The organism is Glycomyces sp. NPDC047010, from assembly GCF_040644205.1.
Lineage (GTDB): Bacteria > Actinomycetota > Actinomycetes > Mycobacteriales > Micromonosporaceae > Glycomyces.
This window is the reverse complement of the sequence record NZ_JBEYVY010000002.1, coordinates 391880-504048: the sequence shown is the minus strand read 5'-3', so window position 1 is coordinate 504048 and position 112169 is coordinate 391880. Positions and strand designations below refer to the sequence as shown.

Below are 112169 nucleotides of genomic sequence, written 5' to 3'. Positions count from 1 at the left end.
GGTGGCCGCGTGGACGATCGGGGCTCCGCCGAGCAGCCGCCGTTTGGCGGGCGTGGGGGCGGCGACGCCGCGCAGGTGGGCGGCGATGCGCTCGGCGCCCCGGTACTCGTACGGGACGGTTGGGACGGGGCCGCCGTCGCCGATCGCGGTCGCGTCGGCGCGGAGCAGTGCGATCAGCCGTCCGGTGTCGCCGGAGGCCGCGACGGCGAGGAACGCCTCGGCGACCCGGCGGGCGGCGGCCGCGTCCATCCCGTCCTCGCGCTCGGTCCTGCCGATCCGCTCGCGGGCCCGGTGCAGGTGCTGCTGGCTGGCGGCCTCGGTGATCCCGAGGATGCCGGCGATCTCGCGGTGGCTGTGGGAGAACGCCTCGCGCAGCACGTAGACGGCCCGCTCCTGCGGTTGCAGCCGCTCGAACAGGACGAGCATCGCCAGCGACACCGTCTCGCGCTGCACCGCGGTCTCGGCCGGACCGAGCATCGGGTCGCCGTCGAGCACCGGCTCGGGCAGCCACTGCCCGAACAGGCGCTCGCGGCGCGCCCGGCCCGACGACAGCCGGTCGAGGCAGAGGTTCGTCAGCGCCTTCGTCAACCAGGCGTCGGCCGAGCGCAGGCCCGTGCGGTCGACCGCCGCGAACCGCAGGAACGCGTCCTGCACCGCGTCCTCGGCTTCGGCGGCCGAGCCGAGCATGCGGTAGGCGAGGGCGCCCAGCCGCGGCCGGGCGGCCTCGAAGAGCTCGGTCTCACGCGGGGTCAACGGCATGCGGTCATGGTCCACCGACGCGTGGACCGCCGGCGACTCGGATCGCCGTCCGGTGGTCGCGGCCGCCCGATGCGGCGGGTCATGCCAGGTCGAGGGTGCGCAGGGCGATTTCGGCGGCTCGATGCATTGCCGCCGAAGTGGTTTCGGGGGTCTCGTCGTCCTGGAGGCAGGCCATGGCGGCGGCGCAGACGGCGCCGACGACGGCGCCGACGACACTCGCCGCGGTGGTGCGGTCCAGGGCCTCGGGGTAGGCGGCGCGGAGGGCTTCGGCGATGCGGGCCTGGCCGGTGAAGACGGTGCGGAGGATGCGGGCCTGGACCGCGGGCGAGTCGACCATGAGGCGGGCCCGCATGGCGGCCATGCCGTTCGGGAGGTCCGCGGACGCGGTGTCGGTGATCATCGCCTGGACCGCCGCGGCGAGGACCTCGCGGAGCGGGGCCTCGGGGGCGCGCTCGTCGATCAGCCGCAGGGCGAGGTCGATGCGGGCGGGTCCGTCGCTGAGGAGCACGTCTTCCTTGGTGGCGAAGTGCAGGAAGAAGGTTCGCTTGGTGACGTCGGCGGCCTCGGCGATGTCGGCGACGCCCGTCGCGTCGTACCCGCGCTCCTCGAACAGCCGCGCGGCCGTCTCGATCAACGCGCGCCTGGTCTGCTGCTTCTTGCGCTCACGGCGCCCGAGTTCCTCCACCACGCCCTCAATGTAGTACACCTTGGATATTAGTATACCTGGTGTATTGATATACCGAGTGCATTCAGATAGTCTCGGGTCACTTGCCGCCCCGGACCGGGGCGCGACACCGAGACGGGATTCGGACATGGGTGAACTGACAGGGCGGACGGTGCTGGTGACCGGCGCGGGCAGGGGCATCGGGCGGGCGGAGGCGCTGCATCTTGCCGCGCTCGGCGCGAACGTGGTCGTCAACGACCCCGGCGTGGCGATCGACGGGCGCGGCGGGGACGAGGGCGTCGCCGCGGCGGTCGTCGAGGAGATCCACGCGCTCGGCGGCCGGGCCGTCGCCGACACCGGCAGCGTCACCGACTGGGACGGCGCCGGGAGGATGGTCGAGCGGGCCGTCGAGGCGTTCGGCGACCTGCACGCGGTCGTCAACAACGCGGCCACCGAGGTCAACAAGGGCATCGAGCGGCTCACCGAGGCCGAGTTCGACGACGTGGTCGCCGTGAAGCTCAAGGGCACGTTCGCGGTGAGCCACTGGGCCGCCGCGCATTGGCGGCGGCAGTGGGACGCGGGCGTGAGAACCGATCGCGCGATCGTGAACACCGCCTCGGGGTCGGGGCTGTACAACCCGCTGCCGGGCCAGTCGAACTACGCGGCGGCCAATGCGGCGGTCGCGGCCATGACCACCGTGCACGCCCTTGAGTTGGGGCGCTTGGGAGTGCGCGTCAACTGCGTCGTCCCGTCCATGGTCCGCACCCGCCTGACCCTCCAGGTGCCGGGCATGGACCGGGCCCCGGCGGAGGACGGCCCCGACCCGAGGGACCCCGCGGTCGTCGCGCCCCTCGTGTCCTATCTGGTGGGTGAGGGCTGCCCGCTGACCGGGCAGTCCTTCGCCGTGCGGGGCGGCACCGTGAGCGCGAGCCGCGGCTGGTCGCTCGGAGAGCACGTCCACAAGGACGGCGAGGCGTGGACGGTGCCGGCGCTGGCGCAGGAGTTGGAGGCGCTGCCGCTGGACGACCCGTTCGAGCACCTGGCGGCCGCGCTCGGCCCGGCGCTCGGAGCCCACGGACGCGATGCGCTGCAAGCGATGATCGGCGCCGAGCTCGACAAGCACTGAGCCGGTACTCGTCGTTCAGGGATCGTCTCCTGTCACGGGCTCGCGTGGTGGCGCAGGTAGGTGAGCGTGGCGAGGACCCGGCGGTGGCCGGTGGTCTCGGTGGGGAGGCCGAGCTTGAGGAAGACGTTGCCGATGTGCTTGTGGACGGCATTGTCGGTGATGAAGAGGCGCTTGGCGATCGTGGCGTTGTCGTGGCCCTCGGCCATGAGGGCGAGGACCTCGCGCTCGCGAGGGGTGAGGGCGTCGACCGGGTCGCCGGTGAGGAGCTGGGCGATGACCTCGGGGTCCATGGCGGTGCCGCCGTCGGCGACGCGGCGGAGGGCCTCGGTGAACTCGGCGACGCGGCTGACGCGGTCCTTGAGGAGGTAGCCGATGCCGCCGCGGGTGTCGGCGAGGAGGCGGCGGGCGTACGACTGCTCGACATACTGCGACAGGACCAGGATCGGCAGGCCGGGGTGGTCGCGGCGGGCCTGGAGGGCGGCGCGGACGCCCTCGTCGCGGAAGCCGGGCGGCAGGCGGACGTCCACGATCGTGACGTCGGGCCGGTGGGCCGCGACGGCGGCGAGGAAACCGGGCGCGTCGGTCGCGATCGCGGCGATCTCGAAGCCCTTGGACTGCAGGAGAAGTTCGAGGCCGGACGACAGGAGGACGTTGTCCTCGGCGATCACTACGCGCACGGCAGCTCCAAGGTGATCGCGGTGGGTCCGCCCGGCGGGCTGTCGACCGCGACGGCCCCGTCCAGGGCGGCGGCGCGGCGGCGCATGCCGTCGAGGCCCGTGCCCCGGGCGGGGTCGGCGCCGCCGGTCCCGTTGTCGGCGATGCGGATGCGCAGGAGCGCGCCCTCGCGGGCGACGCGGATCGAGGCTTCGGTGGCGCCGCTGTGCCGGGCGGTGTTCGCGAGCGCCTCAGTGGCCGCGAAGTAGGCGACCGCCTCGACGGCCGCGGGCACCTCGCCGAGCGGGCCCGCGTCGAGGCGGACGGGGATGCCGGCCCGCGCGGTCAGGGCGGCGAGCGCCCCGGCGAGGGCCTGGTCGGCGAGCACCGGCGGGTAGATGGTGTGGATGACCGAGCGCAGTTCGGTCATCGCGTCCTCGGTCTCGGTATGGGCCCGGCGGACCAGGGCGGCGGCCGCGTCGGGGTCGTCGGCGTAGGTCTCACCGGCGACCGCGAGCCGCATCGCGATCGCGACGAGCCGGGCCTGCGTGCCGTCGTGGAGGTCGCGTTCGATGCGGCGGAGTTCCGCGCTGTGCGCCTGGAGGACGTCGACGCGGGTGCGGGTGAGTTCGGTGACGCGTGCGGTCAGGCGCTCTTCGGGCGAGGGCGCGAGGATCGCGAGGCAGCTCCGGGCGTGCGCGCGGGCGAGGGGCGGGAGGACGAGCGCGGCGATGGCCGAGAGGACGACCAGGTTCACGCTGCCGAGCGAGAGTGCGGTGGCCCAGTCGGTGACGGGGTCGCTGAGCACCGGCAGCCAGGGCGTCCAAGGGAACGCCCACCAGAAGGCGGTGGTGGCGGCGGCGAGCAGGAGGCAGCCCGCGAGGAGCACGGCGAGGCCGCCGGAGGGGAGGCCGAGGCCGAGGTGCGCGGCGAGCCAGGCCAGGTTGTGGCGGACGGCGCGCGGGCGGGGTTCGACCGGGCGGTCCAGGAGTGCTCCGGCTTTGCGGCGGTGCCGCTCGGTCCAGGACTGCGCGAGCGACGGCACGCAGAGCAGGGGCAGTGCGAGGAGCGTGGCCGCCGCGGTCACCAGTGCGCGCGTGAGGTAGACACCGCTGCGCCACGTCAGGTGCGAGCGCTCGCGGATCGCGTCGATGATGCCCTGCATTTGATCCGCCCTCCTCTGTCGGTCCGGGCCCCACCATATGGGGCCGGGCGGCTCCGCGGCACTACAGACAGCTGTAGGTTCTTTCCGGGAGTCCGAGGCACTGCGGCGAAGGCCCGTTCGTTCATAGCGTTGGCGCATGACCACTTCAGACCCGGCCCTCGCGCCGCACCCGAATCCCGCAGCACCGCAACGCAACCGTCGACGGCGGTGGTGGGCCGCCACAGCGGCGGTGCTCGTCGCCGCCGGCGCGGCCGTCACCGTCGGCCTGATGAACGACCGGGACGAGGCCCCCGCGTACGGGCAGGAGGACCTGCTCCGAGACACGGAAGCGCTTGAGGCCCTCGGCATCGTCGGCGTCCAGGCCCGGTTGTCGACCGAATCCGGCCCGGACGTGGTGGCCGTCAGCGGGTTCGCGGAGGACGGCACGGACCGCCCGGTGGACGGCGACGGCTACTTCCGGATCGCCAGCACCGGGAAGTCGCTCGTGGCCGCCGTGGTCCTGCAACTGGCCGACGAGGGCGCGCTGACGCTCGACGACACCGTGGACCGGTGGCTGCCGGGGCTGGTGGCGGGCAACGGGAACGACGGCGGCGCGATCACCGTGCGCCAGCTCCTCCAGCACACGGGCGGCCTCCACGACGACCTCCCCGGCTACGCCGACCACGACGACTACCTGGAGCACCGGTACGACGTCTACACGCCGGAGCAGATCGTGGAGCGGGCGACGGCGCACGAGCCGGATTTCGCGCCCGGGACCGGCTGGGGCTACTCCAACACCGGGTACGTGCTGCTCGACATGATCATCGAGGAGGCCACCGGCCGCCCCTGGGACCAGGAGGTCCAAGCGCGCATCCTGGAGCCGCTCGGCATGGACCGCACCTACCTTCCCGGCGACGACCCGACGCTGCGCAGCCCGCACGCCAACGGCTACGAGCTCTACCCGGACGGCCAGCGGCTCGATGTCACCGAGGTGATCGTCCCCGACCCCGGCGGCTACGTCTCCACCACCGCCGACGTCAACCGCTTCCTCCGGGCATTGCTCGGCGGGGAGCTCGTCTCCGAGGCGATGCTCGCCCAGATGCAGGACACCGTGCCGGTCGGCGAGGACATGCAGGCGTTCTGGCCGGGCGGCGGCTACGGCCTCGGCCTGGTCGAGCGGCCGCTGTCCTGCGGCGGAACGTACTGGGGCCACGAGGGCGGCGAGAGCGGCTACATCAACCTCAACGGCGCCATCGACGACGGCGCCCGGGCCGTCACCGTCTCCATGACCACCGCGCTGGCCGGCTCCCCCGACGGCCTGCTCCGGCAGGAGCAGACCGCCAGCGCCCTGGTCGACCGCGCGCTGTGCGGGACCGGCGGGTAGGACCGGCGTTCATCAACAGTGCCAACAGGAGTGATTCAGGGGCCTTCCTGCGGGAGGTCCCTGTCCTGCCGCGCTGGACCGGCCTCGATCGCGGCCTCCACCGCGGATTCGACGGTGGGGTGGACGTGTTCGAGGTCGGTGTCGGTGCGGCGGAGGAGGTCGCGGACCTGGCCGATGTCGTGGGCGAGGTAGAAGGTGACGTGCTGCGCGGCGAGGTGGCGGTCGAGTTCGGTGAGCATCTTCGTGCCGGAGAGGTCGACGGTGGGCATGGACTCGCCGTCGAGGACGAGGGCGCGGTGGCCTTCGGCGGCGGCGAGGAGGGCGGTGCGGACGTGGTCGGTGTTGGCGAAGTAGAGGCTGCCGTCGCAGCGGACGACGGCGATGCCGTCGACGGGTTCGGCGTCCTCGTGGCGGGCGCGGTCGACCCACTGGCCGGAGGGGGTGCGGCCGAGGTGGACGAGGTGGGGGCGGGAGGAGCGGTAGATGAGGAGGAGGAGCGAGAGGGTCATGCCGATGACGAGGCCGGGGAGGGTGTCGAAGACGAGGACGCCGAGCATGGCGGCGACGGCGGCGATGAAGTCGGGGCGGGCCGCGAGCGAGGCGGGGGTGCCGCGGGGCGCGAGGGAGGCTTTCCAGTAGCGCTTGAGGAGGCCGAAGTCGACGAGTTCGATGAGGGCGGCGATGACGACCGCGGCGAGGGCGGCCTCGGGGAGCTGCTCGAAGAGGCCGGTGAGGAACAGCAGGGTGACGATGGTGAGGACGGCGGCGGTGAGGCCGGAGAGCTGGGTGCGGGCGCCCGCGCCGCCGTTGACCGCGGTCTTGGAGAGGCTGCCGTTGACGACCATGCCGGAGGCGAGCCCGGCGCCGAGGTTCGCGGCGCCGAGGCCGGTGAGCTCGCGGTTCGGGTTGATCCGGTAGCCGTTCCGGTCGGCGTAGGTCTTGGCGGCGCCGAGGCCCTCGGCGAAGCCGATGAGCATGACGCCCGCGGCCGGGCCGATGAGGTCGATCCAGGTGGCGGCGGGGACGTCGGGGAGGCCGAGGGCGGGGAGGCCCGCGTCGATGTGGCCGACGATGTCCACGCCGTGGTCGGCCAGGTCGAGGGCGACGACGGCGGCGATGCCGATCGCGACTGCGACGAGGGAGCCGGGGACGAGCGGGAGCCAGTGCTTGAGGGCGAGGACGATCGCGAGGCAGGCGGCGCCGACTGCGAGGGTCCAGGCGTTGGTGCCGCCCAGGTGCGTCAGGACTCCCCAGGCTTGCACGAAGAAGTCGCCGTCGGTCTTCTCGATGCCGAGGAGTTTGGGGACCTGGCCGACGATGATCGTGAGGGCCATGCCGAGGATGAAGCCCTTGAGGACGGGTTCGGAGATGAATCCGGCGAGGAAGCCGAGGCGCAGGAGCCCGGCCGCCAGGGCGATGACGCCGGTGACGATCGCGAGGGCCGTGGTCACGGCCGTGTAGTCGTCGCCTCCGGCGTCGGCGTAGACGGCGACGATGCTGGCGGAGAGGGCCGCGGTGGCGGCCATCGGGCCGACGACGAGGTGGCGGGAGGAGCCGAGGATCGCGTAGAGGACGAGGGCGGGGGCGGCGGCGTAGAGGCCGACGACGGGCGGGACGCCCGCGATGGCGGCGTAGGCGAGGGACTCGGGGACGAGGACGGCCCAGACGGTGAGGCCGGCGACGAGGTCGGGGCGCAGCCATGCGGGGCGGTAGTGCCGCAGCGAGTCCAGCACTGGACGCTCCCCACTGTCCGCGCCGCTGCGTGCGGCGCCGGTCCCGGAGGGGCGAGCGTATCGGCCGGGGGGCGGGCCGGGGGTCGGATTCGCCGGACAGGCGCCCGGGACGCTAGGTAGCCTCACATTGCTCAGTGTGCGCGCCCGGTCACCCGAGGGCGCGCTCCGTCGGCCGAGGGGGAGACATGGCGAGAGCGTTCAAGGGCACCATCAACCTCGATGTGCGCGACTCGGTCCCGGACTGGGGCGCGTTCCTGGAGGGGACCGCGCCGGAGGGCGCGCCGAACGTGCTGGTCGTGCTGTACGACGACACCGGCTGCGCGGCCTGGTCCCCGTACGGCGGGCGCATCGAGATGCCGACGATGGACCGCCTCGCCCGCGACGGCCTCACCTACTCGCAGTGGCACACGACGGCGCTGTGCTCGCCGACCCGCTCGTGCTTCCTGACCGGCCGCAACCACCACCAGAACGGGTTCGCGTCGATCTCGGAGACCGCGTTCGGGTTCCCCGGGTACTCCTCGCACATTCCGCCGGAGAACGCGACAATGGCGACGGTCCTGCGGGACGCGGGCTGGTCGACGTTCTGGGTCGGCAAGAACCACAACGTGCCCGTGGACGAGTGGCACATGGGCGCCTCGAAGAAGCACTGGCCGCTGGGCATGGGGTACGACCGGTTCTACGGGTTCATCGGCGGGGAGACGAACCAGTGGTACCCGGACCTGGCCGAGGACAACCACTACATCGACCAGCCGTACGGCCCCGAGGACGGCTACCACCTGTCGAAGGATCTGGCGGACAAGGCGCTCGCGTTCATCCGCGACTCGAAGCAGTCGGCGCCCCAGAAACCGTGGTACCTGTGGTTCTGCCCGGGCGCGAACCATGCGCCGCACCATGCGCCCGAGGAGTACATCGAGAAGTACAAGGGGAGGTTCGACGACGGGTACGAGGCGTACCGCGAGTGGGTGCTGCCGCGCATGGTCGCGAAGGGGATCCTGCCGGAGGGGACGGCGCTGACCGGGCTCAACCCGATGCCGGACGGGACGTTCAGCCCGGCTGACGCGGTGCGGCCGTGGGACTCCCTGTCGGCGGACGAGAAGTCGCTGTTCTCGCGGATGGCCGAGGTGTACGCGGCCATGTCGGAGTACACAGACGCGCAGGTCGGGCGGATCATCGAGTACCTGGAGGAGTCCGGGCAGCTGGAGAACACGCTCGTCATTTACGCGGCGGACAACGGCGCGTCGGGGGAGGGCAGCCCGAACGGGTCGGTCAACGAGGGCAAGTTCTTCAACGGCTGGCCCGACACCGTCGAGGACAACCTGCCGTTCAAGGACCGGCTGGGCTCGCCCGACACGTACAACCACTACCCGACCGGGTGGGCGGCGGCGTTCTCCACGCCGTACAAGATGTTCAAGCGGTACGTCTACCAGGGCGGCGTGTGCGATCCGCTGGTGATCCACTGGCCGGCCGGGATGAAGGCCCGCGGGGAGGTCCGCCACCAGTACCACCACGCGACGGACATCGTGCCGACCATCCTGGAGGCGTGCGGGGTCGAGTTCCCCGAGGTCGTGAACGGCGTGGAGCAGACGCCGCTCGCGGGCGTGTCGATGCGCTACTCGTTCGACGACGCGGACGCGCCCACGCGCAAGGAGTCGCAGTACTACGAGCTGTTCGGCCACCGCGCCATGTGGCACGAGGGGTGGAAGGCCGTCACCGTCCACGGGCCCACGTCGAGCCTCTCGAAGTTCGAGCAGGACGCGTGGCAGCTGTTCCACACCGACGAGGACCGGTCCGAGGACGTGGACCTCGCCGCCGAGCACCCCGAGCGGCTGGAGGCCCTCAAGGCGCTGTGGATGGAGGAGGCGAAGCGGAACAACGTGCTGCCGCTCAACGACCTCGCCGTCGCCGGGGACGACATCAAGAAGTACCTGGAGCTGGAGTTCCACGTGCCGGTGCCGCCGTCGGGTCAGTACGTGTACTACCCGGGGACGAGCGAGGTCCCGGAGCGGTCCGCGGCGAACGTGCACTCCGTGTCGTACAAGGTGATCGCGGAACTGGACCTGACCGCGGACGCGCAGGGCGTGGTCTTCGCGCAGGGCTCGCGGTTCGGCGGGCACTCGCTGTTCCTCAAGGACGGCGGGCTGCACTACGTGTTCAACTTCCTCGGCGTGCCGCCGGAGCAGCACGTCAGCGCGCCCGCGCCCGGCGAGGGCGCGCACCTGGTGGGCGTGGAGTTCACGAAGGAGCGCACCGGGGACCGCGGGGAGTCGCACGGCCCGCTCAAGCTCTACATCGACGACCAAGTGGTGGCGGAGGCGGAGATCCGCACGAACCCGGGCCACTTCGCGCTGTGCGGGGAGGGCCTGTGCATCGGGTACGACGGCGGCGACGCGGTCTCGGCGCTGTACGGGCCGAAGTTCCCGTTCACGGGCGGCACGATCGCGAAGGTCGTCTTCGACGTCGCCGACGACGCCTATGTGGACCTGGAGGCGCACTTCGCAGCAGCGATGTCGCGGGACTGAGACGGAGCACGGCGGCCGCGGCGCGATTCGCGCCGCGGCCGCCGACGTGTCGGCCCGCTTCCGGCGGGCCCGCTCCGTACCCTGTGCAGGCCCGCGACCGAGGAGGCGCCCATGCAGCCCGTCCAGAACCCCGCCGTCCCGACCGCCGACGATTCGATGGTCCTGATCGGGGGCGGCGAGTTCGCCATGGGATCGGACCGCCACTACCCCGAGGAGGCCCCGGCGCACCGGGTCGCCTTGAGCGCCTTCAGGATCGACCCGCATCCGGTCACGAACGCCCAGTTCGCCGCGTTCACCTCCGCCACCGGGCACGTCACCGCCGCCGAGACCGCGCCCGACGCCGCCGACTACCCCGGGGCCGACCCGGCGCTGCTCGTCCCCGCCTCGGCCGTGTTCACCCCGCCCGCATCGCCCGTGCCGCTCGACGACGCCTACCGGTGGTGGTCCCACGTCCCCGGCGCCGACTGGCGCCACCCCCGCGGTCCCGAATCCGGCATCGAGGACCTGGCCGACCACCCCGTCGTCCACATCGCGTACGCCGACGCCGAGGCGTACGCGGCCTGGGCCGGGAAGCGGCTGCCGACCGAGGCCGAATGGGAGTACGCGGCCCGCGGGGGCCTCGACGGCGCCGAGTACGCGTGGGGCGACGGGCTGGAGCCCGGCGGGGAGCACCGTGCGAACGTCTGGCAGGGCGACTTCCCCACGGCCAACGACGAAGCCGACGGCTGGTACTGGACCTCGCCCGTCGGCTCTTACGCGCCCAACGGGTACGGCCTGTACGACATGATCGGGAACGTGTGGGAGTGGACCGCCGACTGGTGGTCCGCGCACCGCGCCGACCCCGTCCACTCGTGCTGCGGCGCAGCCGAACCGAGGCGGGACCCGGGCGGCGGGAAGCGCCTCCTGTCCGTGGACCCCGCCGCGCCGCTCGCCGAGCGGCGCCCGCGCAAGGTCATGAAGGGCGGCTCGTACCTGTGCGCGCCGAACTACTGCCGCCGCTACCGGCCCGCCGCGCGACTGCCGCAGACCGTCGACACCGCCACCTGCCACCTCGGGTTCCGCTGCGCCCGTTCGGCACCGTGAGAGTCTTCGCGACGCTGCGGCCCTACCGGCGGGCGTGGGTGCGGCGCGACGCCGTCGCCGGGCTCGCCGCCGGGGCGGTCGTCGTCCCGCAGGCCATGGCCTATGCGACCGTCGCCGGGATGCCGGTCCAGGTCGGCCTGTACACGTGCATGGTCCCGATGCTCGTGTACGCCGCGCTCGGCGGCGCGAAGGCCATGAGCACCAGCACCACGTCCACCGTCGCGACGCTCACCGCCTCCACACTCCTCGCCGCCGGGGTCGCGGCCGGGTCGCTCACCGCGCTCGCGACGCTCACGCTCGAAGTCGGACTGGTGCTCGCCGCGATGCGGCTGCTGCGCCTCGCCTCGCTGGTCGAGAACCTGAACACGGCGGTCCTCACCGGGGTCAAGACCGGCGTCGGCCTCGTCGTCGCCGTCGGGCAGGTGCCAGCACTGCTCGGCGTCCCGGCCGCGACCGGCGGGTTCTTCGCGCAGGCCGCCGACGTGGTCCGGCGGCTCGGCGACACCGTCCCGGCGACCGCGGTCCTCTCCGCGGTGCTCCTCGTCATCCTGCTCGTGCTGCCGCGCGTGGCTCCGAAAGTCCCCGCGCCGCTCGTCGCGGTCGTCCTCGCCATCGCGGCCAGCGCCGTGCTCGGCCTCGACGAACACGGGGTAGACCTCATCGACCCCGTCCCGACCGGGCTCCCGGTGCCGCACCTGCCCGACCCGGCGCTGGCCGCGGGCCTGCTGCCGGGGGCGCTCGCGATCGCGTTCATGGTGTTCATGGAGTCCCTCGCGGTGGCCCGCGCGATGCGCCGCCCCGCCGATCCGCCGCTCGACAACGACCGGGAGCTGACCGCCGCGGCCGCGTCGAATCTCGCGGGCGCCTGGTTCCAGGCGCTGCCCGCCGCGGGCGGGTTCTCGCAGACCGCGGTGAACGACCGCGCCGGGGCCAGGACCCAAGCGGCCCAACTGGTCACCGTGGCGCTCGCGGTCGCCGTCGCGCTGTGGCTCGCCCCGGTCCTCGACCTGCTCCCGCGCGCCGCCCTCGCGGCCGTGGTCGTCACCGCGGTCCTCGGCCTCGTCTCGCCGCGCGAGTTCGCGCGCCTCGCCCGCATCGACAAGGTCGAGTTCCGGCTCGCCGCGGCCACCGCGCTCGTGGGCCTCACCGCGGGGCTCCTCGCCGCCGTCGCCGTGGGCGTCGGGACCACGCTGGTCCTGATCCTGCGCGAACTCGACCACGTGCGCCTCCTCGAAGTGCGGCCCGGCCCCGACGGGCACCCGCGGCCCGCCGAACCCGGCGACGCCCCGGTCCCCGGCGTCCTCGCGCTCCTGCCGACCGGCGGGCTCTACACCGCGAACGTCAGGTCCGCCCAGAACCAGGCCCTCGCAATCGTCGCGGCACGGGACCCGCTGCCGCGCATCGTGATCCTCGACCTCGCGCTCCAGCGCGGCCTCTCGGTCACCGTCATCGACGCGATCCTCGAACTCGACCGCCAGCTCGCACGCGACGGGATACAGCTGCAACTCGCGCACCTGCCCGAACGGGCCCTCGCCGTCGCCCGCCGCACCCGCTGGTGGTCCGAGTGGGACCGCGCGGGACGCCTCCACCCCGACCTCGACGCTGCCCTGGCCGCGGCCCGGCCGTGACCGGGCCCGGGTCAGCGGGTCGTGCGCGGGCGGCCGTACGCGTCGTCGGTGACGGCCTCGTTCCAGGTCACGTCGTCGCCCTCCCACATCGCGAGGTGGGCCATGAACTGGTCGTCGGCGGCGCCATGCCAGTGTTCCTCGTTCGGCGGCGTCCACACCGTGTCGCCCGGGTGCGCCTCGATGACGGTGCCGTCGCGGGTGCCGACGAGGGCGATCCCGGCGACGATGTGGAGCGTCTGGCCGAGACTGTGCAGGTGCCAGTGGGTGCGGGCGCCGGGCGTGAACCGGACCAGTCCCGCCCGCAGGCGCGCGGGCGCCTCGGCGGCGACGAGCTGGTCGATGTAGACGGCGCCGGTGAACCAGTCGGCCGGGCCGGCGGCGGTGGGCCGCTTGGCGATGAGTTCCATGTGGTCCTCCCTAGAACCGGATCATGACCTTGAGGGCCTCGCGGTCGTCCATGGCCGCATAGCCTTCGGGGGTCTCCTCGATCCCGATGGCGCGGTCGAAGACCTTCCCGGGGTCCACCGAGCCGTCGAGGACGCCAGGCAGGAGCGGCTCGATGTAGGCGCGGGCGGGCGCGGGGCCGCCGGTGAGCGTCAGGTTGCGGCCGAAGAACGGCCACCCGATCTGGCCGTCCCCGTACTGCGGGACGCCGACCCGCGCGATCGTGCCGCCGTCGCGGACGACGCCGAGGGCCTGCTCGTAGGCGGGCATGTGCCCCACCGCTTCGAGGACCCGGCGGACGCCGAGGCCCCCGGCGAGGTCGCGGACCTTCGCGATCCCCTCCTCGCCGCGTTCGGCGACCACGTCCGTGGCGCCGTACTCGCGGCCCAGGTCGGTGCGCGACTTGTGGCGGCCCATGAGGACGATCCGCTCGGCGCCCATCTGCTTCGCGGCGAGCACGGCCATGAGGCCGACCGCGCCGTCGCCGATGACGGCGACCGAGTCGCCTTCGCGCACACCGGCGGAGCGGGCGGCGTGCCAGCCGGTCCCGTACACGTCGGAGAGCGTCAGCAGCGAGGGCAGCAGCGGGGAGTCCTCGGTGATCCCGGGGACGGCGACGAGCGTCCCGTCGGCCAGCGGCACACGGACCGCCTCGGCCTGGCCCCCGAGGACGCCCCGGCCGTTGTTCCAGAACCCGCCGTGCAGGCAGGAGGTCTGGAGCCCCTCGCGGCAGAACTCGCACGTGCCGTCCGACCACGCGAACGGCGCGATCACGAAGTCGCCCTTGCGGATCACGGACACTTCGGAACCGGTGTCCTCGACGACGCCGACGAACTCGTGGCCCATCGTCTGGCCTTCGGCGCTCGGCCGCATCGAGTGGTACGGGTGCAGGTCGGAGCCGCAGATGCAGGAGCGGACCACGCGCACGATCGCGTCGGTCGGGTCCTGGAGCACCGGGTCGGGGGCGTCCTCGACGCGGACGTCTCCGGGGGCGTACATGAACACGGCCTTCATCGGCGGGTTTCCTTTCGGTGCGCGAGGCGGTCGATCTCGGCGGTCACGGCGGCGGGTTCGGCGCCGAGCGGGAGCGTGTCGGGGTCGAGGACGGCGTCCCAGGCGCCCTCGGGGTCGGCTTCGAGCGCGGCGAACAGCGGTTCGAGGTCGTCCTGGCCCGGACCGGCCTCGGCGACCAGTTCGAGCGTCTTGCGCTCGGCGCCAGGGGAGGTGAGGGACGCGACGAGGACCTGCGCGATCTGGTCGCGGGCGATGGCCCCGTCCGCCGGGGACCCGGCGCGGCGGGTGTCGCCTTGCAGGAAGACGAGGCGGCGCTGGCCGGGCTCGTTGTAGTCGAACCAGGCGGGGCGCACGATCGTGTAGGGGTTCCCGGAGCGGCGCACGAGCCGTTCGGCGCGGCGCTTCCAGTCGTGGGTCCCGCTGGCGCGGTTGAAGGCGCCGTCGTGGACGGTCACGCCGATCGCGGTCATGAGGGCGATGCGCGCCGGGCGCCCGTCGAGCGCGGCGACCGCGTTGCGGACGATCCCGTAGTCGATCCGCTCGGCCTCGCCGGGGCCGCCGTGGGAGCCGTGCGTGAACACGATCCCGTCGACGCCTTCGACGGCGGCGGTGAGCGAGTCCGGGTCGGTCCCGTCGCCGACGGCGAGCGCCGTGGCGGCCGGGAGCAGGTCGCGGGCGCGGTCGGCGTCGCGCACGAGTGCGACGGTCCCGTGCCCGGCCGCGACGGCCTGGGCGGCGACGTGGCGGCCGATGCTGCCGGTCGCGCCGATGATGAGCACGCGCATGTCGGATGGTCCTTCGGTTCGCCGGTTCCGGTCCCGTCCGACGCTACGGGCGATCCGGCGGCCCCGGGAGGGTCTGCCGGTACTCCCCACGGGTTCGCCGCGCGGGCGCGCGGCGGGGGCTTACAGCGGTGTCGTCAGGTCCGGCGGCGATGCGGGGCAAGGAGGGGACACGGGTGAGGACGCCCGGAGCACCCCGGGCGTCCTCGTTCCAGATCCCGTCGCCGGGGTTATGCGTAGGTCTCGAACTCGGTGATCTTCGGCGTGCCGGAGGCCGAGACGATCACGAAGTTGACCTTCGTCAGGGAGGTGGCGGTGAAGGAGATGGTGCCCGCGCCGGTGCCCGAGGCGAGGACCGCCCCGGTGTCGTTGTTGACGAGCTGCCAGGAGCCGATGCGGCCGGCCGCGTCGGACGCCTCCTTGATGACGACCGTGTCGATCGTCTTCGCGGAGCTCCACTTGACCGAGACGCGCCCGGTGGTGCCGCTCGGGGACCAGTACGTCGACGCGGAGCCGTCAATGACGTTGCCGTAGCTGGTGCCGCTGGCCTTCGAGGTGCCGTCGGCGCCCGCGCCGAGGCTCAGGTTGGTGCCCGTGGGCGGGTTCCCGGTGGTCGGCGGGTCGGTCGGGTTGCCGGTGGTCGGCGGGTCCGTCGGGGTCTGGACGTTGCAGGAGCCGTCGGAGGTCTTCAGGCCCTTGTTGGCGCCCGCGGTGTTCGACACGATCGACGGGACGCACGCGGCGCTGTCGAGGCTGTACGAGTACGGGATCGACACCGTGGTCGTGGAGGTCGGGTTGGGGCCGGCCGGGTGGTTGTCGGTGCCGGGGGACGACCAGGTCACGTTGTCGAAGGTGTTGCCGCTGACCTGCCAGTAGCCCATGAGGTCGGTGTAGAAGGTCCCGAGCGGGTCCTTCGAGTCCTCGAAGTAGTTGTTGTCCACCTTGATCTTCGCGCCGACGCGGGGGTTGATGCCCGACTCGACGATCCCGGTGAAGTAGTTGTTGTAGGTGTGCGCGGTCCCGCCGCGCAGGAGCGGCATGCGGGAGTTCAGGTTCTGGTACAGGTTGTGGTGGTAGGTGACGAAGCTGCTCGCGGTGTCGCTGTCGCTGGAGCCGACGAGGCCGCCGCGCTCGGAGTTGCGCAGGATCGAGTACGAGAGCGTCACGTACTTGGTGTCGTCCTTGAGGTCGAACAGGCCGTCGTAGCCCTCGGACTCGCCGCCGGAGGCTTCGAGCGTGGTGTGGTCGACCCACACGTTGCGGACGCCGGACTCCATGCCGATGGCGTCGCCGCCGTTGGAGGTCGGGGAGCCGGACTTCTTCACGTTCTTGACCGTGACGTTCTGGATGATGATGTTGCTGGAGTCGCGGATGTGGATGCCGAGCTGGTCGAAGGTGGCGCCCGCGCCGACGCCGAGGATCGTGACGTTGCTGATCCCCTTGAGCTCGATGCGGTCCGCGGCGGTGTCGCAGCTGTCGCCGGAGACCTTCGTGGTGTTCCCGTGGTTGATGGTGCCCTCGACCTGGATGATGATCGGGGTGCTGGTCGAGGCCCGGTTGCACAGGGCCGCATGGATCTGCGTGCCGGTGGTGGCGCGGACGACGGAGCCGCCGGCGCCGCCGGTGGTGCCGCCGTTCTGCGTGGCGTAGCCGGTGGCCGCGTTTGACTGCGCCGAGGCGCCGGTGGTCGAGAACGCGATGCCCGCGACGGCCACGGCCATCGCCGCGGCCACCGTACCGACCTTGAGTGCTAGCGATCGTCTCATCGCCGAGCTCCTAGGGGTAGGGATTGACATGTTTCAATGAGTCTAGGGAAAGCCCTTTCCGGAAAGCAAGGGTTTTGGGCAACCGATTGCACAAACTTCTGTCGGCAGTGTTGCGAGGGGTCTGACCTGAGCGTCAGCCCAGGTTCTCCAGGGCTTCCTCCGCGGACGCGGCGTGCGCGTCCATCGCCGACCACGGGTCGGCCTTTCGGGTGAGGCGGCGCCGGATCCTCTCGGTCGTGTACTTCGCGGGGCGCGAGCGGCCGAGCTCGTCCCAGTCGAGCGGGGTGGCGACGGCCGCGCCGGGGCGGGCCCGGAGCGTGTACGGGGCGGCGAAGGTCTGGCCGAAGCCGTTCCGGTTGACGTCCAGGAAGATCCGGTCCCCGCGCTTGTTCTTGCGCTGCGCGGTTGTGAGCAGGTCCGGGTCCTCGGCGGCGAGGCGGTCGGCGACCGCGAGGGCGAGCTCGCGCACGGCGTCGAAGCCGGCGGAGCGGTCGAGCGGGGCCGCGACGTGGTAGCCGCGCCCGCCGGTGGCCTGCACGTACGGGGCCAGGCCGATCTCGGTGTAGACGTCGCGCAGGCGCCGGGCGACCTTGTGGAGCACCGCGTGGTCGGTGCCGTCGGGCGGGTCGATGTCGATGACGAGCCGGTCGGGCCGTTCGAGGTCCTCGACGGTGGCCGTCCAGACGTGGAACTCGATCGCGGCCTGGTTCGCAAGGTAGACGAGCGTCGCGGGGTCGTCGCAGACGACGTAGTGGACCGTGCCCCCGTCGCTGCGGGACCGGACCGCCTGCGTCCGAATCCAATCGGGGAAGTGGTCGGAGGCGTCCTTCTGGAAGAAGCCGGGCCCGCCGATGCCGTCGGGGTAGCGGCGCATGGTGAGCGGGCGGCCCGCGAGGTGTGGGACCATCGCCTCGGCGACCGCCTCGTAGTGCGCGATCAGGTCGCCCTTGGTGAGGCCGTCGTCGGGGAACAGGACCTTGCCGGGCCGCGAGACCTTGATGTCGCGGCCCGCGACCGAGACCGATGCCATGCGGGTACACCTCCTTGGCCGGAGGTGTACCCGCAGGTCGAGGCCGTAAACGAAGGCCCTTACGCCTCCCGCTCGGCGAGCGCGGCGAGCTGGGCGGCGACCGCGCCCCAGCCCTCGTGGAAGCCGAGCTCCTCGTGGCGCCTGCGCGAGGCGGCGCTGCCGTGGCGCACGAGCGCGCGGTACGCGGTGCCCTCGGGGGCGTCCGCGAACGTGATCTCGGCGGTCATGGCGACCGGCTCGGGTTCGGCGGGGCGCCAGGCGCTGTCGACGGCGTTGGTGAAGACGATGCGCTCGCCGTCCTCCACGACGAGGAACGCGGCGTCCATGTGCGGGACGAACTTCTCGCCGTCCTCGCTCATGCTGGTGACCATGGGCCCGCCGGGCACGGCGTCGAAGCGCTCGACGCGGCACGCGAACGGGGCCGGGAGCCACCACTGCTCGAAGCGGGCCGGGTCGGTCCAGGCCCGCCACACGGTGGAACGGGGCGCGCGGATGACGCGCTCGATGCTGAGGTCGAGATCGGTGTTCACTGCTGCTCCTCGGGATCGGTGACGAACTGCTCCAGCCGGTCGGTGCGCGACTCCCAGACCCGCCGCTGCTCGGCGAGCCAGTCGTCCACGAGCGCGAGGCGCTCGCGCCGGAGCGCGCAGGTGCGGACCCGGCCGGACTTGACGGTGCGGATGAGGCCGTTCGCCTCCAGGGTCCGCACGTGCTTCATGAAGGAGGGGAGGGTCATCGGGAACCCGCGGGCGAGGTCGCCGACGCTCATCGGGCCGCGCCCGAGGCGGCGGACCACCTCGCGGCGGGTGGGGTCGGCGAGCGCGGTGAAGACGCCGTCCAAGGTCTCCGAATACTGTGCCATACGGCTAAGTATTACTCCAGAAAACAGTTAGCGCAAGGGCTAAGTGTTTTTTCTAGCGAACGATCAGCCGGGGCTCCACGAGCAGGCCCTTCGGGTCCTGCTTCGCGACCTTGTTCCCCTCCGGTCCCATGAGCATCTCCAGGATTCCGGCGGCCACGCGCTCCGGCAGCTGCTCGACGCTGGAGATCCCGAGGGCCTCGGCCGCGGCGGTGTTGTCGAAGCCGACGATCGGCAGCTCGGGGCGACCGGCCTGGACGGCGGCGAGGTGCGCGCCGATCGCGAGGGCGTCACTGGCGCACACGAGGCCGTCGATCCCGTTGGGCAGCAGGGCTTTCACGGCCTCCTGGCCCTCGGCGACGCCGTCCTCGGCGGTGAGCCGCGGGGCGGTCCGCTCCCCCATCGCCTCGCGCCAGCCGCGCTCGCGGTCGTTGCCGCTCTCCGAACCGGCGGGCCAGCCGAGGAACGCGATGCGCTCCCCGGCGCGTTCGAGAAGGTCGGCGGTGGCGGCGCGGGTCCCGGCCGCGCCGTCGATGTCGACCCACGGGTGGGCGGCGGCCTCAGTCCCCCAAGGGCGGCCGAAGGCCGCGAACGGCACGCCGCGTTCGAGGAGGCGGGCGGCGCGGCGGTCGCCGCGGGAGGTGCCGGTGAGGACGATCGCGTCCACCTCCCCGGCGTCGGCGAGCTCGTCCAGGTGGCGCAGCTCCTCTTCGAGCGTCCTCGCGGCGTAGAGGAGGACGCGGAGGCCGCGGGCGGCGGCGCTCTCGGTGAGGGCGTGGACGAAGCGGTCGAGGACGACGCCGGAGACGCCCCCGGAGTAGGGGTCGAGCTTGACGGCGATCGTGGAGGTGCGCTGGGTGCGCAGGCGCCGGGCGAGCGCGTTCGGGGAGTAGCCGAGCGCCTCGATCGCGGCCTGGACCTTGAGCCGCGTGGACTCCTTGACGATCGAGGGGGAGTTGACGACGTTGCTCACGGTCTGGCGCGAGACGCCCGCTTCGCGCGCGACGTCCCCGATCGTCGCGGCCTTCCGTTCCGGCATTCCGGGCCCTTCCCGTCGCACTTGACGTTCACTCGCGGACGAGCCTATCGTATGATCGTTCCAATAAAAATTGATCGATCCAAAAACGGTCGGTCGATCATCACGGATCAAAGGAGATTCACCGTGAGCAGCAGGAGACGCACCGCCCTCGCGGCGGGGAGCGCGGCGGTCGCCGCAGCGCTGGCCCTCGCCGGGTGCGGCCAGGGCTTCGACGACACTGAAGGCGACGACGCGGAGGGCCTCACCTCCTCCGACGACGGCCTGACCATCCTCTACGGCGCCAGCGGCGAGGCCGAGACCCAGGCGATCGAGGCCGCGCTCGCGGCCTGGTCAGAGGAGTCCGGCATCGAGGCGACCGCGGTCGCCGCCACCAACATGGACCAGGAGCTGTCGCAGGGCTTCGCGGCGGGGTCCCCGCCCGACCTGTTCTACCTGGCCCCCGAGAAGCTCGCCGGGTACGCCGCGAACGGCTCCCTCGAACCGTACGGCGACCTGCTCGCGAACAAGGACGACTTCTACCCCTCCCTCGTCCAGAACTTCACGCTCGACGGCGAGTTCTACTGCGCGCCCAAGGACTCCTCGACGCTCGCGCTCGTCATCAACACCGACCTGTGGGCGGCGGCGGGCCTCACCGACGCCGACGTCCCCACCACCTGGGACCAGCTCGACGCGGCCGCCGCGGCGCTGACCACCGGCGGCACCACGGGCCTCGCGTTCGGCGCGGAGTACCAGCGCGTGGGCGCGTTCATGGCCGGCGCGGGCGGGCGCCTGGTCTCCGAGGACGGGACCACCGCGGTCGCCGACTCCGCGGAGAACCTCGCGGCGCTCGAATACGTCAAGGGCCACTTGGAGGACGGCACGTTCGCCTATGCTGCGGACCTCGGCGCCGGATGGGGCGGCGAGGCGTTCGGCAAGGGGCTCGCGGCGATGACCATCGAGGGCAACTGGATCACCGGCGGCCTGTCCGCCGACTTCCCCGACGTCAACTACAAGGTCGTGGAGATGCCCGCCGGTCCGGCCGGGCAGGGCACCCTCCAGTTCACGAACTGCTGGGGCATGGCCGCCGACTCGCCGAACCAGGAGGCCGCGCTCGACCTCGTGGAGTACCTGACCAGCGCCGACCAGCAGCTGGCGTTCTCCGAAGCCTTCGGGCCCATGCCGTCCGTGCAGTCCGCGGCCGGGACGTGGAGCACCGAGAACCCCGAGCTCGCCGCGTTCCTCGCGGGCGCCGACTACGCCACGGGCGTGCCGACCGCCGCCGGTTCCGCGGAGGTCGTCTCGGACCTCAACGCGCAGCTCGAATCGCTCGCCACCGGCGACCCGGCGCAGATCCTCGCGACGGTGCAGGGCAACCTCGAAGCCGTGGTCGGCTGACCATGGCCGTCGCAGCACCGCGCAGGCGGGCCCGCCGCGCCGACGGTCGCGCGGGGTGGCTGTTCACGCTCCCGGTGATCGTCGTGCTCGGGCTGTTCATGCTCGTGCCGGTGCTCATGGCCCTGTGGGTGAGCTTCTCCGACTGGACCGGGCGCGGGTCGCCGCTCGCGCCCGGCGTCGGGTTCGTCGGCTTCGACAACTACGAGGCCATCACCTCCGGCGGCGGGCTCGCGGAGCGGAACTTCGGGATCGCCATGCGCAACAACGCCTGGTACGTCCTGCTCGTGGTCCCGCTCCAGACGGGCCTGTCGCTGCTGCTGGCGGTCCTGGTCAACCGCGCGGTCCTGCGCGGGCGGGGCCTGTTCCGCACGGCGTTCTACTTCCCGTCGGTGACCAGCTCGGTGGCGATCACGGTGCTGTGGCTGTTCCTGTTCTCCACCTCGGGCGCCGTCAACCAGGTGCTCGGGTGGATCGGGGTCAACGGCCCCAACTGGTTCAACGATCCGCGGGGGATCGTCCACGTCGCGCTCGGCGGCGGGACGGGGCCCTCGTTCCTCACCGGCTCGGACTTCCTGGGCGTGACGTGGTGGGACTGGCTGTCGGGGCCGTCGGTCGCGATGAGCGCGCTCATCCTGATGGCGGTGTTCACCACCAGCGGGACGTTCATGCTCCTGTTCCTCGCGGCGCTCCAGAACATCGGGCCGGAGCTCGACGAGGCCGGCCGGATGGACGGCGCGACCGCGTGGCAGCGGTTCTGGAGGATCACCCTCCCGCAGCTGCGGCCCGCGCTGTTCACGGTGCTCACGCTGGGGCTCATCGGGTGCTGGCAGGTGTTCGACCAGATCTACACGGGCACGCAGGGCGGGCCCGGCAAGACCACGGTGACGCCCGCGTACCTGTCGTACGAGGCGGCGTTCACCGACCAGGCGTGGGGCCAGGGCGCGGCGATCTCGTTCGTGCTGTTCGCGATCATCGTGGCGTTCACGCTGCTCCAGCGGTGGATCCTGCGCGAGCGGGACACCTCCAAGCGCCTCGCGAGGCGCCTCGCGAAGGGGGCGAAGGCATGACCGCCGCATCGGTTCGCAAGCGGAAACCCCGGGTCGGGCAGGCCGTGCTGTACGCGGTGCTCGTCTCGCTCGCGGTCGTGTACGTCTTCCCGTTCCTGGTGCAGATCGCGACCTCGTTCAAACCGGACGCGGAGGCCGCCGCGAACGCGGTGTCCCTGTGGCCGCAGACGTGGACGTTCGCCGCGTACGACCGGCTGTTCACGCGCTCGGACTTCCCGCTGTGGTTCGCGAACTCCGCGGTGGTCACCGTGGCCGTCACGATCGGCCGGGTGTTCTTCGCGTCGCTCGCGGGCTACGCGCTCGCGCGGCTGAAGTTCCGGGGCCGGGGCCTGGTGTTCGCGCTCATCGTCGCCGTCATGGCCGTCCCGTCCGTGGTCCTGCTCATCCCGAAGTTCCTGGTGCTCAACCAGCTCGGGATCTACGACTCCTACGCGGGCATGATCCTGCCGCTCCTGGTGGACGCGGCGGGGGTCTTCATCATGAAGGGCTTCTTCGAGTCGATCCCGGTGTCGGTGGAGGAGCAGGCGCGCATCGACGGGGCCGGGACGTTCCGGGTGTTCTGGTCCGTGGTGCTGCCGATGGCGCGCCCGGCGCTGGTCACCATCGTGATCCTCTCGTTCCAGGGGTCGTGGAACGAGTTGAGCCACTTCATCGTCTCGACCCAGTCGCCCGAGCTGACGACGCTCACGAAGGGCGTGGCCTCGCTCGCGTCCGGCCAGCTCAGCCAGGGCACGCAGTACCCGGTCAAGCTCGCGGCCGCCGCGATCATGACGATCCCGGTCGCGGTGCTGTTCTTCGTCTTCCAGAAGCACATCATGAACACGAGCGAAGGAGCCGTCAAGGGATGACCCCCGGCCGCCAGCCTTTCCTGCACGACGCCGTCATCGCGCTGCACGCGCCCACGCAAGCGTGGTCGCGCCCGGACGGCGCGATGACCGCCCCGATCGACGGCCTCTTCCACGGCGACCGCCGGTTCGCGCGCGGCCTCCGGATCGAGGTGGAGGGCGAAGCGCCCGAAGCGATCGCGACCTCCGGTCGCGGCGCGCGCACGGTGGTATTCGACGCGGTCCTGCGCGGCGTGGACGACCCGACCCCGGACCCGCACCTGCGCCTCGGCCGGGAGCGCCACGTCGGTGACGGGGTCCTCGCCGAGTCGGTCACCGTCGCCTCGGTGGTGGACGCGGAGGTGTCGGCGGTGCTCAGGCTCATCGTGGAACCGGACTTCGCGCCGCTGCAAGAGGTCAAGTCCGGGCACGGGAAGGCCGCGGCGTGGACCGCAGACGTGGACGGGGCCTCCGCGGTGGTCGCCGCGGGCGACGCGTCGTTCGCGATGACCGCCGACGCCGGGACCTGGTCCATCGAGGACGGCGCCCTGGTCCTGGAGTGGCCGTTCGCGCTGAGCCGCGGCGAGTCCGCGGTGCTCCACTGGGACATGAAGGTGAGCGACCCGGGCCTGGTCGTGCAGGCCGCCGCCGCGCCCGCGGGCTGGTCCATAGACACCACGGGGATCGACGGGCGCCTGGCCCGCTGGACCGCGACGGCCCTGGACGACCTGGACGCGCTGCGCCTGGCGTTCCCCTCGTCCCCCGGGGACGACTTCCTCGCGGCCGGGGCGCCCTGGTTCTTCACCCTCTTCGGACGCGACTCGCTCTGGGCCGCAAGGATGATGCTCCCGGTCGACGTGAAGATCGCCGCCTCTACTCTTCGCGTCCTCGCACGCCTGCAAGGGAAGACGGACGACGCCGAAACTGAGGAGGAGCCCGGGAAGATCGCGCACGAGCTGCGCGCCACCGCGTTCCGGATGCCCGGCGAGGACATCACGCTCCCGCCGCTCTACTACGGCACGGTGGACGCGACGGCCCTGTGGGTGTGCCTGCTCGTGGACGCCTGGCGCGCGGGGATGCCGCGCGAGGAGGTCGCCGAGCTGGTCCCGAACCTGCGGGCGGCCCTTCAGTGGATCGCCGCGGCGGCCGAGAAGGACGGGTTCCTCTCGTACTTCGACCGCAACGGCAAGGGCCTGTCGAACCAGGGGTGGAAGGACTCCGGCGACTCGATCCAGTGGCGCGACGGGCGGCTCGCCAAGGGCCCCATCGCCCTCTGCGAGGCGCAGGGCTACGCGCACGAGGCCGCCGCGGGCGCCGCGGACCTCCTCGAAGCGTTCGGTGAGGACGACGGCGCGCAGTGGCGCGAGTGGGCGGCGCGGCTGCGCGAGCGCTTCAACGAGCGCTTCTGGGTCGAGACCCCCGAGGGCCGCTACCCGGCCATCGCGCTCGACCGCGACGGGCAGGCCGTCGACACGCTCACCTCGAACATCGGGCACCTGCTCGGCACCGGCATCGTCAGCGCCGCAGACGAAGCGTCCATCGCGAAGCTCCTCGTGGGCGAGTCGATGAGCTCGGGATACGGGGTCCGCACGATGTCGAGCGGCGCGGCGGGCTTCTGGCCGCTGAGCTACCACGGCGGGGCCGTGTGGGCCCACGACTCGGCGATCGTCGCGCACGGCATGGCGCGCGCCGGTCTCCGCGAGGAGGCCGCGGTCGTGGTCGAGGGCCTCCTCCACGCCGCGGAGGGCTTCGGCTTCCGGATGCCGGAGCTCCACGCCGGTTTCTCACGCGCCGAACGGGACCACCCGGTCCCCTACCCGGCCGCCTGCCGCCCCCAGGCCTGGTCCGCCACCGCCGCGATCACCTGCCTCCAGATCACCCGCGGCGCCTGACGCTTTCCCGGGGCCCGCAGAGGGGGCGGGCCCCGGGGAATCTCACGGCAGGGAGGCGCGCAGGAGGTCGATGTACAGGTCGGAGGAGAGCAGCAGCGCGCCGACGACCACGGCCACCGCGAGGAACGCGTACCCGGTGCGGGCGCTCCCGCTCCAGAACGCCAGCAGTGCGATCACGATCGGCCCCAGGAGCATCACCGCCAGGCCGAGCAGCAGAGCCAGGCCCCGGAGGTCCATCGCGAGGGGCGTCTCGTCGTGGCAGTCCGCCCCGCAGCCGTCGCCGATGACGATGCCGAGGACCGGGACCACGATCCACAGGAGGATCCCCAGCGGCACCGCGATGCGCCGCGACTCCGGGACTTCACTTCGCTCGATGTCCATGAGCCCCGAGGGTATTGCGGCCGTGCGCGGTCAGGCGGCGGTCGGGACCGGGCGTTCGCTCGGGCCGGTGTAGGCCGACAGGGGGCGGATGAGGGAGTTGGCGTCGAGCTGCTCGATGATGTGGGCGGTCCAGCCGGTGATGCGGGACATGACGAACAGCGGTGTGAACATGGGGATGTCGAAGCCCATGAGGTAGTAGGCGGGGCCGGCGGGGAAGTCGAGGTTGGGGTGGATGCCCTTGGCCGCGAGCATGGCCGACTCCAGCTCCTCGTACATCCGCACCCACCGCTCGCCGCCGGTGAGGGCGGCCATGTCGACCAGGGCGGCCTTCATGGTGGGGACGCGGGAGTCGGCGTCCTTGTAGACGCGGTGGCCGAAGCCCATCACCTTCTCCTTGGCGGCCAGGCGTTCGGCGAGCCAGTCGGCGGCGCGCTCGGGTTCGCCGACCTCCAGCATCATCTTCATGACGGCCTCGTTGGCGCCGCCGTGGAGCGGCCCCTTGAGGGCGCCGATCGCGGCGGTCACGGCCGAGTACATGTCGGAGAGCGTGGAGGCGACGACGCGGGCGGTGAACGTGGAGGCGTTGAAGGAGTGCTCGGCGTAGAGGATCATCGAGACCTCGAAGCAGCGCAGCACCTCCGGGGCCGGGACGGCGCCGAAGCACATGTGGAAGAAGTTCGCCGACCAGCCCAGGGACGGGTCGGGCGCGATCCGCTCCAGGCCGCGGCGGCGCCGGTGGGCGTGGCTGATGACCGTGGGGAGCTTCGCGAACAGCGCCTCGGCCTTGGCCTGGTTGGAGGCGCGCCGGTTGTCGTCCTCGGCGGGGTCCTCGGCGCCGAGGCAGGAGACGGCGGTGCGCAGCAGGTCCATCGGGTGGCAGCCGTCGGGGATGCGGTCGATGACGCCGATGGTCGAGCGGGTCACTTCGCGTTGGGCGCGTTCGCGGGCGGTGAAGGCCGCGAGCTGGGCCGCGTCGGGGAGCTCGCCGTACCAGATGAGGTGCGCGACCTCCTCGAACGAGCGGGACGCGGCGAGCTGCTGCACCGGGTAGCCCCGGTACGTCAGTGACAGGGTCTCGGGCACGACCTCGGAGATCGCGGTGGTGTCGGCGACGACTCCCGCGAGGCCCTTGTGGACGTCCAGCGGCACGGTGCTCATGCGTTCCTCCCGGGGATCTTGAAGTCGAAGAGGGCCTGGTCGAACTCGTTGTAGGACGCGTAGTCGACCAGGTCGTAGAGGCGGGCGCGGGTCTGCATGCGGTCGACCACGGACGCCTGCGTGCCCTCGGCGTTCAGGGCCGCGAACAGCTCGTCCACGGCGCCCATGGCGGCGCGGAGGCTGGAGACGGGCCAGATGACGAGGTTGTAGCCGAGGTCCTCCAGCTGCCGCGCCGTGAGGTTCGGGGAGGCCCCGAACTCGGTCATGTTGGCGAGCAACGGGACGTCGATCGCTTTGCGGAAGGCCGCGAACTCGGCCTCGTCGCGCATCGCCTCGGGGAACACCATGTCCGCCCCGGCGTCCACATAGGCTTTCGCCCGGTCGATGGCGGCGTCGAGGCCCTCAATGGCGCGGGCGTCGGTGCGGGCGCAGACCACGAAGTCCGGGTCGGTGCGGGCCTTCACGGCGGCGGCGACGCGGCGGACCATCTCCTCCGCCGGGATCACGGCCTTGCCGTCGAGGTGCCCGCAGCGCTTGGGGTTCACCTGGTCCTCGATGTGGCATCCCGCGAGCCCTGCGTCCTCAAGGGACCGGATGGTGCGGGCCGCGTTAGAGACCTCCCCGAAGCCGGTGTCGGCGTCGATCAAGGTGGGAAGGTCGGTGGCACGGGCGATCTGGCCGCCGCGGGTCGCGACCTCGGTGAGCGTGGTCAGCCCGATGTCGGGCAGGCCCAGGTCGGCGGCGAGGGCCGCGCCGGAGACGTACACGCCGTCGAAGCCGTGGTCGGCGACGGCCTTGGCCGCGAGCGGCGAGAACGCCCCGGGGAGGCGCTGGAGGCGCCCCGACGCGAGGCCCTCGCGGAGGCGGCGGCGCTTCTCGGACGGAGTCGGCATCAGAAGAGCCCCTTCGCGATCGGTTCAGTGAGTGCGCCGCGCGGCGCGGCGAGGTTCAGGGCCCGGACGCCGTTCGCGTCGAGCGCGTCGATGCGGCACGCGAGGTCGAGGAACCGGTCCTGCTCGGCCTCGTCGACGACGCCGTCGGTAAGGGTGCGGAACTTCGCGATGTACTGCTCGCGCCCGAACGGGCGGGCCCCGGCCGGGTGCGCGTCGGCGACGGCGAGCTCGTCCTCCACGACCGTGCCGTCGTCCAGGGTGATGACGACGCGGCCGCCGAACGCCCGCTTGTCCGGGTCCGGGTCGTGGTACCTCGCGGTCCACTCCGGGTCCTCCACCGTGCGCACCTTGTGCCACAGCGCCACTGTCGAAGGCCGGTGCGCGCGTTCGGGGGTGTAGGACCGCTCGTGGTGCCACGCGCGGTCTTCGAGGGCCACCGCGAAGATGTACATGATCGAGTGGTCGAGGGTCTCGCGGCTCGCGTCCGGGTCGGTCTTCTGCGGGTCCTCCGCACCCGTGCCGATCACGTAGTGCGTGTGGTGGCTCGTGTGGATCACGACCTCGCGGACCCGGTCGAGGTCCACGCGCGGGGCCATGCGGCGGGCCAGGTCGATGAGCGCCTGGGACTGGTACTCCGCCGAGTGCTCCTTCGTGTAGGTGTCGAGGATGGCCCGCTTCGCCTCGCCCGCAGTGGGAAGCGGCACCTCGTAGACGGCGTCCGGGCCGCTGAGGAGCCGCGCGATCACCGCGTCCTCCCCCTCGTAGATCGGCGACGGGGCGCCCTCGCCGCGCATCGCCCGGTCCACGGCCTCGATCGCGGCCTTGCCCGCGAACGCGGGCGCGTACGCCTTCCACGAGGAGATCGCGCCCTTGCGGGACTGCCGCGTGGCGGTCGTCGTGTGCAGCGCCTGCCCGATCGCCTGGTACACCGTCTCCACAGGGAGGTCCAGGAGCGCGCCGATCCCGGCGGCGGCAGAGGGGCCGAGGTGCGCGATGTGGTCGATCCGGTGCTCGTGCAGGCAGATCCCGCGCACCAGGTCCACCTGGACCTCGTACCCGGCGGCGATGCCGCGCACGAGCGCGCGCCCGTCGAGGCCCCGGTGCTGCGCGACCGCGAGCACCGGCGGGATGTTGTCGCCCGGGTGCGAGTAGTCCGCGGCCAGGAACGTGTCGTGGAAGTCCAGCTCGCGCACGGCGACCCCGTTCGCCCACGCCGCCCACTCCGGCGAGGACCGGAACGAGGCGGGGAGGCCGAACACGGCCGCGCCCGGCGTGTACGGGTGCGCGAGGGCCTGCGCCCGGGCGCTCGCCACGGGCCGGCGCGCGAGCGACGCGGCGGCGACCGCGGCGTTGTCGATGACGCGGTTGCCGATCATCTCGGCGACCTCCCGCTCCACCGGGACCGGGTCGACCGCGGCCGCGGCGAGCTTCCAGGCGAGCTGCCCCTCCCGGGGCAGGTCCTCGCGGGAGGCGTGGGTGCGGACGCGGTGGGTGATCACTCGACGGCTCCTTGCAGTGCGGCGGGAGGGTACATTTCACAGTATGCACACACCGGGATGCCCTTGAAACCGCTGTAAATGTGGTTTCTTGTGGAAATTTCCGGGCCCGTTTGTGGATATTGTGAAAGGACGTGGTCATGGCGCTGCGCAAGGCGAAGGTGGGGCTGCGGCTGCGCCGGTTCCGCGAGGAGCAGGGGCTCACGCAGGCCGCGCTCGCGACGGCCCTGGGGATCTCCACGAGCTACGTCAACCAGATGGAGTCGAACCAGCGGCCCATCACCGGGCCGGTGCTGCTGCGCCTCGCCGAGGTCTACGACGTGGACGTGCAGCGGTTCTCGGCCTCCGAGTCGGACCGGCTCACCGCGCAGCTGCGCGACGCGCTCGCCGACACCGCCCACGCCGACCGCGTCTCGAACGGCGAGGCTCGGGAGCTCGCGGAGTCGATGCCGGGCCTGGCGCAGTACGTGGTGGACCTGCACCGCCGCTACCAGCACATGGTCGAACGGAACGCCGCGATGAGCGCCGAACTCGACGCCGGATCGCCCACGGCTCATGAGGAGGTCCGGGACCTGTTCTACGCCAAGCGGAACCACGTCGCCGCACTCGACGAGGCCGCCGAGCGGATGTACGAGGAAGCCTCCCTGGACCCCGGCGACCTCGCCGACGGCCTCACGCGCCTGCTCCACGACCGCTACGGCACCATCGTCGCCGACCTCGAAGCGCGCGAAGGCAACAGCGTGAAGCGCCGCTTCGACGCCGACGCCCGCCTCCTGCGGGTCTCGCCGCTGCTCAGCCCCGGGCAGCGGGCGTTCCAGCTCGCCACGCACCTCGCACTCGTCGCGTGCGACGACCTCATCAAGTCCGAAGTGGACGACGCGGACCTGTCGGGGGACGAGGCCCGCGGCCTGGCCCGGATCGGGCTCGCGAACTACTTCGCGGGCGCGCTCATCCTCCCGTACGGCCCGTTCCTGCGCGCCGCTGAGGAACTGCGGTACGACCTCGACCTGCTCGGGCGGCGCTTCCGCGTCGGCTTCGAGACCGTCGCGCACCGGCTCTCGACGCTCCAGCGGCCCGGCGCGCGCGGCGTGCCGTTCTTCTTCGTGCGCGTCGACCGGGCCGGGAACATCTCGAAGCGCCAGTCCGCCACCGACTTCCACTTCTCGCGCGTCGGCGGCACCTGCCCGCTGTGGGACGTCTACGAGGCGTTCGCGAGCCCCGGCCAGATCCGCACGCAGCTCGCGCAGATGCCCGACGGCCGCTCGTACCTGTGGGTCGCGCGCACCGTGACCCGCCGCTACGGCGGGTTCGGGACGCCCGCGAAGACCTTCGCGATCGGCCTCGGCTGCGACCTCCACCATGCACACCGGCTCGTCTACGCCGACGGGCTCGACCTCGCCAACCCGGCGATGCTCACCCCGATCGGCCCGGGCTGCAAGGTGTGCGACCGCAAGGGCTGCCCGCAGCGGGCGTTCCCCGCGATCGGGGCGCCGCTGGAGGTGACCGACCGCCAGAGCCGGTTCACCCCCTACCCGTCAGCGGACTAGTGCGGCGTCCTAATGCGACGGCGCGTGCTCCGCGTCGTCCCGGAGCTTCCGGTTCGGCAGGAAGAACGCGAGCACGGTGCCGACCAGGATCACCGGGACCAGTCCGAGGAAGATCGGCAGCAGCGCGTCGGAGTACGCGTTGATCACCTGGTCGCGCAGGGCGTCCGGGAGCGAGCGCACGATCGCGGGCGTGATCGACTCGGCCCCCGCGCCGCCGAAGTCCGTGCCGATCCCGGCGAGGTGGTCGGTGAGCCGGTTCGTGAACACGGCCCCGACCACCGCGACGCCCACGGTGGCGCCGATCTCGCGGAAGAAGTTGTTGGACGACGTCGCGGTCCCGACCTCGCTCTGCGGGAACGCGTTCTGCACGGCGAGCACGAGGTTCTGCATGACCAGGCCCATCCCGGCGCCGAGCAGCGCGATGTAGGAGCACAGCACCCACACCGGCGACGACGGGTCGAGCGTCGACATGAGCCAGATGCCCACGGGCATGACGAGCATCCCCGCGACCACGAACCCCTTGTACCGCCCCAGCTTCGACACCAGCGAACCCGAGGTGACGGCCGTGAGCATCATGCCGACGACCATCGGGATGAGGAGCAGCCCCGACTCGGTCGCGGAGTAGCCGTAGACCATCTGGAGGTACGTCGGCATGTACGAGATGACCGCGAACATGCCCAGGCCGATCGCGATCATGCCGATGAGCGTGGCGATCGAGAACACCGGGTTCTTGACCATCCGCAGCGGGATCAGCGGCTCCTTCGCGCGCCGCTCCACGACCGCGAACAGCACCGCGGCGGCGACCGTGACCGCGCCGAGCCACAGGATCGTGGGCGACGTCCAGTCGTACTCGGTGCCGCCCCACGTGCACACCAGGATCAGGGAGGTCACGGCCACGGCCATGAGCGCTGTCCCGAGGTAGTCGAACTTCACCTTGACCTGCTTGCGCGGCAGCTTGATCGCGAACGCGGAGATGAGCAGCGCGGCGACGCCGAGCGGCAGGTTGATCCAGAACGCCCAGCGCCAGTCGGCGTTGTCGGTGATCCACCCGCCGAGGAGCGGGCCCGCGACGGCGGCGAGGCCGAACACGGCGCCCATGGGGCCCATGAACTTCGCCCGCTGGCGGACCGGGACGAGGTCGGCGATGATCGCCTGCGAGACGATCATGAGCCCGCCGCCGCCGAGGCCCTGCAAGGCGCGGAACGCGATGAGCTGCGGCATGTCCTGCGCGAACCCGGCGAGGCCGGAGCCGAGGACGAACACCGCGAGGCCCGCGAGGAACAGCTGGCGGCGGCCGATGAGGTCGCCGAGCTTGCCGTACACGGGCATGCCGATCGTCGCGGCGAGGATGTACGCGGTGGTCACCCAGGCCATGTGGGAGAGGCCGTCGAGTTCGCCGACGATCGTGGGGAGCGCGGTGGAGACGATGGTCTGGTCGAGCGCCGACAGGAGCATGGTGACCATGAGGGCGGCGTAGATCCACCCGAAGTGGGAGGGGAGCTTCGCGCCGGCGCTCGGCGCGGGCGGATCGAGGGTCTCAGTGGTCACTGCGGACTCCAAGTGCGGGAAGGACGACGAGGTCGAGGAAGCGGGTCAGGTAGGCCCGGTCGGGGAAGTCCCCGGTGTGGATCTTGTGCGCGATAAGCGAGGCGAAGAGCAGTTCGGGGACGAACTCGCGGGCGGGGGCGTCGGCGGCGATCTCGCCGCGGGCGGCGGCCCGGTCGAGCACGAGTTCGACGGCCCGCCGCATGGGTTCGACGAGGATGTCGCGCTGCGCCCTGTCGAGTTCGGGGTCGGTACGGGCGGCGTTGGCGAGGGCGCTCATGAGGTCGTGGTCGTCGGGGCCGGACTCGACGATCGCGGTGGTCCCGGCGAGGAAGTCGCCGCGGAGGCTCCCGGTGTCGACGTCCTGGAGGGGCGGGGGGCGGCGGTTGCGCACGGCCTCGACGACGAGGCGCGGCTTGCCGTTCCAGTGGCGGTAGAGGGTGGCGGTGCTGGTGCGCGCCTCGGCCGCGATCTGCTGCATGGTGACGTTCTCGTAGCCGTGCTCGCGGACGAGTCGCTCGACGCACGCGAAGATCTCGTTCTCGCGCTCGGCCGAGAGGCGTGAGCGTCGTTCCACTGGCCTGCTCCTATCGAAACGAAGTGTTTTCGTTTCGATCATAGGCACGCCGCGGGCAGAGCGTCCACGCCTGTGGCGGACGAGACTCAGGATCAGACCTCGACCTGGGACCCCATGATGATCGTGCGCTCGCGCGGGAGCCGGAAGTGGTCGGCCGCGTCGGCGGTGATCCGCGAGGTGGCGATGAACAGGTGCTTGCGCCACTGCGCCATCGTCGGCTGCTCGCTCGGGTGGAGGTGGATCGTGGACAGGAAGTACGACGCCTCGTCGATGTGCAGGCGCCCGCCGTGCGCCTCGCGGTCGAGCCGCGCGAGCGCGCGCGGCACGTCCTGGACCTCCATGTACCCGAAGCGGATCTGCACGTACACGATGCCGTCGTCGGCGAAGCCGAGGAAGTCCTCGGAGACGCGGTCCTCGTCGCCGACGCGCGGGACCGGCTTCGTCTCGATCGAGGCGATCACGATCTGCTTGTGCCGCACGTGGTTGTGCTCCATGTTCGCGCGCAGCGCGAGCGGGGTGGTGAGCTTGCCGCGGTTGAGGAACACGGCCGTGCCGGGCACGCAGTTCGTCTTCGGCAGCTCGGCGCGCAGCTGCTTGACGCACGCGCGCAGCGGGCCCTCGCGGCGCTCGCGCTCGGCGGTGACGATCGCGCGGCCCTTCTGCCACGTGACCATGACGGTGAACGCGGCGAGGCCGATGAGCAGCGGCAGCCACGCGCCGTGCACGAGCTTCGTGAAGTTCGCGGCCAGGAACAGCAGGTCGAACCCGAGCAGGACCGCCCCGCCGCCGAGGACCAGCCACAGCGGCAGCTCCCACCGCGACTTCGCGATGTACAGGAACAGGAGCGTCATGATCGTGATCGTCCCCATGACGGCCATGCCGTACGCGTACGCGAGCGCGTGCGAGGACCGGAACGCGAACACGAGCGTGAGCACCGAGACCATGAGCAGCCAGTTGATCCACGGCACGTAGATCTGCCCGTACTGCTCGGCCGAGGTGTGGTCGATGCGCAGCCGCGGCAGGTAGCCGAGGCGCGACGCCTGGGCGGCGACCGAGTACGCGCCGGTGATGACGGCCTGCGCGGCGATGACCGTGGCGGCCGTGGCGAGGATCAGCAGCGGCAGGCGGGCCCAGCCGGGGGCGAGGAGGAAGAACGGGCCGGAGACGGCGGTGCCGTCCTCCAGGACCATCGCGCCCTGGCCCATGTAGTTGAGCAGGCACGCGGGGAAGACGAGGATGAGCCACGCCTTGGTGATCGCGGGGCGGCCGAAGTGGCCCATGTCGGCGTAGAGCGCCTCGGCGCCGGTGACGCACAGGACGATCGCGGCGAGCGCGAAGAACGCGATGTGGAAGTGGTCGGTGAGGAAGTGCGCCGCGTAGTACGGGGACAGGGCCTTGAGGATCTCGGGGTGGCCGCCGATCCCGCGGAGGCCGAGGAGCGCGAGGACGCAGAACCACACGATCATGACCGGCCCGAACGCCCGGCCGACGGCGGCGGTGCCTTTGCGCTGCACGAGGAACAGCACCACGATGATGACCGCGGTCACGGGGATGACGAGGCTGTCGAGGCTCGGGGCGACGACCTCGATGCCTTCGACGGCGGAGAGCACGGAGATCGCGGGCGTGATCATGGAGTCGCCGAGGAACAGGGACGCCCCGAAGATGCCGAGCGCGGCGAGGGTGAGCGCGGCGCGGCGGCCGCGGCCCTGCTTCCACTTGTGGAGGAGCGTGATGAGGGCCATGATGCCGCCCTCGCCGTCGTTGTCGACGCGCATCGCCAGGAGCACGTACGTCACGGTCACGATGATGACCATGGACCAGAACATGAGGGACACGACGCCGTAGATGCTCTCGGGGGCCACGGGCACCGGGTGCGGGTCGGCGGGGTTGAACACGGTCTGGAGCGCGTAGATCGGGCTGGTGCCGATGTCGCCGAAGACGACGCCGAGGGCGCCGACGACGAGCGCGAGGCGGGTGGCGTCCCTGACGCCGTGCCCCGGCTGGGGCGCGGCGTCGGTTGCGGGTCCGGGCTGACCCGCGCTGCCGGCGGCGGTCACTTGCGTTCACTTCCTGTCGGACGGGCGGCCGGAGCGTCGCGGGCGGGCGTCCGCGGTCGGGTCCGACCGATGCACGATACCCCGCGGAACGCCCCCGCCGACCTGGAGCCGCGAAGGGGGCACGCCTGCCGGTGGACCGCGTTGCCGCAGATCACACCTGCATTGTCGTCCGGTTCGGGTAGAAAATCCAGGGCGGGCGCGTCCAGGGCGGGGCTACGATGGTCGGCGGTGATCCCCCGGGGCCTGGCGGCCGCGGGGGCGTCCGCGGCCCCCTTCCCCATCCGTTCCCCGAGCCCCGCTGCGGCGCAACCGAACCGGCGAAGACCCATTCCTCGAACCGAATCCGGGGCACACCTGATGGACTCCATCGACCTCGACGGCAAGCACCCGATCGCCTCGCTCGCGAGGTCGCTCAAACCCCGGCGGAGGCCCCTGGGCGTGGCCGTCGCCGTCTTCATCGTCAAGGACAGCCCGGTCTGGCTGCTGCCGGTCATCACCGGCGCCGCCGTGGACACGGTCGTGGACCGCAGCCCGCTGTCGACCCTCGGCTGGCTCGCCCTCGGCGCGGCCGTCCTCGTCTTCCAGAACGTGTTCACGCACGTGTGGTTCACGCGCCTGTACATGGGCGTCGTGCGCTCCCTCGGCGCGGACCTGCGCAACGCGCTCGCGGCGCGCCTCCAGCTGCTGTCGATCGGGTTCCATTCGCGGTCGAACGCGTCGATCATCCAGAGCAAGGTCGTGCGCGACGTCGAGAACGTCGAGCTGATGCTCTCCCAGTCGGGCGGGCCGTTCCTCCAGGCGGTGTTCGTGTTCGCGGGCGCGATCACGATGACCTCGCTGACGGTGCCGCAGTTCCTGCCGGTGTTCGCGCTGTCGCTGCCGTGCGGCTTCGGCGTCTGGTGGTTCACGCGCCGCCGCACGCAGGAGCGCAACCAGGAGTTCCGCAAGGAGATGGAGGTGTTCTCGGCGCGCGTCGGCGAGATGGCGGCGCTCATGCCCATCACCCGCGCGCACGGCCTGGAGCACGTCGCGACCGAGCGGGTCTCGCAGGTCGCCGACGAGGTGCGGCACCGGGGGCTGCGCCTCGACGTCGTCAACGGCCGCTTCGGCGCCGCGAGCTGGGTGACCATGCAGCTGTTGTCCGTCGGGTGCCTGCTGCTGGCCGCCGCGGTGGCGCTCCTGGAGTGGGCGCCGATCACCGCCGGGCAGGTCGTCGTCCTCGGCACGTACTTCTCGATGCTCACCGGCTCGGTGGGCTCGGTCCTCAACCTGGTGCCGGTGACGGCGCGCGGCACGGAGTCGGTGCGGTCGATCGCGGAGGTCCTCCAGGACCCCGACATCGAGCGGAACGAGGGCAAGGCGGTGGCGGCGGTCGCGGGCCGGGTGGAGCTGCGCGGCGTCTCGGTCAGCTACCGCGACGCGGCGCGCCCGGCGCTGGACGGCGTGGACCTGGTGGTGGAGCCAGGGCGGACCGTGGCGTTCGTGGGGCCGTCGGGGTCGGGGAAGTCGACGCTGATGAACACGGTGCTGGGGCTGATCCGGCCGGATTCGGGCGCGGTGCTCGTGGACGGCGAGGACATGGAGGGCCTGGACATGCGGTCGGTGCGGCGGCACGTGTCGGTGGTGCCGCAGGATTCGGTGCTGTTCGAGGGGTCGGTGCGTGACAACATCACGTACGGGCTCGGGCCGATCGACGACGAACGCGTGCGGGCGGCTTTGCGGGACGCGAACGCGCTGGCGTTCGTGGAGGCGCTGCCGCACGGGTGGGACACGGTGGTCGGGGAGCGGGGCGCGCGCCTGTCGGGCGGGCAGCGCCAGCGCCTGTCGATCGCGCGGGCGCTCATCCGCGACCCGCGGATCCTGTTCCTGGACGAGGCGACGAGCGCGCTCGACTCGGAGTCGGAGCGGCACATCCAGGGCGCGCTGGAGACGCTGATGCGCGGGCGGACGACGCTGGTGGTGGCGCACCGGCTGAGCACGATCCGCTCGGCGGACCTGATCGTGGTCCTGGAGGACGGCCGCATCACCGAGCAGGGCACCCACGCGGAACTCCTCGCCGCCTCGGGCCGCTACGCGGCCCAATGGGGCGTCCAGCACGCGGCGGCCTGAGCAGGGCATGCCGCAGCTTCACCTCTGGGTAAGGGCCCCCGGTTTCCAAGGTACCGGCGGGTTCCTGAAGGGGAGCTGAAGCGGGATGAGAAAGTTTAGGGACACAACTTAGTGAGGGGTTCTCCATGATCGTGTCCGCGGCCGTGCATCCGATCGTCTCCGGGTTCCATCCGGACCCGACGGTGTGCCGGGTGGGCGAGGACTACTTCCTGGCCCATTCGAGCTTCGAGTACTTCCCGGGGGCGCCGCTGTTCCACAGCCGGGACCTCGTGTCGTGGCGGCAGATCGGGAACATCCTCGACCGGCGGGGGCAGTTCCTGCGCGGGGACGGGCGGCCCTCGGGCGGGATCTACGGTTCGACGCTGCGCCACCACGACGGGCGCTTGCACTTCGTGACCACGAACGTCGGCGACGACATGGGGCAGACCATCGTCTCGGCCGAGCTGGTGTCCGATACCGACCATGAGCGGCTGGTGTGGAGCGACCCGGTGTTCGTGCCGCAGGCGGACGGCATCGACCCCGATCTCGCCTGGGACGAGGACGGCACCTGCTTCCTCACGTGGGCGGGCGTCGTCCGCGCCGAGGACGGCGGCCGGTCGGCGAACGGCATCTGGCAGGGCCGCCTCGACATGAAGACCGGGGAGTTCGAGGAGCCCCCGTACCTCGTGTGGCAGGGCGCGGGACTCGCGCATCCCGAAGCGCCGCACCTGTACCGGATCGGGGACCGCTGGTACCTGCTGCTCGCCGAGGGCGGCACCGAACGCGGCCACGGCGTCACGATCGCGCGCGCCGACCGGCCCGAGGGCCCGTACGAGGCGTGCCCGCGCAACCCCGTCCTCTCCCACCGCTCCACCCCGCACCCGGTGCAGAACACCGGCCACGCCGACCTGGTCGAGACCGCCGACGGCGGCTGGGCGGCCGTGTACCTCGCGGTGCGCCCGGGCGGGTTCACGCCGTCGTTCCACGTGCTCGGCCGCGAGACGTTCCTCGCGGGCGTCGACTGGGTCGACGGCTGGCCGGTGTTCGACGAGGGCCGGTACGAGTTCGCGCCCGACCCGACCGGGTTCGCCGACGAGTTCGCCGCCGGGCCGCTCGGACTGCGCTGGGTCGCGCCAGCGAGCGAGCCCGCGAAGATCGCGTCGGTCCGCGAAGGCGGCGGGCTCGACCTGCGCGACCCGGCCGACGGGTCGCCGGGGCTGCTGTGCACGCGCGTCAAGGACCTGCGCTGGGAGGCCGAGGCGGTGTTCGCCGGGTCGGGCCGGTTCGAGGTCCGCATCGACGACCGGCACCGGTACGGCCTGGTCTACGCCGACGGGCGCGTGCGCGCCGAGGCGAGGATCGGCGGCGTCACCGCCGATCTGGGCTCGGTCGCGGCCGGTCCCGAGGCGGTCCTGCGGATGGCGGCGGTCGAGTGCGCGGCCGAGACCATGACGGCCTACGGCCCCGACGACCTCGTGCTCACCGCCGACGGCGCCGACCTCGCGCGCCTCGACGGCCGCTACCTGTCGACCGAGGTCGCGACCGGCTTCACCGGCCGGATCCTCGGCGTCGGCGCCGCCGGGACCGGCTCGGTCCTGCGGCGGTTCGCCTACCGGGCCTGATTCCGGACGGCCGCCGCCCTGCCCCGATGCGGTCCCCGGCGGCACGGCCGTTCACGAGGCGCGGTCGTTTTCGGACTCGGCCCGGTCGTAACCGGTGCCCGACCCGCTTCGGACCTAGTCTTTTTCGGACAGGTCCCGCACCACCACGACCGGGCACGGCGAATGCGAGACGCAGTACTGGCTGACCGAGCCGACGAGCGTCCCCACGAACCCGCCGTGCCCGCGGGAGCCCACGACGAGGAGCGCCGCACCCTCGGCGGCGTCCATGAGGACCCGCGCCGGATGCCCGGCGACCGTCTTCTGCTCGATGACGACGCCCGGGTCGCTGCCCGCGGCCTGGTCGATCGCGCGGCTGAGGACCTGCTTCGCGGCGGACTCGAACTCCTCGTTGCTGGGGAGCGTCATGACCATGCCCGTGCCGTACGCGGCGGGCACCTCCCACGCGTGCAGCGCCTCCAGTTCCGCGCCGGTGAGCGCGGCCTCGCGCAGCGCCCATTCGAGCGCCCGCTGCGAGGGCGCCGAGCCGTCGACGCCGACGACGATGCGGTCCGGCTTGTGCTCCGAGACGTCCATGTCCGCTCCTTCCGTCAGGCCCCTTCAGGGGGAGATCCGGCGGGTACCCGAAGCGGGCCCCCGCGAACCCGGGGATCGGTGCGAATCGCGGCACCAGCGTCCATTCGGGAGTTATATTCAGGCGTCACCGACCCGACGGACCTGCGAGGACGCCATGGCGCACGAGACCGCCGCCACCTCGGCCACCTCTGAAGGCCGCCCCGCAGTGAAGTTCACGTTCTGGACGATGACCGCGATGGTCGTCGGCTCCATGGTCGGCGCCGGCGTCTTCTCCCTCCCCTCCCGCTTCGCGCAGCAGACCGGCGTCGCCGGGGCCCTCATCTCCTGGGCCATCGCCGGGACCGGCATGCTCATGCTCGCGTTCGTGTTCCAGCAGCTCGCCGTCCGCCGCCCCGACCTCGACGCCGGGGTCTACGCGTACGCGAAGGCCGGGTTCGGCGAGTACCCGGGCTTCTTCTCCGCGTTCGGGTACTGGGCCAGCGCCTGCGTCGGCAACGTGACCTACTGGGTCCTCATCATGTCCACGATCGGCGCGGTCGTCCCCGCGCTCGGCGAAGGGGACACGGTCCTCGCAATCGTGCTGTCCTCTGCGGGCCTGTGGGGGTTCTTCCTGCTCATCAAGCAGGGCGTGAAGGAGGCCGCGGCGATCAACCGGATCGTCACGGTCGCGAAGCTCATCCCCATCGCCGTGTTCGTGATCCTCGCGCTGTTCTTCCTCGACCCGCACGCGTTCGCGGAGAACTGGGGCGGCGCCGACTACGCCGGTTCCCTGTTCTCCCAGGTGAAGGGGACGATGCTGGCGACGGTGTTCGTGTTCCTCGGCGTCGAGGGCGCGTCGGTGTACTCGCGGCACGCGAAGCGCCGCGAGGACGTGGGCCGGGCGACGATCACCGGCTTCCTGTCGGTGTTCGCGGTGTTCGCGTCGGTGACGATCGTGTCCTACGGGATCATGCCGATGGACGAGATCGCGGAGCTGCGGCAGCCGTCGATGGCGGGGGTCCTGGAGCACGCGGTGGGCACGTGGGGCCTGGTGTTCGTGTCGGTCGGGCTCATCGTGTCGGTGCTCGGCGCGTACCTGGCGTGGACGCTCATGGCCGCGGAGGTGCTGTTCGTCGCCGCGAAGGACAAGGACATGCCGCGGTTCCTGGCGCGGTCGACGGGCGAGGACGTGCCGGTCCCGGCGTTGGCGCTGTCGACGGCGCTGAGCCAGGTGGTCCTGGTCGTCACGTACTTCTCCGAGGACGCGTTCAACTTCGCGCTCGACCTGACGAGCGCGCTGACGCTCATCCCGTTCCTGCTCGCGGCGCTGTTCGCGGTGAAGGTGGCGATGGGGTGGGACCGGGGCGCGGTGGGGCGGCGGGCGGGCGGTGCGCTGCCGATCGCGGCGCTCGCGGTCGTGTACACGGCGTTCCTGCTGTTCGCGGCGGGCCTGAAGTTCGTGCTGGTGTCGTTCATCGTGTACGCCCCGGCGACGATCCTGTTCGTCATGACCCGCCGCGAGCAGGGGCGGCGCCTGTTCAGTCCGGGCGAGGCGGTGCTGCTGGCCGTGTCGATCGCGGGCGCCGCAATCGGCGTCCTCGCGCTCGCCCTCGACTGGATCTCGATTTAAAAGGGAGAGAACATGACCGAGGGATACGGCGTCCACTCCGAGGTGGGCCGGCTGCGGAAGGTCCTCGTGTGCCGGCCGGGCCTGGCGCACCGGCGGCTCACGCCGACGAACGCGGACGGGCTGCTGTTCGACGACGTCATGTGGGTGGAGAACGCGCAGCGCGACCACCTCGACTTCGTGAACAAGATGCGGGCGCGGGGCGTCGAGGTCGTGGAGCTGCACGACCTCCTCGCGGCCACTGTCGCGGACCCGGCGGCCCGGTCGTGGCTGCTGGACCGGAAGATCACCGCGAACGAGGTGGGCCTGGGGCTCATCGAGCCGACCCGCGTGTACCTGGAGTCGCTGAGCCCGGAGTCGCTCGCGGAGTTCCTCATCGGCGGCCTGTCGACCGCGGACCTCCCGGAGGACCTGCGACCGCCGTACCTCGCGCTCGCGCGGGAGTCGACGGGCGTGCGCGAGTACCTGATGCCGCCGCTGCCGAACACCCTGTACACGCGCGACACGACGTGCTGGCTGTACGGCGGGGTCACGCTGAACCCGCTGTACTGGCCCGCGCGGCGCGACGAGACGCTGCTGATGAAGGCCGTGTACACGTTCCATCCGGAGTTCACGGGCTCGACGGTGTGGTGGGGCGACCCGGACGAGGCGTGGGGGCAGGCGACGTTCGAGGGCGGCGACATCATGCCGGTGGGGAACGGCGTGGTGCTCATGGGCATGAGCGAGCGCACCTCCCGGCAGGCGATCACGCAGGTGGCGCGGGCGCTGTTCGCGCGGGGCGCGGCCGAGCGGGTCGTGGTGGCGGGCATGCCGAAGCTGCGCTCGGCGATGCACCTGGACACGGTGTTCACGTTCGCGGACCGCGACGTGGTGACCCTGTACCCGCAGATCATGGACTCGGTGCACACGTTCTCGCTGTACCCGGCGGACCGGGAGCCGGGCCTGGAGCTGGTCGACCACGGCACGGCCGCGTTCACCGACATCGTCGCCTCGGCGCTGGGCCTGCCGGGCCTGCGGGTCATCGAGACCGGCGGCGACGTGTACGCCTCCGAACGGCAGCAGTGGGACTCGGGGAACAACGCGGTCGCACTGGAGCCGGGCGTGGTCATGACGTACGACCGGAACACGCAGACGAACACGCTGCTGCGCAAGGCCGGGATCGAGGTCATCACGATCGTCGGCGCGGAGCTGGGACGCGGGCGCGGCGGCGGGCACTGCATGACCTGCCCGATCGTCCGCGACCCCGTGGACTTCTGAACCGGCGGCGGTGACGGGGGGCACATCGTCCCCGCGGCGGTCACGTTCGGGTCCAGGATTGCGTCATACCGGTGACCGCACTTCGGGGAAGGGACCGGACATGACCGACGACCAGTGGCTCGCACGCCGCTTCGACGAGGACCGCCCGCGGCTGGAGGCCGTCGCGTTCCGGATGCTCGGCTCCTCCGGCGAGGCCGAGGACGCCGTCCAGGAGGCGTGGTTCCGGCTCGCCACCGCCGACGCCGACCGCATCGAGAACCTGAGCGGGTGGCTGACCACGGTCGTCGGGCGGGTGTGCCTGGACCAGCTGCGGCGCCGCAAGTCCCGGGCCGAGCAGCCGATCCCCGAGGCCGGGCCCGAGCAGAACGCGCTGCCGAGCCTCACGGGCGCGCCGGTGGACCCGGAGTCGTCGGCGGTCATGGCCGACTCGGTGGGCCTGGCGCTGCTGGTGGTCCTGGAGACCCTCGAACCGGCCGAGCGGCTCGCGTTCGTCCTGCACGACATGTTCGGCGTCCCGTTCACGGAGATCGCCCAGATCGTGGACCGGACCCCCACGGCCGCAAGGAAGCTCGCGAGCCGGGCCCGCGGCCGGGTGCGGGGCACCGGCGAGCCGGAGCACCGCGACGCGGCCCGGCAGCGGGCCGTCGTGGAGGCGTTCATGTCCGCGGCGAAGGAGGGCAACTTCGACGCGCTCGTGTCGGTGCTCGACCCCGACGTCACGCTGCGGACCGACGCGGCCGAGGTCGGCACCATCCTGCGCGGCGCGGCCACGATCGCGGGCGGCGCGATGACCTTCGCGGCCATGGCCTCCCAGGCGCAGCTGGTCCTCGTGGACGGCAAGATCGGCGCGGTCTCCTCGATCCCCGACATGCCCACGCGGGTCCTGGTGTTCACGATCGAGGACGGCCGGATCACGGCCATGGAGGGCATCACCGACGCGGCCACGATCCGCGGCATGGAGCTGACGCTCCTCGAAGACTGAGCCTCCCGGAATCGTGCCGTCCATCGATTCTCGATCAGTATCTATTGACTTTCGATAGATACCGATCGAGAATCGATGCATGAACGCATTCCTCATCCTCATGCTCCGGCTGGCTCTGGTCACGGCCTTCCTGTTCGGGCTGTTCGGGCAGATCTTCATCGCGCCGAACTCGCTGGTCGACGAAATCGACTTCATGTACAGCTCGGACTTCATCCCCGTGCTGCTCACCGCCGCGATCGTCGGCGTCGCGCTCGTCCAGGTCGTGCTCGTCGCGGGCTGGATGCTCCTCGACATGATCGCCGCGGACTCGATCTTCAGCGACCGCGCGTTCCGGTGGGTCGATGTCATCATCGCGGCCACCATCGCCGCGACGCTCCTCTCCGCCGGGGTCTTCTGCTACGTCTTCGTGTCCGACAGCAACGGGACGGCCGACGAGATGGCCCTGCTCGGCGGCCTCGGCTCGCTCCTGGTGTGCGGCGCCGCGGGCACCTCGTTCGCGATGCTCATGGTCATCATGCGCGGGCTCCTGCGCAAGGCCACCCAGCTCCAGTCCGAGATGGCAGAGGTCATCTGATGGCCATCGTCGTGGACATCGACCTGCTGCTGGCCAAGCGCGGGATGTCCGTGGGGGAGTTCGCCGAGGCGGTGGGGATCAGCCCCGCGAACGTCGCGGTCCTCAAGAACGGGCGCGCGAAGGCCGTGCGGTTCTCCACGCTCGAAGCGATCTGCCGGGTCCTCGACTGCCAGCCCGGCGACGTGCTCCGCTTCGTCCCCGAACCCGAATAGCGGACGGCGGCACCGGAAACCGGTGCCGCCGTTCGCCGTTCGCTCTCCGCCTAGTGCCCGAACTCGTCGGAGTCAGCCGCGGCGCCCTCGCCGCGGTCCAGGCCCGACAGGGCCGCCACGTCGGCCGCTTCCAGCTCGAACCCGAACACGTCGAGGTTCTGCTCCAGCCGCTCCGTGTTCGAGGACTTCACCGCCACCGAGAGGCCCAGCTCCAGGTGCCAGCGCAGCACGATCTGCCCCGGCGTCCTCCCGTACTTCTCCGCCAGCTCGACGACCAGGGGGTCCTTGCGGACCTCGCCGCCCTCGCCGCCGATCGGGGACCAGGACTGGGTGGCGATGCCCTTCGCGGCGTCGTAGGCGCGGGTCTCGTCGCGGGTGGTGAAGGGGCTCAACTGGATCTGGTTGACGTCGGGCACGACGCCGGTGGCGTCGATGATCCGGTCGAGGTGCGCGGGCTTGAAGTTCGAGGTGCCGATGGCCTTGACGCGGCCGGATTCGAGCAGCCGGGCGAGGCCCTGCCACGCCTCGGTGTACTTGCCGTGCTGCGGATTGGGCCAGTGGATGAGCAGCAGGTCGAGGTAGTCGAGGCCGAGGAGGTCGAGGCGGCGCTCGGCGGCCTCGGCGGCGAGGTCGACGCCGTGCCATTCGCGGTTGAACTTGGTGGTGACGAACAGGTCCTCGCGGGCGACGCCGGAGACTTTGAGGCCCAGGCCGACGCCGCGCTCGTTGCGGTAGTTCTCGGCGGTGTCGACGAGGCGGTAGCCGAGGCCGATCGCCTCGGCGACGACCCGCTCGGCCTCGGCGTCGTCCATGGGCCAGGTGCCCAGGCCCAGGCGCGGCATGGCGGCGCCGTGGACGAGGTCGACCGTGGGTGCGGTGGGAGCCACGATTGCGTCCCTCTCTCATCGGGTGCGGTTCGGCGTCTACGCTACCTCCCGTCCCGACAGGTGGCGGAGTTTGTACCGGTGCAAAAAACCGTTTGTACCGGCATTTAGATTCGGGGCATGGGAACGAATGAGAACGCCGTGCTGCGCGTGCCCCCGGCCTCCCCCGCCGACGCGCTCGCCCACTTCACCGGCCTGCTGGCCTTCAGCACCGACGTCTCCGACGTGTTCGCCGCCTCCGGCGCGGATGACCCCGGCTTCACGCTCGTGGACACCCGCGGCGCGGCCGCCTGGTTCCAGGGCCGCGTCCCCGGCGCCGTGCACCTCCCGACCGACGACATCGCCTCCCGTGCAGCGGAACTCGTCGACCCGTCGAAGCCGGTGGTCGTCTACTGCTGGGGCCCGGGCTGCAACGGCGCCTACCGCGCCGCGATCGAGTTCGCGAAGCTCGGCTACCGGGTGAAGTACATGATGGGCGGCTTCGAGTACTGGTCCCGCGAGGGCCTCCCCGTCGAGACCGACGCCGGCGTCGAACGCGGCCGCCCCGACCCCCTGACGGCCCCGTCGAGCGGCCTCGCCTGCGACTGCTGACCGCGGATTTCGGGGGCGGGACCGGTCGCCGGTCCCGCCCCCGCTCTGGGGTTGCCGGGCCGGCTAGAAGCCGCCTTCGAGGACGCCGGTCTCGCCGTCCTCGCCGGTGGCGGTGACCGTGAAGGAGTCGGCGTCGCCGCTGCGCGGACCCCCGTTGGGGTCGAACTGGCCCGCGAGCGTGTACTCGTTCCCGGCGGGGACGACCGCGCCGTCCTTCAGCGTCCAGCGCAGGACCGCGTATCCGTCCTCGCTGGTGTAGACGGCCTCGGTGAAGAGGTTGTCGTCGGTGGTCCACGAGTCGAGGTAGGCGAGGCCGTCGCCTTCGGCGAGGCGCAGCTCCACTTCGAGGCCGGTGAGGGCCGTGTCGGAGCGGAACTTCACGGTCGACTGGGTGAAGTAGTCGGTGTTGTTGGCGTCGATCGCGCCCTCGGACCACAGCCAGTCGGGCTGCTCGGGCGTCTCCTCGGTCTCGGTGCCGCCTTCGGCGCTGCTGCCGGAGCCGGAGGGCCCGTCGGGGGAGGACTCCTCGCTCGTGTCGTCCTGGGACGCTTCGGACTCGGAGGTCTGGGCGCCGGGGCCGGCGGCGGGCGGGGCCGGGTCGGGGTCGGCGGAAGGACCGGCGCCCTGGGTCAGTCCGAAGAGGACGACGCCGCCGATGAGGACGACGGCCGCGCCGGTGGCCATCGCCAGGTGCGGGACGCGCCAGCGCGCGCGTTCGGGTGCGGTGGCGGCGCCGCGGGGGGCGCGCATGCCTTCGGCGACGCGGGTCCACATGCGGTCGGAGTCGGGCTCGAACTCCTCGGCGTGGACGCGGAGCCGGTCGGCGGGGTCGCTCATCACGCCACCCCCTTGGTGACCTGCGCCCATGCGGGGCCGTCGGGTGCGGGTCCGAGGAGGCGGCGGAGGTCGGCGAGGCCCTTGGAGGTCTGGGACTTGACGGTGCCGACGGAGACGCCGAGGGCGTCGGCGGTCTCGCGTTCGGAGAGCCCGAGGGAGTGGCGCAGGACGACGCAGGCGCGGCGGCGCAGGGGGAGCCGGTCGAGGGCGGCGCGCACGTCGATGACGGCGGCGGTGTCGGGGCCGTCGGCGGTCTCGGTGGGCTTCTGCCAGAAGAGGGTGTTGCGGCGGCGTTCGCGCACGGCGGCGCGGATGCGGGCCTTGGCGAGGTTGGCGACGATGCCGCGGGCGTAGGCGATCTGCGAGCGGGCGCGGCGGGCCTGGTCCCATTGGCGCCAGACGGCGAGCATGGCGTCGGCGGCGATGTCCTCCGCTGCGGTGCGCTCGCCGATGAGCATCCACGCGAAGCGCGCGAGCTCGGCGTGGTGCCGCTCGAAGAAGGCGCGGAAGGCGTCCTCGTCGAGTGCAGCGGGGACGTCCAACGGGGGCCTTCCGGTCGCATTGCGGGGAGGCGATTCTAGCAGCAGGACCGTGACCTCCTCACGTTCCGTTGCACGACAGGCGCAGGCACCCCCGGTGCCCGCGCCTGTCGATCTCCCATGGCAGGAAGCCCATCCGTGGAACCAGCGGAGTCGTTACGGGCGCGCCATGGCGGGGGTGGTGGTGAAAGTCGGTGAGGACATCGCGGCCCGTCCCTCCGGTAGATGTTCGGTGCGGCGGAGCCGGGTTGCCGCACCGTCATCCAGTTGCCGCGGACGCCCCGAAGGTTGCCGCGGTTTCGAGTTTTTCTCGAACTTTCTGCGGCGGGCGGTCCGGGTGCAGGTCAGCCGATGGGCGCGGGGGCGGTGAGGCCGGTGAAGAGGTTGTCGAAGACGGCGGTGCGGTCGAAGCGCATCGCGTGGGCGCGGGCGCGCGCGGCCCATTCGGCGCGTTCGGGGCCGTCCATGGCGACGGCGAAGTCGATCGCGGCGGCGAGGGCCTCGGGGTCGGCGGCGGGCACTTCGATCGCGTTGTCCCCCACGGCTTCGGGGATGCCGCCGGTGCCGGTGGTGATGACGGGGCCGCCTCCGGCGAGCATCTTCTCGACGAGGGCGATGCCGAACGTCTCGACGAACTCGGGGCGCGGCTTCGACGGCAGCGCGTAGGCGGCGCAGCCGTTCATGAGCAGCGGCTTCTCCTCGTCGGAGACGTCGGTGAGGAACACGATCCGGTCGTCCCCGGCGGCGAGGGCCTTCGTGTCCGCGAGGGCCGGGCCGGTCCCCGCGATGACGAGCCGGTGGGTGCGGGAGGCGAGGGACGCGCGGTAGGCGGTGATGAGGTCGTCGGCGCCTTTCGCGGCGGCGACGCGGGAGAGGAACAGGACGTACCCGTCGCGGCGGAGCCCGCGGGCGGCGAGCGCCGCATCGACGGCGGACGGGTCGAGGCCGGTGTAGGCGGAGGCGTCGACGGCCGGGTAGGAGACCTGGACGCGGGCGGCGACCTCCTCGGCGAAGCGGGTGCCGAGGGCCCGGTCCACCTGCGCCGCCTCCTCTTGGATGAGGTCCTTCGTGTACTGGGACACGGCGACGCACCGGTCGTTGGCGAGGTAGGTGGTGAACAGGGCGGCGGCCGCGCCGAGCTCGCCGCGTTCGAGGCAGCCGCGCACGACGTTCGTGATGTCGGAGCCCACGGCCTCGGCGATGGTGGTGACGTCCGCGCCGAGGCCCGCGGCGCGGACCGAGCGGAGGGCGTCGACGACGGCGTTCGCGTGCGGCGACAGGTACATCGACATGCACACGGTGGGCACGCCGTCGGTGAACAGCTCCACGAGGCGGCCGGTCATGCCGAGGAGGTGGCGCCCGTCGGGGACGCGGTAGTCCCCGACGGGTCCGGGCCGCTCGACGGTGATGCCCTCCGAGTAGGGGAGGAGCTCGTCGAGCGGTTTGAGCGGCAGTCCCGCGGCCTTCAGCGTGTCGATCGGCCAGGTCACGATGCGCACGTCGTCGAAGCCGCGGGTGAGGGCGACTTCGGCGAGGCCGCGGGCCTCGGTGGCGTGGCCGCACACGACCGGGTCGGCGCGGACGACGATGACGAGGCGGCGCTGCGGGCCGCGGGACTGCTCGGTCACGGTAGGAACTCCTGGATGCGGGCTCCGGCGTCCCGAGCATGGTCGGCACGGTCGGAGGCGGACGGCGGGCGCGTCTTCGTCGCCCAGTCGGAGGGTTCGGGCCCGAGCTCGATCTCCAGGCGACCGCCGCCGTGCAGCTGGTTGCCGGTGATGAAGCTCTGGTCCAGGGGCTTGCCGTCGAAGCGCGCGGACTGGACGTACCGCGGGGCCGTCCCGTGCGCGTCCGCGCCGATGCCGGTCTCGGCGTGCCCGGTGGTGACCAGCTCGAAGTCGTTGCCGCCGAAGCGGAGCCGCGCCTCGGCGAACGCGGGCGCGTTGACGAGGAACAGGTTCTGGCCGGCGACGGGGAACAGGCCCAGCGACGCCCACACGTACCACGAGGACAGCGCCCCGGAGTCGTCGTTGCCGACGAGCCCGCCGCGGCCGGTCCCGAACTGGTACGACAGGGCCGCGTGCACGACCTCGGCGGTCCGGTCGGGCCGCCCGGCGTAGTGGTAGGCCCACGGGGCCTCCATGTCGGGCTCGTTGTTCAGGCCCTCGAACCGGTTCAGGTCCAGGCCCATCGCGAACTCGGTGCCGAACGGCGGCACCCCGAGCTGCACGGCCGGGTCGGCGCCGTACCCGAAGAACCGGTCGAGGACCGCGGTGAACTCGCGGTCGCCCCCGGCGAGGCCGATGCGGGCGGCCATGTCGTGGAGGAGCCGGAACGAGTAGTTCCAGCGCCCGCCCTCGTAGAAGCTGGAGTCGCGCAGGAGCCCGTCGGGGCCGAACGCGTTGACCCAGCCCTTGGCCTTGGCCTCCAGCTCGTCGGCGAGCTTGAGGTCCCCGAGGCCGCGGGCGAGGACCGCAGTGCACCAGTAGCCGGTGGCGAGGTCGAGGGTGTGGCTGATCGGGTGGACGACGCCGCGTTCGGTGTAGTCCTCGCCGTAGCCGCGCCGCAGGTCGTCCTGCATGTGGACGAGCGCCCAGTCCCATTCGGGCCCTTCGAGTCCCAGCTGGTACCCGTCGGCGAGCACGGTGTGCGCGAGCGCGGACGCCTGCCGGAAGAACCGGTCGGAGCCGCGCGCCATCCGGTACCCGATCGGGAGGTTCCCCTCCTCCTCGGCGATCCGCACGATCGCCTCCAGCATGTCCGCGCCCTTGGCCGGGTTCAGGGCCGTGAGCAGCGGGAACTGGGTCTTGTACATGTCCCACATCGTCGCGATGTCGAACACGAAGGGCCCCTTGGAGGGCCAGAACGGACTCTCGTCCTGCGCGAAGCACGGCTTGATGAGCGAGTGGTACAGGCTCGTCGCGAACACGGTCCGGCGCTCGGGGGTGCCTCCCTGGACCTCGACCTGCGAGAAGTAGTCGGACCAGGCATCCTGAGTGTCCGCGAGGGCCGCGTCGAACCCGGCCTGCCCGGGGAGGGCCTGCTCCAGGTTCCGCTTCGCCTGCTCTGTGCCGCGCATGGAGAAGCCCATGCGGATCTCCACGACCTGCCCGGCCCTGGTGGGGCCCATGAACATGAGGCCGAACGGGCGCAGCGTGGTGCGGCGGATGTAGTCGAAGTCGAGGCGGGTGCCGCCGTCGACGCGGCGCCGGTCGTACCAGACGAGCTGGCGCCAGCCGGGCGCGTCGGTGTCGATGTAGACCGAGAGCGGGATGCCCTCCATGACGACGGTGCCCTGCGCGCTGCCCTGCCCGAGGCTCTCGATGCCGGCGCGCAGCGGGACCGTGGTGCCGTGCTCGATCGCGAGGCCGCCGTACGAGAAGTCCACGACCACGCGGGACGAGGACGACTCGGGGAACGTGTACCGGTGGACGGCGGTCTTCGCGCCGACGGTGAGCTCGCAGCGGATCCCGTTCTCCAGGGTCGCGGCGTAGTAGCCGGGCGCGGCCTCCTCGTCGCGCAGGCGCCAGCGGTTCCCGAGCGAGTCGAGCGGCTCGACCATCGGGGTGACGCGGAAGTAGTTGTAGTACTTGCGGATCGCGCCCGTGCCGGACTGCTGGAAGTGGGTGAACCCGCTGGCGAGGTACTCGTCGTACATCGGCTCGGGAGCGCCCTCCTTGGAGATGCCGTAGAGGCCGTAGCCGGTCGGGTAGGCGCCGGAGCACGCGCACGCGGAGACCATCCCGAGCGGGTAGCAGGCGCCCGGGTGGGTGTTCCCCACCTGGGCCTTCGGCCACCACCAAGCGGCGGCCAGCCCCTGCGCCGCGGGCAGATCGGTAGCGGCAGTACCGATGAACGGGTCCACGCTGTCCAAGATGCGACTGAGATTAGAGCTCATTCGTCACATCCTCGTTACGGCGCGATGAACGCGCAAGCGTTCATGCGCACTTCGTCCAAGGTCAGCCTCTGCGACACCGCCGGTGCACTGTCGGACCCTCCGGGCACTATGGATTCGGGGGGCGCTCGCGATGCCCGATTTGCGAAGAACCGCCGAGGCGCTCCCGATCCCCGCCCGGCGCGGTAAGGCAGGCCCTACCGTCCATTCGGCGGCCCACGTCAGTGTGCGGCAACGCGATCCGAAATAGCGTTCTATGCATGAGCACAACCCTCGCCGCCCACCGCCGCCCCACCGTCGCCGACCGCGCCGCCGGTGCCGGGATCGCCCTCACCGGCGGGGACCGCCGCTGGCACCGACCCCTGCTGGTCCTCGGGATCGCGTGCGGGGTCGTCGCGCTCGCGTCGCTCGCCGCGATGCCCTTCGACGACCGCACCATCCTGGGCGAGAGCGTCTGGGTCAAGTCCTTCAAGTTCGGGTTCTCCTTCTTCACCTACTGCCTGTCGCTCGCCTGGCTCCTGTCGCACATGACGAAGCTGCGGCGCACCGGCTGGGCCTTCGGGACCCTGTTCGCGGTCATCAGCGCCGCCGAGGTCGGCGTGATCGTCGCCGCCGCCGCGATGGGCACGTTCAGCCACTTCAACGCCTCCGACGACGCGTTCAACCAGGTCGTCCAGATGGCCTTCCAATTCGTGCCGGTCATGTTCCTCGCCAACGTGGTCATCGCGGTCCTGGTCCTGTTCCAGCGCATCGGGGACCGCGCCGTCACGGCCGTGATCCGGTGGGGCCTGCTGCTGTCGAGCCTCGGCATGTTCGCGGCGTTCTTCATCGTCACCGTCGGCGGCCAGGGCCAGCGCACCCAGGTCGACGCCAACGGCGCCGAGGTCCCGCTCAACGCCGGGCACGGCGTCGGCGACCTGGACGGCAACGGCATGTTCCTCACCGGCTGGTCCACCACCGGCGGCGACATGCGCGTCGCCCACTTCATCGGCCTGCACGGCATCCAGGTCCTCATCGGCGTCGGGATGCTGCTCGCTTTCCTTCAAATGAGGCAGAGCCTGGCGGCCCGCAATGCGTGGCTGCGCGACGACCGGGTCCGCGCCACCGTCGTCCGCTGGACCGCCGCCGGGTACCTCGGGGTGTTCGGCACGGCCGCATGGCAGGCCGTGCGCGGCCAGTCGTTCGCCTCCCCCGACGCGGCCTCGCTCGCCGCCTACGGCGCGGCCGTCCTCGTCGCGGTCGCCGGCATCGGGTTCACCGTGGCCCGGGCCCGCCGGGCCGGGACCACCGAAGCCGAGGTCGCCGAAGACCGGGTGCTCGAACTGAGATAACGCTTGCTTCCAGGCATTGCCTCGGGCCGGGACCGCCGTTAGGCTGGTCCCGGCCCCGACCCGTCCCCCAGGAGAGGCACCAGCATGGAACCCTTGCGCCCCAAGCGGCTGCACCCCGGCGACACCGTCGCCATCGCGGCCTTGTCCGGCCCGCGCAGCGCCCACCGCACCGAGGAGCTCGACGGCGCGGTCGACGTCCTCGAACAGCTCGGGTTCCGGGTCCGCGTCACGCCCCTCCTCACCTCCGGCGGGCACCGGTTCTGGCGCGCGGCCGCCCCCGCCGAGCAGGCCGCCGAACTGAACGCGCTCCTGGCCGACCCCGAGGTCCGGGCGATCATCCCGTTCGCGGGCGGCAACGCGACCTCCGCGTACCTCGACCGCATCGACTACGACGCGGTCCGCCGCGACCCGAAGCCGCTCCTCGGCTTCAGCGACATCACCGCGCTCCACCTCGCCCTGCACTCGCAGACCGGCCTGGTCGGCATGCACGCCGACTTCGCGCCCGGCCTGAGCGGCCGCTTCTGGTCCGGGGCGACTCCGGAACGGCACGCCGAGATCCGCGACCTCCTCTTCGGGCTCCTCACCGGCGATCTCGCCGAGGTCCGGCTTCCGGCCGACAAGCCTTGGGAGACATGGAAACCCGGACAGGCCACGGGCCGCCTCGTCGGGGGGCTGCTCGACCGGCTCATCAACGTCCAGGCGTCCCCGTACGCGCTCGCGCCCGAGACCTGGGACGGCGCCGTGTTCTTCTGGGAGGACGTGGGCCGCAACCTCGGGCACGTGTGGAACCAGCTCCACGTGCTGCGGATGCAGGGCGTCTTCGACCGGACCTCGGCGATGGTCGTGGGCATCCCCGCCGGGATCTCCGACCGCGACCTCCCCGACGGGACGCTCGCCGGTGTCAAGGACGTCGTGCTCGACGTGCTCGGCGACTACGGATTCCCCGTCCTCGCGGGAGTCGACTTCGGACATACCGGCCCGAATCTGCCGATGCCCATCGGGGCACTGGCCTCCGTCGACGCCACCGCGCAAGAGCTGCGGCTGCTGGAGTCGCCGGTCGCCTAGACACTTCTTGCACGAACGGGTTGCGTTCGCAATTCCGGGCCCCTAAGCGGTTGCTTTCTTGTGGACCTTCGGGCACGGTTGGTAGACATGAGGATCCGAACGGCCACCCCCGCCGACGCAGACGAGATGGTTCAGGTCCGCACCGCTTCCTGGCGCGCGGCCTACGACGGCCTGGTCGGCGCCGACGTGCTGGCCGGGCTCCCCGAAGAGGCCTCCGAACGCTACGTGCGCTACCTCGCGCGCAAGCGCCCGCTCGAAACCGAGTTCGTGGCCGAGAAGGGCCCCTACGTGATCGGGTTCGCCTCGTTCACCTTCGACCACGACGAGGCCGACGACGACAACGCCGGACCCGGCGTCCCCGGGGAGGTCCAGTCGATCTACGTCCACCCCGACCACTGGAGCCGCGGCGCGGGCCGGGCCCTCATGAACGAGGGCGTGCGGTGGCTCGCCGAGCAGGGGTTCTCGCCGGTGCGGGTGTGGATGATGGAGGGCAGTGCGATCAGCCGCCGCTTCTACGAGCGGTACGGCTTCGAGCTCGACGGCGCCCGCAAGACCGTCGAGATGAGCGGCGCGACGCTCCCCTGTGAACGGTTGACGCTCAAGACCGGGGCCGCCTGAAGGCGGCCCGGCCCCGCGCCATTGGTCACTCGCTCAGCGAACGACGTCGAAGACCTGCTTCTGGATGCCGTTGGCGTACGCCTCGTACTCCACGAGGTCGAGCTTCACTGCGTCCTGGTCGGCCTCGCTGAACAGGCGCTTTCCGGCGCCGAGGAGCACGGGGAACACCAGCAGGTGGTAGCGGTCGACCAGCCCGGCGTCGGCGAGGCTCTTCCCGAGGGTGGCGCTGCCGTGCACCGAGATCGGGCCGCCCTCGGTCTCCTTGAGCGCGGCGACCTCGTCGATGGAGCGGAGGATCGTGGCGGGCCAGCGCTCGTCCTGCTCCTTGAGGGTGGTCGACACGACGTACCGGGGCATGGCGTTGTACCCGGCGAACTCCTCGGTCATCTGGGGCCAGGCGGGCGCGAACGCCTCGTAGGAGACGCGGCCGAGCAGGAGCGCCCCGGCCTCGTCCTGCTCGCGGGACTTGAGCTCGTAGGCGTCGGGGAGGAACTCGACGTCCTTGAAGGTCCAGCCGGAGTTGCGGTAGCCGGCCTCTCCGCCGGGGGCCTCCATGACGCCGTCGAGGGAGACGAACGCGGTGACGATGATCTGGCGCATGATGCGGTTCCTTTCGCTGAGTGGATGGTCGCTCCCCCACTATGACGAGGGCCCCCGACAGGATTCATCGCAAACCTGAAATCCACTTCAGGAAGCAAGGCAGGGAGCCTGGTCAGGGGAGGCGGAGGGTGGCGAGGACGGGTGCGTGGTCGCTGCCGTCCTTGGCGAGGACCGCGAAGTCGAGGACGGCCACGCCGTCTTCGGCGAGCACGTGGTCGAGGGTGACGGCGGGCGGGCGCACGCGCCCGTTCAGGTAGCCGCCCTCGATGGGCCGCCAGGTCGGGGCGAGACCCTGGCCGGTGGCGTCGGCGGCGTCGCTGTAGCCGTCGGCGAGGAGGCCGCGCATGTTGTCGTGGTCGAGGGTGGCGTTGAAGTCCCCGGCGAGCACCCACGGGGCGCCGCCGTCGGGGCGCGGGATCTGCTCGAAGTCCTCCTCCCACAACGGGATCCGCTCGGGGGTGGCCGGGGCGGCGGTGTGCACGGCCATGAACCTGACGGATTCGCCGCCGAGGTCGACCTCGGCGCCGATCTGGTAGAAGATCCCGTCCCGGCCCATGGTCTCGATGCGCTCCATGGGGTGCGCCGAGTAGAGGCCGGTGCCCACGGCGAGCTCGTCGGGTTCGAGGATCGAGTAGGGGAGCAGCTCCTCCAGGCCGAGAGCGGCGAGCCCCTCGGCGGCGCCGGGGGTGAGCTCCTGGACGCTGAGCAGGTCGGGCTCGTGCTCCTCAACGAGCTCGACGACCTTCCCGAGGTCGGTCTGGCCGACGTAGAGGTTCACGGACATGACGGTGAACTCCGCGCCGCCCGCCGACGGCTGCTCATCGGCGACCGTGCGCGGGACGAGGACGACGGCGAGCGCGACGACAGCGGCGCCGGTGACCGCGAGCGCGGCCCAGTGCCGCACGGCCGCTTGCACACCGGCGGCCGCGAGGGCCGCGACGGCGAAGTACGGCACGAACGCGACGGTGGTGACCAGCACCCACCCGGTCTCCAACCCCAGCAGCCGGATCAGCGTGTACGCGACCACTCCCGCGGTCCCGACCCACGACAGCCCCCGCAGCCACCGCGAACGCCACCAGCGGCGCCGGTCGGCCTCAGGCTCTTCGGCCACTTCGGTCACATCGGTGTCGGTCATGGCACCGGAGCCTAGCGTCCACCGTCCACACGCAGCAGCTCGAAGCGGGGCCGGACGGCGGCGGCGAGGGGCTCCAGGTCGGCGCCGGTGTACGGGTCGAGCAGGGCCGCAAGGGCTTCGATCGCGCCGTGGAGCGCGGGCCGGGTGAGGTCGGCGGGGTGGGTCGCGGCGACGCCGTGCGGGGCGGGGGCGTCGGCGTTCTCGACGGTGACGGCGCCGAACGCGGGGTAGGTGAGGCCGAGGTCGGCGGCGTGGAGGCGCCACAGCTGGTCGCGGGCCTCGGTGAGCGACCCGAGGGCGCGCCAGGGGCGGCCGCGGCTCGCGTGGCGGGCGGCGTCGCCGAGGGCGATCCACGCGAGGAACGCCCACTCGCGGCGCGCGCCGTCGTCGGGGGTCCAGCGGGCCGGGTCGATCGGCTCGGCGAGGCGCCCGGACTTGTCGGCGACCGCGGTCGACTGCGGGGCGAGGCCGTTGCGGGCGGCGGCGTCGAAGACGACGAGGGAGAGCTGGCGGCCGTCGCGGTAGACGCAGACGAGGTGGGTGAGGTCGCCGAGCCGCTGGGCGAGGGTCGCGGCGGGCGGCGCGAAGCCGGTGGCGGCGTCGAGTGCGGCGGCGATGCGCGGGTCGTCCTCGGTGAGGCCGGGGACGCCGATCCCGGCGTCGACGTCGGAGAGCGCGTCGCCCGCGCCGCGGCCGAGGGACCCGCCGAGTTCGACCCAGTCGACCCAGTCGGTGCCCTCGGCCCAGGCGCGCAGCGCCGCGACGATCTGGTGCGGGTCGGGTTCCACAGGCGGTCCTCCTTGACCCGCAACGGTACCCGCCGTCAGGACTCGGGGGTCCAGTCCTCGGGCGGGTCTTCTCCCACGCGGCCGTCGACGGCTTCGCGGAGGAGGTCGGCGTGGCCGGTGTGGCGGCCGTACTCCTCGATGAGGTCGCAGACGATGCGGCGGACGGAGAAGTGGCCGCGGCCGGGCCATTCCCAGTGGGCCTCCTGGTCGAGGCCGCCGTCAGAGGTGATGGCGGCCAAGCGCTCGCGGGAGCGGGCGACCGCGGCGTCGTACAGGCCGTACAGGTACTCGGGGCTGTCGGTGGCGGCGGTGGAGAACTCCCAGTCGTCGGTGTCGTCGAGCGGCGCGGAGACCCAGGGCTCGCCGGGGGACTCGCCGCGCATCTTCCACGCGAACGTGATGTCCTCGACGCGCGCGAGGTGCTTGAGCAACCCGCCGATGGTGAGGCTGGACGCGCCGATCCGCTGGTTCAGGCCGTCGGCGTCGAGGCCGTCGGCCTTCCAGCGGAAGGTGGTGCGGAGGCGTTCGAGCATGGCGAGCAGGTGCTCGGACTCGGTGCCGGCGAGCGGCGGCTCCCAGGAAGGGCTGTTGTCGGTCATGCCGGATACGGTAGCGGCGGGGACCGACAGGCGGGCCCTTACAGGGAGTTGGCGAGGCTCACGATCTCGACGTCCATCGACGAGTTCGCGGGGAAGTCGATGCGGGAGGGCGCGACGCCCGCGGCGACGAGGTGCGAGCCGAGGGCGGCGACCATGGCGCCGTTGTCGGTGCACAGCTTCGGGCGCGGGTAGCGGAGCGTCAGGCCCGCCTTCTCGGCGCGCTCGGCGGCGAGGCCGCGCAGGCGCGAGTTGGCCGCGACGCCGCCGCCGAGGAGGATCGTCTCGACGCCGTGCTCCTTCGCGGCGAGGATCGCCTTGCGGGTGAGCACGTCGCAGACGGCCTCCTGGAACGCGGCCGCGACGTCGTTCACGGGGATGTCCTCGCCGTCGGCGCGGCGCGCCTCGATCCAGCGGGCGACCGCGGTCTTGAGCCCCGAGAACGAGAAGTCGTAGCGGTGCTTCTCCTGGTCCTTCGCGGCGGAGAGGCCGCGCGGGAACTCCACGAACGCCCGGTCGCCCTCTTTCGCGGCCCGGTCGATGTAGGGGCCGCCGGGGAACGGCAGGCCCAGCAGGCGCGCGACCTTGTCGAACGCCTCGCCCGCGGCGTCGTCGATGCTGGCGCCGAGCTGCACGACCTTCCCGGCGAGGTCCTCGACCATCATGATCGTGGAGTGGCCGCCGGAGACGAGGAGGCCGATCGCGGGCTCGGGGATCGGCCCGTTCTCCAGGGTGTCCACGGCGATGTGCGCGGACAGGTGGTTGACGCCGTAGAGGGGGACGCCGGTGGCGATCGAGTACGCCTTCGCGGCGCCGACGCCGACCATGAGCGCCCCGGCCAGGCCCGGCCCGGCGGTGACGGCGATGCCGTCGAGGTCGCCGAGGGTCAGCCCGGCGTCGTCGAGGGCGCGCTGCACGGTGGGCACCATGGCCTCCAGGTGCGCGCGGCTCGCGACCTCGGGCACGACGCCGCCGAAGCGGGCGTGCTCGTCGACCGAGGACGCGATCGCGTCGGCCAGCAGCTCGTGGCCGCGCACGATCCCCACACCGGTCTCGTCGCACGACGTCTCGATGCCCATCACCACAGGTTCAGTCTTCATCTGGCCTCCTAGAGCTAGTTTCGGCACTGGGGCCGGAGAAACGTTCGAGCCCGCGCGCGAGCCCTTCTTTTACATCTGGTCGACTGCTGCGTAAAATAGACGGCATGCGCTTGGCGTACAAGTGTCGGGCCTATCCCGACCCTGAGCAGGCGGCGATGTTGGCCCGCACGTTCGGATGTGTACGCGTGGTCTGGAACAGGACGCTGACCGAGCGCCATCGCGCCTGGCATGTCGACGGCCGGGGGACCACCTATCGTGAAACCGATGCGGCGCTGACGGCTTGGAAGAAGACCGAGGACCTCGCCTTCTTGAACGAGGTCTCCAGTGTCCCGCTCCAGCAGTCCCTGCGGCACCAACATGCCGCGTTCGCGAACTTCTTTGCCGGGCGGGCGAAGTACCCGCGGTTGAAGAGAAGATCCTCCCGGCAGTCCGCGCACTACACACGGTCGGCGTTCCGCATGCACGACGGGGAGCTGCGCTTGGCGAAGACCACCGCGCCGTTGAGATTCGTCTGGTCCTTCGACGGCGTCGCGCTGGCTGAGCTCGCCCCGACCACTGTCATCGTCTCCCGCGATCCCGACGGTCGCTGGTTCGTGACCTTCGCCGTCGAAGCCGACGACCCCGAACCGGAACCGGAGACCGGCCGGGCGATCGGCATCGACTTGGGGGTCAAGGAATTCGCGGTCATGAGCGACGGAGCACGCGTCGCGGCACCGCGCTGCCTGGAGCGCAAAGCCAGGAATCTCGCCCGCTACCAGCGACGCATGGCCCGCTGCAAGAGAGGCTCGGCGAACCGCCGCAAGGCCAAGCAGAAGGTCGCCCGCGCCCATCGCAGGATCCGCAACTCCCGCTCCGATTTCCTGCACAAGACCTCGACACGCATCGTCCGCGGCAATGACCTCATTGCCGTCGAGGACCTCAATGTCAACGGCATGGTCAAGAACCACAGGCTCGCCCGACCGATCAGCGATGCCGCCTGGGGCGAGTTCCGGCGCATGCTCGAATACAAGGCCGAACGGGCCGGCCGTATCCTCGCGGTGGTCGACCGCTGGTACCCCTCGTCGAAGACCTGCTCGCACTGCGGGCACCTGCTCGACAGGCTCGACCTGTCGACCCGGGCATGGCGATGCCCCTCCTGCCGCACCCGGCACGACCGGGACGTCAATGCGGCCAAGAACATTCTTGCGGCTGGTCGAGTCGCAGCCGGGCAGCCGCCCGGCGATGCCTGCGGAGCTGATGTCAGACGGCAAGGGTCCTCCCTTCCGCAATCGGCGATGAAACAGGAACCGTCCCGGGCGCAAGCCTAGGAAATCTCCTCCCCGTAGGGGGGAGAGGAAAGCCAAAGGTCCATCCTCATCACGGCGGCATCGGTGCCGGTGTGCTGGTAGTAGTTGCGGCGGACGCCGATGCCGTAGAAGCCGTAGCCGTCGTACAGGCGCTGGGCCGGGACGTTGTCGACCGCGACCTCCAGGAACACCGACTTCGCGCCGCCCGCGCGGGCGCGCGCGAGCAGGTCGTCCATGAGCATCGTGGCGACGCCGCGGCGCCGGTAGCCGCCGTCCACGGCGATGTTGTTGATCCACGCCTCGTTGTCGCTGAACGCGGTCCCCGCGTACCCCGCGATCCGGTCGCCGGAGGAGCGGTCGAACACGGCCCGGTAGTCGTGCCCGGCCGCGAGCTCGGACCACAGCAGGCCCTCGCTCCACGCCTCGGGCCCGAAGATCGCGGTCTCCATGCGGGCCATCGCGGTCAGGTGCCACCACCGGACCCGGCCGATCAGCAGCTCGGTGTTCATCACGTCAAGCTGTACCACGCCGCGGCAGGTACGTCACTTCGTGCCCGCGGGCTGAGCGTCCGCGGGCGGGGGCACGACGTCCTTCGCGGGCTGCGCGTCGGGACGGCGCAGGTACAGCGGCGTCAGCTTCTCGGTCGGCGCGTCCGCGAGCAGCCGCGGCGCGGCCAGCTCCACGAGCTTCACCAGGTCCGGGTAGGCCGCGCCGGTCTCGGCGGGCACCGCCAGCTCGGCCGCGTACTTCGCCGCGCCCTCGCCGATCGCGTAGTCCGCGCGCGTCTCCGGAAGGTCCGCGGGCTTGCCGACCTGCGGTTCGCCTTCGCGCACGCCGTCCTCGTAGACCGCCCAGTAGATCTCCTTGCGGCGCGCGTCGGTCGCCACGAGGGCCCGGCCGCGCGTGTTCCCGCCGATCGCGTCGAGCGAGCACACGCCGTACACCGGGATGCCGGCCCCGTCGGCGAACGCCGCCGCGGTGACCATCCCGACCCGCAGGCCCGTGAACGGGCCCGGGCCGACGCCCGCGACGACCGCGTCCACGTCCTCCACGGTGCGCCCCGCGTCCGCGAGGCACGCCTCGATGAACGGGCCGAGCTTCTCCACGTGCCCGCGGCCGTCGATCTCGCGGCGGAACGAGGTCAGGAACAGCTCCGGCTCGAACGCCGGGCCGTCGAGGTCGACCAGTGCGGCCTGGACCGCGCTCGTGGAGGTGTCGAGGGCGAGGACTCTCATGCGGCGGCGCCGACGGGCAGGCCCAGGGACGCGAGGCGCGCGGCCCAGTCGCCGCCGTGCGCGTGCAGGACCGCCTCGCGGACCTCGTCCGCGCGCCGGTCGATCGCGATCTCCAGGTACGAGTCGGCGAGGCGCTCGGCCAGGCCCGCACCCCACTCGACCACGGTCACGGCCGCGTCCACGTCGGTGTCCAGGTCCAGGTCGTCGAGCTCGTCGAGGGTCTCCAGGCGGTACGCGTCCACGTGCACCAGCGGCACGCCCGCCCCGCCAGCGCGGTGCGTCCGCGCGATCACGAACGTGGGGCTGGTGATGCGCCCCTCCACGCCGAGGCCGGCGCCGACGCCCTGCGTCAGCGCGGTCTTCCCGGCCCCGAGCGGGCCGGTGAGGATCACGAGGTCGCCCGGTCGCAGGACCGCGGCGAGGCGCAGCCCGAACTCGTGGGTGTCTTCGGCCGTCTGGAGCGTCAGCCTCACGTCTCACTCCTCAATGTCAATGTGTCGCAACCGGTGTCGATTGCCCGGGCTAGTCCCGGCGGTGCCCGTGGGAGAACGGCGCCCAGCGGCGGTGCCGCCCCCGCTCGCCCTCCGGCGGCGCGGCCGCCCGAGGCGGCGGACCGTCACCGATCTCCGCCGCGGCTTTGTCGATCATCTCCAACAACAGTTGTGAGATCTCACCAGGATACTCCAGCTGCGGCGAATGCCCCGCCTCGGCTATGAGCTCCAGTCGCGACCCGGGCAGCGCCTCGGCGAGCCGCTGCGAGTGCCCCGGCGGCGTCAGCGGGTCCCCGTCCCCCACCGCGACGAGGATCGGCAGCCCCTTGAACTGCGGCAGGACCGCCGTCGCGTCGTGGTCGAGGATAGCGCGCGCATAGCCCACGATCGACTGGATGGACGTGCGCCGGTTCATCCGCTCCACCAGCGTCACGATCGACCCCGGCGGGTTCGGCGACCGGAACGCCGCCTTGCGCGTCAAGAGCCACCCCAGGTCCCCCGCGAGCAGCCGCGACCGGTCGATCAGGTCCGGCGTCCACCCCGCGACCTGCTGGAGCATCGGCAGCACGGTCCGCCGCAGCCGCCGCAGCGCCCGCATCGGCTTTGTCTCCACCGTGTCCAGGCCCGCCGCCGACGTCGACAGGAACGCCACGCCCTTCACCCGCTCCCGGAACTCCTCCGGGTACAGGCGGGCGTACTGCATGATCGTCATCCCACCCATCGAGTGCCCCACCAGCACCAGCGGCCCGTGCGGCGCCGCCTCCTCCAGCACGTCGTGCAGGATCTCCGCCAGGTCCTCGATCGAGTACTCCGTGCGCACCAGGCCCCCGGACCGGCCGTGCCCCGGCTGGTCGTACAGCACCGCCCGCAGCCGCACCCCGCCGCGCACGGCATCGGCGATGGCCTTGCGCTGGAAGTAGAACGTCCCCATGTCCTGCATGTAGCCGTGGATGAGGACCACCGTCAGGCCCGCGTCCTCCGGCCCCGCGGTCTCCACGTGCACCGACGCGCCGTCCCGCGTCTCCACCGTCCGCACCGAGTTCACCGGCGGCATCTCGAACGGCTCGTTCGCGTACGGGTCCGCCGACGACGCCCGCGTGCGCCGCGCCAGGTACCGCGGCACCCCGTACGCCAGCGCCGCGCCCACCGCGACCCCGCCGGTGACGCCTCCGGCGATCGCCCAGCCGCGCGCCCGCCGCCCACCGCGGCCCGATTGCCTCTCGCTCATGCGACCTCACTGCACACTCAACGGGCCCAAGGGGTCCAAAGGGTCAAGGGAAGGAAGAACCTAGTCGAGGCCCCGGTTCCACAACCGGGGGATGCGGGCGCCCAGGCCCGTGAGCACGTCGTTCGGGATGGTCCCGGCCCACGCCGCCCAGTCGTCCGCGTCCGGGTGCTGCGCGCCCGCGCCGATGAGGACCACCGGCTCCCCGGGCTTCACCGGGTCGTCGCCGCAGTCCACGGTGAACTGGTCCATGCAGATCCGCCCGATGACGCGGCGGCGCTTCCCCGCGAGGTACACCTCCGCCTTGTTGGAGGCGGCCCGCGGGATCCCGTCGGCGTACCCGAGCGGCACCAGCGCCACGTTCGTGTCGCGTTCGAGGACGTGCGTGTGGCCGTAGGAGATCCCCGACCCGGCCGGGAGGCGCTTGACGCTCATGACCTGGCTGCGGACCTCGACAACGGGCTTCAGGTCAACTGGGAAGTCCGGGACCGGGTTGTACCCGTAGAGCGCGATGCCCGGCCGGACCATGTCGTACCGGGTCTCCGGATCGGCGATGAGGGCCGCAGAGTTCGCGAGGTGACGCACCTCCGGGGCCAGGCCCGCCGCGGCCACGGCCGCGAGGAACCGCTCGAACGCGGCCTTCTGCAACGCGTTCGCGGGGTGCCCGATCTCGTCGGCGCACGCCAGGTGGCTCCAGGCGCCCGCGACGACGACCGACCCGGCCGCCTGGTGCTTCGCGGCGGCCTCCGCCGCGAGCTCCCACTCGTGCTCGGCGACGCCGCCCCGCGACATGCCGGTGTCGCCCTTGAGGTGGACGCGCGCGGGCGTCCCGGCCTTGTCCCCCGCCGCGGCGGCCGCTTCGAGCTGCGCGAGCGAGGAGACGCCGAGGTCGATCCCGGCGGCCACGACCTCGGCGAGGCCGGGCTGCTCAGGCGCGAAGAAGAACGCCATCACGGGAGTGGATGCGAGGCCGTTGGACTGCCGGAGCTGCCATGCCTCTCTGAGGGTCACGACGCCGAGCCGGTCGGCCCCGGCCTCGGCGGCGACGCGCGCCGCCGGGACCATGCCGTGGCCGTACGCGTCGGCCTTGACCATCGCCATCATCGGGACGCCCGCGACGCGCGCGAGCGCCTCGACGTTGTGCGCGAGCCGCCGCCAGTCCGCGCTGGCCTTCGCCAGTCCGGACATGCCGCCGTTCACCGGCTCGGTCAGGATGCGGTAGTTGTCCATCGCCACGGCTCAAGGGTACGTGGCCGCGCGGCGGGTCCGCCGCAGCGACCGGATCGTACATCCTATAGGAAATAGGATGTACGATCCGGAACCGCTGAGGCCCTTACGCGGCCTCGGCGCGGACGGTGCGGGCGGCCTCCACGAGCCCTTCGAGCGCGGGCAGGACCTCCTCGTAGCGGCGGGTCTTCAGGCCGCAGTCGGGGTTGGCCCAGACCCGGTCGGGGCCGAGGGCGGCGACGGCGAGGCGCAGGGCCTCGGCCATCTCGGCGGCGGCGGGCACGCGCGGGGAGTGGATGTCCCACACGCCGGGGCCGACGCCGCTGCCGTACCCGGCGCGGCCGAGGTCGGCGACGACCTCCATCTTCGAGCGGGACGCCTCGATGGACGTGACGTCGGCGTCGAGTGCGGCGATGGCGTCGATGACCACGCCGAACTCGGAGTAGCACAGGTGCGTGTGGATCGCGGTGTCCGGGCGGACGCCGGAGGTCGCGAGGCGGAACGAGCGGGTGGACCACTCGCGGTAGGCCGCGCGGGGCGCCTCGCGCACGGGCAGGAGCTCGCGGAGCGCGGGCTCGTCGACCTGGATGATCGCGGTCCCGGCCGCTTCGAGGTCGGTGACCTCGTCGCGCAGGGCGAGGGCGACCTGGTCGGCGGTGTCGGCGAGCGGCTGGTCGTCGCGCACGAAGGACCACGCGAGGATCGTCACGGGCCCGGTGAGCATGCCCTTCACGGGTTTCGCGGTGAGCGACTGCGCGTAGGAGGTCCACGGGACCGTGATCGGCGCGGTGCGGGCGACGTCGCCGAAGAGGATCGGCGGGCGCACGCAGCGGGAGCCGTAGGACTGGACCCACCCGGCGGCGGTGGTCGCGAAGCCGGTGAGCTGCTCGGCGAAGTACTGGACCATGTCGTTGCGCTCGGGCTCGCCGTGGACGAGCACGTCGATGCCGAGTTTCTCCTGCTCGTTGATGACGGCGGCGACCTCGGCCTTCATGCGGGCGTGGTAGTCGGCGTCGATCATGAGGCCCTGCCTGTGGGCGGCGCGGGCCTTGCGGAGCTCGGCGGTCTGCGGGAACGAGCCGATGGTGGTGGTCGGGAGCGGCGGCAGCGGGACGCGCTCGGCCTGGGAGGCACGGCGGTCGGCGTAGGGCGCCCGGCGGTCGGCGCCCGCGTCGAGGGCGGCGAGGCGGTCGCGGACCGCGCCGTCGCGCCAGGCGTCGGGCGCGGCGGGCCGGGCGTCGCGGGCGCCGTCCGGGTCGGCGAGGACGGTGAGTTCCACGAGCTTCTGGCGTGCGAACGAGAGCCGCTCGGCGAGCAGCGGCGGCAGGCCGGTCTCGGGCGCGAGGTCCACGGGGACGTGGAGGAGCGAGGCCGAGGAGGCGACGCCGACGCGGTCGGTGAGGGCCTTGACGGCCTCGATGTCGGCGGCGGCCCGCGCTAGGTCGGTGCGCCAGATGTTGCGCCCGTCCACCACTCCGGCGACGATGAATGTTTCACGTGAAACATTCAGCGACGCAAGTGCTTCCAGGTCGGACCGGCCGCGGACCAGGTCGAGGGCGATGCCTTCGACGCCCGCGTCCAGGAGCACCAGCAGCGACTCGCCGAACGGCCCGTAGCCCCCGGCGACGAGGATCTCCGCCTCGGCCACAAGGCGCCGGTACGCGGATGCGACGGCTTCCAGCTCCGCCGGGGTCCGGTCGGCGCACAGCGCCGGTTCGTCGAGCTGGACGAGTCCGGCCCCGGCGTGCGCGAGCGCGGCCAGGATCTCGATGTACGCCTCCACGACGTCGTCGAGGCGGTCAAAGGGCCGGAAGTCCTCGGGCGAGCCGTCGGCGGCCTTCGCGAGGAGCAGCAGCGTGGCGGGCCCGACGAGGACCGGCCGGGCGTCGAGGCCGCGTTCGCGGGCCTCCAGGAACTCCGCGACGGCCTTCTCAGGACGCGCGGCGAACGCGGTCGCGGGGCCGATCTCGGGGACCAGGTAGTGGTAGTTCGTGTCGAACCACTTGGTCATCTCCAAGGGCGCGGCCGCGTCGTCGCCGCGGGCCGCGGCGAAGTAGGACGCGAGGTCGCCGCCGCGGCGGTGCCGGGGCGCGACCGCGTCCACGGCGAACGCCGCGTCCAGCACGTGGTCGTAGTAGGAGAAGACGCCCGTGGGGACCGAGTCGAGCACGGACAGGTCGTCGAGCATCTCGGCGCGGACGGCCGCGGCGGCCCGTTCGAGCCCCTCGGCGTCGAGCCGTCCGGCCCAGTGGGCTTCGAGCGCGCGCTTGAGCTCGCGGCCCGATCCGATGCGCGGGTATCCGAGCGCGGTCGAGCGCACGGCAGAGCTGTTGGTCATGTGTCAGTTCCCTCGAACTTGCGACAGCGGGACCGCGCGCGGTCGCGCGCGGTACGCGGGCAGGTATTCGGACTCGGGGGCGCGCCGTCGCCGGCACCTACTCCCCGCCGCTTCCCAGCCCCTCCCGGGTCCAGTGCTCATGGCGGGTTCCGTTCCCCCTCACCGCTGCGGGGCAGTCCTGGATTCGCACCAGATTCCCTCTTAGCCGAAGCGCCGCAAGGCGCCGCGGAACCAGCGTCGAATGCGATGGTACGGGCGCGGCCCGACCGCCCGCGCGCCTCGGCCAGAGTGTGAGAACCGGCGCGCGGGGACGCCGAGTAAGGTCCGTCGCGGGCCGAGGCTTCGGCCCGCGTCTGCGAGGAGGAATCGATGAGCAGGAAGACCGCGGTCGTCACGGGAGCCAGCAGCGGGATCGGGGCGGCCACCGCACGGGCCCTCGCCGGGGCCGGGTTCGACGTGGTCCTCGGCGCGCGCCGGGCCGACCGGCTCGCCGAGGTCGCGGCCGAGTGCGGCGGGACCGCGCTGCCGCTCGACGTCACCGACGAGCGGTCGGTGGCCGATTTCGTCGCCGCGGTGGAACGCTGCGACGTGCTCGTCAACAACGCGGGCGGCGCGTTCGGCCTCGACTCGATCGCCGGGGCGGACCTGGACGCCTGGCAGCGCATGTACGACGTGAACGTCCTCGGCACGGCCCGGATCACCAAGGCGCTCCTGCCGAAGCTCGTCGCCTCGGGCGACGGCCAGGTCGTCGTCATCGGCTCCATCGCGGGCCACCAGCCGTACCCCGGCGGCGGCGGGTACAACGCCGCGAAGCACGCCGAGGCCGCGATCACGCGGGTCCTGCGCATGGAGCTGCTCGGGCAGCCGGTGCGGGTGTGCGAGGTGGACCCGGGCATGGTCGAGACGGAGTTCAGCCTCGTCCGCTTCGAGGGCGACCAGGGCCGCGCCGACGCGGTCTACGCGGGGATGACGCCGCTGGTCGCCGCCGACATCGCGGACGCGATCGCGTGGATCGCGACCCGTCCCGCGCACGTCAACATCGACCAGATCACCATCACCCCGCGCGACCAGGCCGGCGCGCAGCTCGTCCACCGGGAGCAGTAGCTACTCGGCGAGCGTGAAGACCGGCGAGGTCCACTGCTCCCAGGCGTCCGGGTCGTCCTCGTCGCCGAGGGCCTTGAGCACCTTCACCGTGAGCGTCCAGCGGCCGGGCTCCAGAGCGCCGGGCCGCTGGGCGACCAGGTCCTCCAGGTGGACGCCCATCGCGTCGTCGGGTCCGGGGGAGCGCGGCAGGAACGCCTCGCGGTCCCATTCGACCACCTCGCCGGTGTCGGCGTTCGCGGCGCTGACGTCCATCGCCGCGGGCTGGTGTCCGAGATAGACCAGGGCCGCGAGGTCGGGCCCGTCGGCGAGGCTGAACGACTCGCCGTCCTCGACGTCGCGGTACTCGTACTCGCGGGTCTCCGGGTCCTGCGCGACGACGGCCGCGAGCTTCGGGAAGTCCGGGTGGTCCAGGACCGGGATCGCCAGGTAGTCGCCCTGGTAGCCGGAGTACGCCATGGTCAGGGACTCGCCGCCGTCCTCGGGCCGGGCGGTGATCCGCCCGCCGAACACGCTGCCCTCGGGCAGGTCGGCGCTCGGCGTCACCGTGACCTCCACGGTCGCCGTCTGGCCCGGGTAGAGGCGCAGCTCCTTCGGCTCGAAGTCCACGTCCGGTGCGGCGGCGCTGAAGCCGGGGTCGCGGTCGTCGCCGGTGGTCGCGATCGTGGCCCGGTGGGTCAGCGTGTAGTCGCGGGCCTCGCGGTCGCGTGAGGTGAGGCCGAGTTCGAACGTGCGCGGCGCGGTCCCGTCGCCGGTGTTGACGCCGGTCGGGTACAGGCACGCCTCCGCGTCGAGGGCGTCGACCACGTCGATGACGCCGGTCCCCTGCCGGTGCGCCGCTTCGAGTTCGCCGAGGTCCGGGTTGTCGCCCCACGCGACGGGCTTCGCGGAGTTCGCGAGGCGGGTGCGCACGTCGCGCGGCTCCAGCCGGGGCTCGGCGTCGAGCAGCAGGGCCGCGGCGCCCGCGACGTGCGGCGAGGACATCGAGGTGCCCGAGAGCGACTCGTACGAGCCGTCGGCGACGGGCACGGTGGACCAGATGCCGCCGCCGGGCGCGGCCACGTCCGGTTTGAACGCGAGGTCGGGGGCGGGGCCGTACGCGGAGAAGCTCGACGCGAGGCCCGCGCGCGGCAGCGGCACGAGCACCGTCTCGCCGGTGAACTCCAGGACCGGGGCTTCACCGATGGCCGCGAGGTCGTGGAGGTCCTTGCCGTCTGTGTCGGTGACCGAGAGGGCCGGGACGCCGAGGTCCTCGACGCCGGAGCCGCCGAAGGGGCCGGGCCGGTCGTTGTAGATGACGACGCTCGTGGCGCCTTCGGCGACGGCCCGCTCGTACTTCTCCTTGAACGTGCAGGTCCCGCGGACGATCAATGCGGCCTTGCCGTTCACGTCGCCTTCGGAGGCGTCGTCGGCGCACGCGCGGCCGAGGAACACCAGGCCGTCGGTGGCCGTCCCCGCCTCGGGTTCGGCGGCGTCGCCGAGGACCTGGTAGCCGACGGACCGGTCGAGGGCGGGCACGTGCGCGGCGTCCATGCGCTCGGACGGGTTGTCGGTGGAGGCCACGGCGATCACGTCCTCGCCGACGCCGGGCGCCGAACCGGAGTAGACGCCGGACTCGCCGTCGTTGCCCATGGAGGCGACGACGACCACGCCCTCCTCGGTGAGCCGGTCGGCGGCCTTCGCGGTTGGGTAGCCGGGCCACTGGAACGACTGGCCGAGCGAGAGGTTGACGACGTCCATGCCGTCGTCGAGCGCGGCCTCCAGGGCCTGCATGATGACCTCGGCGCTCGTGGAGCCCTCGCAGCCGAAGACCCGGTACGCGCCGAACTCCACGTCGGGCGCGACGCCGGTGACCTCGCCGTTCGCGCCGACGATCCCGGCGACGTGGGTGCCGTGCCCGGCGCAGTCGGCGGGGTCGTCGTCGGGGTCGGGCTCGGCGTGGTCGGGGTCCTCGGAGTCGAAGTCGTCGCCCACGAAGTCGGTGCCCCCGGCGACGCGGCAGCCGTGGCCGAAGCAGCCGCCGAGGTCGGGGTGGGTGTAGTCGATGCCGGTGTCGATGACGCCGACCTTGACGCCCTCGCCGGTGATCCCGCGGTCGTGCGCCACGTCGGCGCGCGTCGTCCGGATCGCCTGGGCGAGTTCGGGGACCTGCGCGGACTCGGTCGCGGCGTCGGGGCCGGTGGCCGCGGGGCCGCCGAAGACGACGTCGGACCAGACGCGCTCGACCATGCCGAGCCGCCCGAGGCGCCGCGCGGTCGCGGGGTCGGTCTCCACGGAGACGCCGTTCCAGATCCGCTCGAAGTCGTGGCGCACCTCGAAGTCGAGGCCGCGGGCGGCGTCGAGGACGGAGGCGTCGGCGCCTTCGGCGAACTCGACGAGCCACACCTGCGCGGGCCCGTCCGGTTCCGCGTGGGCCGCGGGCGCGGCGAGCGCGAGCAGCGGCAGGGCGACCGCGGCGGCGAGCGGGCGCCGCCAGGCGGGAGGGACGGAGCGGAGCGGACGCGGCATCGGGGACGGTCCCTTCGGGTGGGGCGCCCGCCGGGGGTTCGCGGAGGCGCCCGGGAACCCCCGGCGGGCGGATATGGCAGGACCTCGATCGTCGGGCATCGGGCGCGCGGAACCGCGCATTTGCCGCGCGGCCCGCCCGCGTGTCGGCTCTAGGCCCGGCCTTAGAAGCCGAGGGCGCGCGCGAGGAGGTACCCGCCGAACCCGGCCGCGAGGCCCCCGGCGAGGTTCATCGCGATGTTGAGGGCGGCGTGGGGCCAGCGTCCCTCCTCGACGAGGACGAGTGTCTCGTACGAGAGCGTCGAGTACGTGGTGAGGGCGCCGCAGAAGCCGATCGACAGGACCGCGGACCAGGCCGGGTCGGCCACCGCGACGGCCAGGAACACCGCGAGCGCGGAGCCCACGACGTTCACGGTGAGCGTGCCCCACGGGAGGTACCGGCCCAGGTAGTGGGCCACGACCAGGTCGGTGAGGAAGCGGGCGGGGGCGCCGATCGCGGCGCCCGCGGCGACGAGGAGGAGCGTCATCGGCGCCGCCGGGAGATGAGGCGGCGGGTGGCCCACATGCCGAGGGCGGCGGCGGTGAGCGCGGCGGCGATCGTCGCGAACGCGTAGGCGACGGCGAGGAGCGCGGCCCCGGCGTCGACGGCGCGGCCGACGCCGACGATGAACGTGGAGAACGTGGTGAACCCGCCGAGGACGCCGACGCCGAGGAACGGGCGCAGGAGCCGCCGGTCGGGCGCGACCTCGGTGACCACGACCATGAGCGCGCCGATGAGGAGCCCGCCGGCCGCGTTGGCGAGGAACGTCGCGGTGTCGAACCGGCCCGGGTCGGGCGGGAACGCGACGAGGAGGCCGTACCGGGCGAGCGAGCCGATCACGCCGCCGAGGGCGACGGCGCCGAGGACGACCGGCGGCACGGTGCGGAGCGCGTCGCGCAGCGTCGGGCGGGGCGGGGTGGGAGGCGGGGCGGGTGGAGATCCGGGCACCCGTCGAATCTAGACCCCGGCCCGGACCGTATGCATTCCCTCACGGCCCCTTGCGCCCGAAATGCGAAAGGCGCTACCGTTGGCAGGCGATGAGTTACACCGTCACGAACCAGCACCTGACACGCAGGCGTCACCTCGACTTCTGCCGCGTGTCCACCGTGCTCTGTCGTCCCTAGCGCCGCTCCCACCGGCCGGCTCGCCGACGTACTCGTCTCTTCTCCCGCAGGGTCCGAGCCCGACCCGCACTCCTGACACCGCCTGAGGCGCGCGACCGCGCGCCCGCCCAGCGGTGCGCCCGCCTTCACCAGAGGTATCCATGTCAAGTGCTCCCGAAAGCACGGCCGCCCCGGCCGTGGAGGAATCGAAACCCAAGCGCCGCAAGCGGGTCCCGTTCGCCGCGCAACTGCTCATCGGCCTCGTGCTCGGCCTCGCCCTCGGCTACGCCGCCCGCGAGTGGTCCGTCGCCTGGCTCGGCACCACGCTCGAAACGGTCGGCACGCTGTTCGTGCAGCTGCTGTTCCTGATCGTCCCGTTCCTGGTGTTCACCGCGATCGTCGCCTCGATCGCGAACCTCCGCAACCTCGCGAACGCGGGCCGCCTGGTCGCCAAGACCCTCGGCTGGTTCGCGATCACCTCGCTCATCGCCGTGGTCATCGGCCTCGCGATCGGCCTGGCGACGAACCCCGGTTCGGGCGTGGAGCTGTCGAGCGCCGCGGCCGCCCCGGAGACGCAGGGCTCGTGGACGGACTTCCTCACCGGCATCATCCCGACGAACCTCGTCGACGCGTTCGTGAACGTCAACGTCCTCCAGATCGTGTTCGTCGCGATCGTCGTGGGCGCCGCGGCCGCGAAGCTCGGCGACAAGGCCGAGCCGTTCCTGAAGTTCAACGCCTCCGCGCTCGCGCTGATCCAGAAGGCCCTGTGGTGGGTGATCCGCCTGGCGCCCATCGGCACCGCGGCCCTCATCGGCAAGTCGGTGTACGCGTACGGCTGGGACCTGCTGGAGCCGCTCGCGGTGTTCAGCATCGACATCTACGCGGCCGCGCTCATCATCCTGCTCATCGTCTACCCGGTGCTGCTGCGCGTGTTCGGGAAGGTCTCGCCGGTGCAGTTCTACCGCAAGACCTGGCCCGCGATCCAGTTCGCGTTCGTGTCGCGCTCCTCGGTGGGGACGCTGCCGCTCGCGCAGAAGACCGTCACCGACCGGCTCGGCGTGGACCGCGACTACGCGTCGTTCGCGTCGCCGTTCGGGGCGACCACGAAGATGGACGGCTGCGCCGCGATCTACCCGGCCATCGCCGCGATCTTCGTGGCGCAGGTGTACGGCGTGGACCTCGGGGTGCAGGACTACCTGCTCATCGCGTTCGTGTCGGTGATCGGCTCGGCGGCGACCGCGGGCCTGACCGGCGCGACGGTGATGCTGACGCTGACCCTGTCGACGCTGGGCCTGCCGCTCGAAGGCGTGGGCCTGCTCCTGGCGATCGACCCGATCATGGACATGATCCGCACGGCCACGAACGTCGCCGGGCAGATGGTCGTCCCGGTGATCGTCGCGAAGTCGGAGAAGCTCCTCGACCGGGAGGTCTTCGACGCCGCGCCGCAGCCGCTCGACGAGGCCGCCGCGTTCGGCGGCGACGAGCCCGCGCCGCGCAAGGGCGAGGCGGCGCTCCAGCCCGCATAGCTTTGTTCTCTCCTGAGTAGCGGGGGCCGGTCCGACAGGACCGGCCCCCGTTCGCTATGCGCCGTAGTGCTGTTCGAGGCCGTCGAGGACCCGTTGCAGCCCGAACTCGAAGTACCCGGCGTCCGGGGCGCCCAACGGCCCCGCCGCGAGCGCGGCGAGGTGCGGGAAGCGCGCGGCCGTGCCCGGGTCGCCGAGGAACCGGAAGAACGCCTCCGCCGATCCGGCGCCGCCGATCTCGGGGCGCACGGCGCCGAGCGCGAAGCAGTCGACGGTGAGGACGGCGAGGAGACCGGTCCCCTCGGGCATGCCGACGGCGGCGAGGCGGCCGAGGACCTGGTCGAGCCAGCCCGCCTCGTGCGGGCCCATGGGGCGCTCGCCGGTGGCGACGGGGAGGGCCCACGGGTGGGCGCGGAACAGGTCGCGCACGCACCGGCCCCATCCGGCGAGGACCTCGCGCCAGGTGTCGGCCGCCGGGAGCGGCGCGGGCCCGGTCATGAGCGAGTCGTACATGAGGACCACGAGTTCGTCCTTGCCCGGGACGTGCCGGTAGAGGGACATGACGCCGGAGCCGAGCCGGTCGGCGAGGTGCTTCATCGAGACCTTCGGGAGCCCTTCGGCGTCGGCGATGGCGACGGCCTCGGCGACGATCCGCTCGCGGGTGAGGCCCGAGGGCCGCCCGCGCCCGGGCCTCGCGCCGTTCCCGGCGGCGCCGCCGACGGCGGTCTCGCCCCACAGCAGCTCGAATTCGGCCTGTCCCACAGCGCCGCACCCCCTCGGTTTGCTCCGCAGCCTAGGGCCCGTTGCGGACTCGTGTTCACCGACCGGGCGTGCGTATGATGTACGCTCATTTAGCGTATCCTATACGCAACGATCGGACCCCACCATCGATCGGAGAAACCGGTGACCCAGACCCTCGACCGACCCGACAACGCGCCCGCGCGCGCCAAGCCCAAGTGGTACCGACGCCCCTGGATCGTCCCGCTCTTCGCGGTCGCCGGGCTGTTCGTCGCCGCCCGGCTCCCCTTCTACCTCACCTTCGACACCGGCGACTCGCTCGTCGAACTCCAGCCGTCGAACCCCGAGACCCACTACCTGATGCTCTCGGGCCACATCCTGTTCGGCTCGATCGCGCTCATCACCTGCTCCATGCAGGTGTGGACCTGGCTGCGCCAGAAGCACCCCAAGGTCCACCGGATCTCCGGGCGCCTCTACGTGTTCCTCGGCGTCGTCCCCTCCGGGGCCTTCGCGCTCGTCGTCTCGCTCATGTCCGTGGTCGGCCCCGACGGGAAGATCGGCAACGTCCTGCTCTCCCTCCTGTGGTTCGGCACGACGTTCGCCGGGTTCCTCGCGGCCCGCCGCCGCGACTTCCAGGCCCACCGGCGCTGGATGATCCGCAGCTTCGCCCTGTGCTGGTCCATCGTGGTCAACCGCGTGTGGATCGTGATCGTGCTGCTCATCCTCCTGCCGTTCGAGGACTCCTACTACGGCGGCGACACCGACGCGCTCATCAAGGACGTCGCCGTCGCCTCCATCTGGCTCAGCTGGGTCGTCAACCTGATGATCGCCCAGTGGTGGCTGGACCGCAGGCCCAAGCGCCGCGCGCGGAACACCCCTGCGACGAAAGTCGCAGCCGCGTAAGGCCGGGTGCCACCTTCGGGGCGGCCGGGGCTCCACCCCCGGTCGCCCCTTCCCTGCGTCAAAGTCCGTGCCGCGGAAGGATTCGCGGGCCCGCTCCCGGCGCGATGCTGAAGGCATGGACACCACCACCGCCACCGCGCCCGCCGAGGCGCGGGCGCCCGCAGCGAAGCGGCTCCCGCTGCTCGACGTCCTCCGCGGCGTCGCGATCCTCGGCACGCTCGGCACCAACGTCTGGATCTTCACCTCCGCGCACGGCGAGGCCGGGCCGCTCCTCGGCTACGGCATCACCGGCGGCGGCCCGTTCGGCGCGGTCTTCGAGCTCCTCGCCAACGGCAAGTTCCTGTCGATGCTCACCGTGCTCTTCGGCGTCGGCCTCGCCATCCAGTACCGGTCCGCGGAGAAGAAGGGGCGGCGCTGGCCCGGCCGCTACCACTGGCGGGCGCTGTTCCTGTTCGCCGAGGGCACGGTCCACTTCGTGCTGCTGTTCGCGTGGGACGTGCTCATGGGGTACGCGGTCACCGCGATCACGGTCGCGTGGCTGCTCAAGCGCTCCGAACGCGCGCAGCGGGCCGTCATGTGGACCGCGCTGGGCCTGCACGCCGCGGTGATCGCGTTCATCACGGCCGCAACGGCGCTCGGGCCGGGCAACGACCCGTCGCGGGACGCGGAGGTCGCGGCGCTGTACGCCGACGGCTCCTGGCTCGACCAGGTCCGGTTCCGCCTCGACCACATGCTGGTGTTCCGCATCGAGCCGATCATCACGTTCCCGCTGCTGGTGTTCCTGTTCCTGCTGGGCGTCAGGCTGTTCCGGGCCGGGGCCTTCGGCGCGGAGGATGCGGGACGCACGATCCGCAAGCGCCTCATGGCCTGGGGCCTGGGTCTGGGCCTGCCGTTGAACATCGCAGTGCAGTTCGCGCCCGACGACTTCCTCTACGCGGAGCGGTACCTCGTCGCCCCGGTCGTCATGCTCGGGTACATCGGGCTCATCGGCTTCCTCGTGGAGCACCTGCGCCGCGGCCCCGTCATGACCGCACTGGAGTCGTTGGGCCGCACCGCGCTCAGCGGGTACATCCTCCAGAACCTGCTCGCGTCGGTCGTCTGCTACGGCTGGGGACTCGGACTCGCGGCGACGTACGGGACGCAGGCGTGGTTCGCCCCGGCCCTGTGGCTCGGCATCAGCGCGTTCCTGCTCGTCGGCTCGCGGCTGTGGCTGCGCCGCTTCAGCAACGGCCCGGCCGAGGCGTTGCAGAAGGCCGTCCTGCGCTGAGGCGCATAGAAAGAAGTGCGGGCCGGGGAACGACCGGCCCGCACCTCATACTCACCCAGTTGGTCAGGCGGCGACCGCGTCGCGGTCGCCGGTGCGGTCGCGGGTCAGGCGGCGCCTGATCAGGGAGACCAAGGGCCACAGGGCGATCAGCGCGATGACCCCGTACACGGTCCACGCCACGGGCCCGCCGAGCAGGCCGGACGCCTCCCCGCCGGACAGCTGGAGCGCCATGCGCGCCTGCCGCTCGGCCATCGGGCCGAGGATCACGCCGACGATCATCGGGAGCATCGGAATCCCGAAGCGCCGCATGGCGAGTCCGATCAGGCCGAGCGCGAGCAGCACGAACAGCTCGAACGACTGGCCGCTCGTGGCGTACGCGCCCATCGTCGCGAAGAACAGGATGCCCGCGAACAGGTACGGCTTGGGGATGCGCAGCAGCTTGACCCACAATGGGATCAGCGGCATGTTGAGCACCAGCAGCATCGCGTTGCCCACGAACAGGCCCGCGATGAGCGTCCACACCAGCGCCGACTCCTTCTCGAACAGGAGCGGGCCCGGCTGGATGCCGTAGGTCTGGAACGCCGCGAGCATCACCGCCGCGGTCGCGTTGCACGGCAGGCCGAGTGCGAGCATCGGCACGAGCGTGCCGGCCGCGGACGCGTTGTTCGCCGCCTCCGGCCCCGCCACGCCCTCGATCGCGCCGTTCCCGAACTCCTTCTTGTGCTTCGAGAGCCGCCGCTCCGTCACGTACGACAGGAACGTCGGTACCTCCGCGCCGCCCGCCGGGACCGCCCCGAACGGGAAGCCCAGCGCGGAGCCGCGCAGCCACGGGCCCCACGAGCGGCGCCAGTCGCTGCGGCCCATCCACACCCGGCCGACCGGGATGATCTCGTCGCCGCCGTTCTTGCGGCGCGCGGCCGTCCACAGCGCCTCGCCGACGGCGAACGCGCCGACCGCGACGATGACGATGTCGATGCCGCTCGCCAGCTCCGGCACGCCGTACGTGAGGCGCTGCTGCCCGGTCACCGCGTCGATGCCGATCGTGCCGATCACCAGGCCCACCAGGAGCGACGCGAACCCGCGGATGCGCGAGGACCCGAGGACCGACGCGGTCGCCACCAGCGCCAGCACCATGATCGCGAGGTACTCGGGCGCACCGAGCCCGATCGCGAACTGCACGGTGATCGGGGTGACGAACACCAGCGCGATCGTCGCGATCGTCCCGGCGATGAACGAGCCGATGGCCGCGGTCGCGAGGGCCTGGCCGCCGCGCCCGTTGCGGGCCATCTTGAAGCCTTCGAGGACCGTGACGACCGACGACGACTGGCCCGGCGTGTTCAGCAGGATCGCCGTGGTCGAGCCGCCGTACATGCCGCCGTAGAAGATCCCGCCGAACATGATGAACGCCTGGGTCGGCTCCATCCCGTACGTGATCGGCAGGAGCAGCGCGATCGCCATGGCCGTGCCGAGGCCCGGCAGCATCCCCACGGCCGTGCCGATGGTGACGCCCAGGAGCGCGATGAGCAGGTTCCCCGGAGTGAGGATCGCGGCGAAGCCGTCGAGGAGCGAATTGAGATTGTCCATGTCCTATTGCCCCCCTACAGGATTCCCTGGAGCACGCCCGCGGGCAGGCCGAGGCCCAGCCCGATGGCGAACCCGTAGAACGTGGCCAGCCCCAGCACGACCGCCGCCGCGAGCGTCAGGAAGTACCGGCGCGAACCGAGCACGACCGCCGCGCCCCAGAACAGGAGCGACCCCGAGATGACCCACCCGAGCCAGTCGATGAGCAGCGCGTTCGCGATGAACACCGCGCACAGCAGGCCCACCGTCTTGAGGTCGAACCTCTCGTTCGCGTTGGCGCCCTCGTCCTCCCCGTGCCCGCCGCGCAGCACGTTCAGCGCGTAGAACGCGGCCACCGCGAACAGGAGGATCCCGAGGATGATCGGCACCGGCTTCGGGCCGATCGGGTCGTTCGAGGCGGAGAACCCGCCGAGGCGGGAGGCGTCGACGATGACGAGCACGCCGAGGACCGCGAGGAACCCGCACACCCACAGCTGCGCGAGGTCCCGCTTCGGCGGCGCCGCTTCGGCCGCCACCGCCCCGGTCGCCTCGTCCGGCTGCTCGTCGGTCTGCTCCTCCACGGCCTCGGCGGCGTCACCGCTGTCGGCAGCGGTCATGCGAGGCCCAGTTCCTGGAGCGTCGCGGCGACCGTGTAGTCCTGGTCGGTCAGGAAGTCGGCGAAGTCCGAGCCGGTCATGAACGCGTCGGTCCAGCCCTGCTTCTCCAGCTCGTCCTGCCACGCCGTCGACTCGTACATCGCGGTCAGCGCGTCGGTCCACTTCTGGACGTCCTCGTCGGAGATCCCCGGCGGCGCGACCCAGCCGCGCCAGTTCGTGAACTCCAGGTCGATCCCGGACTCGCGGAACGTGGGCGCATCGGCGACGACCTCGACCCGCTCGGCGCCGGAGGTCGCGAGGACCCGCAGCTGCCCCGCCTCGATCTGGTCGATGAACTCGCCCACGCCGCTCGCACCGAACGAGACCTTCTCGCCGAGGAGCGCGGGCAGGAGCTCGCCGCCGCCGTCATAGGACACGTAGTTGACCTGGACCGGGTCGATGCCCACGGCCTTCGCCAAGCGCATCGGCAGCAGGTGGTCGGGGCCGCCGGGGGAGGAGCCGCCGCCCGCGGTGACGCCGTTCAGGTCCGCGGACCAGGCCGCGACCAGGTCCTCGATCGTCTGGAACGGAGAGCCGACGGGCACGACGATGGCCCCGGACTCCTCCACGAGCTTCGCGATCGCCGTCGTCCCGGTCAGCTTCGCCTCGGAGTTCTGGGTGTACGAGGCGCCCACGACGCCCAGGCCCATCTGCATGGCGAGGTCGCCGTTCCCCTCCTCGCTGACCGTGCGCTGAAGGCCGACGGTCCCGCCGGCGCCTTCGAGGTTGAACACCTCGATGGCCTTCGCGATGCCCTCGTCCTCCATGATCCGGGCGATGGAGCGGGCGGTCGTGTCGTAGCCGCCGCCGGGGCTGTTGGGGACCATGATGCGCAGGCCGGTCAAAGGTCCGTCGTCCGAGCCGTCCTCGGCGGTGAGGCCGCACGCAGAGGCCGCCGCGAGGGTCGGGACGGCCGCCGCAGCACTGAGGAGGGCCCTCCGGTGAAATTTCATCGTCGTTGCTCTTTCATTTCGGGGTCGGGGTGAGAGACGATGGTCACCCCGGCGCCGACCCCGCGTCAGCCTTGTGTCCGTATCGATCATTGAGTTCATTGTGTTCAGGCCCCTGAATCGCCCGACCCTCGCCGGCCAGCTCCTCCTCTTCCAGCTCACGGTGATCCTCCTCGTGCTCGCCGCCGTCGCCGGGCTCTCCCTCGCCCAGTCCCGCGCCGTGTTCGACGCCGAGCAGGGCCGCCGCGTCACCCAGCTCGCCGAGTCCCTCGCCGCCTCCGACCTGGTCCGCGGCCGCCTCCCCGCCCCGGCCCCCGCCCAGACGCTCGCCCCGCAGATCCAGGCGGACCTGGAGCGCTGGCAGGTCTCCTCGGTGACCCTCGCCGACGCCGACGGGAAAGTCGTCGCCTCCACGAACCCGCTGCTCATCGGCACGATGCTGCCCCTCGGAGACGGCGTCCTCGACGGCCGCGGCTGGCGCGGCGAGATCGACCTCGGCGGCCGCACCGAGCTCGTCGGCCAGGCGCCCGTGATCGGCGCCGAACCGGAGAACCTCGGCGTCCAGCTCGGCGTCGCGGTGGTCGGCCAGGAGGCGCCCACGCTGGCGCGGCTCCTCGTGCAGGCCGTGCCGACGCTCCTGCTGTACCTCGGGGTCGCGAGCGTCCTCGGCGTGGCCGGGTCGTGGCTGCTGGCCCGGCGCATCAAGCGGCAGACGTTCGGCATGGAGCCCAGGGAGATCGCGGGCCTCGCCGAGCACCGGGAGGCAATGCTCTACGGGATCGCCGAGGGCGTGATCGCCCTGGACGACCAGCACCGCGTCACGCTCGTCAACGACGTGGGACGGCGCCTCCTCGACCTGGACGACACCGCAGTGGGCCGCACCCTCGACGACCTCGACCTGACCGCGCGCCTGCGCGACGTCCTCTCCGGCACCGTCACCGGCTCCGACCAGGTGGTGCTGCAAGGGAACCGGGTGCTCGTCGTCAACCGGATGCCCGTGGAGAAGGACGGCCGCGCGCTCGGCGCCGTCGCCACCCTCCGCGACCGCACCGAGCTCGCCCAGCTCGAACGCGACCTCGGCTCGTTCCGCTCCACGGCCGAGGCGCTGCGCGCGCAGGCCCACGAGTTCGACAACAAGCTCCACACGATCTCCGGGCTCATCCAGATCGGCGAGCAGGAGGAGGTCGTCCGCTTCATCGAGGCCCTCAACCGCCACCGCCAGTCCCTCGACCTGTCCATCGGCGGGCCCATCCGCGACAAGGCCATCGCCGCGCTCCTCATGGCGAAGTCCGCGCAGGCTTCCGAGCGCCAGGTGCGCCTCGACATCGCCGAGGGCACCGCCCTCGGCCCGCTCTCCCCCGAGGACTCCGCCGACGTCGGCACGGTCCTCGGGAACCTCATCGACAACGCGGTCGACGCCGTCGCGGGCTCGCCGCTGCCGCTCGCGGCCGAGGCGTGGGTCGCGGTGGAGATCCGCGAATCCGAAGGCGGCGTGCACATCACCGTGGCCGACAACGGCCCCGGCGTCCCGCCCGACGCTGTGGACGAGGTCTTCGAGCACGGCTTCACCACCAAGGCAGGCGGTACCGGCACGACCGCGGAGCGCGGTATCGGGCTGGCGCTGACCAGGCTGGTGTGCGAGCATCACGGCGGCGGCGTCCGCGTGGAGAACACCGCCGACGGCGCCCGCTTCCATGCGGACCTGCCGCTCATCTCCCGACCCGCAACGCCCGTATCAACGACGGCTGAGGAACCGACATGATCGATGTGCTGGTGGTCGACGACGACTTCCGCCTCGTCAACATCCACCGCGGCTTCGTCGAGCGCACCCCCGGCTTCCGGGCGGTCGCCTCGGCCCGCTCCGGCGAGGAGACCCTCGCCGCCCTGGACGAACACCGCCCCGACCTCGTCCTCCTCGACCTCTACCTGCCCGACGTCTTCGGCCTCGACCTGGTGCGCCGCATGCGCGCCGAAGGCCACGAGACCGACGTCATGGTCATCTCCGCGGCCCGCGAGTCCGAGGCCGTCCGGGCCGCCGTGCGCCTCGGCGTCGTCTCGTACCTCCTGAAGCCCTTCAGCTTCAACGACTTCCAGGACCGCCTGGAGCAGTACGCGAACACGCGCGCCGGTCTGGCCCTGGCGGTCCACGACCAGGCCGACGTCGACCGCGCCTTCGAGCGCACCGGCTCCGCGACCCTCATGCCCAAGGGCTTCAGCACCGAGACGGCCCAGCTCGTGGAGGCGACGCTCCGCGACGCCGAGGGCTCCCTCTCGGCGGCCGAATGCGCCGAGCGCATCGGCGTCTCCCGCGTCAGCGCCCGCCGCTACCTCGAACAGCTCGCCGAACGCGGCCGCGCTGAGGTCGCCCTCAAGTACGCCGGCCGGGGCCGCCCCGAACGCCGCTACCGCTGGCGCTGAACACCGCCTCGACCTCTGCGAGGTTCGCGGTCCACCACCGGAGCAGCCGCTCGTCCGAGAAGAACACCCGGTCGCTGGCCGGCTCACCGAGGTAGTAGTGGTACTTCAGATGCCACACGCTGGTGATGAGCCGCCACCACCGCCGCCGCGCCGCATCCAGAAGCGCCGCACCGGAGATCGGCGCCACCGACCGGTACCCGTCGAGCATCGCCGAGATGCACTCCAGATCCACACTTCCGTCGGGAAGCGCGCACTGGTACATGGAGGCCCGCACGACCTCCTCACCGTACGCGTTGACCCGCAGGCGATCCCAGTCCAGCACCGCGGCGATCCGCTCCCCCTGCCAGATCAGGTTCCAGTTCTGGCAGTCCCCGTGGATCCACCCGACCGGCCCGACCACCGGCCCCTCCGGCCGCAGATGCCCATGTGCGGCGACCAGCTCGATCCGGCTGCGCAGCAACGGGACGGCCATCGCGTCGAACTCGTCGGTCTCGCCCTTCGCGCCGATCAGCTCCAGGTAGTCCCCGATCCGCTCCCTCGCCGTGGCGACGGAAGGAGGCGGCTCCGTCCGCGGCTCCTCCCCGGGAAGCAACCCGGGCCGCGCCAACGCGACCCGGACCCGCCCGAGCATCTCGCCCATGTGGAACGAAGCCGAGGGCGTCATCTCGACCCCGCGCCGGTGATCCCCGTCGACCCACCGGGCCAGGTAGTAAGCCTGATCCCCGATCTCCGAGACCAGTGCTCCGCGCCGATCCGGAACCACCTCGACCACCGGAACCCCGTCCGCCCCGGCAGCGGTCATCACCGCCAGGCTCCGCCGAGCCGCATCGGGCGTCGTCGAGGACAGCTCCTTGAGGGCGAACGCCTCGCCTCCGACGTCCAAGCGCCAGTTCCGGTTCAGCAGCCCGTCGGCCAAATACCGGACCCCGCGCACCGCCCCGAGCCCGTACGCCGCACCGACCGCATCGAACCCGGCCCCGGGCCCCTCAGAGAACTCCACCGCAGCAGGCTACCGGCCCGCTCCCGCCCCCGCATCGCCCTTTCCGCCCCCAGAACACGAAAAAAGCCCTGTCAACAGGGCTTTTGTAGTGGAGTCAAGGGGAATCGAACCCCTAACCCCCGCCTTGCAAAGGCGGTGCTCTGCCAATTGAGCTATGACCCCTCGCGGGCCGGCGGTGAAGCCGGTCCGTTCGAGTATCCCCGCCGCGCACGCGGCAACAGCGAGGATACCCGCAGCGCAGTGAGTTGGCTAACGCGATTCGCTAGCGCACGTCCTCCGCGGAGGTGGTGGCCTCGTGCCACAGGGTGCGGTCGTCGTTGATCGACTTGACCTTCTTGGCGACCACGAACGCGACCGTCGCCACACCGGCGACGATCAAGATCTTCTTCCACATGGACCCAGGCCCCCATATCAGAGATTGCCGCGTACAGCAATGCCGCGGTCGGCATCGCGCGATGCGCCTCAGCATAGCGAACTGCACCGCGCCGGACCGCCGGGCCGTGGCCCGCACGCTCAATACCTGATGCCGGGCGTGTCGCCGGAGGGCTGGAAGAAGGTCTTCGCCGCGGCGAGGGCCGACTCGTCGCGCAGGACCTGCCCGGGCCGCGAGCCGTACCCGAGGAGCACGCCCTTCCACTCCATGCGGAGGTACTCGGCGGACAGCCGCAGGGTCCCGGCGAGCGGCGCCGAGACGTCGGGTTCCTCGTCGCCCTGGACGGTGACGCCCCACAGCCGCCGCCCGCCCATGCGGGCCTTGAAGTCGAGGCCGGGGACGCGGAGCCAGCCCGACCAGTGGTCGAGGTAGTTCTTGACCGAGCCGCTCACGGAGTACCAGTAGAGCGGGGACGCGATGACGATGTCGGTCGCGGCCAGCGTCGCGTCCTGGAGGGTCTTCTCGGGCCCTTCGGCGAACGGGGTGCCGCCGTCCCCGGTGTGGCGGCGGTCCACGAACGGCGGCAGGCCGAGGTCGGACAGGCGCAGCCACTCCTGCGCCGCCTCCGGTTCGAGGTGCTCGGCGGCGGCGCGGACGAGGGTCTCGGTGTTGCCGCCCGTGCGGGCGCTGCCGAGGACGAACAGGAACGAGCGGGACGGGGCGGCCATGGCGGTGGGTCCTTCGAGCCGGGGGAGGCGGGGTCCCCAGGTTCAAGGCCGCGGGCGGGCCGGGGTATTCCGGGGAAGAAAAAACCCGCCGGTGACCGGCGGGTGTTGGTGGGCGTACCAAGACTCGAACTTGGGACCTTCGAGTTATCAGCTCGACGCTCTAACCACCTGAGCTATACGCCCTTGCATCGGCCGCTCAACGGCGGCGCTGAGAAAGATTACCCCACGTTCGTCCCGTGCGAGAGACAGGGGCCCTCCCTGGAGGGACGGGCATCACTGGGGCGGAACGGCGGAGCGCCCGCGGCCTTTTCAGGCTGCGGGCGCTCCGTCAGAGTCGTGCTTAGTCGCGCTCGGCGAGCGTCACTTCAACGCCGCCGACCAGGTCGGCGCAGACGTTGTAAATGAACGACCCGAGGGTCGCCAGGGCCGTGAAGAGGACCATGTTCACCACGCCGAGCAGGGCCGCGGCCCCGATGACGCCCTTCGCGGTGATCCTGAAGTCCTCGGCCGCCGCGGCCGATTCGCCGCTGCCGCCCATGAGCATCTGGAGCATGTCGTTGACGGTGTCGAACACGCCCATCGCGTCGAGCGCGATGTACAGGACCGTCGTCGCCACGACCATGACGATGAACAGCACGATCGACACCGCGAACGCGAACTTCATCACCGACCACGGGTCGATCCGCTTGAGCCGCAGTCGCGCCCGGCGCGGGCCACGGGCCGCGGCCTGGCTGACCGCCGCGCGGGCGGCGCGGACGGCGTCCGCGACGCGGGCCGACGAGGCGACCCCCGCGGCCTGCTGGGCCGCCGTGTTGCCGGTCGGGCCCGTCGGCTGCGCGATCGGGACCGCGTCCGGCGTCACCGGCGGCGGCGTCATCCCCGGAGGGCGACGCAGCGTCAGCGTCTGGTCCTGCGCCGGCGCGGGGGCCGGTTCGGACTTGTCCTCGGCCTTCGGCTCGGCGTCGCTCGGCGACTCGGAGGGCAGCTCCGGCACGTCGTCCTCGCGCTCGGTCTCCGCTGCGGTGGCCTTCGCGTCGGTCATCTACTCGTCCTGCCCCTCATCGGGTTCCGGTTCCTCGGCGCTCCTGGTGATGGCGAGCAGCGACACTTCCTCGGGCAGGTCGATCAGCTTGACGCCCTGGGTGTTGCGGTCCGACGTCTGCCGGACCGGCTTCACAGGAGTCCTGATGACCCCTCCCTCCGAGGTGATCGCGAACAACTCGTCGTCGGGCGTCACCGACAGCGCCCCAACCAGGTCGCCGCGCCGTTCCGTGATCTTAGCCGTCAGGACGCCCTTGCCGCCGCGGCCCTGCTGCGGATACGCGTCGACCGGAGTCCGCTTCGCGTAGCCGCGGCTGGTGGCCACGAGGATGTCCATATTATCGCGGAGCACGATCATCGTGAGCAATTCGTCGTCCCCGACGAACCGCATCCCGATCACACCGCTCGTCGCCCGGCCCATCGGCCGCAGCGCCTCGTCCGTGGCCTGGAAGCGGATCGACTGCGCCTTGCGCGACACCAGCAGCAGGTCGTCCTCCTGCTGGATGAGCGAGGCGCCGACCAGCTCGTCGCCGTCGCGCAGGTTGATGCCGATGAGGCCGCCCGTGCGCGGCGAGTCGAAGTCGGTGAGCTTCGACTTCTTGACCAGGCCGTTCCGGGTCGCCAGGACCAGGTACGGGGTCACCTCGTAGTTCGCCATCTGGATGACCTGGGCGATCGTCTCATCAGGACCGAACGCGAGGATGTTCGCCACATGCTGCCCGCGGGCCGTGCGCGACGCCTCCGGCAGCTCGTACGCCTTCGCCCGGTACACGCGGCCCTTGTTCGTGAAGAACAGGATCCAGTCGTGCGTGGTGCACACGAAGAAGTGGCTGACGATGTCGTCCTGCTTCAGCTGCGCGCCCTGGACGCCCTTCCCGCCGCGCTTCTGCGAGCGGAAGGAGTCCGTGGTGGTGCGCTTGACGTAGCCGCCGCGGGTGATCGTCACGACGATGTCCTCGCGGGCGATCAGGTCCTCCATGGACACCTCGCCGGCGTCCGGGAGGATCTGCGTCCGGCGCTCGTCGCCCCAGCGGGCCACGACCGCGCCGAGCTCCTCGCGGACGATCTGGCGCTGCCGCTCGGGCTTCGCCAGGATGTCGGCCAAGTCTGCGATCTTCGTCTCGATCTCGGCGAGCTCGTCGATGATCCGCTGCCGCTCCAGGGCGGCGAGGCGGCGCAGCTGCATGTCGAGGATCGCGACGGCCTGGACCTCGTCCACGTCGAGCAGGCCCATGAGGCCCTGCTTCGACTCCTCGGCCGACGGCGAGCGGCGGATGAGCGCGATCGTCTCGTCCAGCAGGTCGAGGGCCTTCGCGAGGCCGCGCAGGATGTGGGCGCGCTCCTCGGCCTTGCGCATCCGGTACTGGGTGCGGCGGATGATCACGTCGATCTGGTGCGCCACGTAGTAGCGGACCATCTGCGCGATGTTCAGCGTGCGCGGGACCCCGTCGACCAGCGCGAGCATGTTCGCGCCGAACGTGTCCTGGAGCTGCGTGTGCTTGTACAGGTTGTTGAGCACGACCTTCGGGACCGCGTCGCGCTTGAGCACGACGACGATCCGCATGCCGGTGCGGCCCGAGGACTCGTCGCGGATGTCGGCGATGCCGCCGAGCTTGCCCTCCTTGACGAGGTCGGCGATGCGCTCGGCCAGGTTGTCGGGGTTCACCTGGTACGGCAGCTCGGTGACGACCAGGCACGGGCGGCCCTTGGTGTCCTCCTCGACCTCGATGACGGCGCGCATCTTGATCGAGCCGCGGCCCGTCCGGTACGCGTCCTCGATCGCGGCCCGCCCGAGGATCGTCGCCCCGGTCGGGAAGTCCGGCCCGGTGATGATCCCGAGGACCGCCTCCAGGGCCTCCTCCTCGGTGGCCTCGGGGTTCGCCAGGCACCAGTCGACGGCCTTGGCGACCTCGCGCAGGTTGTGCGGCGGGATCTTCGTGGCCATGCCGACCGCGATGCCCTCGGAGCCGTTCACGAGCAGGTTCGGGATGCGGCTGGGGAGGATCGTCGGCTCGGTGGTCTTGCCGTCGTAGTTCGGCTCGAAGTCCACCGACTCCTCGTCGATGTCCCGCAGCATCTCCATGGCGAGCGGTTCGAGGCGCGACTCGGTGTACCGGTGCGCGGCCGCCGGGTCGTTGCCGGGGGAGCCGAAGTTGCCCTGGCCGTCGATGAGCGGGTAGCGCAGGCTCCACGGCTGGGCCATGCGGACCAGCGAGTCGTAGATCGCGCCGTCGCCGTGCGGGTGGAACTGGCCCATCACGTCGCCGATGACGCGCGAGCACTTCACGTACCCGCGGTCGGGGCGGTAGCCGCCGTCGTACATCGCGTACAGGATCTTGCGGTGGACCGGTTTCAGGCCGTCGCGCACGTCGGGCAGCGCGCGCCCGACGATGACGCTCATCGCGTAGTCGAGGTACGACCGCGACATCTCCACTTCGATGCCGACCGGTTCGATGCGGCCGTGGCCCTCGGGGATCTCCAGCTGGTCTTGGTTGTTCTCAGGCACCAGTGCTTCCTTGCTGTCTCAGACGAAGTCGTATCGAGCCGTTGCCAACTAGATGTCCAGGAACCGGACGTCCTTGGCGTTCTCCTGGATGAACCGGCGGCGGCTCTCCACGTCCTCACCCATCAGGACGCTGAAGAGCTCGTCGGCGGTTGCCGCGTCGTCGAGCTGAACCTGGAGGAGGTTGCGCTGCGAGGGGTCCATGGTCGTCTCCCACAGCTCGGTGTAGTTCATCTCACCGAGGCCCTTGTAGCGCTGGACGCCGTCGGAGCGGCGCGGGTCGGCCTTCCCGGAGGCCAGGCCGGCCTCGATGATCCGGTCGCGCTCGGCGTCGGAGTACGCGTAGTCGACCAGGTCGCCCTTCTTGTTCCACTTGATCTTGTACAGCGGCGGCTGGCTCATGTACACGTGGCCGAGCTCGACCAGCGGGCGCATGAAGCGGAACAGCAGCGTCAGCAGCAGCGTGTTGATGTGGTGGCCGTCGACGTCGGCGTCCGACATCAGGATGACCTTGTGGTAGCGGAGCTTCTCGGCGTCGAACTCCTCGTGGATGCCGGTGCCCAGGGCGGTGATCATGCCCTGGACCTCGTTGTTCTTGAGGATCTTGTCGAGCCGGGCCTTCTCCACGTTGAGGATCTTGCCGCGGATCGGCATGATCGCCTGCGTCCGCGGGTTGCGGCCCTGCTTCGCGGAGCCGCCGGCCGAGTCGCCCTCGACCACGAAGATCTCGCACTCCTCCGGGTTCGTCGACTGGCAGTCGGCGAGCTTGCCGGGCATCGACGAGGACTCCAGGAGGCTCTTGCGGCGGGCCAGCTTGCGGGCCTGCTGCGCCGCCTTGCGGGCGTTCGCCGCGCTCGAAGCCTTCTGGATGATGATCCGGGCTTCCTTGGGGTGGCGGTCGAGCCAGTCGGGGAGGTGCTCGTTGCAGACCTTCTGCACGAAGCTCTTGACCTCGGTGTTGCCGAGCTTTGCCTTGGTCTGCCCCTCGAACTGCGGCTCGCGCAGCTTCACGGAGATGATCGCGGCCAGGCCCTCGCGGATGTCCTCGCCGGAGAGGCGGTCCTTCTCGGACTTGATGATCTTCTTCTCAAGCCCGTACTTGTTGATCGTGTTGGTCAGCGCGGACCGGAAGCCCTCTTCGTGGGTGCCGCCGTCGTGGGTGTTGATGCCGTTCGCGAACGTGTACACCGACTCGCCGTACGACTCGTTCCACTGCATGGCGATCTCAAGCGTCTGCTCTGGCTCCTGCGCGCCGAACGCCACCACGGACTGGTGGACGGGGGACTTCGAGGCGTTGAGGTGGCGCACGAAGTCGGCGATGCCCTCGTCGTACTTGAAGACGACCTCGCGGACGTTCCCCTCCTCGTCGAGGTGGTCGGGGCGCTCGTCGCGGAGGCTGATCGCCAGGCCGCCGTTGAGGAACGCCATCTCCTGGAGGCGCCGGTACACGGTCTTGTAGTCGAATTCGAGGGTCTCGAAGACGTCCCCGTCGGGCCAGAACGTGAGGATCGTGCCGGTGGAGTCGGCCGCCTCGCCCTTCTCCAGCGGACCGGGCTGGGCGTGCTTGTAGTCCTGGCGCCACACGTGCCCGTCGCGGCGGATCTCGACCGAGACCCGCGTCGACAGGGCGTTGACGACCGAGACGCCGACGCCGTGCAGGCCGCCCGAGACCGCGTAGGTCTGGGAGTCGAACTTGCCGCCCGCGTGGAGGACCGTGAGGGCCACCTCGACGCCGGGCTTGCCGAGCTTGGGGTGGACGTCGACGGGGAAGCCGCGGCCGTTGTCCTCGACGCGGACGCCGCCGTCGTCGGTCAGGGTCACGGTGATGTCGGTGCAGAATCCGGCCAGCGACTCGTCGACCGAGTTGTCGACGACTTCCCAGATCAGGTGGTGCAGGCCGCGCTCGCCGGTCGAGCCGATGTACATGCCCGGACGCTTCCGGACGGCCTCAAGCCCTTCGAGCACCTGAAGCGAACTGGCGCTGTACTCGTCCTGCTGCTTCGCCGCCACCGGCAACTCCTTCTGTCGTCGAATCGTGGTTCACGGTCGGTAAAGAAAAGCTAATCCATGGCTGTGACACTTGCAGCCGTCTGGCCGCGGAAGCACCCGATGTCCGAAGTCCGGGCCCGCGCGATGGGGGCCGCCCGGGCCGGACCTGACCGGCGGCCGGACGCTCAAGAGCGCCGGCCGCGACCGCATCCGTCAATCTTACTTCGTCCGGGCTCGGAAGCTGGCCTCCGCGGGCCTCGCTGTCGCCATAGTCGCACTGGGAGCCGCGGACATGAACCCCCCTACGGACCTAGGGGTGTCCGGCTTCAGAACGTGTCACGAGAGCCATTAAACCGCACCCGCCGCGGACCGTACGAACGTGTCGGTTGCTTCGGGCCGACGATCTTCAGCCGCTTGACCACGCTCGGGCCCAGGGCCGCGGCGATCTTCGCGTGGATCTGGCGCGAGAACAGGCGCAGCTGCGTGGCCCACGCCGTGGACTCGGCGACGACGAGGAGCTCGCCGTTCTCCAGCTGCTCGGGGCGGCAGTGGCCCGCGATGTCGGGGCCGACGATGGCCTCCCAGCGGCCGAACACCGAGGCGTCCGCGACCTTGCGCGTCCAGCCGTTCTTGCGCACGATCTGGGGGAGCAGGTTCCCGAGCAGCTCGGGGTCGCGCTTGTCGGGCCCGGGGCCTGACCACTCCTTGCGGAAGCGCGGGTCGTCGGACTTGCCGCGCCGCCGCGGGCGCGGACGGTAGTCGAATCCACTAGAGGACACGTTTGACCTCGCCTTCCCACACGTCGTAGCGGGCGCCGGTGAGCCGGTCGGGCACGTCCCCGGCGACCGCGCAGGTGATGAGCGTCTGCGGGGCGGCCTCGGCGTACTCCGCGAGCCGCTCGCGCCTCGTGGCGTCGAGCTCGGCGAACACGTCGTCGAGGATGAGGATCGGGGCGGTGCCGTCGGCGCGCAGCAGCTCGAAGGCGCCCAGGCGGAGCGAGAGGGCGACCGACCAGGTCTCGCCGTGCGAGGCGTAGCCCTTGACGGGGAGGGTCCCCAGGACCAGGTCGAGGTCGTCGCGGTGCGGGCCGACGAGGGTCGAGCCGCGCTCGACCTCCTTGGAGCGGACGCCCGCGAGCGCCGCGGAGAGGCGGGCTTCGAGCACGTCCTGCTCCGCGGTGAGGCCGTCGCCGAGCTCCGACTCGTACGTGAGGGTCACTTCGGCGCGGCCGTCGGCGATGCGCGAGTGGGCCTTCGCGACGGGCTCGGCGAGGTCGTCGAGGAGCGCGAGGCGCCCGGCCATGAGCTCGGCGCCGTGGGCGGCGAGGTGCGCGTCCCACGCGTCGAGGGTCGCCATCTCCGCGCCGCCGGGGCCGCGGCCGCCGGTCTTCTTCGCGAGGTACGCGGTGCGCAGGAGCGTGTTGCGCTGCTTGAGGACCCGCTCGTAGTCGGCGCGCACGCCCGCGAAGCGCGGGTAGCGGGCGCACAGGAGCTCGTCGAGGTAGCGGCGGCGCGCGGACGGCTCGCCGCGGACCAGCGCGAGGTCCTCGGGCGCGAACGCGATGGCCTTGAGGGCGCCGATGATCTCGCGGGGGCGCTTGAGGTCGGTCCGGTTGAGGCGGGCCTTGTTCGACTTGCCGGGGACGATCGCCAGCTCGGCGAGGAGGCGCCGGGAGTCGTGGAGGATCTCGGCCCTGACGACGGCCTGCTCGCAGCCCTGGCGGACCAGGGGCGCGTCGGAGGAGACGCGGTGGGAGCGGAGGTTCGCCAGGTAGACGAGGGACTCGACCAGGTTGGTCTTGCCGTGTCCGTTGGGGCCCACCAGGATCGAGGGCCCCTCGTCGAACAGGACTTGGGCGTGCGCGTAGGACCTGAAGTCCGTCAATTGCAGCTGTCGTACACGCACGCCTCTATGATGCCGTCTCGATTATTCCGACTTCACGGCGTGTCCGCCGAACTGGTTCCGCAGCGCCGCGACGGCCTTCATCGCCGGGGAGTCCTCCTGGCGGGAGGTGAAGCGCGCGAACAGCGACTCGGTGATGGCCGGGAGCGGGACGCGCAGGCGGATGCCCTCGTCCACGGTCCAGCGGCCCTCGCCGGAGTCCTCGACGTAGCCCTTGACGTGGTCGAGCTTCGGGTCCGCTTCGAGGGCCCGGTCCATGAGGTCGAGCAGCCACGAGCGGATGACGGTGCCCTCGCGCCACGACTTGAAGACCTCGGGCACGTTGTCGACGTACTCGCTGGCCTCCAGGAGCTCGTAGCCCTCGGCGTACGCCTGCATCATGGCGTACTCGATGCCGTTGTGCACCATCTTGGCGTAGTGCCCGGCGCCGACCCCGCCCGCGTGGACGAAGCCGTGCTCGCCCTCGGGCTTGAGCGCGTCGAACACCGGCTGGAGCCGCTGCACGTCGGCCTCGGCGCCGCCGACCATGAGCGCGTAGCCCTCGGTCAGGCCCCACACGCCGCCGGAGACGCCCGCGTCGACGTACCCGATGCCGCCTGCGGCGAGCGTCTGCGCGTTGACCGCGTCGTCGGTGAAGCGGGAGTTGCCGCCGTCGACGACGATGTCGCCCTCGGACAGCAGCCCGGCCAGCTCCTCCACGGTGGACCGGGTGGCCTCGCCGGCGGGGACCATGACCCACACGGCGCGCGGGGCGTCGAGCGCCTCCACGAGGCCCGCGAGCGAGTCCACGTCGGCGACGTCCGGGTTGCGGTCGTAGCCGACGACCTGATGTCCAGCCTTTTCGAGCCGCAACTTCATGTTGCCGCCCATCTTGCCGAGCCCGATCATGCCGAGTTGCATGTCGCGCCCCCTTTCAAACACGAAAGCGTTCCGCGGTGTTCGCGCCAGGGTCGTTCACGTCGTTGTGCGGTCAGGCGTCCCAACGCAATGGTTGCAGCATGTACAGGTACACGTCGTGGTTTGTGTCGGAATCCTCATCTTCGGGCGCGGGCTGCCCGGTCATCACGACCGGCTTCCCGAGCTCGTTCATCTTGAACGCCGTGTAGGGGGCGTCCATCGCGGCGAGGCCGTCGAGGAGGTACGTCGGGTTGAACGCGATCTTGCCGGGCTCGCCGTCGAGCGAGCAGTCCATGGCCTCCGACGCCTTCGCGTCCTCGGCGCCCCCGGCCTCGACCACGAGCCCGTCCTCGTCGAACGAGAGGCGGATCGGCGAGTTGCGGTCGCCGACGAGCGCGACGCGGCGGGCCACCTCGATCAGCTCGGAGGTCTTGACCTTCAGCGTGGTCGCGTACGTGGTCGCCAGGAGGCTCCGCAGCGGCGGCAGCTGGCCGTCGAGGACGCGGGAGGTCGTCTGGCGCCCGCCCGCGGTGAAGCCGATCATGCCCGGGGCGCCCTCGGTGCCCGTGGGGACCGCGATCGTCACCGGGCCCGACAGCGAACCGAACGTGCGCGCCGTGTCGGCGAGGGCCTTGGCGGGCACCAGGACCGTGACGGCCACGTCGGAGGCGCCCGGCTCCCACGTCGAGTCGCGGATCGCCATGCGGTAGCGGTCGGTGGCGAGCATCCCGATGCCGCCGCCGGTCATCTCCACCTGGACGCCGGTCATCGTCGGCAGGGTCTCGTCCTTGCCCGCGGCGACCGCGGTCTGGGCGACGGCCTTCGCGAACTCCTCGGCGTCGATGGTCCCGATCGCCTCGGGCATCTGCGGCAGCGAGGGGTAGTCCTCCAGGGGCATGGTCGGGAGGGTGAACCGGGCCGACCCGCAGGTGAGCTCGGCGTGGGGGCCGTCGACGACGAAGTCGACGGGCTTGTTGGGGAGGGCCTTGACGATCTCGGCGAGGAGCTTGCCGGAGACCAGCGCGGTCCCGGCGCTCTCACCGGTGACCTCGACGGTGACCCGGGTGGAGATCTCGTAGTCGAAACCGGAGATCGTCAGGGTGCCCTCGTCGACCGACAGGCGGGCGCCCGCGAGGACGGGCACCGACGGGCGGGCCGGGAGGCTCTTCGCGGTCCAGGAGACCGCGTCCGCGAAGGTGTCGCGTTCGACTTGGAACTTCATGGGTCGCTCCTTCTCGATGAAGCTCGGTTGTTCACAGCGCTATTACTAATGGTTTCTCTATAGATATAACTGTCGTCGTAGTCGTCGGTGCTGTGGAAACTGTGGAAAACCCTTCTTTCCGCAGCTAGTCCCGGCCGCGGGCCTGTGGACGGCCTGTGGAGAACCTGTGGATGAATCAGGAGCTTATCCACAGCCTCCGACACCCGCCGAGTTTTCCACATTCCATCCACAGGGTTGTCCACAGCTTTTCCACAGGTTATGCACAGGGTTCTCCACAGCCTCAAAGCGAAACAGAATCGCACTCCCGCCTGTTATCCACACTCTGTCCACAGGCTTTCCACAGATTCCGGCACTTATCCACAGCTTTTCCACAGACTTGTCCACAGGCCGCTCATTCGTCGGTGTGTTTCAAACGGTTCGTCAATTCCGCGATCTGGTTGTAGAGGGCCCGGCGCTCCGCCATCTGCTTCCGGATCTTCTTGTTCGCGTGCATCACCGTCGTGTGGTCGCGGCCGCCGAACGCCTGCCCGATCCGGGGCAGCGACATGTCCGTCAGCTCCCGGCACAGGTACATGGCGACCTGCCGGGCGTTCACGAGGATCCGCGACCGCGAGTTCCCCTTCAGGTCGGCCGAGGCCACCCCGAAGTAGTCGGCGGTCGCCTGCATGATCTGGTCCACCGTGATCTCGTGGGTGTTGCCGCCCTCGGGGATGAAGTCGTGCAGCACCTCCTCGGCCAGGCCCAGGTCCACGGGCTTCTTGTTCAGGCTCGCGTACGCGGTCACCCGGATCAGTGCGCCTTCGAGCTCGCGGATCGAGTGGTGGATCTGCGTCGCGATGAACTCGACGGCGTCGGTGGGGACGTTCAGCTCGTCCTGCACGGCCTTCTTGCGCAGGATCGCGATGCGCGTCTCCAGGTCCGGCGGCTGGATGTCCGCGAGCAGGCCCCACTCGAAGCGGGTCCGCAGGCGGTCCTCCAGGGTCTGGAGCTGCTTCGGCGAGCGGTCGGAGGAGATCACCAGCTGCTTGTTGGCGTTGTGGAGCGCGTTGAAGGTGTGGAAGAACTCCTCCTGCGTGCGCTCGCGGTCCATGAGGAACTGGATGTCGTCGATGAGGAGGATGTCCACGTCCCGGTAGCGGCGCTGGAACGCCTGCTGGCGCCGGTCCGACAGGGAGTTGATGAAGTCGTTCGTGAACTCCTCGGTCGTCACGTACCGGACGGACTGGGCGGTGCCCAGGTCGTGCGCGTAGTGGCCGACCGCGTGGAGGAGGTGGGTCTTGCCGAGCCCGGAGCCGCCGTAGAGGAACAGCGGGTTGTACGCCTTCGCGGGCGCCTCGGCGACGGCGAACGCGGCCGCGTGCGCGAACCGGTTCGAGGAGCCGATGACGAACGTGTCGAAGTTGTAGCGCGGGTTCAGGCGGCCCACGCCGTCCACGGCCTTCGCGGGCGCGGCCGTGTGGGCCTTGGTGATCCCGCCGCGGCGCTCGGGGTCGGGGTCGTCGGAGGGCGGCGGGGCCACGGGCGGGTGCGCCTGGTCCTTGTGCCCGTCGGCGCGGCGGGCCGCGGTCTCGGAGAGGACCCGTTCGAGCTCGGCGCCGTCGGCGGGCGGCTCGGTCATCCGCTCCTCCCAGCGGGGCGCCTCGGCCTCGGCCTGGCGGGCGGGCTGGTGCGGGATCGGCGCGGGCCGCTCCGGCTCGGGCTCGGGGGCGCGCTCGACCGGCGGCGCCGGACGCTCGGGTGCAGGGCGTTCGGGCGCGGGACGCTCGGCGGCCGGGCGCTCAGGGGCCGGGGCGGCCTCGCCGGGGCGGAAGGACGCGGTGTCGAACAGGCTCGGCGGGTTCTGCGCCGGCACGGGACCGCGCTGCGCGGGCGGGGGCTCCTCGAACTTCGGGCGCTCGAACACGATTGTCGCGTCGGCGGCCTCCGGCGCGGGCGTCCCGTTCGCGGGCGGCTGCTCCGGGGCCGGGGGCTCGGGTGCGGCCTCGACCTGCTTCTCCTGCAAGGTGACCGCGATCTGCGTCGGCTGGCCCAGGTGCCGGGAGAGGGCCTCGCTGATGGGGACGCGGAGCTTCGACTCAAACGCCGAACGGGCGAACTTGTCGGGGGCGGCGACGATGAACGTGCCGGGCATCGACAGCACCGGCTGCGAGAGCCGCATCCACGCCGCCTGCTGGCGGGTGAGCGACGACGCCTCGGCCAGCTCGGCGGACACCGCCGACCAGACTGCCGACAGATCCTGGTCGGTCACGTTCGCCATCCCTCTGTGTTCATGAAGCTCGTCGCTGCGTGTTCATGTGCTCGTCGTCCCGTGCCCCGGTGCTCGCCGTCTGTCCCCGAACGGTCGGTTTCGCGAAGTTCGGAGGCCGCAGCCGGTAGGCTCCGATGCAGGCGATCCGCACCGCCCCGACCGGTCCTCCCGGCGCATCCGGCGACGCGTCCCAGCAAGTTTTCCACAGGTTATCCACAGGGCTTCAGGTGCCCTGTGCACATGCGCCGCTTGTGACAATGTTTCCTGAATCACGGTCATGACCTGGTATTTCTCGCAACACCTCTGACGATGCCGTTCCTGCGCCGCAGAAGTCGCCCACAGTCCGGGCGAAGTTATCCACAGGCTGCTCGCGGCGGTCGCGGGACCTCGCCGGACGCGTCCCGGCGGGTCCGCAGAGGACGCCCGCAGCGCCGCTCCCCCGGCCGCACCCGGGTTGGCGACCGCGCCGGTGCGGCGAGTAACATGAGCGAGTTGCCCGTCGAACCAGAGGGGCATGCCACACCCGCCGTCAGCGGCTGGGGACCCCGGTGAAAGCCCTGCTAGGCTGTTCTCCGCGTCCCCGTAGCCCCGATCCGGGGCTGGGCCCCGGGAGGGCCCGGCGCAGTGGCAATTTGATTCGTAATGGGAGACATCCGTCGTGAGCAAGCGCACCTACCAGCCGAACAACCGCCGTCGCAAGCGCACCCACGGCTTCCGGCTGCGCATGCGCACCCGTGCGGGCCGCGCCATCGTCAACGCGCGCCGCAACAAGGGTCGCAAGCAGCTGACCGTCTGAGCGCTTGCCTCAGGTCCCCTGCGCGAGGCGGGCGAACACGCCCGCCCGCGGGGGATGAGGACGTGATCCAGGTGCTACCAGCCGACGCGCGCATCCGCAGCAGCCGGGACTTCGGTGCCGTGCTCAAGCGCGGGCGCCGGGCCGCCCGCGGCGGCGTCGTCGTGCACTGGGCACCAGCGCTCCAACCGGCCGCCGAGCCGGCGACACCGTCCGAAGCCGATGCGAACCGCACGGCGCGGGCGGGTTTCGTCGTCTCCAAGGCCGTCGGCAACGCCGTGGTCCGCAACAAGGTCAAGCGCCGCCTGCGGCACGCCGCCGCCGAAGAGCTCCCCCACTGGCCCGCCGGGACCGACGTCGTCGTCCGGGCCACCCCCAAAGCCGCCGAGCGGGACTTCGCCGAACTGCGCCGCGACCTCACCGAGGCCGTCCAGGCGGCCCGCACCGGGAAGAGCGGCCGCCAGCACCGGAGCCGGTCGTGACCGCCTCCGCGTCACCCCACGCAGGTCCGCCTCCGGTGCCCCGTTCCGGGGGTTCGCCTACGGCACCCCACACTTGTTCGCCTTCGGCGAAAGCCTTTGAGCACAAGCCGGAATCACGCCTGGTCCGAGTGGTGGCCGCCCCCGTGATCGCGTACCGTCGGTGGATAAGCCCGGCGCTTCCGGCACGCTGCCGCTTCTACCCCAGTTGCAGCGCATATACCCTTGAGGCGCTGTCCCGGCACGGTGCAGCCCGTGGCATATGGTTGAGCCTGCGACGGCTGGGACGGTGCCACCCCTTTCATCCGGGGGGTTTCGACCCCGTGCCCCCTCGGCATGAGTGAGCACGTGATGAATTCGAGCGAGATGACTGGAGTCCGCAAGTGATGGAGTGGGCCTACACCGGAGTGTCGTGGGTGCTGCTGCGGTGGCACGACCTCTGGTCGAACGTCTTCGGCGGCGACGACAACGGATTCCTTCAGAGCGACTGGGCCTGGGTCCTCGCGATCGTGGGCGTCGTCATCACGCTCCGCGTCATCCTCTTCCCGCTCTTCGTCAAGCAGATCCAGTCCCAGCGGGCCATGCAGAAGCTCGCCCCTGAGATCAAGGCGCTCCAGGAGCGCTACAAGGGCGACCGCGAGACGCTCCAGAAAGAGATGATGGAGCTGTATCGGAAGGAGAAGGCCAACCCGCTCATGGGCTGCCTTCCCATCCTGATCCAGATGCCGGTCTTCCTGGCGCTCTTCCACATCCTGCGCCGCCCCGACCCCGAGCAGACGCTGAACACCGACCTGTACGGGTGGACCGGCCTCGCCGGCGGCCCGGCGTCGGACTGGAACACGTACGTCCACGCGAAGCTCTTCGGCGCCCCGTTCTGGAGCACCTTCCTGACGCCCGCCTCGCAGCTCGACGCCGTGGACTCCTCCTCCGTCAACGTCAAGCTCGTCGCCGGCATCCTCGGCGCGCTGATGATCCTCACGACGTTCCTCACCACCCGCCAGATGATCCTCAAGACCGGCTGGAACGAGGACCCGAACCAGCGCATGATCCAGAAGGTGATGCTCTACGGCATCCCGGTGATCATGATCTTCTCCGCGGGCGCGTTCCCGATCGGCGTGGTCATCTACTGGACCATCAACAACCTGTTCTCGCTGGCGCAGCAGCAGTACGTGCTCCGCAAGTACCCGCCGCCCGCGCAGAACAACGCGAACGCGAAGCCGCCGAAGCCCGGCTCGAAGGCCCACGAGAAGATGCTCGAAGAGCAGCGTGAGGCCGAGCAGCGCCGCAAGGACCTGGCCCCCAAGCCCGGCAAGCGGCCCAAGCAGACCGGTGCCGCCCCCGCCAAGCCGACCGTGTCGGACCAGGGCGTGAACGGTTCGAGCGTCAACGGCTCCGGGGCCGCCAAGAGCGGACCGGGCGCGGGCAAGAACCTCTCCCGGGCGGAGCGCATCGCCCGGGCCAAGAAGGTCAGCGGCGCGCAGCAGGCCTCCAAGAAGAAAAAAGGCTAGGGGGACGGTCCGCGGCGGCGCAGGAGCCGCGGATCAGCCACAATGGTGCAAACTAGGCTTATAACGAGCGATAGGACGAGTTGGCAATTATGGGAGCAACTGAGGTGCGGGAGGACGAGGTGGCCTCCGAAGACGACCTCTTCGAGCAGAGCGAAGTGGCGGCCGACTACATGGAGGGCCTGCTGGACATCCTCGACCTCGACGGGGACATCGACGAACTCGTCGTCGGCGACCGCCCCCAGGTCGAGATCGTCGGGGAGGACCTCGGCGGGCTCGTCGGCCCCAAGGGCCAGACCCTCGAAGCCCTCCAGGAGCTGTGCCGACTCGCGGTGTACCGCAAGACCGGGGACCACTCGCGCCTGATGCTCGACATCGGGGGGTACCGCGCCGGGCGCCGCAAGAAGCTCGCCGAGTTGGCCGAGAAGACCGCCAAGCGGGTCATCGAGACCGCCAGCGTGGTCAAGCTCGACCCGATGAGTGCCTTCGAGCGCAAGTGCGTCCACGACGTCATCAACGCCACCGACGGCGTGCAGAGCGAGTCCGAGGGCGCCGAGCCGCGCCGCCGGGTCGTCGTGAAGCCCGCCGAGTAACGGCAGGCGACAGAGTAGTGCGGAGCGACTGAACGAATGAACGACGAGCCGGAAGGCTCTGAACCCGCCGAGGCCAATGTTTCACGTGAAACATTGGCCTCTGTGTTCGGAGCGGACGAGGATCGGATCGCCTTGGCGGAGGGCTATGTCGGCCTCCTGTCGACCATCGGGATCGAGCGCGGCCTCATCGGGCCGCGCGAGGTGCCGCGGCTGTGGGGGCGGCACGTGCTCGGCAGCGCCGTGGTGGAGGAGCTGATCCCGCAGGAGTCCGATGTGATCGACGTCGGGTCCGGCGGCGGGCTCCCGGGCATCCCGCTCGCCATCGCGCGGCCGGACATCTGGGTGACCCTCGTGGAGCCCATGCAGCGCCGCATCACGTTCCTGGAGGAGGTCGTGGCGACCCTCGGCCTCACCAACATCGAAGTGGTGCGGGCGCGCGCCGACGAGGTCTCCCCGCGGGGGAAGGCCGACATCGTGGTCTCGAGGGCCGTGGCGCCCCTGGGGAAGCTCGCGGGCTGGTGCCTGCCGCTGGCCCGCCTCGGCGGCCTGATGCTGGCGATCAAGGGGCAGAGCGCGGAGGAGGAGATCAAGCGCGACGCGAACGCGATCCGCGCGCTCGGAGGCGCCAAGGCGTCCATCCTCCAGTGCGGCGAGTACAAGCTGAGCGAGCCCGTGTTCACCGTCCCCGTAACGGTTGTGGAGATCGAGCGGGTCCACTAGCCAACCGGGCCAACCCGGCCGGAAAATTCATACAGCGAAAGCCCAAGGGCTGCAACGAGTGCCGCGATGAGACCGTCATCGCGGCACTGCGTATTCGGCGATGTGCGCCCGGTTCGGATAACCTATCCCGAGTAAGCTACTCCGAGCAGGGCGATGTTTCACGTGAAACATTCGGCCCGTAGTCTGTGGCGGTGAACGTGCGCGACCCCCTTCCCTCCGAAGATCGTGAACACAGCTCCCTTGGCGGCGATACCCCGGCCGAGCGGCGGATCCGGAACCTCCTCGATGCTGCCGTGAGCGAGGAGGCGCCGCCCTCGCGCCGCCACCGCTATCGAGAAACCTCCCCCGAATCGGGTGGCGCAGCCCCGGCCTACGGGCAGACTGGGTCAGAATCGGTTGCGAGGCAGTCCGGCGCGGGCGTCGGGACGTCCGACCGGTCTGACAGCAGCGGGGAACGGGGGGACGGGATGGCGAGAACATCGCGCGGCAAGACCGGACGGCATCTGGCGCCGGACGAGTCGCAGGCGAACGGGCGGAAGGCGACCGCAAAGGCGGTGCCGCAGCAGTCGGCGCCGGCGGCGAAGACCCAGCAGTTCGACGACGACCTCCCGCTGGCCCGCGAGGCCCAGCGCGCGGTGCGCGTCCTCAACCCGTCCGGGGCCGTGACGATGCCCCGGCCGACCCGCCGCCGCGTCATCGCCGTCGCCAACCAGAAGGGCGGCGTCGGCAAGACCACGAGCACCGTGAACCTCGCGGTCGCCCTGGCGCTCCACGGGAACCGCGTCATGGTCATCGACCTCGACCCCCAGGGGAACGCCTCCACCGGTCTCGGCGTCGAGCACGGCGCGGGAACGCCGAGCGTCTACGAGGCGCTCGTCGAGGGCCAGCCGCTCGACGAGATCGCGAAGCCCGTCGACGGCATCCCCTCGCTCTACTGCATCCCGGCCACGATCGACCTGGCCGGCGCCGAGGTGGAACTCGTCAACGTGGTCGCCCGCGAAGGGCGCCTTGAGAAGAGCATCGAGACCTACAGCGGGGAACTCGACTACATCTTCATCGACTGCCCGCCGTCCCTGGGGCTCCTCACCGTGAACGCGCTCGTCGCCGCGGAGGAGGTGCTCATCCCCATCCAGTGCGAGTACTACGCGCTCGAAGGGCTGGGCCAGCTGCTGCGGAACATCGAGCTCATCAAGGCGCATCTCAATGCGCGCCTTCGGGTCTCGACCATCCTGCTGACGATGTACGACAAGCGCACCAAGCTCGCCGACCAGGTGGAGCAGGAGGTGCGCGGGCACTTCAGCGAGATCGTCCTCGACGCGGTGGTCCCGCGGAGCGTGCGCGTCTCCGAGGCCCCCGGCTACGGGCAGTCGATCATGACGTACGACCCCGGCTCGCGGGGTGCGACGAGCTACTTTGAAGCGGCCGAGGAGATCGCCCTGCGCGGCGCGAAACTCTCCCGGCGCGGGAAGAACCAGAAAGGCGGGAACTAGTCGATGGCTGCGGCGAAGCGCGGAGGGCTCGGTCGCGGACTGGGCGCGCTCATCCCGACCGGTCTGGCCGAGACCACCACGACGGAGTCCGAGACGGAGGCCGGGGACGATCCGGCACCCGCCCCGGCACCCCGCCAGGCGGCCCGGACCGAGCGGGCGGTCGAGCGCGATGTTTCACGTGAAACATCGACTCCCGAGCCCGAGCCCGTCCCCGATGTTTCACGTGAAACATCGGACGGCCCGGACCTCGTGCCGGTCCCGGGGGCGAGCTTCCAGCTGATCCCGATCCCCGACATCGGCACCAACCCGAAGCAGCCGCGGCAGTACTTCGACGACGAGCACCTCATCGAACTCCAGACCTCCCTCACGGAGGTCGGGATGCTCCAGCCGATCGCGGTGCGCGAGCGGACTCCGGACGAGCCCCGCGAGGACGGCGCCCGCTTCGAGCTCGTCATGGGGGAGCGGCGGCTCCGCGCCGCCACCGCCCTCGGCTGGGAGACCGTCCCGGCCATCGTGCGCCGCACGGCCGACGATGAGATGCTCCGCGAGGCGCTCCTGGAGAACATCCACCGCGTCCAGCTGAACCCGCTCGAAGAGGGCGCGGCCTACGCGCAGCTCCTCGAAGAGTTCAACGTGACGCAGGAGGAGCTGTCGAAGAAGATCGGCCGCAGCCGCCCGCAGATCTCCAACATGATCCGCCTCCTCGGCCTCCCGCCGACCGTGCAGACGAAGGTCGCCGCGGGCGTACTCACCGCGGGCCACGCCCGCGCGCTCCTCGGCCTCGACAGCGCCGACTCGCAGGAGCACATCGCCGAGCGGATCATCAGCGAGGGACTGTCGGTGCGCAGCACCGAGGAGCTCGTGACGGCCAACCGCCTGGAGGAGAAACCGGAGCTCGACGAGCCCCGTCCGCGCGACTCTCGCGCGGGGAAGGACCGCATCAAGGCCCCCGGTCTGGAGGAGCTGAAGGAGCGCCTCTCCGACCACTTCGAGACGCAGGTGTCGATCTCGTGGGGCCGCAAGAAGGGCAAGATCGTCATCGAGTTCGGCTCGCTCTCCGACCTCGACCGGATCGTCGAGCAGATCGGCATCGAGTAGCCGTTCCCCGGACAACGAACGAGGGGCCGGATGTTTCACGTGAAACATCCGGCCCCTCGCCTTGTTCGCTCTGCTGCGGCTAGGAGAGTTCCCGCCACATGATGATGTCGTCCCGGTAGTCGTCATCGGCCATGCGCACGGCGCGCGGCAGACGTCCCACCTCACTGAATCCGTGTCGGCGGTAGAAGGCGTCGGCGCCGGTGCCCGAGCGGACCTTGAGGGTCAGTGCCTCAAGCTTCAGCTCTTCGCGGGCAACGTGGTCGACGGCCGCCAGCAGCTTGCCCCCGAGTCCGCCGCCCTGCCGGGCGGGGTCGACCTGGACGTGGCGCATGGTCCGCCACCCGTGTCGCGGCGGGCTGTCGTTTGATGTGAGAACACACCAAGCGACAATGGCGGCTCCTTCCTTTAGAGCGACCAGCGTGTCAGTCCGGTCGATCACTCGCGCGAGAATGGAGACGGTGTGAGGGCGGACCTCGTCGATGTTGACCGGCGGGACGAACCCGACGGAACCGCCGGCGTTCGTCACTCTCACCCAGAGATGGCTGAGTTCGTCAACGAGCGCGGCGGTGACCGGCGGGTCCACCAGGACGGCGATGTCGTCGCCCGGAACGGGCGTCGCCTCCGGCGTGGAACTATCAGTCACTGTTGCTTGCACGCCTTCCAGCTTGCCCTACGGACCGGCCTCCCGGACAGGGGCTTCCCGCCATATGGGCGCACGTCACTTGTGCCCTCGAATACCGTTCTCCGGGCTGATTCTCCTGGTTCGCGGGCCGTGATCGCTCCACAGTCGGGGGTCGAACGGGTGGACCGTGAGTTAACCCATTTGAAATCTGCCAAAAGGTCGATTCCGGTGGTTTCCACACTCGCGTTCATGGGGTATTTTTCGATGGTGGCAGCTGCGAGTACCCCCGGCCCGAATTCCAAGCCCGACTTGGCGAACCCGAGCACCCGACCCCCGAACCAGCGCGCGGGCGGCGTTCGCCCCGCCCTGCCCGCGTTCGTCGAATGGCCCGCCTTCCCGTTCGAGGGCGAACTCCGCATCAAGCCGCTCCAGGAGCCGGTCGAGGCCGAGCCGCCGCGCCGCGGCGACCGGCAGGAGCAGTGCGCGGCCTGCCATACGCCCGACTCGGTGTACCTCTGGTCCAACGAACGCTGGCGCCTGAAGTCCCCGCCCGCCCCGAGCGGCCTCCCCGTCGTGGTGATCCTCGAACCGCGGGCGCACCTCGACCTGGGGGACCTGTCGACGATGCACGCCGCCGAACTCGGCGTGCTCACCGTGCGCCTCGAACGCGCGATCCGCTCCCTGGAGTCGGTCGCGCAGGTCCACGTCAACCGCTGGGGCGACGGCACCGCGCACCTCCAGCAGTGGTTCCTGGCCCGCCCGCACGGCTACCTCCAGCTCCGCGGCCCGTTCATGACCATGTGGGACGAGATCCTCCCGCCGGTCGAGGAGCACGAGTGGAAGATGAACCTCGAATACATCGCGGCCTGGCTCAGCGACGACTGAACCCCAACGCCCCCTTGGCATCCGGTCGAACGTACTTCCCTAGAACGACGTCGGGCGCCGATGTTTCACGTGAAACATCGGCGCCCTTCGCGTTGTCTGCGGCGCCGCCGGCGGCCTAGCGGCGGGCCAGGGCCCGGTGGACCATGGTCGCCAGCACCTCGCCGAAGTCGAGGCCCGCGGCCTCGATCGCCATGGGGAGCAGGGAGGTCTCGGTCGTCCCGGGGGCGACGTTGGCCTCCAGGACCTGGATGCCGCCCGCGTCGTCGACCATGAGGTCCACGCGGGACATGTCGCCGAGGCCGAGCGTCCGGTGGACCTCCAGTGCCAGTTCGGCCGTGCGGGCCGCCACGGGCCCGCTGAGGGTCGCGGGGACCGTCCAGCGGGTCGCACCGGGGTTGTACCGGGCCGCGTAGTCGTAGTCGCCGTGGAGCGGCGCGATCTCGACCGGCGGCAGGGCCACGAGGCCCTCGCCGAGGTCGAGCACGCCGACCGCGATGTCGCGGCCCTCGACGAACGACTCGATGAGCGCGGTGTCGCTGTAGGAGAAGCAGCCCATCATCGCCGACGGGAAGTCGTCCTCCTTGTGCACCGCGTGCACGCCGAGGCCCGACCCGCCCGAGTTCGGCTTGACGACGAGCGGCAGGCCCATCTTCGCGGCGATCCGGTCGAGGAGCTTGCGCGCCCCGAAGTCCGAGAACGCCTGGCGCGGCATCGAGGTCCAGTCGGGGGTGGGGATCCCGGCCGAGCGGAGCAGGTCCTTGGCCGTGATCTTGTTCCACGCGCGGCGCGCGCCGGTCGAACCGGTGCCCACGATCGGGATGTCGGAGAGCTCCAGGACCGCCTGGAGCGAGCCGTCCTCGCCCGGCTGGCCGTGCACGAGCGGCAGGACCACGTCGGGCGGGTACTCCTGGAGCGCGGGCAGCAGGTCGCCGTCGAGGTCCCGCACGTCGCACACGTAGCCGAGCCGCTGGAGTGCGTCGGCCGCCCGCCGCCCCGACTTCAGGGACACCTCGTGCTCGTACGACATGCCCCCGGCGAGGATGAGGACGCGGATGTCCGCTGCCGCGGCGCGCTCCGTCATGCCCCGCCTCCCGCGAAGGTGTCGCGCAGCTCGATGTCGCTCGCGACGACGCCGGCGAGCCGGCGCACGCCCTCGCGGATGACCTCGGCGGTCTGGGTCGAGAAGTTCAAGCGCATCTCCCTGCGGCCGTTGCCGTCGGCGTAGAAACCGGTGCCCGGGACGTACGCGACGCGCTCCTGGAGCGCGCGGGGGAGCATCGCCTTCGAGTCGAGCCCCTCCGGCAGCGTCGCCCAGATGAACAGGCCGCCGCCGGGGACGGTCCAGGTCATCCCCTCGGGCATGTAGTCGCCCAGGGCCGTCAGGAGCGCGTCCCGGCGGTCCCGGTACAGCGTGTTGAAGACCTTCACCTGCTGGCGCCACTCCATCTCCGTGAGGAAGCGGAGCGTGGCCTCCTGCGTGAGCCCCGAGGGGCACAGGATCGACGCCTCGATCGCCAGGAGCAGCTTGTCGCGCACCGCGGGCGGCGCGAGGACCCAGCCGAGGCGCAGGCCCGCGGCGAAGATCTTCGAGACCGTCCCGAGGTAGATGACGCCCCGCTCGGCGCGGGCGCGCAGCGGCTTGGGCGGCGTGCCGTCGAAGGAGATCATCGAGTACGGGTCGTCCTCGATGACGAGGAGACCGTGCCGCTCGGCGATCGCGAGGATCTCCTCGCGCCGCTCCTCGGTCAGCGTGACGCCGGCCGGGTTCTGGTACGTGGGGATCGTGTACAGGAACTTCGCGCGGCGCCCTTCGCGTTCGAGCCCCGCGAGGGACTCCTCCAGGCCCGCCGGGATGAGCCCGTCGTCGTCCATCGGCAGGTGCCGGACGTCGGCCTGCGCGGCCTGGAACGCGCCGAGCGCGCCCACATAGGTGGGGCCCTCGGCGAGCACGATGTCGCCCGGGTCGAGGAAGGTGCGGGCGAGCAGGTCGAGTCCCTGCTGCGCGCCGGTGGTGAGGACGAGGTCGTCGGCGGAGGCGCGGATGCCCGAGAGCTGGAGGACCCCGCAGAGCGCCTCGCGGAGCGCGACGCTGCCCTGGCCGGGGCAGTAGCCGAGCGCCTCGGCGCCGACCTGCGAGAGCAGGCGCGTGAACATCTCGCCGAGCTCGTCCATGGGGAGGGCGGCCGTGTACGGGTTCCCTCCGGCGAGGGAGACGACCTCCGGCCGTGCGGCGACCGAGAACAGTGCGCGGATCTCCGACTGTGCCATCCCGTGAACCCGGGATGCGTAGCGACCGGTGTAATCGTCGAGTGTTGTACCGGACACGCGGAGACCTCCTCTGGTGGTCCTCGTCGCCCGCGAACCTTGGTCGCGGGTCCTGTGTGCCGCCAAGCCTACGGGCCCCGGCCGGGAAGCGGCCCGACGGCGCCGCAGCTCGCGCACAGTGATCGAACCACTCTACTAGCACAGGGACCGCAGACCGCGCGTGTTTTCCGTCATGTGGACCCCGCGCCGACGTAGGCTGGACGGGTGCATCGGCGCATGGTCAACCTCACACTCGACTCCTTGGACGAAGTTCCGAGGCGTTGCCGCGCCTGCGTCTTCTGGGAGCTCTCGCCCCTGTGCGCCGAGGCGGCGCGCGACGTGGGCGAGCCCGCCGTCGAGAAGGAGGCGTGGCTGTCCCACACGCTCCTCGAATGGGGCGGGTGCGGGCGGATCGCCTACGAGGGCGACGCGGTCGCCGGGTTCGTCACGTACGCGTCCCCGAAGTTCGTGCCCCGCTCCATGGAGTTCCCCTCGGGCCCGGTCTCGCCCGACGCGGCCCTGCTCATGACCGCCTACGTGAACCCGGTGTACGCGGGGACGGGCCTGGGGCGCCAGCTCGTGCAGACCGTCGCGGCCGACGTGGCCCGGCGCGGCATCTACGCCCTGGAGACCTTCGGCGACGCCCGCGGCGAGGCCGGGGCGTGCCTGGTGCCCGCCGACTTCTACCGGTCCGTGGGCTTCAAGACCGTCCGCTTCGACCCCCGCTACCCGCGCCTGCGCCTGGAGCTGCGCTCGGCCATCGACCGCGGTGTGGAGGCCGAGGAGCACTGGGCGCCCGGCGACTCCGTGGAGTGGTTCAAGCTCGACGACATCGAGCTCGACAAGTTCTTCGGCGAGCCGACCACCAGCCGCAACCGGATCGACCGCCCCGGCTTCCAGCGCGACGGCGAGCTCTTCGACGAAGGCGCCCCGGACGAGGACCGCTGACCTGCGCTTTCGCCTTGCCTCAGAACATGAAAGCGGATATTCCCGAAATGTCCCCTTAAGGGACCCCTGGATACAAAAATATCGCGGGGGTACGACAAGAACAGGGGACCGAGCCGCTGGCTCGATCCCCTGATCGGTGAAGAAGTACTCGCGTTCTCGCTACTGGCCCAGGAACTTGCGGATGGCCGCCTTGGGCTGCGCGCCGATGAGCTGCTGGGCGGGCTGGCCGTCCTTGAACAGGATCATCGTCGGGACGCTCATGACGCCGAACTTGCGGGTGGTCTCCGGGTTCGCGTCGGTGTCGAGCTTGCGGATCTCGATCGAGTCGATCTCCGTCGCCAGCTCTTCGAGGACCGGCGCGACCTTCTTGCAGGGACCGCACCATTCGGCCCAGAAGTCGACGAGCACCGGCTTGTCGGCTTCCAGCACCTCGGCCTGGAACTGCTCGTCGTTGACGGCTTTGATGGCGCCCATGGGCATCCTCCTGTGTGATGTGAAGAAGGTGAGAGTCGGTGGGTCAGGCCGCGACGGCGGCGTCTTCGAGGGCCGCGATGTACCGCTCGGCGTCGAGCGCCGCGGAGCAGCCGGTCCCGGCGGCCGTGACCGCCTGCTGGTAGGTGTGGTCGACGAGGTCGCCCGCGGCGAACACGCCCTCCAGGTTCGTCTTCGTCGACGGGGCCGCGACCTTGACGTAGCCGGACTCGTCGAGCTCGACCTGGCCCTTGAACAGCTCCGAGCGCGGGTCGTGGCCGATCGCGATGAACAGGCCCGTCGCCGGGAGCGTGCGGGTCTCGCCGGTCACGGTGTCGACCAGGTCCACGCTGGCGACCTTGCCGCCCTCGCCGTTGACCTTCTCGACCGCGGAGTTCCACGCGACCTCGATCTTCGGGTTCGCGAGCGCCCGCTCGGCCATGATCTTCGAGGCGCGGAACTCCTCGCGGCGGTGCACAATGGTGACCTTCGAGGCGAACTTGGTGAGGAACGTGGCCTCCTCCATCGCCGAGTCGCCGCCGCCGACAACCGCGATCTGCTGGTCGCGGAAGAAGAAGCCGTCGCAGGTGGCGCACGCGGACACGCCGCGGCCCATGAGCTCGTTCTCGCCGGGGACGTTCAGCGGCCGGTACGCGGAGCCGGTCGCGAGGATGACGGCCTTCGCCCGGTGCTCCTCCTCGCCGACCCAGACCTTCTTGATCTCGCCGGTGAGGTCGACGCGGGTGACGTCGTCCGAGACGAGCTCGGCGCCGAAGCGCTCGGCCTGCTTGCGCCACTGGTCCATGAGCTCGGGGCCCATGATGCCCTCGGGGAAGCCCGGGAAGTTCTCGACCTCGGTGGTCTGCATGAGGGCGCCGCCGAACTGGAAGCCCTCGAACACCAGCGGGCGCATGTTGGCGCGCGCGGTGTACAGCGCGGCGGTGTACCCGGCCGGGCCCGAGCCGATGATGATGACGTCGCGGATTTCGCTCACCGGTGTCGCTCCTGTGGTCGTTCGGCGCGCCAGGGACGGCTCCCCTGGTGCTGACAGCTTCAACCCATCCTATTGACCCGAAATTCCATGGGGCGGCGCCGTGGCGGCCGTGTGACAGGCGCATTCCCCGATCGTGGGGAAGCTCACCCCTCCGCTAGGGCTGCACGGCGAGCGCCTCGACGACCCCGTCGGCGCAGGCGGGGGTGAGGGCCACCGCGATCTCGCCGTCGTCGGACATCAGGAGCGCCATGATCGCCGGGGCCGACTCGTACCGGGCGAAGTCGACCGCGACGAGGAGGCTCTCGTACTCCTCGGCGATCGCGTCCTCGCAGGCGCGCCAGAACGCGCCGCCCGCGGCGAGGTCCGCCAGTTCGGCCGGGACCTCCCCGGCCGCGGTGTGGTCGCCGAGGCCGCGCAGGGCCGCGAGCAGGTCGGTGGAGGCCGAGTAGTCGGTGCCGGAGGCGAAGGACTCGACGTCGAGCACGCCCACCTCGGCGTCCGACTCGGCCGAGTCGGCGCCTTCCTCGCTGAGGGAGTCGCCGCCGTCGGACTCCGGGGACGGCTCGCCGCTGGCCGCGTAGTCGTCGTCGCCTTCGGAACGCGGGCCGTCCTCGGCGTAGACCTGGCCCGCGCTGGGGCTCTCGTCGGACTGCGTGAACGCCTGGAGGCCCACCGCGACGGCCCCCACGGTCACCAGGACCGCGGCCGCGCCGGAGGCGATGGCGTACCGGACCCGCTTGGGGCGCAGGCGCTCCGCGAGGGACGCGAAGAAGCCCTCGCGCTCGGGCCCGCGGGCGGCGCTGCGGAGCGTGTCGGCCGACGGGAGGGAGTCGAGGACGCGGTCGAGGCGGTGCCCGACCTGCTCCGGGAGGTCGCCGTAGCCGTCGGAGGCCCGCCGCAGCGTGCGCGCGACCTCGGCCTCGATCCCGGCTTCGTTCCCGGTCTCCCCGGGCGGCTGCCCGATCATCGGCTCCCCTCCTCTCGGCTGGTGGGACTGCCCGCTCCGGGTTCGACGCCGCGCTGGGCGGGCGGGTTCCCAGCCGGGCGGAACTCAGGCAGGCGCTCGGCGAGCCGCTTGCGGGCCCGCGACGCGCGCGACTTGACGGTGCCCGGCCGGACCTTCAGGATCGCGGCCACCTCCTCGACCGGGTACCCGAGCATGTCGATGTACACCAGGACGGCGCGCTGCTCGAACGGCAGGTCCGCGAGCGCCCGGTGGACGCTCAGGCGCAGGGCCGCCTGCTGCGGGTCGTCCGGGTCCGAGCGCGGCACCGCCGGGACCGGGTCGCGCCCGTCCTCGGGGAGCGGGACCGTGGGGCGGCGCCCGGCCGCGCGGATGCGGTCCAGGCACGCGTTCACGACGATGCGGTGCAGCCACGTGGTGACCGCCGAGCCGCCCCGGAACGAGCCGGCCGCCTGGTACGCCTTGATCATCGCGTCCTGGAGGGCCTCGGCGGCGTCCTCCGGGTCGGCCAAAGTGCGCACCGCGACCGCCCACAGGCGGCCCCGGTGGCGGCGGAACAGCTCCCCGAACGCCTCGCGGTCGCCGCCGACGTGGCGGCGCAGCAGCTCGGCGTCGCCCACCCCGTCGGCCGGGCCGCCGAACGGCTCGGGGCCGTCGGCGGGGAGCGGGCTGAGGGGGCCGGGCACGGTGGCTACCGGACGAACACGTTGATGTCGGAGATCGTGAGCTTGTACCCGCCGGAGGCCGGGGGCAGCTCGGTCACCCACACCACGATGTACCGGGTGGCCTGGCCGCCGGCCTGGATCTCGATGTTCGTGTCGGCGTCCTCGACGGCCGGGGCGAGCTCCGCGAAGTCGTCCACGATCGCCTGGTCGCCGTCGGAGGAGTCGCCGGGGTCCTCGTCGCCCGCGAGCAGGCCCACGGTGGCGCCCGCGCTGGTCATCTGGACCCGCACCGACGCGACCTCCATGGCCTCGCCGAGGTCGATGAGGATGCCCATGCCGGGCTTGAGGTTCCCGAACGCGGGGTCGTTGCGGTACGTGTTGGTGGACCAGCCGGTGGAGGCGTTGCCGTCGAACGCGGCCTCGACGCCCTCGCCCTGGTTGCGGTCGCCGTCGGGCGGGTCGACGACGCGGATGTCGTCGGCGGTGATCTCGGCCTCGGTGGGCGCGGCGATCTCGGTGTCGTCCTCGGAGGACGGGTCGGCGCCGGTGTCCTCGCCCGCGACCTGGTCGTCGGCGCCCGCGGGGTCGTCCCCGCCGCCGAACATGATGGCCGAGCCGACGACGCCCGCGAAGATGACCGCGGCCGCCACCGCGGCGATCACCGCGAGGCGCTTCATGCCGACGGGCGGCGTGGAAGCGTCGGCGGAGCCGCGGCGGCCGAGGTTGATCGCGCCGAACACGCTCGTCGCCTGCGCCGGGACGGGGTCGGCCCCGCCGGTCTCGGCGAGGGCGCGCAGTTCGACCGCGAGCTCCGCGGCGGACGGCGGGTCCTGGGAGTGGTCGAGGAGGTCCGCGGTGAGCTTCGCGAGCCGGTGCGGCAGGCCGGCGACGACCTTGTCGGCGTCGAGGACGCGGCCCCACTCGTCGGTCGCGGCGTCCGGCAGGCCGGTGTTCTCGGCGGGGACGACGCGCGGCCAGGCGCCCGTGAGGCACGCGTAGAGGGTCGCGCCGAGGGCGCGCACGTCCTCGACGGGCGTGTTCCCGGGCTCGTTGCGGGGCTCGGTGACCATGACGCGGTCGTCCTCGGAGAGGAGGATCGAGCCGGGCTGGAGGTCGGCGTGGGTGACGCCGCCGTCGTGGAGGGCGGCGACCGCGTCGGCGACCGACGCGACCAGTTCGAGGGCGTGCCCGCTTTCGAGGGTCTGCCGCTCCAGGACGCCGCGCAGCGACGAGCCGTTGACCCATTCGCGCACCACGTACGCGAAGCGGCCCTCGTCGACCGCGTCGTACACGTCGACCATCGAGTCGACGTGGGTGCGGGAGGCCGCCACCGCGGCCGTCATCGTCGGGGCCGCGTCCTCGCCGCCGGGCGAGCGCAGGACGACCGCGACGGAGCGGTGCAGGAGGACGTCGACGCCCCGCCACAACTGGCGGTGGCCGCTCGCGCCTCCGACGTGCTCTTCGAGGCGGTACCGCTCCGCGAGCAGGTCGCCTACGGACGGCACTTCGGCAGAACTCATGGTGCGGGGTCCTCCCCTCTCAGACCGACCCCGCGGAGGGGCCGTGCCGGCCGGTCGGGTCTTTCAGGAATGCGGGTTCAGCGCGGTGCAGGGTCTTCCGGTGATCCGAGGCTGGTCTCAGACCAGAATGCACGTATGGATCGTACTTGGCTCATCGTCGCAGCCTTGCGCGCACCGTTGCCTGGAGCGACGCCATTTCAGTGACGCGGAATACCAGGCAGGCGGCGAGATACACGCCCAGCAGGGCGATCCCGAGGACGATCGCCGCACCGAGCTGCCCGAGTTTGGAACCGGACACGTCCGGCCACGCGAGCCACCCGGCGTAGGCCGCGCCGCCCGCGATCACCGCCGCCGCACCGGTTCGCACCAGGCCGTTCATGGTCTTGCGCATCCCGAGGAGCCCGACCCGCTTGCGCAGCAGGCTCATCGACAGGAGCAGTGAGACCAGGTAGGACACCCCGTTGGCGGCGAGGAGGCCGACGACGACCCACTCCAGGGGCAGGAACGCGAACGCGAGGAGGTACCCGCCGATGCGGATCGCGATGACGGGGAGGTTGAACAGCCCCACCGTCTTCGTGTCGGTCTGCGCGTAGAACGCGTAGATCTGCAACTGGGACACCGAGAACGGCATGAGGACCACGCCGACCATGAGGAGCGCCTGCCCGGTGGCGACGGCCATCGTGTGGTCGTAGGCGCCCCACTGGAAGATCGCGAGGGCGATCGGCTCGTGGAGCGCGATGAACGCCGCGGCGATCGGCACGAGCAGGAACGACGCGAGGCGGATCCCGGAGGAGAGGTGCTCGGTCAGCTCGGACCAGCGGCGGTCGTCGGCGGCGCGGGTCATGCGCGGCATGAGCGCGGTGATGACGGAGACCGCGACGATCCCGTGCGCCATCATCATCATCAGGTACGCGTTGTTGTAGACCGTCGTGCCGGGCACGAACTGGTCCTCGGCGGCGTTCCCGGACGCGGCGTTCGCGACCTTGATCACGGCCATGACGGCGATCTGGTTGGCGACGACGAACAGGAGCGTCCACGCGGCCATGCGGCGGATGTCGCGCAGCGGCAGCGCCTTGAAGTCGAACCGCAGCCGCCACCGGAACCCCGCCTTGCGCAGGGCCGGGGCGAGGCACAGGATCTGGATGAGGACGCCCGCGGTGGTCCCGCCGCCGAGGAGCAGGATCATCCCGTTCGTGACCTGGTCGGCGGTGGCGAACAGCTCGCCGCCGGGGCCGGGGACGGCGTCGCGGGTGTAGATCAGGAAGAACGCGGCGCCGACGGTGATGACCACGAGGTTGTTGATGATCGGCACCCACATGGGGGCGCCGAAGTGCTCGCGGGAGTTGAGGACCCCGGAGAGGATCGCGAACAGGCCGTACAGGAGGAGCGCCGGGAGCATCAGGTACGAGAACTCGGTGACGAGCCCGTACTGGGACGGCTCGGCCATGGCGCGGGCGATGAGCGGGGCGCAGAGGGTGACGAGGAGCGCGGCGGCGCCGAGGACGAGCGCCGCGAGGGTGAGCAGGCGCTGCGCGAACGCGTCGCCGCCGTCGGGGTCGTTCTTGTGGGCCTTGACGAACAGGGGCATGATGATGCTCGCGAACACGCCGCCGAGGACGAGCTCGTAGATCATCTGCGGGAAGTACTGCGCGGTCGTGTACGAGTTGCCGAGGAGCCCGGCGCCGATCGCCGCGGAGATGACGACGGTGCGCCCGAACCCGGTGATGCGCGAGACGAGCGACCCGGCGCCCATGAGGAGGCTGGAGCGGACCACGTTCCGGCCCTTGGGCTGCGGCTGCTGCACCGGCTGCTGGGGGGCCGCCGGGGCGGGGGCGGGCGGGCCCGCGGGGACGTAGCCGTTGCCGGTGAGGGGGCGCGTGTACTGCTGGTTCGCGTGGGGGTGGCGGCCCGGGGCGGGGCCAGACGGCGAGTAGTCCGGGCCGGGGCCCGGTCTCGCGCTAGGTTCGGCCATTCTCGCACTCTCCGCTAAGCTTGCCCGGCGATGTCTGACAACAGTAGCGGTAAGGAAATCACGGTCCCGCCGATAGCCGATGAACTGGGTCGGCTGTTCGAGCGGGACGGCCACGAGCTGCACCTGGTCGGCGGCCCGGTCCGCGACGCGGTGCTCCGCAGGCCCGTGAGCGACCTCGACTTCACCACCGACGCCCGCCCGGACGCGACCGAGGCGATCCTGCGCGCGCACTGCTCCACCGTGTGGACCACCGGCGCCGACTTCGGGACCGTCGGGGGCATGTTCCGCGGCGAGCAGGTCGAGGTGACGACGTTCCGCGCCGACGCCTACGACCGCGTCGGCCGC

Annotated in this window: 102 protein-coding genes, 2 tRNA genes, 1 pseudogene and 1 riboswitch (2 of these 106 running past the window's edge); of the genes and pseudogenes, 39 read left to right on the top strand and 66 right to left on the bottom strand. The window is 71.5% G+C overall.

Annotation, left to right across the window (positions count from 1 at the left end):
• A protein-coding gene (locus tag AB0A65_RS05860) for a sigma-70 family RNA polymerase sigma factor (RefSeq protein ID WP_359946864.1) crosses the window boundary here: on the bottom strand, window positions 1-759 show its 5' portion. It extends 183 nt beyond the left edge of the window; only the first 759 of its 942 coding nucleotides appear in the window; it begins with the start codon at window positions 757-759; its stop codon lies off the left edge, out of view.
• A 79-nt stretch (window positions 760-838) separates the two neighbouring features.
• Window positions 839-1447, bottom strand: a complete 609-nt coding sequence (locus AB0A65_RS05855; RefSeq protein WP_359946861.1) for a helix-turn-helix domain-containing protein — start codon at window positions 1445-1447, stop codon at window positions 839-841.
• A 124-nt stretch (window positions 1448-1571) separates the two neighbouring features.
• Between AB0A65_RS05855 and AB0A65_RS05850 the strand changes: the two genes are divergently transcribed.
• Window positions 1572-2549, top strand: a complete 978-nt coding sequence (locus AB0A65_RS05850) for an SDR family NAD(P)-dependent oxidoreductase (protein ID WP_359946858.1) — start codon at window positions 1572-1574, stop codon at window positions 2547-2549.
• Between the two features lie 32 nt (window positions 2550-2581).
• Here the strand turns inward: AB0A65_RS05850 and AB0A65_RS05845 are convergent, their stop codons facing one another.
• Window positions 2582-3226 carry a response regulator transcription factor gene (locus tag AB0A65_RS05845; protein WP_359946855.1) on the bottom strand — a complete coding sequence of 215 codons (645 nt, stop codon included), beginning with the start codon at window positions 3224-3226 and terminating at the stop codon, window positions 2582-2584.
• The gene (locus tag AB0A65_RS05840; RefSeq protein WP_359946852.1) at window positions 3217-4368 is read right to left on the bottom strand and encodes a histidine kinase; all 1152 of its coding nucleotides are present in this window, start codon (window positions 4366-4368) and stop codon (window positions 3217-3219) included. Before AB0A65_RS05840 ends, AB0A65_RS05845 begins: the two co-directional genes overlap by 10 nt.
• A gap of 136 nt (window positions 4369-4504) precedes the next feature.
• Between AB0A65_RS05840 and AB0A65_RS05835 the strand changes: the two genes are divergently transcribed.
• A complete protein-coding gene (locus tag AB0A65_RS05835; protein WP_359946849.1) occupies window positions 4505-5731 on the top strand; it encodes a serine hydrolase domain-containing protein in 1227 nt (408 codons plus the stop codon).
• Window positions 5732-5766: 35 nt separating this feature from the next.
• Here the strand turns inward: AB0A65_RS05835 and AB0A65_RS05830 are convergent, their stop codons facing one another.
• Window positions 5767-7464: a SulP family inorganic anion transporter gene (locus tag AB0A65_RS05830; RefSeq protein WP_359946846.1), complete on the bottom strand. Its 1698-nt coding sequence runs from the start codon at window positions 7462-7464 to the stop codon at window positions 5767-5769.
• 185 nt (window positions 7465-7649) lie between these two features.
• Here AB0A65_RS05830 and AB0A65_RS05825 point away from each other — a divergent pair, with 185 nt between their 5' ends.
• The 3 genes from AB0A65_RS05825 (at window position 7650) to AB0A65_RS05815 (ending at window position 12694) form a co-directional block, all read left to right on the top strand.
• Window positions 7650-9983, top strand: coding sequence for an arylsulfatase (locus AB0A65_RS05825; protein ID WP_359946843.1), 2334 nt, complete (start codon window positions 7650-7652; stop codon window positions 9981-9983).
• Window positions 9984-10094: 111 nt separating this feature from the next.
• Complete coding sequence (locus AB0A65_RS05820) at window positions 10095-11066, top strand: formylglycine-generating enzyme family protein (RefSeq protein WP_359946840.1); 972 nt, start codon at window positions 10095-10097, stop codon at window positions 11064-11066.
• On the top strand, window positions 11063-12694 hold the full coding sequence (locus AB0A65_RS05815; RefSeq protein ID WP_359946837.1) for a SulP family inorganic anion transporter: 1632 nt from the start codon (window positions 11063-11065) through the stop codon (window positions 12692-12694). Before AB0A65_RS05820 ends, AB0A65_RS05815 begins: the two co-directional genes overlap by 4 nt.
• Window positions 12695-12705: 11 nt before the next feature.
• On the opposite strand, the gene AB0A65_RS05810 is transcribed toward AB0A65_RS05815, so the two are convergent.
• The 8 genes from AB0A65_RS05810 to AB0A65_RS05775 form a co-directional block, all read right to left on the bottom strand.
• Window positions 12706-13101 carry a cupin domain-containing protein gene (locus AB0A65_RS05810; RefSeq protein WP_359946834.1) on the bottom strand — a complete coding sequence of 132 codons (396 nt, stop codon included), beginning with the start codon at window positions 13099-13101 and terminating at the stop codon, window positions 12706-12708.
• Window positions 13102-13111: 10 nt separating this feature from the next.
• A complete protein-coding gene (locus tag AB0A65_RS05805; RefSeq protein WP_359946831.1) occupies window positions 13112-14152 on the bottom strand; it encodes an alcohol dehydrogenase catalytic domain-containing protein in 1041 nt (346 codons plus the stop codon).
• Entirely contained in the window at window positions 14149-14937 is a 789-nt protein-coding gene (locus AB0A65_RS05800) for an SDR family oxidoreductase (RefSeq protein WP_359946828.1), read from the bottom strand. Before AB0A65_RS05800 ends, AB0A65_RS05805 begins: the two co-directional genes overlap by 4 nt.
• Window positions 14938-15164: 227 nt before the next feature.
• The gene (locus tag AB0A65_RS05795) at window positions 15165-16700 is read right to left on the bottom strand and encodes a right-handed parallel beta-helix repeat-containing protein (protein ID WP_359946825.1); all 1536 of its coding nucleotides are present in this window, start codon (window positions 16698-16700) and stop codon (window positions 15165-15167) included.
• Between the two features lie 133 nt (window positions 16701-16833).
• Window positions 16834-17730, bottom strand: coding sequence for a non-homologous end-joining DNA ligase (gene ligD, locus AB0A65_RS05790; protein ID WP_359946822.1), 897 nt, complete (start codon window positions 17728-17730; stop codon window positions 16834-16836).
• A 59-nt stretch (window positions 17731-17789) separates the two neighbouring features.
• Window positions 17790-18260: an SRPBCC domain-containing protein gene (locus AB0A65_RS05785; protein WP_359946820.1), complete on the bottom strand. Its 471-nt coding sequence runs from the start codon at window positions 18258-18260 to the stop codon at window positions 17790-17792.
• Window positions 18257-18592, bottom strand: coding sequence for a metalloregulator ArsR/SmtB family transcription factor (locus AB0A65_RS05780; protein ID WP_359946818.1), 336 nt, complete (start codon window positions 18590-18592; stop codon window positions 18257-18259). Before AB0A65_RS05780 ends, AB0A65_RS05785 begins: the two co-directional genes overlap by 4 nt.
• 52 nt (window positions 18593-18644) lie before the next feature.
• The gene (locus AB0A65_RS05775) at window positions 18645-19628 is read right to left on the bottom strand and encodes a LacI family DNA-binding transcriptional regulator (protein ID WP_359946815.1); all 984 of its coding nucleotides are present in this window, start codon (window positions 19626-19628) and stop codon (window positions 18645-18647) included.
• Between the two features lie 123 nt (window positions 19629-19751).
• Between AB0A65_RS05775 and AB0A65_RS05770 the strand changes: the two genes are divergently transcribed.
• From AB0A65_RS05770 to AB0A65_RS05755, 4 genes are read left to right on the top strand one after another with little or no spacing between them, the layout of a single operon-like run.
• Complete coding sequence (locus AB0A65_RS05770; protein ID WP_359946812.1) at window positions 19752-21002, top strand: extracellular solute-binding protein; 1251 nt, start codon at window positions 19752-19754, stop codon at window positions 21000-21002.
• 2 nt (window positions 21003-21004) lie between these two features.
• Window positions 21005-22069 (top strand): sugar ABC transporter permease, encoded by a 1065-nt coding sequence (locus AB0A65_RS05765; RefSeq protein ID WP_359946809.1) that lies wholly within the window; start codon window positions 21005-21007, stop codon window positions 22067-22069.
• Entirely contained in the window at window positions 22066-22917 is an 852-nt protein-coding gene (locus AB0A65_RS05760; protein ID WP_359946807.1) for a carbohydrate ABC transporter permease, read from the top strand. Before AB0A65_RS05765 ends, AB0A65_RS05760 begins: the two co-directional genes overlap by 4 nt.
• Entirely contained in the window at window positions 22914-24785 is a 1872-nt protein-coding gene (locus tag AB0A65_RS05755; RefSeq protein ID WP_359946804.1) for a glycogen debranching N-terminal domain-containing protein, read from the top strand. Before AB0A65_RS05760 ends, AB0A65_RS05755 begins: the two co-directional genes overlap by 4 nt.
• A gap of 42 nt (window positions 24786-24827) precedes the next feature.
• Here the strand turns inward: AB0A65_RS05755 and AB0A65_RS05750 are convergent, their stop codons facing one another.
• Genes AB0A65_RS05750 through AB0A65_RS05735 form a run of 4 tightly spaced genes read right to left on the bottom strand, consistent with a single transcriptional unit; the run spans window position 24828 to window position 28716 of the window.
• A complete protein-coding gene (locus AB0A65_RS05750; protein ID WP_359946801.1) occupies window positions 24828-25166 on the bottom strand; it encodes a hypothetical protein in 339 nt (112 codons plus the stop codon).
• A gap of 30 nt (window positions 25167-25196) precedes the next feature.
• Window positions 25197-26324: a bifunctional 2-methylcitrate synthase/citrate synthase gene (locus AB0A65_RS05745; RefSeq protein ID WP_359946798.1), complete on the bottom strand. Its 1128-nt coding sequence runs from the start codon at window positions 26322-26324 to the stop codon at window positions 25197-25199.
• The gene (gene prpB, locus AB0A65_RS05740; RefSeq protein WP_359946796.1) at window positions 26321-27217 is read right to left on the bottom strand and encodes a methylisocitrate lyase; all 897 of its coding nucleotides are present in this window, start codon (window positions 27215-27217) and stop codon (window positions 26321-26323) included. The genes AB0A65_RS05745 and prpB overlap by 4 nt, the downstream gene beginning before the upstream one ends.
• The gene (locus AB0A65_RS05735) at window positions 27217-28716 is read right to left on the bottom strand and encodes an MmgE/PrpD family protein (protein ID WP_359946793.1); all 1500 of its coding nucleotides are present in this window, start codon (window positions 28714-28716) and stop codon (window positions 27217-27219) included. The genes prpB and AB0A65_RS05735 overlap by 1 nt, the downstream gene beginning before the upstream one ends.
• 143 nt (window positions 28717-28859) lie before the next feature.
• Here AB0A65_RS05735 and AB0A65_RS05730 point away from each other — a divergent pair, with 143 nt between their 5' ends.
• Window positions 28860-30260 (top strand): short-chain fatty acyl-CoA regulator family protein, encoded by a 1401-nt coding sequence (locus tag AB0A65_RS05730; RefSeq protein ID WP_359947209.1) that lies wholly within the window; start codon window positions 28860-28862, stop codon window positions 30258-30260.
• A 9-nt stretch (window positions 30261-30269) separates the two neighbouring features.
• Here the strand turns inward: AB0A65_RS05730 and AB0A65_RS05725 are convergent, their stop codons facing one another.
• The 3 genes from AB0A65_RS05725 to AB0A65_RS05715 all read right to left on the bottom strand — a co-directional run bounded on the left by AB0A65_RS05725 (window position 30270) and on the right by AB0A65_RS05715 (window position 34439).
• Window positions 30270-31808, bottom strand: coding sequence for an MDR family MFS transporter (locus AB0A65_RS05725; protein ID WP_359946790.1), 1539 nt, complete (start codon window positions 31806-31808; stop codon window positions 30270-30272).
• A complete protein-coding gene (locus tag AB0A65_RS05720) occupies window positions 31798-32382 on the bottom strand; it encodes a TetR/AcrR family transcriptional regulator (protein ID WP_359946787.1) in 585 nt (194 codons plus the stop codon). The genes AB0A65_RS05725 and AB0A65_RS05720 overlap by 11 nt, the downstream gene beginning before the upstream one ends.
• 92 nt (window positions 32383-32474) lie before the next feature.
• Entirely contained in the window at window positions 32475-34439 is a 1965-nt protein-coding gene (locus AB0A65_RS05715) for a potassium transporter Kup (protein ID WP_359946785.1), read from the bottom strand.
• A gap of 357 nt (window positions 34440-34796) precedes the next feature.
• Between AB0A65_RS05715 and AB0A65_RS05710 the strand changes: the two genes are divergently transcribed.
• The gene (locus tag AB0A65_RS05710; protein WP_359946782.1) at window positions 34797-36548 is read left to right on the top strand and encodes an ABC transporter ATP-binding protein; all 1752 of its coding nucleotides are present in this window, start codon (window positions 34797-34799) and stop codon (window positions 36546-36548) included.
• A gap of 125 nt (window positions 36549-36673) precedes the next feature.
• Complete coding sequence (locus tag AB0A65_RS05705; protein WP_359946779.1) at window positions 36674-38149, top strand: family 43 glycosylhydrolase; 1476 nt, start codon at window positions 36674-36676, stop codon at window positions 38147-38149.
• Window positions 38150-38263: 114 nt separating this feature from the next.
• Here the strand turns inward: AB0A65_RS05705 and AB0A65_RS05700 are convergent, their stop codons facing one another.
• Complete coding sequence (locus AB0A65_RS05700) at window positions 38264-38722, bottom strand: universal stress protein (protein ID WP_359946777.1); 459 nt, start codon at window positions 38720-38722, stop codon at window positions 38264-38266.
• Window positions 38723-38876: 154 nt separating this feature from the next.
• Here AB0A65_RS05700 and AB0A65_RS05695 point away from each other — a divergent pair, with 154 nt between their 5' ends.
• The 5 genes from AB0A65_RS05695 (at window position 38877) to AB0A65_RS05675 (ending at window position 43353) form a co-directional block, all read left to right on the top strand.
• A complete protein-coding gene (locus AB0A65_RS05695; protein ID WP_359946774.1) occupies window positions 38877-40331 on the top strand; it encodes a basic amino acid/polyamine antiporter in 1455 nt (484 codons plus the stop codon).
• Between the two features lie 12 nt (window positions 40332-40343).
• Window positions 40344-41585, top strand: coding sequence for an arginine deiminase (locus tag AB0A65_RS05690; protein WP_359946771.1), 1242 nt, complete (start codon window positions 40344-40346; stop codon window positions 41583-41585).
• 100 nt (window positions 41586-41685) lie between these two features.
• Window positions 41686-42567 (top strand): sigma-70 family RNA polymerase sigma factor, encoded by an 882-nt coding sequence (locus AB0A65_RS05685; RefSeq protein WP_359946769.1) that lies wholly within the window; start codon window positions 41686-41688, stop codon window positions 42565-42567.
• A gap of 79 nt (window positions 42568-42646) precedes the next feature.
• The gene (locus AB0A65_RS05680) at window positions 42647-43141 is read left to right on the top strand and encodes a DUF2975 domain-containing protein (RefSeq protein ID WP_359946766.1); all 495 of its coding nucleotides are present in this window, start codon (window positions 42647-42649) and stop codon (window positions 43139-43141) included.
• Window positions 43141-43353: a helix-turn-helix transcriptional regulator gene (locus AB0A65_RS05675; RefSeq protein WP_359946764.1), complete on the top strand. Its 213-nt coding sequence runs from the start codon at window positions 43141-43143 to the stop codon at window positions 43351-43353. Before AB0A65_RS05680 ends, AB0A65_RS05675 begins: the two co-directional genes overlap by 1 nt.
• 50 nt (window positions 43354-43403) lie before the next feature.
• Here the strand turns inward: AB0A65_RS05675 and AB0A65_RS05670 are convergent, their stop codons facing one another.
• Window positions 43404-44195, bottom strand: a complete 792-nt coding sequence (locus AB0A65_RS05670) for an aldo/keto reductase (protein WP_359947206.1) — start codon at window positions 44193-44195, stop codon at window positions 43404-43406.
• Window positions 44196-44357: 162 nt separating this feature from the next.
• Here AB0A65_RS05670 and AB0A65_RS05665 point away from each other — a divergent pair, with 162 nt between their 5' ends.
• Window positions 44358-44828: a rhodanese-like domain-containing protein gene (locus tag AB0A65_RS05665; RefSeq protein ID WP_359946762.1), complete on the top strand. Its 471-nt coding sequence runs from the start codon at window positions 44358-44360 to the stop codon at window positions 44826-44828.
• Window positions 44829-44891: 63 nt separating this feature from the next.
• Here the strand turns inward: AB0A65_RS05665 and AB0A65_RS05660 are convergent, their stop codons facing one another.
• From AB0A65_RS05660 to AB0A65_RS05645, 4 genes are all read right to left on the bottom strand, one after another.
• A complete protein-coding gene (locus AB0A65_RS05660) occupies window positions 44892-45665 on the bottom strand; it encodes a hypothetical protein (protein WP_359946760.1) in 774 nt (257 codons plus the stop codon).
• Window positions 45665-46207 (bottom strand): SigE family RNA polymerase sigma factor, encoded by a 543-nt coding sequence (locus AB0A65_RS05655; protein ID WP_359946757.1) that lies wholly within the window; start codon window positions 46205-46207, stop codon window positions 45665-45667. Before AB0A65_RS05655 ends, AB0A65_RS05660 begins: the two co-directional genes overlap by 1 nt.
• Window positions 46208-46548: 341 nt before the next feature.
• Entirely contained in the window at window positions 46549-47832 is a 1284-nt protein-coding gene (locus AB0A65_RS05650) for a glycosyltransferase (protein WP_359946754.1), read from the bottom strand.
• Window positions 47829-50102, bottom strand: coding sequence for a glycoside hydrolase domain-containing protein (locus AB0A65_RS05645; protein WP_359946751.1), 2274 nt, complete (start codon window positions 50100-50102; stop codon window positions 47829-47831). Before AB0A65_RS05645 ends, AB0A65_RS05650 begins: the two co-directional genes overlap by 4 nt.
• Window positions 50103-50359: 257 nt before the next feature.
• On the opposite strand from AB0A65_RS05645, the gene AB0A65_RS05640 reads away from it, so the two are divergent.
• The 3 genes from AB0A65_RS05640 (at window position 50360) to AB0A65_RS05630 (ending at window position 53113) form a co-directional block, all read left to right on the top strand.
• Window positions 50360-51430 (top strand): hypothetical protein, encoded by a 1071-nt coding sequence (locus AB0A65_RS05640; RefSeq protein ID WP_359946748.1) that lies wholly within the window; start codon window positions 50360-50362, stop codon window positions 51428-51430.
• Window positions 51431-51514: 84 nt separating this feature from the next.
• Complete coding sequence (locus AB0A65_RS05635; protein ID WP_359946745.1) at window positions 51515-52495, top strand: LD-carboxypeptidase; 981 nt, start codon at window positions 51515-51517, stop codon at window positions 52493-52495.
• A gap of 87 nt (window positions 52496-52582) precedes the next feature.
• Window positions 52583-53113, top strand: a complete 531-nt coding sequence (locus AB0A65_RS05630) for a GNAT family N-acetyltransferase (protein ID WP_359946742.1) — start codon at window positions 52583-52585, stop codon at window positions 53111-53113.
• 33 nt (window positions 53114-53146) lie between these two features.
• On the opposite strand, the gene AB0A65_RS05625 is transcribed toward AB0A65_RS05630, so the two are convergent.
• From AB0A65_RS05625 to tsaD, 5 genes are all read right to left on the bottom strand, one after another.
• Window positions 53147-53713, bottom strand: coding sequence for a dihydrofolate reductase family protein (locus tag AB0A65_RS05625; protein WP_359946739.1), 567 nt, complete (start codon window positions 53711-53713; stop codon window positions 53147-53149).
• Window positions 53714-53825: 112 nt separating this feature from the next.
• Complete coding sequence (locus AB0A65_RS05620; RefSeq protein WP_359946736.1) at window positions 53826-54848, bottom strand: endonuclease/exonuclease/phosphatase family protein; 1023 nt, start codon at window positions 54846-54848, stop codon at window positions 53826-53828.
• Between the two features lie 11 nt (window positions 54849-54859).
• Entirely contained in the window at window positions 54860-55636 is a 777-nt protein-coding gene (locus AB0A65_RS05615; protein WP_359946734.1) for a hypothetical protein, read from the bottom strand.
• Between the two features lie 35 nt (window positions 55637-55671).
• Complete coding sequence (locus AB0A65_RS05610; RefSeq protein WP_359946731.1) at window positions 55672-56235, bottom strand: DUF664 domain-containing protein; 564 nt, start codon at window positions 56233-56235, stop codon at window positions 55672-55674.
• A gap of 38 nt (window positions 56236-56273) precedes the next feature.
• Window positions 56274-57332 (bottom strand): tRNA (adenosine(37)-N6)-threonylcarbamoyltransferase complex transferase subunit TsaD, encoded by a 1059-nt coding sequence (gene tsaD / locus AB0A65_RS05605; RefSeq protein ID WP_359946728.1) that lies wholly within the window; start codon window positions 57330-57332, stop codon window positions 56274-56276.
• 104 nt (window positions 57333-57436) lie between these two features.
• On the opposite strand from tsaD, the gene AB0A65_RS05600 reads away from it, so the two are divergent.
• The gene (locus AB0A65_RS05600) at window positions 57437-58639 is read left to right on the top strand and encodes an RNA-guided endonuclease TnpB family protein (RefSeq protein ID WP_359946725.1); all 1203 of its coding nucleotides are present in this window, start codon (window positions 57437-57439) and stop codon (window positions 58637-58639) included.
• Here the strand turns inward: AB0A65_RS05600 and rimI are convergent.
• The 6 genes from rimI to metE all read right to left on the bottom strand — a co-directional run bounded on the left by rimI (window position 58636) and on the right by metE (window position 65134).
• Window positions 58636-59127, bottom strand: a complete 492-nt coding sequence (rimI, locus tag AB0A65_RS05595; protein ID WP_359946722.1) for a ribosomal protein S18-alanine N-acetyltransferase — start codon at window positions 59125-59127, stop codon at window positions 58636-58638. The two genes, AB0A65_RS05600 and rimI, sit on opposite strands and share 4 nt — an antisense overlap.
• Window positions 59128-59160: 33 nt before the next feature.
• Window positions 59161-59853: a tRNA (adenosine(37)-N6)-threonylcarbamoyltransferase complex dimerization subunit type 1 TsaB gene (tsaB, locus tag AB0A65_RS05590; protein ID WP_359946719.1), complete on the bottom strand. Its 693-nt coding sequence runs from the start codon at window positions 59851-59853 to the stop codon at window positions 59161-59163.
• Entirely contained in the window at window positions 59850-60326 is a 477-nt protein-coding gene (gene tsaE, locus AB0A65_RS05585; RefSeq protein WP_359946716.1) for a tRNA (adenosine(37)-N6)-threonylcarbamoyltransferase complex ATPase subunit type 1 TsaE, read from the bottom strand. Before tsaE ends, tsaB begins: the two co-directional genes overlap by 4 nt.
• Before the next feature lie 49 nt (window positions 60327-60375).
• Complete coding sequence (locus AB0A65_RS05580) at window positions 60376-61572, bottom strand: alpha/beta hydrolase (protein ID WP_359946713.1); 1197 nt, start codon at window positions 61570-61572, stop codon at window positions 60376-60378.
• A gap of 60 nt (window positions 61573-61632) precedes the next feature.
• Complete coding sequence (gene alr / locus AB0A65_RS05575) at window positions 61633-62799, bottom strand: alanine racemase (protein WP_359947203.1); 1167 nt, start codon at window positions 62797-62799, stop codon at window positions 61633-61635.
• A gap of 103 nt (window positions 62800-62902) precedes the next feature.
• The gene (metE, locus tag AB0A65_RS05570) at window positions 62903-65134 is read right to left on the bottom strand and encodes a 5-methyltetrahydropteroyltriglutamate--homocysteine S-methyltransferase (protein WP_359946710.1); all 2232 of its coding nucleotides are present in this window, start codon (window positions 65132-65134) and stop codon (window positions 62903-62905) included.
• Window positions 65135-65174: 40 nt separating this feature from the next.
• Window positions 65175-65385, bottom strand: a riboswitch (cobalamin riboswitch).
• A 118-nt stretch (window positions 65386-65503) separates the two neighbouring features.
• Here metE and AB0A65_RS05565 point away from each other — a divergent pair.
• Window positions 65504-66238 (top strand): SDR family NAD(P)-dependent oxidoreductase, encoded by a 735-nt coding sequence (locus AB0A65_RS05565; protein ID WP_359946707.1) that lies wholly within the window; start codon window positions 65504-65506, stop codon window positions 66236-66238.
• Here the strand turns inward: AB0A65_RS05565 and AB0A65_RS05560 are convergent, their stop codons facing one another.
• The 3 genes from AB0A65_RS05560 to AB0A65_RS05550 form a co-directional block, all read right to left on the bottom strand.
• Window positions 66239-68743, bottom strand: coding sequence for a S8 family serine peptidase (locus tag AB0A65_RS05560; protein WP_359946704.1), 2505 nt, complete (start codon window positions 68741-68743; stop codon window positions 66239-66241).
• Between the two features lie 161 nt (window positions 68744-68904).
• On the bottom strand, window positions 68905-69267 hold the full coding sequence (locus tag AB0A65_RS05555; RefSeq protein WP_359946702.1) for a CrcB family protein: 363 nt from the start codon (window positions 69265-69267) through the stop codon (window positions 68905-68907).
• Window positions 69264-69728: a CrcB family protein gene (locus AB0A65_RS05550; protein ID WP_359946699.1), complete on the bottom strand. Its 465-nt coding sequence runs from the start codon at window positions 69726-69728 to the stop codon at window positions 69264-69266. Before AB0A65_RS05550 ends, AB0A65_RS05555 begins: the two co-directional genes overlap by 4 nt.
• Before the next feature lie 316 nt (window positions 69729-70044).
• On the opposite strand from AB0A65_RS05550, the gene AB0A65_RS05545 reads away from it, so the two are divergent.
• A complete protein-coding gene (locus AB0A65_RS05545) occupies window positions 70045-71409 on the top strand; it encodes a dicarboxylate/amino acid:cation symporter (RefSeq protein WP_359946696.1) in 1365 nt (454 codons plus the stop codon).
• Window positions 71410-71463: 54 nt separating this feature from the next.
• On the opposite strand, the gene AB0A65_RS05540 is transcribed toward AB0A65_RS05545, so the two are convergent.
• Window positions 71464-72168 carry a TetR/AcrR family transcriptional regulator gene (locus AB0A65_RS05540; RefSeq protein ID WP_359946693.1) on the bottom strand — a complete coding sequence of 235 codons (705 nt, stop codon included), beginning with the start codon at window positions 72166-72168 and terminating at the stop codon, window positions 71464-71466.
• A 141-nt stretch (window positions 72169-72309) separates the two neighbouring features.
• On the opposite strand from AB0A65_RS05540, the gene AB0A65_RS05535 reads away from it, so the two are divergent.
• The gene (locus AB0A65_RS05535; RefSeq protein ID WP_359946690.1) at window positions 72310-73047 is read left to right on the top strand and encodes a DUF2306 domain-containing protein; all 738 of its coding nucleotides are present in this window, start codon (window positions 72310-72312) and stop codon (window positions 73045-73047) included.
• Between the two features lie 115 nt (window positions 73048-73162).
• The gene (locus tag AB0A65_RS05530) at window positions 73163-74314 is read left to right on the top strand and encodes a DUF418 domain-containing protein (RefSeq protein WP_359946687.1); all 1152 of its coding nucleotides are present in this window, start codon (window positions 73163-73165) and stop codon (window positions 74312-74314) included.
• A 63-nt stretch (window positions 74315-74377) separates the two neighbouring features.
• Here AB0A65_RS05530 and AB0A65_RS05525 read toward each other — a convergent pair whose 3' ends face one another.
• The 3 genes from AB0A65_RS05525 to AB0A65_RS05515 are packed head-to-tail and all read right to left on the bottom strand — an operon-like array spanning window position 74378 to window position 77483.
• Window positions 74378-75898 carry a tripartite tricarboxylate transporter permease gene (locus tag AB0A65_RS05525; RefSeq protein WP_359946684.1) on the bottom strand — a complete coding sequence of 507 codons (1521 nt, stop codon included), beginning with the start codon at window positions 75896-75898 and terminating at the stop codon, window positions 74378-74380.
• A 14-nt stretch (window positions 75899-75912) separates the two neighbouring features.
• Entirely contained in the window at window positions 75913-76491 is a 579-nt protein-coding gene (locus tag AB0A65_RS05520; RefSeq protein ID WP_359946681.1) for a tripartite tricarboxylate transporter TctB family protein, read from the bottom strand.
• Window positions 76488-77483, bottom strand: a complete 996-nt coding sequence (locus AB0A65_RS05515; protein WP_359946678.1) for a tripartite tricarboxylate transporter substrate binding protein — start codon at window positions 77481-77483, stop codon at window positions 76488-76490. The genes AB0A65_RS05520 and AB0A65_RS05515 overlap by 4 nt, the downstream gene beginning before the upstream one ends.
• Window positions 77484-77583: 100 nt before the next feature.
• Here AB0A65_RS05515 and AB0A65_RS05510 point away from each other — a divergent pair, with 100 nt between their 5' ends.
• Both AB0A65_RS05510 and AB0A65_RS05505 read left to right on the top strand, forming a co-directional pair.
• The gene (locus AB0A65_RS05510) at window positions 77584-79242 is read left to right on the top strand and encodes an ATP-binding protein (protein ID WP_359946675.1); all 1659 of its coding nucleotides are present in this window, start codon (window positions 77584-77586) and stop codon (window positions 79240-79242) included.
• Window positions 79239-79898: a response regulator gene (locus tag AB0A65_RS05505; RefSeq protein WP_359946672.1), complete on the top strand. Its 660-nt coding sequence runs from the start codon at window positions 79239-79241 to the stop codon at window positions 79896-79898. The genes AB0A65_RS05510 and AB0A65_RS05505 overlap by 4 nt, the downstream gene beginning before the upstream one ends.
• On the opposite strand, the gene AB0A65_RS05500 is transcribed toward AB0A65_RS05505, so the two are convergent.
• The 13 genes and pseudogenes from AB0A65_RS05500 to dnaA form a co-directional block, all read right to left on the bottom strand.
• A complete protein-coding gene (locus AB0A65_RS05500) occupies window positions 79849-80898 on the bottom strand; it encodes a phosphotransferase (RefSeq protein WP_359946669.1) in 1050 nt (349 codons plus the stop codon). The two genes, AB0A65_RS05505 and AB0A65_RS05500, sit on opposite strands and share 50 nt — an antisense overlap.
• Window positions 80899-80987: 89 nt before the next feature.
• A tRNA-Ala gene (locus AB0A65_RS05495) sits at window positions 80988-81060 on the bottom strand.
• Window positions 81061-81160: 100 nt separating this feature from the next.
• Window positions 81161-81292, bottom strand: coding sequence for a DLW-39 family protein (locus AB0A65_RS05490; protein ID WP_218125197.1), 132 nt, complete (start codon window positions 81290-81292; stop codon window positions 81161-81163).
• A gap of 119 nt (window positions 81293-81411) precedes the next feature.
• Entirely contained in the window at window positions 81412-81999 is a 588-nt protein-coding gene (locus tag AB0A65_RS05485) for an NAD(P)H-dependent oxidoreductase (protein WP_359946665.1), read from the bottom strand.
• Between the two features lie 106 nt (window positions 82000-82105).
• Window positions 82106-82182, bottom strand: a tRNA-Ile gene (locus AB0A65_RS05480).
• Window positions 82183-82339: 157 nt separating this feature from the next.
• A pseudogene (locus AB0A65_RS05475) lies at window positions 82340-82789 on the bottom strand (DUF3566 domain-containing protein); the annotation flags it as partial.
• A gap of 252 nt (window positions 82790-83041) precedes the next feature.
• Window positions 83042-85546 (bottom strand): DNA gyrase subunit A, encoded by a 2505-nt coding sequence (gene gyrA, locus AB0A65_RS05470; protein ID WP_359946662.1) that lies wholly within the window; start codon window positions 85544-85546, stop codon window positions 83042-83044.
• Between the two features lie 48 nt (window positions 85547-85594).
• The gene (gene gyrB, locus AB0A65_RS05465; protein ID WP_359946659.1) at window positions 85595-87553 is read right to left on the bottom strand and encodes a DNA topoisomerase (ATP-hydrolyzing) subunit B; all 1959 of its coding nucleotides are present in this window, start codon (window positions 87551-87553) and stop codon (window positions 85595-85597) included.
• Window positions 87554-87858: 305 nt separating this feature from the next.
• Window positions 87859-88311 (bottom strand): DciA family protein, encoded by a 453-nt coding sequence (locus AB0A65_RS05460; RefSeq protein WP_359946656.1) that lies wholly within the window; start codon window positions 88309-88311, stop codon window positions 87859-87861.
• Window positions 88301-89437 carry a DNA replication/repair protein RecF gene (gene recF, locus AB0A65_RS05455; protein WP_359946653.1) on the bottom strand — a complete coding sequence of 379 codons (1137 nt, stop codon included), beginning with the start codon at window positions 89435-89437 and terminating at the stop codon, window positions 88301-88303. Before recF ends, AB0A65_RS05460 begins: the two co-directional genes overlap by 11 nt.
• Before the next feature lie 21 nt (window positions 89438-89458).
• Window positions 89459-90355, bottom strand: a complete 897-nt coding sequence (gnd, locus tag AB0A65_RS05450; protein ID WP_359946650.1) for a phosphogluconate dehydrogenase (NAD(+)-dependent, decarboxylating) — start codon at window positions 90353-90355, stop codon at window positions 89459-89461.
• 49 nt (window positions 90356-90404) lie between these two features.
• Window positions 90405-91553 carry a DNA polymerase III subunit beta gene (gene dnaN, locus AB0A65_RS05445; RefSeq protein ID WP_359946647.1) on the bottom strand — a complete coding sequence of 383 codons (1149 nt, stop codon included), beginning with the start codon at window positions 91551-91553 and terminating at the stop codon, window positions 90405-90407.
• 391 nt (window positions 91554-91944) lie between these two features.
• Entirely contained in the window at window positions 91945-93810 is a 1866-nt protein-coding gene (gene dnaA, locus AB0A65_RS05440; protein ID WP_359946645.1) for a chromosomal replication initiator protein DnaA, read from the bottom strand.
• Between the two features lie 649 nt (window positions 93811-94459).
• On the opposite strand from dnaA, the gene rpmH reads away from it, so the two are divergent.
• The 8 genes from rpmH to AB0A65_RS05400 all read left to right on the top strand — a co-directional run bounded on the left by rpmH (window position 94460) and on the right by AB0A65_RS05400 (window position 100479).
• Window positions 94460-94597, top strand: a complete 138-nt coding sequence (gene rpmH / locus AB0A65_RS05435; RefSeq protein WP_091053947.1) for a 50S ribosomal protein L34 — start codon at window positions 94460-94462, stop codon at window positions 94595-94597.
• Between the two features lie 71 nt (window positions 94598-94668).
• Window positions 94669-95076 (top strand): ribonuclease P protein component, encoded by a 408-nt coding sequence (gene rnpA, locus AB0A65_RS05430; RefSeq protein ID WP_359947200.1) that lies wholly within the window; start codon window positions 94669-94671, stop codon window positions 95074-95076.
• 128 nt (window positions 95077-95204) lie between these two features.
• Window positions 95205-95417: a membrane protein insertion efficiency factor YidD gene (gene yidD / locus AB0A65_RS05425; RefSeq protein WP_342761196.1), complete on the top strand. Its 213-nt coding sequence runs from the start codon at window positions 95205-95207 to the stop codon at window positions 95415-95417.
• Window positions 95418-95459: 42 nt separating this feature from the next.
• A complete protein-coding gene (gene yidC / locus AB0A65_RS05420; RefSeq protein WP_359947197.1) occupies window positions 95460-96581 on the top strand; it encodes a membrane protein insertase YidC in 1122 nt (373 codons plus the stop codon).
• A gap of 89 nt (window positions 96582-96670) precedes the next feature.
• Complete coding sequence (locus tag AB0A65_RS05415; RefSeq protein WP_359946641.1) at window positions 96671-97171, top strand: R3H domain-containing nucleic acid-binding protein; 501 nt, start codon at window positions 96671-96673, stop codon at window positions 97169-97171.
• 36 nt (window positions 97172-97207) lie between these two features.
• A complete protein-coding gene (gene rsmG, locus AB0A65_RS05410; RefSeq protein WP_359946638.1) occupies window positions 97208-97891 on the top strand; it encodes a 16S rRNA (guanine(527)-N(7))-methyltransferase RsmG in 684 nt (227 codons plus the stop codon).
• A gap of 467 nt (window positions 97892-98358) precedes the next feature.
• Window positions 98359-99381 (top strand): ParA family protein, encoded by a 1023-nt coding sequence (locus AB0A65_RS05405; protein ID WP_359946635.1) that lies wholly within the window; start codon window positions 98359-98361, stop codon window positions 99379-99381.
• Window positions 99382-99384: 3 nt separating this feature from the next.
• Window positions 99385-100479: a ParB/RepB/Spo0J family partition protein gene (locus AB0A65_RS05400; protein WP_359946632.1), complete on the top strand. Its 1095-nt coding sequence runs from the start codon at window positions 99385-99387 to the stop codon at window positions 100477-100479.
• 79 nt (window positions 100480-100558) lie between these two features.
• Here the strand turns inward: AB0A65_RS05400 and AB0A65_RS05395 are convergent, their stop codons facing one another.
• Entirely contained in the window at window positions 100559-101122 is a 564-nt protein-coding gene (locus AB0A65_RS05395; protein WP_359946629.1) for a GNAT family N-acetyltransferase, read from the bottom strand.
• A gap of 288 nt (window positions 101123-101410) precedes the next feature.
• On the opposite strand from AB0A65_RS05395, the gene AB0A65_RS05390 reads away from it, so the two are divergent.
• Window positions 101411-101986, top strand: coding sequence for a hypothetical protein (locus AB0A65_RS05390; RefSeq protein ID WP_359946626.1), 576 nt, complete (start codon window positions 101411-101413; stop codon window positions 101984-101986).
• 115 nt (window positions 101987-102101) lie between these two features.
• On the opposite strand, the gene AB0A65_RS05385 is transcribed toward AB0A65_RS05390, so the two are convergent.
• Both AB0A65_RS05385 and AB0A65_RS05380 read right to left on the bottom strand, forming a co-directional pair.
• The gene (locus tag AB0A65_RS05385; RefSeq protein WP_359946623.1) at window positions 102102-103067 is read right to left on the bottom strand and encodes a D-alanine--D-alanine ligase; all 966 of its coding nucleotides are present in this window, start codon (window positions 103065-103067) and stop codon (window positions 102102-102104) included.
• Window positions 103064-104311: a PLP-dependent aminotransferase family protein gene (locus AB0A65_RS05380; RefSeq protein WP_359946620.1), complete on the bottom strand. Its 1248-nt coding sequence runs from the start codon at window positions 104309-104311 to the stop codon at window positions 103064-103066. Before AB0A65_RS05380 ends, AB0A65_RS05385 begins: the two co-directional genes overlap by 4 nt.
• A 204-nt stretch (window positions 104312-104515) precedes the next feature.
• On the opposite strand from AB0A65_RS05380, the gene AB0A65_RS05375 reads away from it, so the two are divergent.
• The gene (locus AB0A65_RS05375; protein ID WP_359946617.1) at window positions 104516-105238 is read left to right on the top strand and encodes a GNAT family N-acetyltransferase; all 723 of its coding nucleotides are present in this window, start codon (window positions 104516-104518) and stop codon (window positions 105236-105238) included.
• A gap of 159 nt (window positions 105239-105397) precedes the next feature.
• On the opposite strand, the gene trxA is transcribed toward AB0A65_RS05375, so the two are convergent.
• From trxA to murJ, 6 genes are all read right to left on the bottom strand, one after another.
• Window positions 105398-105712, bottom strand: coding sequence for a thioredoxin (gene trxA / locus AB0A65_RS05370; RefSeq protein ID WP_106362859.1), 315 nt, complete (start codon window positions 105710-105712; stop codon window positions 105398-105400).
• Between the two features lie 43 nt (window positions 105713-105755).
• Complete coding sequence (trxB, locus tag AB0A65_RS05365; protein WP_359946614.1) at window positions 105756-106703, bottom strand: thioredoxin-disulfide reductase; 948 nt, start codon at window positions 106701-106703, stop codon at window positions 105756-105758.
• A gap of 154 nt (window positions 106704-106857) precedes the next feature.
• Window positions 106858-107670, bottom strand: a complete 813-nt coding sequence (locus AB0A65_RS05360; protein WP_359946611.1) for a hypothetical protein — start codon at window positions 107668-107670, stop codon at window positions 106858-106860.
• Complete coding sequence (sigM, locus tag AB0A65_RS05355) at window positions 107667-108287, bottom strand: RNA polymerase sigma factor SigM (protein ID WP_359947195.1); 621 nt, start codon at window positions 108285-108287, stop codon at window positions 107667-107669. The genes AB0A65_RS05360 and sigM overlap by 4 nt, the downstream gene beginning before the upstream one ends.
• A 71-nt stretch (window positions 108288-108358) precedes the next feature.
• Window positions 108359-109852 carry a protein kinase gene (locus AB0A65_RS05350; protein ID WP_359946608.1) on the bottom strand — a complete coding sequence of 498 codons (1494 nt, stop codon included), beginning with the start codon at window positions 109850-109852 and terminating at the stop codon, window positions 108359-108361.
• Window positions 109853-110003: 151 nt separating this feature from the next.
• A complete protein-coding gene (gene murJ / locus AB0A65_RS05345) occupies window positions 110004-111824 on the bottom strand; it encodes a murein biosynthesis integral membrane protein MurJ (RefSeq protein WP_359946605.1) in 1821 nt (606 codons plus the stop codon).
• 30 nt (window positions 111825-111854) lie between these two features.
• On the opposite strand from murJ, the gene AB0A65_RS05340 reads away from it, so the two are divergent.
• Window positions 111855-112169, top strand: the 5' end (the start) of a protein-coding gene (locus tag AB0A65_RS05340) for a CCA tRNA nucleotidyltransferase (protein ID WP_359946602.1). 1119 nt of this gene lie beyond the right edge of the window; 315 of the gene's 1434 nt are visible here — the first part of the coding sequence; it begins with the start codon at window positions 111855-111857; its stop codon lies off the right edge, out of view.

What these genes read in the sequence shown, in the direction of transcription:
- AB0A65_RS05850 (WP_359946858.1), top strand. Translation starts at nt 1,572, where the DNA reads ATGGGTGAACTGACAGGGCGGACGGTGCTGGTGACCGGCGCGGGCAGG.
- AB0A65_RS05840 (WP_359946852.1), bottom strand. Translation starts at nt 4,368, where the DNA reads ATGCAGGGCATCATCGACGCGATCCGCGAGCGCTCGCACCTGACGTGG.
- AB0A65_RS05835 (WP_359946849.1), top strand. Translation starts at nt 4,505, where the DNA reads ATGACCACTTCAGACCCGGCCCTCGCGCCGCACCCGAATCCCGCAGCA.
- AB0A65_RS05825 (WP_359946843.1), top strand. Translation starts at nt 7,650, where the DNA reads ATGGCGAGAGCGTTCAAGGGCACCATCAACCTCGATGTGCGCGACTCG.
- AB0A65_RS05820 (WP_359946840.1), top strand. Translation starts at nt 10,095, where the DNA reads ATGCAGCCCGTCCAGAACCCCGCCGTCCCGACCGCCGACGATTCGATG.
- AB0A65_RS05810 (WP_359946834.1), bottom strand. Translation starts at nt 13,101, where the DNA reads ATGGAACTCATCGCCAAGCGGCCCACCGCCGCCGGCCCGGCCGACTGG.
- AB0A65_RS05805 (WP_359946831.1), bottom strand. Translation starts at nt 14,152, where the DNA reads ATGAAGGCCGTGTTCATGTACGCCCCCGGAGACGTCCGCGTCGAGGAC.
- AB0A65_RS05800 (WP_359946828.1), bottom strand. Translation starts at nt 14,937, where the DNA reads ATGCGCGTGCTCATCATCGGCGCGACCGGCAGCATCGGCCGCCACGTC.
- AB0A65_RS05795 (WP_359946825.1), bottom strand. Translation starts at nt 16,700, where the DNA reads ATGAGACGATCGCTAGCACTCAAGGTCGGTACGGTGGCCGCGGCGATG.
- ligD (WP_359946822.1), bottom strand. Translation starts at nt 17,730, where the DNA reads ATGGCATCGGTCTCGGTCGCGGGCCGCGACATCAAGGTCTCGCGGCCC.
- AB0A65_RS05780 (WP_359946818.1), bottom strand. Translation starts at nt 18,592, where the DNA reads ATGGCACAGTATTCGGAGACCTTGGACGGCGTCTTCACCGCGCTCGCC.
- AB0A65_RS05775 (WP_359946815.1), bottom strand. Translation starts at nt 19,628, where the DNA reads ATGCCGGAACGGAAGGCCGCGACGATCGGGGACGTCGCGCGCGAAGCG.
- AB0A65_RS05765 (WP_359946809.1), top strand. Translation starts at nt 21,005, where the DNA reads ATGGCCGTCGCAGCACCGCGCAGGCGGGCCCGCCGCGCCGACGGTCGC.
- AB0A65_RS05760 (WP_359946807.1), top strand. Translation starts at nt 22,066, where the DNA reads ATGACCGCCGCATCGGTTCGCAAGCGGAAACCCCGGGTCGGGCAGGCC.
- AB0A65_RS05755 (WP_359946804.1), top strand. Translation starts at nt 22,914, where the DNA reads ATGACCCCCGGCCGCCAGCCTTTCCTGCACGACGCCGTCATCGCGCTG.
- AB0A65_RS05750 (WP_359946801.1), bottom strand. Translation starts at nt 25,166, where the DNA reads ATGGACATCGAGCGAAGTGAAGTCCCGGAGTCGCGGCGCATCGCGGTG.
- AB0A65_RS05745 (WP_359946798.1), bottom strand. Translation starts at nt 26,324, where the DNA reads ATGAGCACCGTGCCGCTGGACGTCCACAAGGGCCTCGCGGGAGTCGTC.
- prpB (WP_359946796.1), bottom strand. Translation starts at nt 27,217, where the DNA reads ATGCCGACTCCGTCCGAGAAGCGCCGCCGCCTCCGCGAGGGCCTCGCG.
- AB0A65_RS05710 (WP_359946782.1), top strand. Translation starts at nt 34,797, where the DNA reads ATGGACTCCATCGACCTCGACGGCAAGCACCCGATCGCCTCGCTCGCG.
- AB0A65_RS05705 (WP_359946779.1), top strand. Translation starts at nt 36,674, where the DNA reads ATGATCGTGTCCGCGGCCGTGCATCCGATCGTCTCCGGGTTCCATCCG.
- AB0A65_RS05700 (WP_359946777.1), bottom strand. Translation starts at nt 38,722, where the DNA reads ATGGACGTCTCGGAGCACAAGCCGGACCGCATCGTCGTCGGCGTCGAC.
- AB0A65_RS05695 (WP_359946774.1), top strand. Translation starts at nt 38,877, where the DNA reads ATGGCGCACGAGACCGCCGCCACCTCGGCCACCTCTGAAGGCCGCCCC.
- AB0A65_RS05690 (WP_359946771.1), top strand. Translation starts at nt 40,344, where the DNA reads ATGACCGAGGGATACGGCGTCCACTCCGAGGTGGGCCGGCTGCGGAAG.
- AB0A65_RS05685 (WP_359946769.1), top strand. Translation starts at nt 41,686, where the DNA reads ATGACCGACGACCAGTGGCTCGCACGCCGCTTCGACGAGGACCGCCCG.
- AB0A65_RS05680 (WP_359946766.1), top strand. Translation starts at nt 42,647, where the DNA reads ATGAACGCATTCCTCATCCTCATGCTCCGGCTGGCTCTGGTCACGGCC.
- AB0A65_RS05675 (WP_359946764.1), top strand. Translation starts at nt 43,141, where the DNA reads ATGGCCATCGTCGTGGACATCGACCTGCTGCTGGCCAAGCGCGGGATG.
- AB0A65_RS05670 (WP_359947206.1), bottom strand. Translation starts at nt 44,195, where the DNA reads ATGCCGCGCCTGGGCCTGGGCACCTGGCCCATGGACGACGCCGAGGCC.
- AB0A65_RS05665 (WP_359946762.1), top strand. Translation starts at nt 44,358, where the DNA reads ATGGGAACGAATGAGAACGCCGTGCTGCGCGTGCCCCCGGCCTCCCCC.
- AB0A65_RS05660 (WP_359946760.1), bottom strand. Translation starts at nt 45,665, where the DNA reads ATGAGCGACCCCGCCGACCGGCTCCGCGTCCACGCCGAGGAGTTCGAG.
- AB0A65_RS05645 (WP_359946751.1), bottom strand. Translation starts at nt 50,102, where the DNA reads ATGAGCTCTAATCTCAGTCGCATCTTGGACAGCGTGGACCCGTTCATC.
- AB0A65_RS05640 (WP_359946748.1), top strand. Translation starts at nt 50,360, where the DNA reads ATGAGCACAACCCTCGCCGCCCACCGCCGCCCCACCGTCGCCGACCGC.
- AB0A65_RS05635 (WP_359946745.1), top strand. Translation starts at nt 51,515, where the DNA reads ATGGAACCCTTGCGCCCCAAGCGGCTGCACCCCGGCGACACCGTCGCC.
- AB0A65_RS05630 (WP_359946742.1), top strand. Translation starts at nt 52,583, where the DNA reads ATGAGGATCCGAACGGCCACCCCCGCCGACGCAGACGAGATGGTTCAG.
- AB0A65_RS05625 (WP_359946739.1), bottom strand. Translation starts at nt 53,713, where the DNA reads ATGCGCCAGATCATCGTCACCGCGTTCGTCTCCCTCGACGGCGTCATG.
- AB0A65_RS05620 (WP_359946736.1), bottom strand. Translation starts at nt 54,848, where the DNA reads ATGACCGACACCGATGTGACCGAAGTGGCCGAAGAGCCTGAGGCCGAC.
- AB0A65_RS05610 (WP_359946731.1), bottom strand. Translation starts at nt 56,235, where the DNA reads ATGACCGACAACAGCCCTTCCTGGGAGCCGCCGCTCGCCGGCACCGAG.
- tsaD (WP_359946728.1), bottom strand. Translation starts at nt 57,332, where the DNA reads ATGAAGACTGAACCTGTGGTGATGGGCATCGAGACGTCGTGCGACGAG.
- AB0A65_RS05600 (WP_359946725.1), top strand. Translation starts at nt 57,437, where the DNA reads ATGCGCTTGGCGTACAAGTGTCGGGCCTATCCCGACCCTGAGCAGGCG.
- rimI (WP_359946722.1), bottom strand. Translation starts at nt 59,127, where the DNA reads ATGAACACCGAGCTGCTGATCGGCCGGGTCCGGTGGTGGCACCTGACC.
- tsaB (WP_359946719.1), bottom strand. Translation starts at nt 59,853, where the DNA reads ATGAGAGTCCTCGCCCTCGACACCTCCACGAGCGCGGTCCAGGCCGCA.
- AB0A65_RS05580 (WP_359946713.1), bottom strand. Translation starts at nt 61,572, where the DNA reads ATGAGCGAGAGGCAATCGGGCCGCGGTGGGCGGCGGGCGCGCGGCTGG.
- alr (WP_359947203.1), bottom strand. Translation starts at nt 62,799, where the DNA reads ATGGACAACTACCGCATCCTGACCGAGCCGGTGAACGGCGGCATGTCC.
- metE (WP_359946710.1), bottom strand. Translation starts at nt 65,134, where the DNA reads ATGACCAACAGCTCTGCCGTGCGCTCGACCGCGCTCGGATACCCGCGC.
- AB0A65_RS05565 (WP_359946707.1), top strand. Translation starts at nt 65,504, where the DNA reads ATGAGCAGGAAGACCGCGGTCGTCACGGGAGCCAGCAGCGGGATCGGG.
- AB0A65_RS05560 (WP_359946704.1), bottom strand. Translation starts at nt 68,743, where the DNA reads ATGCCGCGTCCGCTCCGCTCCGTCCCTCCCGCCTGGCGGCGCCCGCTC.
- AB0A65_RS05555 (WP_359946702.1), bottom strand. Translation starts at nt 69,267, where the DNA reads ATGACGCTCCTCCTCGTCGCCGCGGGCGCCGCGATCGGCGCCCCCGCC.
- AB0A65_RS05545 (WP_359946696.1), top strand. Translation starts at nt 70,045, where the DNA reads ATGTCAAGTGCTCCCGAAAGCACGGCCGCCCCGGCCGTGGAGGAATCG.
- AB0A65_RS05530 (WP_359946687.1), top strand. Translation starts at nt 73,163, where the DNA reads ATGGACACCACCACCGCCACCGCGCCCGCCGAGGCGCGGGCGCCCGCA.
- AB0A65_RS05525 (WP_359946684.1), bottom strand. Translation starts at nt 75,898, where the DNA reads ATGGACAATCTCAATTCGCTCCTCGACGGCTTCGCCGCGATCCTCACT.
- AB0A65_RS05520 (WP_359946681.1), bottom strand. Translation starts at nt 76,491, where the DNA reads ATGACCGCTGCCGACAGCGGTGACGCCGCCGAGGCCGTGGAGGAGCAG.
- AB0A65_RS05515 (WP_359946678.1), bottom strand. Translation starts at nt 77,483, where the DNA reads ATGAAATTTCACCGGAGGGCCCTCCTCAGTGCTGCGGCGGCCGTCCCG.
- AB0A65_RS05505 (WP_359946672.1), top strand. Translation starts at nt 79,239, where the DNA reads ATGATCGATGTGCTGGTGGTCGACGACGACTTCCGCCTCGTCAACATC.
- AB0A65_RS05490 (WP_218125197.1), bottom strand. Translation starts at nt 81,292, where the DNA reads ATGTGGAAGAAGATCTTGATCGTCGCCGGTGTGGCGACGGTCGCGTTC.
- AB0A65_RS05485 (WP_359946665.1), bottom strand. Translation starts at nt 81,999, where the DNA reads ATGGCCGCCCCGTCCCGCTCGTTCCTGTTCGTCCTCGGCAGCGCCCGC.
- dnaN (WP_359946647.1), bottom strand. Translation starts at nt 91,553, where the DNA reads ATGAAGTTCCAAGTCGAACGCGACACCTTCGCGGACGCGGTCTCCTGG.
- dnaA (WP_359946645.1), bottom strand. Translation starts at nt 93,810, where the DNA reads ATGGCGAACGTGACCGACCAGGATCTGTCGGCAGTCTGGTCGGCGGTG.
- yidC (WP_359947197.1), top strand. Translation starts at nt 95,460, where the DNA reads ATGGAGTGGGCCTACACCGGAGTGTCGTGGGTGCTGCTGCGGTGGCAC.
- AB0A65_RS05415 (WP_359946641.1), top strand. Translation starts at nt 96,671, where the DNA reads ATGGGAGCAACTGAGGTGCGGGAGGACGAGGTGGCCTCCGAAGACGAC.
- rsmG (WP_359946638.1), top strand. Translation starts at nt 97,208, where the DNA reads ATGAACGACGAGCCGGAAGGCTCTGAACCCGCCGAGGCCAATGTTTCA.
- AB0A65_RS05405 (WP_359946635.1), top strand. Translation starts at nt 98,359, where the DNA reads ATGGCGAGAACATCGCGCGGCAAGACCGGACGGCATCTGGCGCCGGAC.
- AB0A65_RS05400 (WP_359946632.1), top strand. Translation starts at nt 99,385, where the DNA reads ATGGCTGCGGCGAAGCGCGGAGGGCTCGGTCGCGGACTGGGCGCGCTC.
- AB0A65_RS05385 (WP_359946623.1), bottom strand. Translation starts at nt 103,067, where the DNA reads ATGACGGAGCGCGCCGCGGCAGCGGACATCCGCGTCCTCATCCTCGCC.
- trxA (WP_106362859.1), bottom strand. Translation starts at nt 105,712, where the DNA reads ATGGGCGCCATCAAAGCCGTCAACGACGAGCAGTTCCAGGCCGAGGTG.
- AB0A65_RS05360 (WP_359946611.1), bottom strand. Translation starts at nt 107,670, where the DNA reads ATGATCGGGCAGCCGCCCGGGGAGACCGGGAACGAAGCCGGGATCGAG.
- AB0A65_RS05350 (WP_359946608.1), bottom strand. Translation starts at nt 109,852, where the DNA reads ATGAGTTCTGCCGAAGTGCCGTCCGTAGGCGACCTGCTCGCGGAGCGG.
- murJ (WP_359946605.1), bottom strand. Translation starts at nt 111,824, where the DNA reads ATGGCCGAACCTAGCGCGAGACCGGGCCCCGGCCCGGACTACTCGCCG.